At 62.6% G+C, this 113,179-nt stretch carries 99 protein-coding genes, 1 tRNA gene, 2 pseudogenes and 2 riboswitches (1 of these 104 only partly in view); of the genes and pseudogenes, 43 read left to right on the forward strand and 59 right to left on the reverse strand.

Annotated elements, in window-relative coordinates; translation table 11 throughout:
- The 18 genes and pseudogenes from AC56DI_RS05675 to ettA form a co-directional block, all read right to left on the reverse strand.
- On the reverse strand, positions 1-372 hold the 5' portion of the coding sequence (locus tag AC56DI_RS05675; RefSeq protein ID WP_496345292.1) for a hypothetical protein. Its footprint begins 297 nt before the window's first position; the window shows 372 of its 669 coding nt (coding positions 1-372); its start codon is at positions 370-372; its stop codon lies beyond the left edge, outside the window.
- Between the two features lie 5 nt (positions 373-377).
- Complete coding sequence (locus AC56DI_RS05680) at positions 378-1,049, reverse strand: DUF2931 family protein (protein ID WP_496345809.1); 672 nt, start codon at positions 1,047-1,049, stop codon at positions 378-380.
- Between the two features lie 2 nt (positions 1,050-1,051).
- A complete protein-coding gene (locus tag AC56DI_RS05685; protein ID WP_496345810.1) occupies positions 1,052-2,437 on the reverse strand; it encodes a phospholipase effector Tle1 domain-containing protein in 1,386 nt (461 codons plus the stop codon).
- A 156-nt stretch (positions 2,438-2,593) separates the two neighbouring features.
- A pseudogene (locus AC56DI_RS05690) lies at positions 2,594-4,606 on the reverse strand (type VI secretion system Vgr family protein); the annotation flags it as partial.
- A 17-nt stretch (positions 4,607-4,623) separates the two neighbouring features.
- Complete coding sequence (locus tag AC56DI_RS05695) at positions 4,624-6,135, reverse strand: sigma-54 interaction domain-containing protein (protein ID WP_496345293.1); 1,512 nt, start codon at positions 6,133-6,135, stop codon at positions 4,624-4,626.
- 10 nt (positions 6,136-6,145) lie between these two features.
- On the reverse strand, positions 6,146-8,749 hold the full coding sequence (tssH, locus tag AC56DI_RS05700; RefSeq protein WP_496345294.1) for a type VI secretion system ATPase TssH: 2,604 nt from the start codon (positions 8,747-8,749) through the stop codon (positions 6,146-6,148).
- Positions 8,750-8,754: 5 nt separating this feature from the next.
- Positions 8,755-9,762 (reverse strand): type VI secretion system baseplate subunit TssG, encoded by a 1,008-nt coding sequence (gene tssG / locus AC56DI_RS05705; RefSeq protein ID WP_496345295.1) that lies wholly within the window; start codon positions 9,760-9,762, stop codon positions 8,755-8,757.
- On the reverse strand, positions 9,726-11,516 hold the full coding sequence (gene tssF / locus AC56DI_RS05710) for a type VI secretion system baseplate subunit TssF (RefSeq protein ID WP_496345296.1): 1,791 nt from the start codon (positions 11,514-11,516) through the stop codon (positions 9,726-9,728). Before tssF ends, tssG begins: the two co-directional genes overlap by 37 nt.
- Positions 11,517-11,540: 24 nt before the next feature.
- A complete protein-coding gene (locus AC56DI_RS05715) occupies positions 11,541-11,960 on the reverse strand; it encodes a hypothetical protein (RefSeq protein WP_496345297.1) in 420 nt (139 codons plus the stop codon).
- Entirely contained in the window at positions 11,960-12,268 is a 309-nt protein-coding gene (locus tag AC56DI_RS05720; protein WP_496345298.1) for a hypothetical protein, read from the reverse strand. Before AC56DI_RS05720 ends, AC56DI_RS05715 begins: the two co-directional genes overlap by 1 nt.
- A 453-nt stretch (positions 12,269-12,721) precedes the next feature.
- Complete coding sequence (locus AC56DI_RS05725; protein ID WP_496345299.1) at positions 12,722-13,633, reverse strand: hypothetical protein; 912 nt, start codon at positions 13,631-13,633, stop codon at positions 12,722-12,724.
- 4 nt (positions 13,634-13,637) lie between these two features.
- Complete coding sequence (locus tag AC56DI_RS05730) at positions 13,638-14,144, reverse strand: PAAR domain-containing protein (RefSeq protein ID WP_496345300.1); 507 nt, start codon at positions 14,142-14,144, stop codon at positions 13,638-13,640.
- 9 nt (positions 14,145-14,153) lie between these two features.
- Positions 14,154-14,561, reverse strand: a complete 408-nt coding sequence (tssE, locus tag AC56DI_RS05735; protein WP_108489173.1) for a type VI secretion system baseplate subunit TssE — start codon at positions 14,559-14,561, stop codon at positions 14,154-14,156.
- Positions 14,562-14,569: 8 nt separating this feature from the next.
- Complete coding sequence (tssC, locus tag AC56DI_RS05740; RefSeq protein ID WP_496345301.1) at positions 14,570-16,045, reverse strand: type VI secretion system contractile sheath large subunit; 1,476 nt, start codon at positions 16,043-16,045, stop codon at positions 14,570-14,572.
- Positions 16,046-16,070: 25 nt separating this feature from the next.
- Complete coding sequence (tssB, locus tag AC56DI_RS05745) at positions 16,071-16,577, reverse strand: type VI secretion system contractile sheath small subunit (RefSeq protein ID WP_496345302.1); 507 nt, start codon at positions 16,575-16,577, stop codon at positions 16,071-16,073.
- A 51-nt stretch (positions 16,578-16,628) separates the two neighbouring features.
- Positions 16,629-18,191, reverse strand: coding sequence for a type VI secretion system protein TssA (gene tssA, locus AC56DI_RS05750; RefSeq protein ID WP_496345303.1), 1,563 nt, complete (start codon positions 18,189-18,191; stop codon positions 16,629-16,631).
- An 803-nt stretch (positions 18,192-18,994) separates the two neighbouring features.
- Positions 18,995-19,070, reverse strand: a tRNA-Thr gene (locus AC56DI_RS05755).
- A 142-nt stretch (positions 19,071-19,212) separates the two neighbouring features.
- On the reverse strand, positions 19,213-20,877 hold the full coding sequence (ettA, locus tag AC56DI_RS05760; protein WP_324517291.1) for an energy-dependent translational throttle protein EttA: 1,665 nt from the start codon (positions 20,875-20,877) through the stop codon (positions 19,213-19,215).
- Between the two features lie 290 nt (positions 20,878-21,167).
- Here ettA and AC56DI_RS05765 point away from each other — a divergent pair, with 290 nt between their 5' ends.
- On the forward strand, positions 21,168-25,385 hold the full coding sequence (locus tag AC56DI_RS05765; RefSeq protein WP_496345304.1) for an EAL domain-containing protein: 4,218 nt from the start codon (positions 21,168-21,170) through the stop codon (positions 25,383-25,385).
- 162 nt (positions 25,386-25,547) lie between these two features.
- Complete coding sequence (glyA, locus tag AC56DI_RS05770; protein ID WP_496345305.1) at positions 25,548-26,804, forward strand: serine hydroxymethyltransferase; 1,257 nt, start codon at positions 25,548-25,550, stop codon at positions 26,802-26,804.
- Between the two features lie 262 nt (positions 26,805-27,066).
- On the opposite strand, the gene uvrA is transcribed toward glyA, so the two are convergent.
- Positions 27,067-29,901 carry an excinuclease ABC subunit UvrA gene (uvrA, locus tag AC56DI_RS05775; protein ID WP_496345306.1) on the reverse strand — a complete coding sequence of 945 codons (2,835 nt, stop codon included), beginning with the start codon at positions 29,899-29,901 and terminating at the stop codon, positions 27,067-27,069.
- Positions 29,902-30,033: 132 nt separating this feature from the next.
- Between uvrA and AC56DI_RS05780 the strand changes: the two genes are divergently transcribed.
- The 4 genes from AC56DI_RS05780 to AC56DI_RS05795 are packed head-to-tail and all read left to right on the forward strand — an operon-like array spanning position 30,034 to position 33,762.
- On the forward strand, positions 30,034-31,428 hold the full coding sequence (locus tag AC56DI_RS05780) for an MFS transporter (protein ID WP_496345307.1): 1,395 nt from the start codon (positions 30,034-30,036) through the stop codon (positions 31,426-31,428).
- A gap of 9 nt (positions 31,429-31,437) precedes the next feature.
- Entirely contained in the window at positions 31,438-31,938 is a 501-nt protein-coding gene (locus AC56DI_RS05785) for a single-stranded DNA-binding protein (RefSeq protein WP_324518726.1), read from the forward strand.
- Between the two features lie 17 nt (positions 31,939-31,955).
- The gene (locus tag AC56DI_RS05790; RefSeq protein WP_496345308.1) at positions 31,956-32,840 is read left to right on the forward strand and encodes a sugar nucleotide-binding protein; all 885 of its coding nucleotides are present in this window, start codon (positions 31,956-31,958) and stop codon (positions 32,838-32,840) included.
- Complete coding sequence (locus AC56DI_RS05795) at positions 32,833-33,762, forward strand: NAD-dependent epimerase/dehydratase family protein (RefSeq protein ID WP_496345309.1); 930 nt, start codon at positions 32,833-32,835, stop codon at positions 33,760-33,762. Before AC56DI_RS05790 ends, AC56DI_RS05795 begins: the two co-directional genes overlap by 8 nt.
- Positions 33,763-33,863: 101 nt before the next feature.
- Here the strand turns inward: AC56DI_RS05795 and AC56DI_RS05800 are convergent, their stop codons facing one another.
- From AC56DI_RS05800 to AC56DI_RS05835, 8 genes are all read right to left on the reverse strand, one after another.
- A complete protein-coding gene (locus AC56DI_RS05800) occupies positions 33,864-34,526 on the reverse strand; it encodes an OmpW family outer membrane protein (RefSeq protein WP_496345310.1) in 663 nt (220 codons plus the stop codon).
- A 137-nt stretch (positions 34,527-34,663) separates the two neighbouring features.
- The gene (locus AC56DI_RS05805; RefSeq protein WP_496345311.1) at positions 34,664-35,182 is read right to left on the reverse strand and encodes a DUF3299 domain-containing protein; all 519 of its coding nucleotides are present in this window, start codon (positions 35,180-35,182) and stop codon (positions 34,664-34,666) included.
- Between the two features lie 10 nt (positions 35,183-35,192).
- Positions 35,193-36,458 carry an ABC transporter permease gene (locus AC56DI_RS05810; RefSeq protein ID WP_496345312.1) on the reverse strand — a complete coding sequence of 422 codons (1,266 nt, stop codon included), beginning with the start codon at positions 36,456-36,458 and terminating at the stop codon, positions 35,193-35,195.
- A 2-nt stretch (positions 36,459-36,460) separates the two neighbouring features.
- Positions 36,461-37,168 carry an ABC transporter ATP-binding protein gene (locus AC56DI_RS05815; RefSeq protein WP_324518718.1) on the reverse strand — a complete coding sequence of 236 codons (708 nt, stop codon included), beginning with the start codon at positions 37,166-37,168 and terminating at the stop codon, positions 36,461-36,463.
- Positions 37,169-37,405: 237 nt separating this feature from the next.
- Positions 37,406-37,990 carry a DUF2796 domain-containing protein gene (locus tag AC56DI_RS05820; RefSeq protein ID WP_496345313.1) on the reverse strand — a complete coding sequence of 195 codons (585 nt, stop codon included), beginning with the start codon at positions 37,988-37,990 and terminating at the stop codon, positions 37,406-37,408.
- An 80-nt stretch (positions 37,991-38,070) separates the two neighbouring features.
- Positions 38,071-38,940 (reverse strand): thioredoxin, encoded by an 870-nt coding sequence (gene trxA / locus AC56DI_RS05825; RefSeq protein ID WP_496345314.1) that lies wholly within the window; start codon positions 38,938-38,940, stop codon positions 38,071-38,073.
- An 80-nt stretch (positions 38,941-39,020) separates the two neighbouring features.
- Positions 39,021-39,674 (reverse strand): class I SAM-dependent methyltransferase, encoded by a 654-nt coding sequence (locus tag AC56DI_RS05830; protein ID WP_496345315.1) that lies wholly within the window; start codon positions 39,672-39,674, stop codon positions 39,021-39,023.
- Positions 39,671-40,114 (reverse strand): YbaY family lipoprotein, encoded by a 444-nt coding sequence (locus AC56DI_RS05835; protein ID WP_496345316.1) that lies wholly within the window; start codon positions 40,112-40,114, stop codon positions 39,671-39,673. Before AC56DI_RS05835 ends, AC56DI_RS05830 begins: the two co-directional genes overlap by 4 nt.
- 299 nt (positions 40,115-40,413) lie before the next feature.
- Between AC56DI_RS05835 and nrdR the strand changes: the two genes are divergently transcribed.
- The 13 genes from nrdR (at position 40,414) to AC56DI_RS05900 (ending at position 50,106) form a co-directional block, all read left to right on the forward strand.
- Positions 40,414-40,878 carry a transcriptional regulator NrdR gene (gene nrdR / locus AC56DI_RS05840; RefSeq protein WP_496345317.1) on the forward strand — a complete coding sequence of 155 codons (465 nt, stop codon included), beginning with the start codon at positions 40,414-40,416 and terminating at the stop codon, positions 40,876-40,878.
- Entirely contained in the window at positions 40,875-42,011 is a 1,137-nt protein-coding gene (gene ribD, locus AC56DI_RS05845) for a bifunctional diaminohydroxyphosphoribosylaminopyrimidine deaminase/5-amino-6-(5-phosphoribosylamino)uracil reductase RibD (RefSeq protein WP_496345318.1), read from the forward strand. Before nrdR ends, ribD begins: the two co-directional genes overlap by 4 nt.
- Positions 42,012-42,083: 72 nt before the next feature.
- A riboswitch (FMN riboswitch) is annotated at positions 42,084-42,251 on the forward strand.
- A 159-nt stretch (positions 42,252-42,410) separates the two neighbouring features.
- Complete coding sequence (locus AC56DI_RS05850; protein WP_422586747.1) at positions 42,411-43,067, forward strand: riboflavin synthase; 657 nt, start codon at positions 42,411-42,413, stop codon at positions 43,065-43,067.
- Positions 43,068-43,126: 59 nt separating this feature from the next.
- Positions 43,127-44,221: a bifunctional 3,4-dihydroxy-2-butanone-4-phosphate synthase/GTP cyclohydrolase II gene (ribBA, locus tag AC56DI_RS05855; protein ID WP_496345319.1), complete on the forward strand. Its 1,095-nt coding sequence runs from the start codon at positions 43,127-43,129 to the stop codon at positions 44,219-44,221.
- Between the two features lie 67 nt (positions 44,222-44,288).
- Positions 44,289-44,765, forward strand: coding sequence for a 6,7-dimethyl-8-ribityllumazine synthase (ribH, locus tag AC56DI_RS05860; protein WP_324518705.1), 477 nt, complete (start codon positions 44,289-44,291; stop codon positions 44,763-44,765).
- Positions 44,762-45,253 carry a transcription antitermination factor NusB gene (gene nusB, locus AC56DI_RS05865; protein ID WP_422586749.1) on the forward strand — a complete coding sequence of 164 codons (492 nt, stop codon included), beginning with the start codon at positions 44,762-44,764 and terminating at the stop codon, positions 45,251-45,253. The genes ribH and nusB overlap by 4 nt, the downstream gene beginning before the upstream one ends.
- A 64-nt stretch (positions 45,254-45,317) precedes the next feature.
- On the forward strand, positions 45,318-46,286 hold the full coding sequence (gene thiL, locus AC56DI_RS05870) for a thiamine-phosphate kinase (RefSeq protein WP_496345320.1): 969 nt from the start codon (positions 45,318-45,320) through the stop codon (positions 46,284-46,286).
- Positions 46,279-46,764 (forward strand): phosphatidylglycerophosphatase A family protein, encoded by a 486-nt coding sequence (locus AC56DI_RS05875; protein WP_496345321.1) that lies wholly within the window; start codon positions 46,279-46,281, stop codon positions 46,762-46,764. Before thiL ends, AC56DI_RS05875 begins: the two co-directional genes overlap by 8 nt.
- Positions 46,765-46,775: 11 nt before the next feature.
- The gene (locus AC56DI_RS05880) at positions 46,776-47,534 is read left to right on the forward strand and encodes a substrate-binding periplasmic protein (protein WP_496345322.1); all 759 of its coding nucleotides are present in this window, start codon (positions 46,776-46,778) and stop codon (positions 47,532-47,534) included.
- The gene (locus AC56DI_RS05885) at positions 47,521-48,168 is read left to right on the forward strand and encodes a retropepsin-like aspartic protease family protein (RefSeq protein WP_496345323.1); all 648 of its coding nucleotides are present in this window, start codon (positions 47,521-47,523) and stop codon (positions 48,166-48,168) included. The genes AC56DI_RS05880 and AC56DI_RS05885 overlap by 14 nt, the downstream gene beginning before the upstream one ends.
- A gap of 110 nt (positions 48,169-48,278) precedes the next feature.
- Positions 48,279-48,905 carry a GTP cyclohydrolase II gene (gene ribA, locus AC56DI_RS05890; protein WP_496345324.1) on the forward strand — a complete coding sequence of 209 codons (627 nt, stop codon included), beginning with the start codon at positions 48,279-48,281 and terminating at the stop codon, positions 48,903-48,905.
- A 53-nt stretch (positions 48,906-48,958) separates the two neighbouring features.
- Positions 48,959-49,318, forward strand: coding sequence for an MFS transporter (locus AC56DI_RS05895; RefSeq protein ID WP_496345811.1), 360 nt, complete (start codon positions 48,959-48,961; stop codon positions 49,316-49,318).
- The gene (locus AC56DI_RS05900; protein WP_496345325.1) at positions 49,318-50,106 is read left to right on the forward strand and encodes a cobalamin-binding protein; all 789 of its coding nucleotides are present in this window, start codon (positions 49,318-49,320) and stop codon (positions 50,104-50,106) included. The genes AC56DI_RS05895 and AC56DI_RS05900 overlap by 1 nt, the downstream gene beginning before the upstream one ends.
- Before the next feature lie 2 nt (positions 50,107-50,108).
- On the opposite strand, the gene AC56DI_RS05905 is transcribed toward AC56DI_RS05900, so the two are convergent.
- The 4 genes from AC56DI_RS05905 to AC56DI_RS05920 form a co-directional block, all read right to left on the reverse strand.
- A complete protein-coding gene (locus tag AC56DI_RS05905) occupies positions 50,109-51,992 on the reverse strand; it encodes a TonB-dependent receptor domain-containing protein (protein WP_496345326.1) in 1,884 nt (627 codons plus the stop codon).
- 110 nt (positions 51,993-52,102) lie between these two features.
- Positions 52,103-52,316: riboswitch (cobalamin riboswitch) on the reverse strand.
- Positions 52,317-52,414: 98 nt separating this feature from the next.
- Positions 52,415-54,304: a 1-deoxy-D-xylulose-5-phosphate synthase gene (dxs, locus tag AC56DI_RS05910; RefSeq protein ID WP_496345812.1), complete on the reverse strand. Its 1,890-nt coding sequence runs from the start codon at positions 54,302-54,304 to the stop codon at positions 52,415-52,417.
- A gap of 139 nt (positions 54,305-54,443) precedes the next feature.
- On the reverse strand, positions 54,444-57,725 hold the full coding sequence (locus AC56DI_RS05915; RefSeq protein WP_496345327.1) for a carboxyl transferase domain-containing protein: 3,282 nt from the start codon (positions 57,723-57,725) through the stop codon (positions 54,444-54,446).
- Complete coding sequence (locus tag AC56DI_RS05920) at positions 57,722-59,413, reverse strand: AMP-binding protein (protein WP_496345328.1); 1,692 nt, start codon at positions 59,411-59,413, stop codon at positions 57,722-57,724. Before AC56DI_RS05920 ends, AC56DI_RS05915 begins: the two co-directional genes overlap by 4 nt.
- 159 nt (positions 59,414-59,572) lie before the next feature.
- Between AC56DI_RS05920 and AC56DI_RS05925 the strand changes: the two genes are divergently transcribed.
- Together AC56DI_RS05925 and AC56DI_RS05930 are read left to right on the forward strand one after the other, a co-directional pair.
- Complete coding sequence (locus AC56DI_RS05925; RefSeq protein ID WP_496345329.1) at positions 59,573-60,496, forward strand: LysR family transcriptional regulator; 924 nt, start codon at positions 59,573-59,575, stop codon at positions 60,494-60,496.
- Positions 60,497-60,786: 290 nt separating this feature from the next.
- A complete protein-coding gene (locus AC56DI_RS05930) occupies positions 60,787-61,665 on the forward strand; it encodes a phosphatase PAP2 family protein (RefSeq protein WP_496345330.1) in 879 nt (292 codons plus the stop codon).
- Positions 61,666-61,713: 48 nt separating this feature from the next.
- Here the strand turns inward: AC56DI_RS05930 and ispA are convergent, their stop codons facing one another.
- The 5 genes from ispA to AC56DI_RS05955 form a co-directional block, all read right to left on the reverse strand.
- Positions 61,714-62,601, reverse strand: a complete 888-nt coding sequence (gene ispA, locus AC56DI_RS05935; protein WP_496345331.1) for a (2E,6E)-farnesyl diphosphate synthase — start codon at positions 62,599-62,601, stop codon at positions 61,714-61,716.
- Positions 62,598-62,840: an exodeoxyribonuclease VII small subunit gene (locus tag AC56DI_RS05940; RefSeq protein WP_324518677.1), complete on the reverse strand. Its 243-nt coding sequence runs from the start codon at positions 62,838-62,840 to the stop codon at positions 62,598-62,600. Before AC56DI_RS05940 ends, ispA begins: the two co-directional genes overlap by 4 nt.
- A gap of 212 nt (positions 62,841-63,052) precedes the next feature.
- Positions 63,053-63,580, reverse strand: coding sequence for an inorganic diphosphatase (gene ppa / locus AC56DI_RS05945; protein ID WP_324518674.1), 528 nt, complete (start codon positions 63,578-63,580; stop codon positions 63,053-63,055).
- A gap of 76 nt (positions 63,581-63,656) precedes the next feature.
- Positions 63,657-64,475, reverse strand: coding sequence for a M90 family metallopeptidase (locus tag AC56DI_RS05950; protein WP_496345332.1), 819 nt, complete (start codon positions 64,473-64,475; stop codon positions 63,657-63,659).
- 13 nt (positions 64,476-64,488) lie between these two features.
- The gene (locus tag AC56DI_RS05955; RefSeq protein ID WP_496345333.1) at positions 64,489-64,941 is read right to left on the reverse strand and encodes a GNAT family N-acetyltransferase; all 453 of its coding nucleotides are present in this window, start codon (positions 64,939-64,941) and stop codon (positions 64,489-64,491) included.
- A gap of 304 nt (positions 64,942-65,245) precedes the next feature.
- On the opposite strand from AC56DI_RS05955, the gene mpl reads away from it, so the two are divergent.
- Genes mpl through AC56DI_RS05970 form a run of 3 tightly spaced genes read left to right on the forward strand, consistent with a single transcriptional unit; the run spans position 65,246 to position 67,507 of the window.
- Complete coding sequence (mpl, locus tag AC56DI_RS05960; protein ID WP_496345334.1) at positions 65,246-66,595, forward strand: UDP-N-acetylmuramate:L-alanyl-gamma-D-glutamyl-meso-diaminopimelate ligase; 1,350 nt, start codon at positions 65,246-65,248, stop codon at positions 66,593-66,595.
- The gene (ubiX, locus tag AC56DI_RS05965) at positions 66,592-67,224 is read left to right on the forward strand and encodes a flavin prenyltransferase UbiX (RefSeq protein WP_422586763.1); all 633 of its coding nucleotides are present in this window, start codon (positions 66,592-66,594) and stop codon (positions 67,222-67,224) included. The genes mpl and ubiX overlap by 4 nt, the downstream gene beginning before the upstream one ends.
- Positions 67,217-67,507 (forward strand): YceK/YidQ family lipoprotein, encoded by a 291-nt coding sequence (locus AC56DI_RS05970; protein WP_496345335.1) that lies wholly within the window; start codon positions 67,217-67,219, stop codon positions 67,505-67,507. Before ubiX ends, AC56DI_RS05970 begins: the two co-directional genes overlap by 8 nt.
- Before the next feature lie 7 nt (positions 67,508-67,514).
- Here AC56DI_RS05970 and AC56DI_RS05975 read toward each other — a convergent pair whose 3' ends face one another.
- The 4 genes from AC56DI_RS05975 to AC56DI_RS05990 all read right to left on the reverse strand — a co-directional run bounded on the left by AC56DI_RS05975 (position 67,515) and on the right by AC56DI_RS05990 (position 72,219).
- Positions 67,515-68,381: an MBL fold metallo-hydrolase gene (locus AC56DI_RS05975; RefSeq protein WP_496345336.1), complete on the reverse strand. Its 867-nt coding sequence runs from the start codon at positions 68,379-68,381 to the stop codon at positions 67,515-67,517.
- 104 nt (positions 68,382-68,485) lie between these two features.
- The gene (locus AC56DI_RS05980; RefSeq protein ID WP_422586766.1) at positions 68,486-70,150 is read right to left on the reverse strand and encodes a cation acetate symporter; all 1,665 of its coding nucleotides are present in this window, start codon (positions 70,148-70,150) and stop codon (positions 68,486-68,488) included.
- Positions 70,150-70,476 (reverse strand): DUF485 domain-containing protein, encoded by a 327-nt coding sequence (locus AC56DI_RS05985; protein WP_496345337.1) that lies wholly within the window; start codon positions 70,474-70,476, stop codon positions 70,150-70,152. Before AC56DI_RS05985 ends, AC56DI_RS05980 begins: the two co-directional genes overlap by 1 nt.
- A 120-nt stretch (positions 70,477-70,596) precedes the next feature.
- The gene (locus AC56DI_RS05990) at positions 70,597-72,219 is read right to left on the reverse strand and encodes an acyl-CoA synthetase (RefSeq protein WP_496345338.1); all 1,623 of its coding nucleotides are present in this window, start codon (positions 72,217-72,219) and stop codon (positions 70,597-70,599) included.
- A gap of 155 nt (positions 72,220-72,374) precedes the next feature.
- Between AC56DI_RS05990 and AC56DI_RS05995 the strand changes: the two genes are divergently transcribed.
- Positions 72,375-74,681, forward strand: coding sequence for a PAS domain-containing sensor histidine kinase (locus AC56DI_RS05995; RefSeq protein WP_496345339.1), 2,307 nt, complete (start codon positions 72,375-72,377; stop codon positions 74,679-74,681).
- 3 nt (positions 74,682-74,684) lie between these two features.
- The gene (locus AC56DI_RS06000) at positions 74,685-75,332 is read left to right on the forward strand and encodes a response regulator transcription factor (RefSeq protein WP_496345340.1); all 648 of its coding nucleotides are present in this window, start codon (positions 74,685-74,687) and stop codon (positions 75,330-75,332) included.
- On the opposite strand, the gene AC56DI_RS06005 is transcribed toward AC56DI_RS06000, so the two are convergent.
- The 5 genes from AC56DI_RS06005 to AC56DI_RS06025 form a co-directional block, all read right to left on the reverse strand.
- Positions 75,329-77,914, reverse strand: coding sequence for an EAL domain-containing protein (locus tag AC56DI_RS06005; protein ID WP_496345341.1), 2,586 nt, complete (start codon positions 77,912-77,914; stop codon positions 75,329-75,331). The two genes, AC56DI_RS06000 and AC56DI_RS06005, sit on opposite strands and share 4 nt — an antisense overlap.
- 66 nt (positions 77,915-77,980) lie before the next feature.
- Positions 77,981-78,592 carry a class I SAM-dependent methyltransferase gene (locus tag AC56DI_RS06010; RefSeq protein ID WP_496345342.1) on the reverse strand — a complete coding sequence of 204 codons (612 nt, stop codon included), beginning with the start codon at positions 78,590-78,592 and terminating at the stop codon, positions 77,981-77,983.
- Positions 78,593-79,234: an oxidoreductase gene (locus AC56DI_RS06015; protein ID WP_496345343.1), complete on the reverse strand. Its 642-nt coding sequence runs from the start codon at positions 79,232-79,234 to the stop codon at positions 78,593-78,595.
- 30 nt (positions 79,235-79,264) lie between these two features.
- Entirely contained in the window at positions 79,265-80,986 is a 1,722-nt protein-coding gene (locus AC56DI_RS06020; protein WP_496345344.1) for a C13 family peptidase, read from the reverse strand.
- A 111-nt stretch (positions 80,987-81,097) separates the two neighbouring features.
- Positions 81,098-81,553, reverse strand: a complete 456-nt coding sequence (locus AC56DI_RS06025; protein ID WP_422586774.1) for a MaoC family dehydratase — start codon at positions 81,551-81,553, stop codon at positions 81,098-81,100.
- Positions 81,554-81,722: 169 nt separating this feature from the next.
- Between AC56DI_RS06025 and AC56DI_RS06030 the strand changes: the two genes are divergently transcribed.
- The 3 genes from AC56DI_RS06030 to AC56DI_RS06040 are packed head-to-tail and all read left to right on the forward strand — an operon-like array spanning position 81,723 to position 83,412.
- Positions 81,723-82,085: a CidA/LrgA family protein gene (locus tag AC56DI_RS06030; RefSeq protein WP_496345345.1), complete on the forward strand. Its 363-nt coding sequence runs from the start codon at positions 81,723-81,725 to the stop codon at positions 82,083-82,085.
- Positions 82,082-82,810, forward strand: a complete 729-nt coding sequence (locus AC56DI_RS06035) for an LrgB family protein (protein ID WP_496345346.1) — start codon at positions 82,082-82,084, stop codon at positions 82,808-82,810. The genes AC56DI_RS06030 and AC56DI_RS06035 overlap by 4 nt, the downstream gene beginning before the upstream one ends.
- An 11-nt stretch (positions 82,811-82,821) precedes the next feature.
- Positions 82,822-83,412: an LON peptidase substrate-binding domain-containing protein gene (locus AC56DI_RS06040; RefSeq protein WP_496345813.1), complete on the forward strand. Its 591-nt coding sequence runs from the start codon at positions 82,822-82,824 to the stop codon at positions 83,410-83,412.
- A 1-nt stretch (position 83,413) separates the two neighbouring features.
- Here AC56DI_RS06040 and AC56DI_RS06045 read toward each other — a convergent pair whose 3' ends face one another.
- Positions 83,414-84,730 carry a bifunctional DedA family/phosphatase PAP2 family protein gene (locus tag AC56DI_RS06045; RefSeq protein ID WP_496345347.1) on the reverse strand — a complete coding sequence of 439 codons (1,317 nt, stop codon included), beginning with the start codon at positions 84,728-84,730 and terminating at the stop codon, positions 83,414-83,416.
- Positions 84,723-85,442 (reverse strand): DNA-3-methyladenine glycosylase, encoded by a 720-nt coding sequence (locus AC56DI_RS06050; RefSeq protein ID WP_496345348.1) that lies wholly within the window; start codon positions 85,440-85,442, stop codon positions 84,723-84,725. Before AC56DI_RS06050 ends, AC56DI_RS06045 begins: the two co-directional genes overlap by 8 nt.
- Positions 85,443-85,506: 64 nt before the next feature.
- Between AC56DI_RS06050 and AC56DI_RS06055 the strand changes: the two genes are divergently transcribed.
- Entirely contained in the window at positions 85,507-86,361 is an 855-nt protein-coding gene (locus AC56DI_RS06055; protein WP_496345349.1) for a class I SAM-dependent methyltransferase, read from the forward strand.
- A 37-nt stretch (positions 86,362-86,398) separates the two neighbouring features.
- On the opposite strand, the gene AC56DI_RS06060 is transcribed toward AC56DI_RS06055, so the two are convergent.
- Positions 86,399-87,625 (reverse strand): alpha/beta fold hydrolase, encoded by a 1,227-nt coding sequence (locus tag AC56DI_RS06060; RefSeq protein WP_496345350.1) that lies wholly within the window; start codon positions 87,623-87,625, stop codon positions 86,399-86,401.
- A gap of 305 nt (positions 87,626-87,930) precedes the next feature.
- On the opposite strand from AC56DI_RS06060, the gene AC56DI_RS06065 reads away from it, so the two are divergent.
- From AC56DI_RS06065 to lipB, 11 genes are all read left to right on the forward strand, one after another.
- Complete coding sequence (locus AC56DI_RS06065; protein ID WP_496345351.1) at positions 87,931-89,196, forward strand: glutamate-5-semialdehyde dehydrogenase; 1,266 nt, start codon at positions 87,931-87,933, stop codon at positions 89,194-89,196.
- Complete coding sequence (gene nadD, locus AC56DI_RS06070; RefSeq protein WP_496345352.1) at positions 89,196-89,840, forward strand: nicotinate-nucleotide adenylyltransferase; 645 nt, start codon at positions 89,196-89,198, stop codon at positions 89,838-89,840. The genes AC56DI_RS06065 and nadD overlap by 1 nt, the downstream gene beginning before the upstream one ends.
- A gap of 19 nt (positions 89,841-89,859) precedes the next feature.
- Positions 89,860-90,261, forward strand: coding sequence for a ribosome silencing factor (rsfS, locus tag AC56DI_RS06075; protein ID WP_422586782.1), 402 nt, complete (start codon positions 89,860-89,862; stop codon positions 90,259-90,261).
- Positions 90,262-90,270: 9 nt separating this feature from the next.
- Complete coding sequence (gene rlmH / locus AC56DI_RS06080; RefSeq protein WP_324518634.1) at positions 90,271-90,738, forward strand: 23S rRNA (pseudouridine(1915)-N(3))-methyltransferase RlmH; 468 nt, start codon at positions 90,271-90,273, stop codon at positions 90,736-90,738.
- Between the two features lie 14 nt (positions 90,739-90,752).
- Positions 90,753-92,645 (forward strand): penicillin-binding protein 2, encoded by a 1,893-nt coding sequence (mrdA, locus tag AC56DI_RS06085; protein WP_496345353.1) that lies wholly within the window; start codon positions 90,753-90,755, stop codon positions 92,643-92,645.
- A 38-nt stretch (positions 92,646-92,683) separates the two neighbouring features.
- Positions 92,684-93,787: a rod shape-determining protein RodA gene (rodA, locus tag AC56DI_RS06090; RefSeq protein ID WP_422586817.1), complete on the forward strand. Its 1,104-nt coding sequence runs from the start codon at positions 92,684-92,686 to the stop codon at positions 93,785-93,787.
- A gap of 29 nt (positions 93,788-93,816) precedes the next feature.
- Complete coding sequence (mltB, locus tag AC56DI_RS06095) at positions 93,817-94,827, forward strand: lytic murein transglycosylase B (RefSeq protein WP_496345814.1); 1,011 nt, start codon at positions 93,817-93,819, stop codon at positions 94,825-94,827.
- Positions 94,824-95,831 (forward strand): septal ring lytic transglycosylase RlpA family protein, encoded by a 1,008-nt coding sequence (locus AC56DI_RS06100; RefSeq protein ID WP_496345354.1) that lies wholly within the window; start codon positions 94,824-94,826, stop codon positions 95,829-95,831. The genes mltB and AC56DI_RS06100 overlap by 4 nt, the downstream gene beginning before the upstream one ends.
- Positions 95,832-95,964: 133 nt before the next feature.
- On the forward strand, positions 95,965-97,143 hold the full coding sequence (locus AC56DI_RS06105) for a D-alanyl-D-alanine carboxypeptidase family protein (RefSeq protein WP_496345355.1): 1,179 nt from the start codon (positions 95,965-95,967) through the stop codon (positions 97,141-97,143).
- Positions 97,144-97,234: 91 nt separating this feature from the next.
- Positions 97,235-97,513 carry a DUF493 domain-containing protein gene (locus AC56DI_RS06110; protein ID WP_496345356.1) on the forward strand — a complete coding sequence of 93 codons (279 nt, stop codon included), beginning with the start codon at positions 97,235-97,237 and terminating at the stop codon, positions 97,511-97,513.
- Positions 97,513-98,175, forward strand: coding sequence for a lipoyl(octanoyl) transferase LipB (gene lipB / locus AC56DI_RS06115; protein WP_496345357.1), 663 nt, complete (start codon positions 97,513-97,515; stop codon positions 98,173-98,175). The genes AC56DI_RS06110 and lipB overlap by 1 nt, the downstream gene beginning before the upstream one ends.
- 51 nt (positions 98,176-98,226) lie before the next feature.
- On the opposite strand, the gene lipA is transcribed toward lipB, so the two are convergent.
- The 6 genes and pseudogenes from lipA to leuS form a co-directional block, all read right to left on the reverse strand.
- Positions 98,227-99,279 (reverse strand): lipoyl synthase, encoded by a 1,053-nt coding sequence (gene lipA, locus AC56DI_RS06120; protein WP_496345358.1) that lies wholly within the window; start codon positions 99,277-99,279, stop codon positions 98,227-98,229.
- Positions 99,280-99,405: 126 nt separating this feature from the next.
- Entirely contained in the window at positions 99,406-100,698 is a 1,293-nt protein-coding gene (locus AC56DI_RS06125; protein ID WP_496345359.1) for a lytic murein transglycosylase, read from the reverse strand.
- 364 nt (positions 100,699-101,062) lie between these two features.
- Positions 101,063-101,206 (reverse strand): annotated as a pseudogene (gene arfA, locus AC56DI_RS06130) (alternative ribosome rescue factor ArfA); the annotation flags it as partial.
- Between the two features lie 231 nt (positions 101,207-101,437).
- The gene (gene holA, locus AC56DI_RS06135; protein ID WP_496345360.1) at positions 101,438-102,475 is read right to left on the reverse strand and encodes a DNA polymerase III subunit delta; all 1,038 of its coding nucleotides are present in this window, start codon (positions 102,473-102,475) and stop codon (positions 101,438-101,440) included.
- Positions 102,476-102,517: 42 nt separating this feature from the next.
- Positions 102,518-103,138: an LPS-assembly lipoprotein LptE gene (locus tag AC56DI_RS06140; protein WP_496345361.1), complete on the reverse strand. Its 621-nt coding sequence runs from the start codon at positions 103,136-103,138 to the stop codon at positions 102,518-102,520.
- Positions 103,139-103,194: 56 nt separating this feature from the next.
- A complete protein-coding gene (gene leuS, locus AC56DI_RS06145; RefSeq protein WP_496345362.1) occupies positions 103,195-105,981 on the reverse strand; it encodes a leucine--tRNA ligase in 2,787 nt (928 codons plus the stop codon).
- A gap of 203 nt (positions 105,982-106,184) precedes the next feature.
- Here leuS and AC56DI_RS06150 point away from each other — a divergent pair, with 203 nt between their 5' ends.
- Entirely contained in the window at positions 106,185-106,631 is a 447-nt protein-coding gene (locus tag AC56DI_RS06150; protein ID WP_496345363.1) for a hypothetical protein, read from the forward strand.
- Positions 106,632-106,691: 60 nt separating this feature from the next.
- On the forward strand, positions 106,692-107,453 hold the full coding sequence (locus AC56DI_RS06155) for a YdcF family protein (protein ID WP_496345364.1): 762 nt from the start codon (positions 106,692-106,694) through the stop codon (positions 107,451-107,453).
- 89 nt (positions 107,454-107,542) lie between these two features.
- On the opposite strand, the gene lnt is transcribed toward AC56DI_RS06155, so the two are convergent.
- The 5 genes from lnt to miaB all read right to left on the reverse strand — a co-directional run bounded on the left by lnt (position 107,543) and on the right by miaB (position 112,938).
- The gene (lnt, locus tag AC56DI_RS06160; protein ID WP_496345365.1) at positions 107,543-109,063 is read right to left on the reverse strand and encodes an apolipoprotein N-acyltransferase; all 1,521 of its coding nucleotides are present in this window, start codon (positions 109,061-109,063) and stop codon (positions 107,543-107,545) included.
- A 123-nt stretch (positions 109,064-109,186) separates the two neighbouring features.
- Positions 109,187-110,026 carry a CorC family transporter gene (locus tag AC56DI_RS06165; protein WP_496345366.1) on the reverse strand — a complete coding sequence of 280 codons (840 nt, stop codon included), beginning with the start codon at positions 110,024-110,026 and terminating at the stop codon, positions 109,187-109,189.
- 56 nt (positions 110,027-110,082) lie between these two features.
- The gene (gene ybeY / locus AC56DI_RS06170) at positions 110,083-110,538 is read right to left on the reverse strand and encodes an rRNA maturation RNase YbeY (RefSeq protein ID WP_496345367.1); all 456 of its coding nucleotides are present in this window, start codon (positions 110,536-110,538) and stop codon (positions 110,083-110,085) included.
- Complete coding sequence (locus AC56DI_RS06175) at positions 110,531-111,529, reverse strand: PhoH family protein (protein ID WP_496345368.1); 999 nt, start codon at positions 111,527-111,529, stop codon at positions 110,531-110,533. Before AC56DI_RS06175 ends, ybeY begins: the two co-directional genes overlap by 8 nt.
- Positions 111,530-111,606: 77 nt before the next feature.
- Positions 111,607-112,938: a tRNA (N6-isopentenyl adenosine(37)-C2)-methylthiotransferase MiaB gene (gene miaB / locus AC56DI_RS06180; RefSeq protein WP_496345369.1), complete on the reverse strand. Its 1,332-nt coding sequence runs from the start codon at positions 112,936-112,938 to the stop codon at positions 111,607-111,609.
- Positions 112,939-113,179: the final 241 nt, after the last annotated feature.

The following is a 113,179-nucleotide window of genomic DNA, read 5'->3' on the forward strand; positions in this document are numbered from 1 at the left end:
GGCATATAGCTTTTGATTCTCGTTGAAGCGCTCATCCGCTAATACGCTGATGGCGCTGGCATAGTCGCCGCAGGCAGTAGGAAAGCCTTCGACGCTGGAGAAAAGATGCTCTGGTATATATTCTTTTACGGAATCAAGTGCGTTTATATACTGTGCATTGATTGATGTTTGACTTTTGCAATTTTCCTTTTTCAGGGCATGGCCAAGCACTGCGCCAGTAATTAGCAGTGTCGTAAGAATAAGATATGCCCAGCTCTTTTTTAGCTGCATTGCAATTCCGTATTTGCCGGATTTTGATCTTCTGAGTACGGTGAAGTCATCTTGGCCGTTAATCCCGTGGGGTGTGTTGAGCGTGTGATCTTTGGCTGACATTTCCTTTACCAACGTCCATAAGGAATGCCGAACTGCTCGATATAGGCTTTGGACTCAGGCGTGATGGGGTAGGCATATTGGCCATTGTTGTTCCCCATATCGGGGCCATCTTTGCTGATTTTTGCCTCAAAACGACCGATCTCGACGGGGGCCAGACAAGGGCCTTGCAGCCAGGCTTTGGCGATACCTCCAGGGGCTAGGCCGATGGTGATGTGATCGCGGTAACCAAAGCTGGGTAGATTCTTGCCCCAGTCGCTTTTCCAGGGGCAGGCAGGCTGTTCCTTGGTGACCATCCGTTCACGTACCCACTGAGGAATATTGATCCGCACGTTGTAGGTTTGCGGTTCAACCAAGGATTGCCAGCGCACAAAGACAAACTCAGGCAGGTCGATACCCAGCATGCCTTTGGATTTACCTGTACCCACACGCTCAAGCGATGGCCAGGCAGGGTTACCGGCATTGTTAGCTGGGCTTTTCATGGCTACGGTGCCGCCATGGACGCGTTCGAATACCAGCCCACGCTTATCAATGACATCCACGCTTTCTACCCACACTTCCATATAGTTGGGAGCAAGTAGCCCGATATTCCAGGTTCCATAGGGCAGGTTTGGTTGACCCTGGCCACTGGCGCAACCACTTAGAAAAAACGTAGTCAGCCATAACAGCAGTGCCGGCAGTTTCATTCTGGGTATCCTTTTTGCGGTTTATTGGAGTAGACCGCGCGGCGATTTTCCTGGGGCTTGTTGATCAACAGCCCTTTGCTTGGCGTCCAATGTGCAGAAAGATGGATATAGCGGGCGTGTAGATGGCGTTCCTCTGCAGGAGATAAGCGATCCGTTGTGCCCTGAGACTGGGAAATAATTTTTTCCGCAATAGCCTGCAAGTCGTCAGGAATGGAAACTGTGCTGGTATTGGGGACTGGTTTGAAAGGAACCGCATTCCCAGCAGCCAACTCACGCATAACGCGTAGATAGACCCGCGATAGCTCACCCCGAACTGTACGGGTGATGGCCGCAGCGACCATTGCCCTTTGGGTTTGCGAGTTTTCGTGAGCGCGGCCGGGTACTGCAAAGAACCATTTGGCGGGTTTTATTTCGCCTTCTCCGGGCAGACCGCGCTGCTCCAGCACGCCAATAGCCTCTTGGGTTTCACGCCAGGCCCGACTGCGCTCCAGCGGCTGGGCAGGGGTTACCAAGGTTGAGCGTGGACGGCTGATCAGCAGCTTCTCGGTCATGCTGTTGCGGTAGCCACCGCCGATATCGGAGTGCACCCCAGGCAGGCTGATTTCCTGATGCTGCGGTGCCACGCTGTTCAGCGCAAAGTTCTGGCGCAGTTCATCACGGGCGGCTAGTTGCACAACCTTACGTGCGCAGTCTGCGGGCAGGTATAGGTTTACCCCGGGGTTGTATTCGTTGGCTGGGCTAAGGTCTCCCCGCGCCGGTTTAACAATGGCGGCCACCGTATCGAACAGCCCGATAAAGTTGATGCTGGTGCGTTCTTCCCAGTTGAATCCTGCCGTAACGCCAGGGGTCTGCGGGTTGAGTATGGTTGCTAGCAGTCCGCCGCTAGGCTTGAGCAACTCGTTGGCAAAATGGCGGGCTGCTGCGGCACCACGGCTGAACCCGAAGATGTCGAATTCAATATTGCGAATTTGCAGGTTGGGGTTGTTGCTTACGAGGTCTAGCAGTTTTTGCTGAATTTTTTCTGGGCTTTGTTCTACCCGAGCGACTACGCCTGTATCACCTAGCCCAGTGCCTTGGCTGATCAATGAGTCGGATTCAGCACTACTGGTACCTATACCTTCTAGGTAGATACTCAGATAAGCGGATTTGGCCTCGGCGGGTAAGGCCTCTTCGCTGTCATCCTGATAAAGCTCATAGAGCAACGCTACATTACTGGCCCCGTTGCCGTAGCTGTTATCCGGGATTTTCTCGAATACGCCCGAAGCATTGTTGTCGCGATAACCCTGGGTTGCGCAGTAGCTGATGGTCTCCCGCAATGCAGTTTCATCCAGCAGCTGTAAGTCGTCACGGCGGCACTGCTCGGTGACGGCGGAGTTCGCCATGTTATTGCCGGTACCGTCAAAGAACACGCCGATACGCAGGGTGATACCTACAGGCGTTTCTTCTTCGAGTTCCTCCTCTTCTTCCTCTTCCTCCAGCTCGTCCGCCAACTTAAGCGACGCTGGTATTGGTACCGGAGTGTTGGCGGCTGGCCCCTTGAGCAGATTGCCTGCCAGAGCCACGGCTGCGGCGGCAGGAATCACCGGCAACAGAATGCCAATCCCGCTGCCCACACCCGGTGCGCCGCCCGAATTGATCTTGATCGTCGCGCCGCTGAGCGTGACGCCACCCGGATCGAGTTTGAGGAAGCTGCCGCCGCCGCTGGCGGTAAGTTCCATGCCAGCGTCGATCACTACTTTGTTACCGGCGTAGTAGTGGATTTCGTTGCCGGCTTCGACGAACTGGCCGACGCCGACTTTCACATGCTGTTTCTGCCCGATGGTGAGGTGGTCGTTGCTGCGGGTTTCCACCTTGCGGTCGGCGTGGGTGGTGCGGTGTTCTTCGGCGAGAAACTGGCTGTAGCTGTTGGCTTCAACCGTGTCGTGGCGTTCGTTGCCGATGCGGATTTTCTGGTCGTGTTCGATGTTCTCGTCCCAGTCGCGCTGGGCGTGCAGGTAGATCTGTTCGACGCCTTTTTTGTCTTCGATGCGCAGCTCGTTGTAGCCGCCACCGCCTGGGCTGCTCAGGGTTTTGAATAGGCTACGGGTTTTGTTCGCAGGCAGTGCGTAGGGCGCGACGTGGGCGGCGTGGTACAGGCAGCCGGTGATCAGGGGCTGATCGGGGTCGCCTTCGAGGAAGGTCACCAGTACTTCCATGCCGATGCGTGGGATGGCGATTGCGCCGTAGCCATCACCGGCCCAGCTGGAGGCCGCGCGCAGCCAGCAGCTGGTTTTGTCGTCGGCTTGACCTTCGCGGTCCCAATGGAATTGCACGTTGACGCGGCCGTACTGGTCGCAGTGGATCTCTTCACCCGCAGGCCCGGTGACCACGGCGGTCTGGCTGCCGAGTACCTTGGGTTTCGGGTGCTTCAGCGGTGGGCGATGCAGCACATCCCAGGGCGTGGCGCTGAAGCGGTTGCGGTAACCCTGGGTGAAGTTTGCGTCGCCTGTTTCCCCGTCTCCCCAGCCCTCTCCCCGGAGGGGCGAGGGGGCTGTTCTGTGGTGGTTTGAAAAATCGGTGACGGACTCTTCCAGCACTTGCGGCTGTTTGCCTTCGTGGCTGATTTCCGTCAGCAGCCAGAGCTGGTTCCAGCCGCTACGCGGATGCTTGCTGAGCTTGAGGAAGTGGCCGCTGACCAGCAGTGGCTGGTCGCTTTCACCCGTGGCCAGTTCATAGTCGCTGCGGTGGCGTTCCAGGTTGCGTTTGGCCAGGTGTTTACCGCGCTCGCGTTCGACAAAACGACCGGGGTAGTCGTAGTCCTCGAGGTCGGGCTGGAACTCGCTGTTGAAGGCGGCTTCCATCAGCAATTTGGGTTTTTCGAAGTTGTAGTCGCGGCGGGTGACGCGGCTGGTGCGGGTTTCCAGACGTAGGGCGAAGCGCTTGACCACCGGGTCGTCGGCAACCAGGCCGCTGTCTTGCTGATAGGCCGTTGGCGCGAGTTTCGGGAACACCGTCTGGTCGTCACCGAAGACCAGCACATGGCCTTGTTCGCTGTGCTGGAAGTGATAGTGAATGCCTTCTTCTTCGCACAGGCGCTGGATAAAGTGCAGGTCGCTTTCGTCGTACTGCACGCAGTATTCGCGCTCCGGGTAGACGCTGGGGCCGAACTGGAATTTATAGGCATCGCTCTGGATGCCGTGCTCTTCAAGCACCTGACTGATGATTTTTTCCACGCTCAGGTGCTGGAAGATCCGCTGATTGATGCGGTGCGCCAGATAGGCCAGCTGCGGGCGCAGGGTGACGTGGTAGCGTGTCAGGCGCTGCCCTGAATCGCCCTGAGCGATGCGGTAGATCAGCCCGTGAATGCCGGTGCCGCTGGGGCTAAGGGCGAGGAAGGCTGGCTGGTGCAGCAGGCTTTCCAGATCGAGATCGCGGCGCTCGCTGATCAGTTCCAACTCGAACACGAACGGCTGGCTGATGGCTTCACGACCGGTAAATTCGAGCACCTGCAGATCGTGACTGGCACCTTCGATGCTCAGGCTGAAATGGGTCTGATTGGCGGCGTTGAACATGCTCTTCTCCTTAAGCCTTACACGTCAGCGGGGCTGATATTCAGCCGCTGCATGCGGTACAGCAGGGTGCGGCGCGGCAGGCCCAGCTCGCAGGCTGCGCTGGTCTGGTTGCCGCGGTTCTTGCGCAGACAGTCGAGCAGCAGGCTGCGTTCGACGCGCTCCATGCGTTCACGCAGGTGCATGCTGTGGTCATTGGTGTTGCTGTCCTGACGCAGGTCGAAGTGTTCTGGTAGCAGTTCACCGCCTTCACACAGCAGCACGGCGCGTTCGACTAGGCCCTTGAGTTCACGCACATTACCGGGGAAGGGGTAGCGGGCCAGATGGTCGAGGGTGCTGTCGGCCCAACGGCATTGATTGCGCTGCAGCAGTGAGCTGGCTTTGTCAGCGAAGTAGCGCGCGAGGGTGAGGATGTCCTGATCGCGTTCGCGCAGGGCCGGCAGTTCGATGGGGAATTGCGCCAGGCGATAGAACAGGTCTTCGCGGAAACGGCCTTCTTCCACCCGATTGCGCAGGTTGTGGTGGGTGGCGGCGACGATGCGTACGTCAACCTTGTGCGTGGCGGTCGAACCCAGCGGTCGCACTTCCCCTTCTTGCAATACGCGTAGCAGCTTGGCTTGCAGGCTTAGGGGCATATCACCGATTTCATCAAGAAACAGGGTGCCGCCGTCGGCGGCGTCAAACAGGCCCTGATGGTCGCGGTCGGCACCGCTGAATGCGCCTTTGCGGTAACCGAATAGCTCGCTTTCCAGCAGGCTTTCCGGCAGCGACGTGCAGTTCTGCGCGATGAAGGCTTTGCTCCGGCGGAAGCCGCAATCGTGGATGGCGCGCGCTGCCAATTCCTTGCCGGTGCCGGTTTCGCCGGTCAGCATCACGCAGACCGGGTTGTGCAGCACTTTACTGATCAGCTGGTAGACGCCGCGCATCGCTGGGCTGTCGCCAATCAGGCCGTAGCCGCTGGCGCACGGTGGCGTAATGCTGCTGGGCGCTTGCTCCGGGTGCGTCGAGCGCAGGCGCTGCAGCAGGCGCATTTGGGCAATAACAAAATCGCCCAGATGCGCCAGCGAGCCGGCGAAGGCTTGTAGCTCTCGCGAGCGCAGGTTGGCGATCAGCAGCAGCCCGCAAACGCCTTTCTGCTCATCGAGTAACGGTTGGCACAGCAGGCTGCGCCAGGGCTGTTTCGCCTCGGGGAGGAAGCCGGTCTGGTGCAGGTTGCCGTCCAGTTCGTTGAAGCTGAGCGTCTGGTTCTGGCACAGGCAGTACTGCAGCAGTTGTTCGCCATCGTAGTCGCTCGGGAGGCTGGCGACCTCGCGCGGTTGTAGCAGTCCATCCTGCCACTCGGCACTGAGCATCAGGCGTGTGTGGGTGTTGTCCAGCAGGTACAGTTGGCTCAGTTCACAGCCCGATAGTTGTGCGGCGCTTTCCACCAGGCCGCCGAGCAGGGCGTCACTGTTGGCTGCGCGTGCCAGCGTAGCGAAACGATGTAACAGCGCTTCGGCATAGCGCAGTGGCTGCGGCACCTGGCTGAACATTAATGACACATTAAGCGAACTCACAGACCACCCCACCTTCACTGTCCAGGGTGGCGTGCACGCGGTGCAGGCTTTCACCGCTGGCCATGGCGTCGAGCAGACGGTCGACCACCAGCGGTTGCAGGTGCTGGTCGATCAGGTGATCGATCAGACGCGCGCCGCTGTCGCTGTGGCTGCAACGCTCGGCGAGGTTCTCCAGCAGCGCCGGGCAATGGCTGAACTGCAGCTGACGACGCTGCAGGCGCTCGGCGAAACGAGCGAGTTTGAGGCCGACCAGTTCGTTGAGCACGTCGCCACTGATCGGGTAGTACGGCACCACGCGCATGCGGCCGAGCAGCGCCGGCTTGAAGTGCTGAGTCAGGCTCGGGCGAATCGCCTGTTCCAGGTCTTCGGCATCCGGACGCTGGCCGCCCTGGCAAAGGCTGGCGATGCGCTCGCTGGCGAGGTTGCTGGTCATCAGAATCAGGCAGTTGCGGAAGTTGATCTCGCGACCTTCGCCATCGTTGGCCACGCCCTTGTCGAAGATCTGATAGAAAACGTTCATCACGTCTGGGTCGGCCTTTTCCACTTCATCGAGCAGCACCACCGAGTAGGGCTTCTGCCGCACGGCTTCGGTGAGCATGCCGCCTTCGCCATAGCCGACATAGCCGGGCGGCGCGCCGATCAGCCGGGAAACGGTGTGCTTCTCCTGGAATTCGGACATGTTGATGGTGGTGAGGAAGCGCTCGCCGCCGTAGAGCAGATCCGCCAGGGCCAGCGCGGTTTCGGTTTTGCCGACGCCGCTGGGGCCGACCAGCAGGAACACCCCGACCGGCGCGTCGCTGCGATTAAGACCGGCGGCGGTGGCGCGCATGGCGCGGTCCAGCGCCGCGATGGCTTGCGCCTGACCGCGTACACGCTGACCGAGGTCGCGGGCGAAGGTCAGCACCTTGCTGTTGTGCTCGCGGGCCAGCTGGCTCAGCGGTACGCCGGTCCAGTGGCTGATCACTTCGGCCACTAAGCGCGGGCAGACTTCGAAGCTGACCAAGCGCTCATTCACCTGAGCGCTGGACAGCTCGGCTTGCACGGCGCGCAGTTCGTCTTCCAGCTGCTCCAGTTCAGCCGCGCGGGTACTTTCAGCGCCGCTGTCAGTCTGGCGCAGAATGGCGCATTGCTTGCGCAGTTCCAGCAAGCGCTCGGCCAGCTCGCGCTGCACTGCCCAACGGGTTTCGATCTGCTCCAACTCGGCGCGGGCCTGGCTTAGGCGTGCTTCGAGTTGTTCGAGGCTTTCGCTGTCGATGTTCAGGCCGGCTTCCATATCCCGGCCCATGGCCTCGCTCTGCCGTTCGCCTTCGGCGATCTCGCCGCGCAAGCGTTCCAGCGCTTCCGGGGCGGCGGCCAGGCTGATGCGCACGCGGGCACAGGCGGTGTCGAGTACATCGACGGCTTTGTCCGGCAGCTGGCGGCCAGCCAGGTAGCGCGCGGACAGCTCAGCAGCAGCAACCACGGCGTCATCACGCAGGTAGATACCGTGGCTTTTCTCGTAAACAGGCGCCAGGCCACGGAGGATGGTCACGGCTTCAGCGACGGTCGGCTCATGCAGTTGCACCAGCTGGAAGCGGCGGGCCAGGGCCGGGTCTTTCTCGAAGTACTTCTTGTATTCGCTCCAGGTGGTGGCGGCGATGGTGCGCAGCTCTCCACGCGCCAGGGCGGGCTTGAGCAGGTTGGCCGCGTCACCGCTGCCAACCTGGCCGCCGGCGCCGATCAGGGTGTGGGCCTCGTCGATAAACAGAATGATTGGCTTGGGTGAGGCTTTGACTTCATCGATAACGCCTTGCAGGCGGCGTTCGAATTCGCCTTTGACGCTGGCGCCGGCTTGCAGCAGGCCGAGGTCCAGGCACAGCAGTTCGACACCCTTGAGCGCGGCGGGTACTTCACCGGCAGCGATGCGCAGGGCCAGGCCTTCGACGATGGCGGTCTTGCCGACACCGGCTTCGCCAACCACGATCGGGTTGCTTTTACGGCGGCGGGCGAGGATGTCGATCATCTGGCGGATCGCGCCATCGCGGCACAGCACGGGGTCGAGATTGCCGTCACGGGCCTGCTGGGTGAAGTTGTGGGTGAAGCGCAACAGGTTCGACTCACCACGGGCTGCCGGTTTGCCTGCGCCTGCTTGCGACTGTTGGGCCAAGGCGAATTCGCGCAGGCGCTCGGCATTCAGCTTGGCCAGCAGTGGCTGATAGTGACTGCCGGCGTAACGCATCGGGTTGCGCAACAGGGCGAGGATCAGCGCGGCTTCATCGACCTGGCTCTGGCCGAGTTCCAGGCTGGCGACCAGTAGGGCGTCCTGCAGCCATTGCACCAGTTCAGTGGCAAACACTGGATTGCGCGATTCGCTGTGTTCGCCACGCGGTTGCAGCGCGCGGGCCAGCTCGCCGGTTTCTACGTCGGCATCCTGCAGGGCGCGTGGCAGCAAGCCTTCGGGGCGCTCAAGCAGGCCGAGCAACAGGTCTTCCACCAGAATCTTACTGCCGCCCCGAATTACGCAGCGCTCAGCGGCACACTCCAGGTCATGTTTGCTGGCTGCGTCGAGGGCTTGAACCAGTTGCTGCAAGTCGACGTTGATCATCTTCATCTTCCTTAATGAATTTTGCTGCCGAGGGTGACCACACCGTCCGCGTTGTCACGCCCCAGCCATGTGGTCCAGCCCAACAGGCAGGGGTTGTCCGCGCCGAGGCGCAATTCGCGTATTTCGTCCTGGCGCAGTTCCAGGCGTATGTCGTAATCCAGTGGGTCGCGCAGGGTGAAACGCACCAGCGCGCAGAGCGGTTGGTAACCGTTGCCGATGGGTAGAAATTCATGAAAGCGGCTCCAGTCCAGCTGGCGTACATGGATGCGGAACTTGCCGCCGCGATCGCGCACGAGCTCGCCAAGCACCAGGCTCTCGCCCAGTTGGCTGTTGGCTAGGCCGAGGCGATTGTGTTGCTCGCTGAGGATTTCTACCTGACGTTCCAGGCACTGCTCGATATGCAGGTCGGCGTGCTTGAAGTAGTAGCGCAGCACTGACTCGATGAGCGCTGCCGAGTGGGCGCGCAGGCTGAGCAGGCCGAGGTAAGGCAGCAGGCGTTTCCAGTTCAGCTCGGAAGCGTTGCGAATGGTTTCGCCGCCCAGGCCGATCAGGGCAAACAGGTGGGCGGAGAACGGGTCGACTGCGCCGCTCTGGAAACGCGTGTGGTAGCGGTATTTCTGCCAGGTCGGCAGCAGCAGACGCTGCAGGCGGTTGTTGAACAGGTCAAGGAAGTCGCGGGTCGGGTTACCGTCTTCACTGTCGCCCAGCGCTTGCTCACCGTAGAACGCCGGCAGCGGCGAGCCGGCACCAAACAGGCTGACCAAGTTGATACGCATGCGGGCGCGCAGTTCGCCGTGCTCTTCGAAAAAGTGCACGCGATCAATATCGCTGCCGGGGAACCCCATGCTCGGGTTGGCCTGCAGTTCCAGCCGCTGATACAGCGCCTCCTCATCCAGCTCCGGATGGGCGGCGTGCAAGCGTTCCAGCACCAGCTGCACACCTTGAAACAGGCTGTACTCGCGGATGCCCCGGCTAAGCCGGTTTAGAGCAGGGGCTGTAGCCCCATGCGCGGCGTCCATTGGTACACCTCTCCCTGTGTGCTCTGTACGCGCAGCTCGTGGTACGAGTTCAAGCTGGCGTACAGGGCGAAAAATTCATTGAGTACGGTGGCGAAGAGGAACAGGTCACCCTCGCCGACATAGCCCTCGGGGTTGATCGTCAATTGCGTGCGTACACCACGCACGGGCAGGCCACGGTGCAGGCGGTCGACGTGCTGGTGGCTGATGCTTTTCAGACCGTCGAGCAGGCGCTTGCTGACCTTCTCCGCGTGCTGGTCGTAGTAGCGCGGCAGGTCGTAGGTTTCGAGGATCACCTTGAGCGCGTCGATGTTGGCCAGCGACAGGTAGTTCAGCGACATATTGCTGATCAGCTTCCAGAGAAAGTCGCGGTGCAGCGGCGGCGCGTAGCTCGGCGTTACGGCGCTGATATTGCGAAACGTGAGGAACTCCGGGGTGTCCTCGCAGGGCATGCAGATATCACCGAGGCCCAGCTGGCGTGGCAGGTTCTGGTTGGTGCAGGTCAGCTCGATGGACAGCGTTTCGTGCTGATCAAGGTTGCGCAGGCCGAAGCTCAGGTAGGTTTCCAGGCCGTCGCCGAGCAGCGAAGGTTGCTGGCGCACGCTGTAGTGCGGGCGCGCCAGAGGCACATCGAAGCTGGCGTCATGCTCGAAGGATTCGAACGGCACGTACTCTTCATAGCCCTTGCCGCCGGGCTTCCAGCCGGTGACGCGATCCACCGAGAACACCCCGCAATGCTCGGAGTCGAGTTCCGAAGGCAGCAGCAGGTACTGGTCCTGCTTGCCGTCCAGGCGAATCGGGATGGCGTCGTGGGCGAACAGGTTGACCACCGGCGTGCAGTACAGGCGCACGCTATCCAGGGTCGGGCGGATGCGTTGCACGCCAGCCTTGTGGATATCGAAACGCAGCTCGATGCCGCGCGCCTGCTTGAGCACGTCTTCGGGCACGCGCTTGAGTGCATCGAGGCCTAGCAGGTCGACAAACAGGAACTTGTCCTGAAAGGCGAAGTATTCCTGCAGATAGCGGTAACCACGGAAGGTGTTCAGCGGGTAGGGGATCAGCGCCTGATCTTCGGCAAAACCCACCGGCTGAACATTACTGGCGGGCAGTTGCAGCTGCGCCAATGGACGCTCATCGGCCCCCTGCAACGGCTTGCCGGCCGCATTCAGCAGCACCAGCTGCACGCCGCCGAGGTGGCGCAACAGACTCAGGTACAGCAACTGGCTGATATAGCGCTCACCGGAAAGGTGCAGACGCAACTGCTTGAGGTCGAGATCACCCAGATGACCATCGGCACTCATCGCCAGACGCAGGCTGAGCAGCGCACCGTCACCCTTGACCGAGTAATCCAGGCCATTCAGCGCCAGCGGCAGCACCTCGGTGGCAAAGGCGGTGCGGAAACGGCAGGTCACGCCTTGAATCGGTTTGGATTCCACCGGCGTATGCCGTGGCACCAGCAAAGCACCGCCCGGACGCTTGAGCGGGTCGAACTGCAGCATGCTGAACGCTGGCAGCGGGCGCATATAGTTCGGCCACAGCAGGTGCATCAGCGAATGGGTCAGCTCCGGCAGCTCATCGTCGAGCTTCTGCCGCAGCCGCCCGGTAAGAAAGGCGAAACCTTCCAGCAGCCGCTCGACATCCGGGTCGCGCCCGCTCTGCCCAAGAAACGGCGCCAACGCCGGGCTGCGCTCGGCAAAGCGCTTGCCGAGTTGGCGCAGGGCGGTGAGTTCGCTCTGGTAGTAGTGGTTAAAAGACATTAGTTAGCTTTCTCCGTGGCTGATTCATTTGCTTTCCACGGCCTTATTGCTGCGAGCTTTCACGGTCCGAACCATTTTTTCGGCGAGCACTATGGCGAGCATGCTCAAGGTGCCTGTCAGAAAGAGATAGAAAAGAGCTCTGAGTGGGTGTGCGGGCAGCAGAAAGAGTGCATAAGAAACTGCTGCAGTTACAGCAATAAAAAATTTCAGATTTCTCCATGGAGCTAGCGCTACCGCAAAGTTAATCGTGATAAATACTAAGAGTGCGACTCTAGTTATCATGCCAGGCATATATCCTCGCGAACCTGGGCTACCAACGAACTGCTTGTAAAGCATCAGGCCTAAATCATTAGCTACTACAAAAGCGACGCAAAATATACCGTGCACAACAAGGTTAAGACCTGTTGTGGTTGATGGTTTTCTGGTTGAGGTATTTGGGAACATCATCCGCACTCCGGCAAAGACCAGCCGCCATACCCATTAGATGTCGAGTAAAAAACATGCTTACTTGTCCAGAACGCACCTTCGATGTCTGGGTTGTCGCGCTGCCAAAGTAACCACTCCGTACTTTCTATTTCGTTACCGCCCTTGCTATAGACACGGTAAAAGCCGTTGCCGGAAAACAAGGCGAAATTTTTACCTACTGCACCTAGGGCTTTGTAGTTAGGTATGTAAGTGTCGATATAGCAGGCACCTGATTCACTCCATACACGGTAATATGCCTTGGTGCTGCGGCCGGTCTCAACTTTCACATACAGAAAGGTGCCCGTTAGCAGTAGCAGTAAGCACACAGTGTAAATAATACGGGGCAGGCCACGATTTGCGTTACCCGAGGAATCGAAAGTGGGGGGCGGGGTATGTCCCAAAATATTATGTTCCCAGGTATTAAAAAATTTCACTGAATATCCAGTTGTTGAACCTATACAGAGCTAATAGGTTTATTGTTGAAAAAAATAATAGATTTAAAATATTTTTCTTTGTCTTTCTTTTTATTAGAGCGGCGAGGTCAGCGCTGAATAGGATCGTACTGGCGATCATGAGCGGGATGTAAGCGGCCGTGCTAAAAGAAAATAACCAATAAAGAAGGTTGCCTTGGAGGCGGTAGTCAAGGCCGCCAATGTCGACAGACCAATTACTGCCAGGTTCGTTAAAAGTTACAATCAACATAAGTATTGAAATAACTGCCATCGGATAGCGAGGCATGTTTATCTAAGCCCCGCTTTGTAAAGGTTCTTAGCTAATTCTTGCCGTCTATTTCGTGCTTCTTGGTTGTCCGCGGAGTAATAGAAGTGGCCTTCTTTGCCGCCAGCAAACATTTGCTTTTTTAACGTTGGGATAGAATCGACGATTTCTTTATCTGTCATGCCCGCGTAAATTGGATCGCCTTGACTCACCAAGTCTATGATTTGGCAGTTGAGAATTTTTGGGTGGTTAGCTACTGCATTTTTTAGGCTGGTATTGATAGGAGCTCCGATCAGTACTAAGTTGTTGACGGTTATTCCTTTGCGTGCATGGAATATTGCTGTTCGTGCCGCTATCACGCCCCCCCATGAGTAGCCGATAATATTGAACTGACCAATCTTGGGAAGTGGCTTGCCAACACCAATATTGGCGAGGGAGAAGTCAGATTCTTTTACAGCGCTTAGGTCTCGGCTGATTTTAATAGCCTGTATGTCACTTGCCGGTATGCACTCAAATTTATCGTACTGTCTAATAGTTATTAGCCCAAAGAGGTATTTTTTTTCTATGTACTCATTGCCATATGTACATTTTTGTAGCTCGCCATACTCGAACACAACCGAGTCATTTTCATCTTGGTTGTAAAGTACGACTGCAGAAGCATCACCGAGCATATCGACAAAGGACGGGACATAACTGTCTAAGCCCGTGTAAAGGGATGAGTAATTACCGAAAACAGGATTAGCTATTCCAGCTTCTTTCAGTGCGGCGACCATGTCCTCATTGTAAGAGCCGACCATGCCAGCACCGCCCAGAAAAACAGTTAGGCCCTGATCGAACATCACTGATTTCGGCGTTCTATCCGCTGTAGGCGTACTTTGCTTGGTAGCAATTTTCTTGTAGGTGCCGGACGGCGTGTTGATCACATCCTGTGCCATGCTCTCAATCTCCCGAGGCTACATAAATGTCGACTTTCTCGGCTTTTACGTGTCCTGCTATTCGGTGTGTAAGTCCTTGAGCATCTGTGACGCCTGTTTCCTGCTTGCCGCTTTTTCGCACAAGTAAATATCGCTGGTTAGCGATAGGCCTACCTTGGGTATCCTTAAGCACGAACTGCTCATCGAATCCTGGAAATATCACCGGTGCTGGCGCCGTAAACGCCGCCCCACCCCCACTAGCCCCAATCAACACCGTCCCCGATCCCCCCACAACCACATTGCTATGACTGCCCACGGTGCCAATGGTGGTCGCCGGCTTGCCGTTGATCAGCACGGTGGGAATGACCGCGCTGGCCAGGGCGCTGCCGCAGCCGGTGGGGTCGCCCATGCGGGCGGCGGGCAGGCTGTCGAACAGCACGTCGGGAGAGCCGGCGACAATCGGATTGCTGCCGTGGCCGGGAATCGGGCAGACAGTGGGGTCGCTGACGCGGGCGGCGGGTTTACCGGACATGGGCTCTCCTTAGTTGACCTTGACCTGTCCGCTGCCGTCCAGGCGCGCGGAGAAACTGACTTGGCGTTTAAGGCCGTCCACTTCCAGCAGGCCTTCGATGGCAAAGGCCAGGCTCAGCGGGTTGTTGTCGCGGGGCAGGGAAATCACCCGCACGTCGCTTAAACGCGGTTCGTACGCTTCGATAAAGCGTTCGATGGCGATACGCGCCTGCTGCAGCGAATCGTGCAGCGACAGACGCATATCGTTGAGATCGGGCAACCCGTAGTCGGGCAGCGTTTGCACGCTGCCCGCCCGGGTGCTGAGCATTTTCGCCAGGTGGGTAGCCACCGACGCCATGGCGGCAACCTCGCGGCTCCAGCCAGCACGCTGGCTGGCTTCACCGCCGAGGCGTTCGAACAGGCTTCCGTACCCGGCCATGAGGATGCTTATTCCTTGTCCAGCTTGCCGACGAGCGACAGGGTGAAATCGGCACCCATGTACTTGAAGTGCGGACGCACGTTGAGGCTGACGCGGTACCAGCCCGGCTCACCATCAACATCACTGACGATCACCTGAGCGGCGCGCAGCGGACGACGGCTACGCACTTCGGAGCTCGGGTTTTCCTGGTCGGCCACGAACTGGCGGATCCACTTGTTGAGTTCAAGCTCCAGGTCGGTGCGCTCTTTCCAGGCGCCGATCTGCTCGCGCTGCAGCACTTTCAGGTAGTGGGCCAGGCGGTTGATGATGAACATGTACGGCAGCTGAGTGCCGAGCTTGTAGTTCAGTTCAGCGGTCTTGCCTTCTTCGCTGATGCCGAAGAACTTCGGCTTCTGCGCCGAGTTGGCGGAGAAGAATGCGGCGTTGTCGCTGCCTTTGCGCATGGTCAGAGCGATAAAGCCTTCTTCGGCCAGTTCGTATTCACGACGGTCGGAGACCAGCACTTCGGTCGGGATCTTGGTTTCGATTTCGCCCATGCTTTCGAAGTGGTGCAGCGGCAGGTCTTCCACCGCGCCACCGCTCTGCGGGCCGATGATGTTCGGGCACCAGCGGAACTTGGCGAAACTGTCGGTCAGCTTGGAGGCGAAGGTGTAGGCGGTGTTGCCCCACAGGTAATGCTCGTGGCCGTTGGCGACGTTCTCTTTGTAGACGAAGGTCTTCACCGGGTTGTCTTCCGGATCGTAGGGGTTGCGCAGCAGGAAGCGCGGTACGGTGAGGCCGACGTAGCGGGCATCTTCCTGCTCGCGGAAGCTCTGCCATTTGGCGAATTGCGGGCCTTCGAAGTGATCCTTCAGGTCCTTCAGGTCCGGCAGACCAGTGAAGCTTTCCAGGCCGAAGAATTTCGGACCCGCCGCGGCGATAAACGGCGCGTGGGACATGCTGGCGACGCTGGCGACGTATTGCAGGGTCTTGACGTCCGGAGCGCTCGGGTCGAAGAAGTAGTTGGCGATCAGCGCGCCGACCGGCTGGCCACCGAACTGGCCGTATTCGGCGGTGTAGATGTGCTTGTACAGGCCGGACTGGGTGATTTCCGGGCTGTCTTCGAAGTCATCGAGCAGATCCTGCTTGGAGGCGTTGATGATCTCCAGCTTGATGTTTTCGCGGAAGTTGGTGCGATCCACCAGGAGCTTGAGGCCGCGCCAGGAGGATTCCAGCGCCTGGAATTCGGCGTTGTGGAGGATTTCGTCCATCTGCCGGCTGAGCTTGGCGTCGATCTCCGCGATCATGCGGTCGACCATGGCCTTTTTCACGGGCTCGTTTTGGTTCTGCGGCTTCAGCAATTCTTCGATAAAGGCCGATACACCGCGCTTGGCGATGTCATAGGCTTCGTCGTCCGGCGTCAGTTTGGTCTCGGCAATGATGCGGTCGAGAATGCCGAGTTCGGCGGCGCTGCGGCCGCTTTCCACTGCTGCACTAGTGCTCATGAATTAGCTTCCTTGTTAATTGAGATCAGGAGTCCAGCTTGGCTTGGGCCGCCAGGCCGAGTTCGCCGAGCACGCGATCACGCGAGTCGTCGTCCGCCAGCACGCTTTCGATGGCCTTGCGAAAGGCCGGGGCGTTGCCCAGTGGGCCTTTCAGAGCAACCAGGGCGTCGCGCAGCTCCATCAGCTTTTTCAGCTCAGGGACCTGATCGACGACATTGGCCGGGTTGAAGTCCTTCATCGAGTTGATGCGTAGCTGTACGGCCATGTCGTCGCCTTCGGCGTCGTCTTGTAGGCGATTTGGTACGGCAAACGTCAGGTTGAGCTCCTGCTTGGCCAGCACCTCGTCGAAGCTGTTTTTGTCGATGCTGATTGGCTTGCGGTCTTCGATCTTGCGATCGTCGGCGCGCTGGGTGAAGTCACCCAGAACCATCAGTTTTAGGGGCAGCTCGATCTCTTCTTGGGCACCGCCGGTAGCGGGTTTGAACGTGACGTTGATGCGTTCTTTGGGGGCTACCGAGCCTTCTTTGGCCATGGTCATTCTCCTTTATGGTTATGGCCCGAGGGCCTTTGGACGCGTTCGCGCCTACTCCAGCACCACTTCAAGATCGAGGTGGCACAACCTGCGGTAGATCTCTTCCTTGCTTTCACGCACGGCGTGGTTCTGCGGCAGCAGCTCACAGCAGCTGTGCAGCATGCGCAGTACGTCCAGGGCGAGATCGGGTTCCCAGTCGCCGAGGCCGGTGGCCTGTAGCGCCTGGTCAAGCGATTCGAGTTGAGTCTTGGCCAGTTCGTATTTCTTTGCGCTGTAACACAGGCGCGCCAGGGTCAGTTGCCAGAAGAAGCGTTCGCGCCCGCCGCGTGCCTTGGCCAGGCCGAGCTTGAGTTGCTGCACGGCGGATTTCAGGCCGTCCTTGCGCAGCTTAGGCAACACTTCCTGCAGGGCGATCTCCCAGGCCGGCAGGCTGTTGCCGTCGTTGGCTATGGGGGCGTTTTCGCTGACCGGAGCCTGCACATGCGGCATCACGTGAGAGCTGAGCCAGGCGCGGGTTTGCGCATCGGCAAAGGCGCTGCCGTCGTGGAAACGCAGTTCTTCCAGGCCGCACATGCGCTGCATAAACAGCGCAAGCTGGATTTCCACTTCACGCATCGCCTGCTCGGCGTCCAACTCATGCAAGCACTGCCAGACCAGATGCTGGCCGTCGAGCCAGAAGGGCGCGCGGGCGATGCTCGCCTCTAGGTCAACGAGCAGATCGGCGTACTGAGCGTTCTGGTAACGCTCCTGATAGCCGGTCAGCTTGTCGGTTGGCAGGCCGCGCAGGGCGGTAATCTGTTCGCTGTTGCGTTCTGGCAGGCTGTCGATGGGCAGCCAGAGCAGGGTGCGGGCTAAGCGCAGGGCGCGCAGGTCACTGGCTTTTTGTTTCAGCCAGTAGGCGCACAGCGGGCGGGCATGGTCCTGCAGGCTGCGCAGGCTTTTGTGTGCTTCTTTTTCACTTTCTACCGGTGCGCCGGGGGTTAGCATCTGGCTGGCGGCCTGCTTGACCTGGGCAATTGCTGCACCGACGGAACCTGGCTCCGGCTGACCCTGGCTGGCGCGCTTGACCAGCTCATCCAGGCGTCGGCATAGCGGCAATAGCAGTGGCGCATCTTCACCCAGATGTTCGGCCAGACAGGCTTCCAGGGTGCGTAGTTGGTCAGCCAGGCTGCGAAACAGCGCCAGTTGCTCGCCAATCGGTACGTGCTCGGCCAGCGCCTGTTCCAGGCGCGGGATCAGCCAGCTGATGGCAGCGGCACGGGTACGAGCCTTGCGTGGGTGCAGCTCGCTCCAATGGTTCAGACACAGGTAGTGCAACAGGCTGAAACCGGCCTGCAGGCCGGGGAAGGATTCGCGCTGGTAAAGGCCCCAGATCAGCCAGGCGGCTACACGCAAATCCTTGGAGTGGGTGCTGAGCAGTATCTCGCTGTTTTCGCGGACTTTTTGCCAGTCAATTGCTGTGGTTTCATGCAGCGCCGCGGCCTTACTTAGCTCGTTTTCGAGAACTTCGTATTCGCTGGAATAACGCACATCATTACCGGCAAAGTTCCCTTCGTTAATAGGGAGTTTTGCCAGCTCTAAATAGCGAGTGGTGAGCTTGTTTGAATAGGTCATTCCATGACTCTATTGTCGTTGTGTGCAATTTCCACACGCCGAAGGTTGTGTTTTTGACAGCGGTCGAGCAATAAGTTGCGCAATTTTCTGCGCAGCTTGTTACGTGAAGAGTTGTGCAATAAGTTGCGCACTCAACTGCGCATAAATGTGTGCATATCCTTATGAGGTGGGCATCCTAGCCCGGCATGGCGTGTCGGGCAACTAGGAATTTTCTGAAAAAATCCTTTCTCGAAAAATGCATCGAAATAATTTTTTTGTTGCAGGGCGGCGACTTTGCGAAGCTGGGGGGTGACAGGGTTTTTCTAGGGGCTGAATTATGATTCGGTCGGTCAAGCGGCAATGAAGTCGGCGGAGTTTAAAATTTCTTTTTCTTGAGGTTGTTCGCATTTCTTATTCCAAAGTCAGAGTTTGAAAGTGCGAGATATATGTAGATGTGTAATGCGCGAGGCTTTAATTTTCGCGAAAGTTGTTTGGTTTTTAACTGATCTCCCTCGAACCGCAGGCGAGAGGCCTCATCGAAATTGCGATACACATGAAGGTGTTTTGCCTGCGTGCCCCCGCGACAGATGCTCGCTGGTCTCCAGGTTTTTTGACCGAGGCAAAAGCTGTGGCTGGTTAACGAGCGTCCGAGCAGTTGGTCCCGTCACGTGCGTCTGCCGCTGCAGTTTGCTGTGCTGATGGCGTGAGGCCGCCGACTGTCTTCAGTAGGTGGTCAGGTTCGTCTGGTGGGTTGAATGTGCGCACTGAGTTGAACGTCAGCTCAAAATAAAAGGCCCGCATCGCAGCGGGCCTTTTATTTTGAGTGGTGCCGGAGATAGGAATCGAACCTACGACCTTCGCGTTACGAGTGCGCTGCTCTACCGACTGAGCTACACCGGCTTATCTGGTGGTCTTTTTAGCAAGCAGCACCGGCATCAGGCAAGCTGAAAACTCCCCATGCCTAACAAAATTGGCGCAGTGTTATGCCATGCCCAATAAAAAGCGGAGCCCTGAGGCTCCGCTTTTTATTCACTGGTGTGCATCACGCCAGTTTTTTGTGGCGTACCCGGTGCGGCTGGGACGCGGCGTCGCCGAGGCGTTTTTTGCGATCGGCTTCGTACTCGGTGTAGTTGCCTTCGAAGAACACCGCTTGCGAGTCATCCTCATAAGCGAGGATATGGGTCGCTACGCGGTCAAGGAACCAGCGATCGTGAGAGATCACAATGGCGGCGCCAGGGAAGTCGAGCAGGGCTTCTTCCAGGGAGCGCAGGGTTTCTACGTCGAGGTCGTTGGACGGTTCGTCCAGTAGCAGCACGTTGGCGCCTTCTTTCAGGGTCAGGGCCAGGTGCAGGCGGCCGCGTTCACCGCCGGAGAGGTCCTTGACGAACTTCTGTTGGTCGCCGCCCTTGAAGTTGAAGCGGCCCACATAGGTGCGCGACGGGATCTCGTAGTTGCCGATTTTGATCATGTCGGAACCGTCGGAAACCATTTCCCACACGGTCTTCTTGCCGTCGAGGTCGTCGCGGCTCTGATCAACGCAGGCCAGTTGCACGGTTTCGCCGACTTCGATGCTGCCTGAGTCTGGTTGCTCCTTGCCCATCAGCATGCGGAACAGGGTCGACTTACCGGCACCGTTGCCGCCGATCACGCCGACGATGGCGCCTTTGGGCATGCTGAACGACAGGTTGTCGATCAGCATGCGGTCGCCATAGCCCTTGCACACGTTTTTGAACTCGATGACCTTGTCACCCAGGCGCGGGCCGGCCGGGATGTAGATCTCGTTGGTTTCGCTGCGCTTCTGGAATTCCTGCGACTGCATTTCCTCGAAGCGCTGCAAGCGGGCCTTGGACTTCGACTGGCGCGCCTTGGCGCCTTTGCGCACCCATTCCAGCTCGTCCTTCATGGCCTTTTCATGGGCCGACTGCTGCTTGGACTCCTGGGCTAGGCGGTCGGACTTGGCTTCCAGCCAGCCGGAGTAGTTGCCCTCGTAAGGGATGCCCTGGCCGCGGTCGAGTTCGAGAATCCAGCCGGCGACGTTATCCAGGAAGTAACGGTCGTGGGTGATCGCTACCACTGTGCCCGGGAAGTCGTGCAGGAAGTGCTCCAGCCAGGCTACCGAGTCGGCATCCAGGTGGTTGGTCGGTTCGTCCAGCAGCAGCATGTCGGGGGCCGACAGCAGCAGGCGGCAGAGGGCCACGCGGCGCTTCTCACCACCGGAGAGGTGCTCGACCTTGGCATCCCAGGCGGGCAGGCGCAGGGCATCGGCGGCGACTTCCAGCTGGCGCTCAAGGTTGTGGCCGTCGCCGGCCTGGAGGATGGCTTCCAGCTTGGCTTGTTCGGCGGCCAACTTGTCGAAATCGGCATCCGGATCGGCGTAAGCGGCATAGACCTCGTCGAGACGCGCCTGGGCGTCCTTGATTACGCTGACCGCTTCTTCGACCACTTCACGCACGGTCTTGCTCGGGTCGAGCTGCGGCTCTTGCGGCAGGTAGCCGACATTCAGCTCTGGCATCGGCCGGGCTTCGCCGTCGAACTCGGTGTCGACGCCCGCCATGATCTTCAGCAGGGTGGACTTGCCTGAGCCGTTGAGGCCGAGCACGCCGATCTTGGCGCCAGGGAAAAAGGACAGGGAAATGTTCTTCAGGATTTCCCGCTTCGGCGGTACTACTTTGCACAGCCGGTGCATGGTGTAGACGTATTGAGCCATGGATTAACGCGTGCCCGTGACAGAGAAAAAGGAACGCGCCCAGGCGAGAAAACCACCTCGCGCGCATGGGCCAAAGCTACCGGAATGCGGCCTGCAGGGCAAACCGCGAGCGCCGTGCGGCACGCACCAGAGCGTCACGGCAACAGCGCCGCAGAAGGCCGCGGCACTCGTCGGCACAGCTGGCACTTGGCCACACTTCAAGGCATGCTTGGCGCCCCGCGCGAAGCCGACTACTGTCACAGTAACGCCGTCCTCTTTATTGCAGCTGTTTTTGCAGGATCACGCCTTAAGTGCTCGAGCCCGTCATCACGTCTTCTGCGTCGCCCACGGATGATCGCCGCACACCGCCGCAAAGCCGCTGGTTCAAAGGCCTGTTGCTCGGCTTGCTGCTGACTATGGCGGCGTTGCTGCTCTGGCAGCTGCGCCAGGAGTTTGCTCAGCAACTGCAGCATCAACGCCAGCGCAGCTACGACTACGCCGCGCAAATCAGCGGCCAGTTGGCCCTGAACCTCGAATTGCAGGTGCAAAGCACCCTCGAATTGTTGCGTCAGCATGCCCTGCGCCCAGCACCCGGCGAGCAGAGCAATGCGTTGCTCCAGCGCTTGCAAGGCGTATGGCCGGAACTGCGCAGTCTGGTCTGGCTCAGCCCTGAAGGCGGCCTGCTGGCCGACAGTGCCGCAGCCCCAGATGACGTGCCTTACCTGCTCAGTCTGCCAGCGCACGCGGGTGAGCAAGCCTATTACCTAAGTCGCGGGCCCCAGGCGGATAGCCCGCTGTACCTGCTGTTTCGCCAGCCCGCCAGCGTGCGGCCGGGCGGTTTCTGGGTTGCGCGCCTGGCGCCGGACGCCTTGCCGCGGTTGTTGCCGCAGCAGGTGCCTGAGCATCAGCACTGGCGCCTCGAAGAGCGAACGGGCGCACGCCTGATCGCCCAAAGCGCCGTGCATGTCGACGATAGCCTCGCCGCCGCCCACAGCACTCGCGTCATGCCCTTGGCTAACAGCAACTGGCAGTTGCGTGGCCTGCTGGATGTCGCCCAGTTGCGCGCTCAACTGCTGCCCGCTCTGCTTGGCAAGTTGCTGTTGTTTCTCGCCTGCAGCGCCATGACCGTGATTACCCTCACGGTGCTGCAACGCGAGCAGCGCTGGCTGCGCGCCAGTCACGCCACTTCGCGCCGCGCGCTCGATCAAGCTGCCATCGCCCTTGGTTCAATCGAGGAGCGCGTGTTGCTGACGGACGATCAGGGCCGCATCAGCTACCTCAATCCACAGGCCGAACAGCTGCTGGGGAAAACTTTCGACCAAGTCCGTGGCGTTCACCTGGATACGCTGCTGCCAGGCCTGGCTCTGCGCCAGCATGACCTCAGCGAGGGGAGTGACGCCCAGGCGTTTCTGCTTGAGTTGGCGGATAACGGTCGGCCGGGCACGTTCAGCGTTAGTCGCAGCGCGTTGGGTGATGCCGATGCGCACCGTGGCTACGTTTGGATGCTACGCGATGTCAGTGCCGAACAGCAGGCACGCCGAGGCTTGGAGCAAACCCAGCGGCGCTATCAGGAAATCTTTGAGGGCACCGGCACGGCGCTCTGCGTGCTCGACCTGTCCGGCTTGCATGCACATCTGCAGGCGCTCGGCCTCAGTAGTCAGGACAATCTGGCGCAATGGATCAGGGCCAATCCGCACGCTCATGCGGGGCTGCTGGATTGCCTGCGGGTCAGTGAAATCAACCGTGTGACCGAGCGCCTGCTTGGGGTTTCCTCGGCTGAGGAAACCTGGCAGTTGTTGATCGGCCATGGGCCGTTGCGCGACGGCGGGATTCGTCAGCAACTGATCAGCTGTGCCCTCAGCGGCCAGCGTCAGCTGGAGGCCGAAATCAAGATCAACACCGCCCAGGGCCATATGCGCTACCTGTGGCTGGTGATGCAATTGCCGGAGCTGATCGAGGACTACCACGCCGTCACCCTCAGCATCAGCGATATCACCACCCGCAAACGCATCGAGCTGTCGCTGATCGAGCGGGAGAACTTCTGGTCGGATGTGGTCAAGGCCATTCCCGACACCCTGTACGTGCATGACATCCCCGGCAAGCGGGTGATGTTCAGCAACAACCACCTGGGCCCGCAGCTGGGCTACAGCAAGACCGAGATGCGTCAACTGGGCGATCGCTTGTGGGAGAAAATCCTCCACCCCGATGACCAGGAACTTTACGGCCGTATGCGTAGCTTGCAGCAGGTGGTCAGCGATGGGCAGTTGCTGCAATGCCAGTTGCGCTGGCGTCACCGTGACGGCAGTTGGCACTGGTTCGAGATCCGCGAGCAGGCCCTGAGTCGCGACAGTCACGGCCGGGTCAGCCGTCTGATTGGCATCGCCAAGGATGTCACCGAGCAGATCGAGGCCAGCGAATCGTTGCGCGAAAGCGAACGGCGCTATCGGCAGTTGGCAGAAAGCACCAGCAACGTGATTTTCTCCACCGATCGGCAGCTTGAGTTGGTCTACGTCAGCCCGTCGGTGGAGCAGACCCTGGGCTACAGCACCGAGTGGATCATGCAGCACGGTTTCTTTGCCACTGCCGCTAACCGCAGTCAGCTGGATAGCGTCTATCAGCTGCTGGCGCAGATTCGCCAAGGGCTCCGTGAGCCAGCGTTGTTGGCGCGCCTGCGCAGCGAGCTGCCGACCCAGTTGTTCATGTTCGACTGCCTGCACGCCAACGGCCTAAAGATTCCCACTGAATTGAGCATGACCCTGATGTGGGATGAGTACGGTCGCTTCGAAGGCCTGCTCGGTATTGGCCGCGACATCAGCCAGCAGCGCCAGGCAACCAAAGACTTGCGTATGGCGGCCACGGTGTTCGAGCACTCGACCGCGGCCATTCTGGTCACCGACCCGGCGGGCTATATCGTTCAGGTCAACGAAGCCTTCAGTCGCATCAGTGGCTACGCCAGCAGCGACGCCCTGGATCAACTGCCCAGCCTGCTGACCAGCACCCAGGTGCCCGCCGAGCAACTGCACTTTATCTTCGACCAGCTGCGCCACAGCGGCAGTTGGGAAGGTGAGGTGCGCCTCAAGCGCAAAACGGGTGGCGACTACCCGGCCTGGGTCGGCATCACTGCGGTGCAGGACGATGAAGGTGATCTGGTCAGCTATGTGGCGTTCTTCAGCGATATCAGCGAGCGCAAGGCCAGCGAGCAACGTATCCACCGCCTGGCCTACTACGACCCGCTGACCCTGCTGCCCAATCGCACGTTGTTTCAGGACCGCCTGCACACCGCGTTGCAGGCCGCCGACCGGCATCAGCAGTGGGTGGTGCTGATGTTCCTCGACCTCGACCGCTTCAAGCCGATCAACGACTCCCTCGGTCATGCGGCCGGCGACCGCATGTTGCAGGACGTGGCTCGGCGGCTGCTGGGGTGTGTCAGCGAAGACGACACGGTGGCGCGCATGGGTGGCGACGAGTTCACCTTGCTGCTGCAGGCGCGCAGCACCCGTGAGGGCGCACTGAACCGCGCCATCCATGTGGCTGAGCTGATTCTCGCCAGTCTGACGCGAGCCTTTATCCTCGAAGGCCGTGAGTTCTTCGTCACCGCCAGCATCGGTATCGCCCTCAGCCCGCAAGACGGCCAAGAGCTGAGCCAGTTGATGAAGAACGCCGACACGGCGATGTACCACGCCAAGGATCGCGGCAAGAACAACTTCCAGTTCTACCAGGCGGACATGAACGCCACGGCCCTTGAGCGCCTGGAGCTGGAAAGCGACCTGCGCCACGCTCTAGAGCAGGGCGAGTTCATCCTCTATTACCAGCCGCAATTCTCCGGCGACGGCAAGCGCCTGATCGGCGCCGAAGCCCTGTTGCGCTGGCAGCACCCGCGCCGCGGTCTGGTGCCGCCGGATGACTTTATCCCGGTGCTGGAAGAGCTGGGGCTGGTGGTGCAAGTCGGTGACTGGGTGCTGGCCGAGGCCTGCCGCCAGTTCATGGCCTGGCAGCGTGCCGAAGTGCGTCTGCCGAAAATCTCCATCAACCTGTCTGCTCGCCAATTCGTCGACGGTCAGCTTGAACAGCGGGTGGCTGAGACGTTGCGCAGCAGCGGCATTGCCGCCGCCTCCCTGGAGCTGGAAATGACCGAAAGCATGTTAATGCAGGACGTCGACCAGGCACTCAGCACCCTGGTGCGCCTCAAACAGCTGGGCGTCGGCATTGCCATTGACGACTTCGGCACTGGCTACTCGTCACTCAATTACCTCAAGCAGTTCCCCATCGATGTACTGAAGATCGACCGCAGCTTCGTCGACGGCCTGCCCGATGGCGAACAGGATGCGCAGATCGCCCGCGCCATTATCGCCATGGCCCACAGCTTGAACCTGGCGGTGATTGCCGAAGGGGTGGAAACCCAGGCCCAGCTGGACTTCCTGCGCGACCACGATTGCGACGAGATCCAGGGCTATCTGCTCGGCCGACCGATGCCGGCGGCCCAGTTCGCTGCCCAGTTCAGCGGCACCGCGCTGTTTATGCTCAGCTAGGGTCTGTTGCCGTAACAGCAACGGCCCGTACGGGCCGTTTTTACGTCGTGTGAGCGCCACTTGTCCGCGACATGACTGACCTTCATATGCCAGCCGGCGACGGATGCGGTAGAATCCGCACCCTCTTTCAACCGCCCAGCTGATTTTTCTCAGGGGATTACCATGTTCAGCCGTGAAACGACTCTCGCCAACTACGATGCCGACCTGTTTGCCGCCATGGAGCAAGAAGCCCAGCGCCAGGAAGAGCACATCGAGCTGATCGCCTCGGAAAACTACACCAGCCCGGCGGTGATGGAAGCCCAAGGCTCGGTACTGACCAACAAGTACGCCGAAGGTTATCCGGGCAAGCGTTATTACGGCGGCTGCGAATACGTCGACGTGGTTGAGAAACTGGCCATCGACCGCGCCAAGCAACTGTTCGGTGCCGACTACGCCAACGTTCAGCCGCACTCCGGCAGCCAGGCCAACAGCGCCGTGTACATGGCCCTGCTGAATCCGGGTGACACCGTACTGGGCATGAGCCTGGCCCACGGCGGTCACCTGACCCACGGCGCCAGCGTCAGCTTCTCCGGCAAAATCTACAACGCCGTGCAGTACGGCATCGACAGCGTCACGGGTCTGATCGACTACGACGAAGTTGAACGTCTGGCCGTTGAGCACCAGCCGAAGATGATCATCGCTGGTTTCTCTGCTTACTCGCAGGTACTGGACTTCCCGCGCTTCCGCGCTATCGCCGACAAGGTTGGTGCGTTCCTGTTCGTCGACATGGCCCACGTGGCTGGCCTGGTTGCCGCTGGCGTGTACCCGAACCCGGTGCCGTTCGCCGACGTGGTCACCACCACTACCCACAAGACCCTGCGCGGTCCACGTGGCGGCCTGATTCTGGCCCGTGCCAACGAAGCGCTGGAGAAGAAGCTCAACTCCGCAGTATTCCCAGGCGGCCAAGGCGGCCCGCTGGAGCACGTGATCGCGGCCAAGGCCGTGTGCTTCAAAGAAGCCCTGCAGCCTGAGTTCAAGACCTACCAGCAGCAAGTGGTGAAGAACGCCCAGGCCATGGCGAGCGTATTCATCGAGCGCGGTTTTGACGTAGTCTCCGGCGGCACCCAGAACCACCTGTTCCTGCTCTCGCTGATCAAGCAAGACATCACTGGTAAAGACGCCGACGCCGCTCTGGGTCGCGCCTTTATCACCGTGAACAAGAACAGCGTGCCGAACGACCCACGTTCGCCGTTCGTTACCTCCGGTCTGCGCATCGGTACACCGGCCGTCACCACCCGTGGCTTCCAGGAAGCTGAGTGCCGCGAGCTGGCTGGCTGGATCTGCGACATCCTCGCCGACCTCAGCAACGACGCCGTGATCGACGCCGTACGCGAGAAGGTCAAGTCCGTCTGTGCGCGCCTGCCGGTGTACGGCAACTAAGCCCGCACCTCGACCAGCATCAGCCCGGTATCTGCCGGGCTGATGCATGCGTCAACCGACACCCTGCGCAGGCTAGCCTTGCGCAGGGTGTTTTTATTTGCGCGCCTCGCCTCCGCACTGGCGATTTTGCGGGCGAGCATGTGTCCGGGGGCAGCGTCTAAATAGGCCCTGGGTTCGCGGCCGAAGCCGCTCCTACGGACACGGGAGAGGGGAGCAGAGTTCGGCGCTAAGCGCCGAACTCAACCCTGTCGAGCGGAAAGAATCAGCTGCGATCACGCGCCAGCAGTGGCTTGAGGAAGTAGCCGGTGTGCGACTGCGGCATCTCTGCCACTTCTTCCGGCGTGCCCACGGCAATGATCTGGCCGCCTTTTGAACCGCCTTCAGGGCCCAGGTCCACCAGCCAGTCGGCGGTCTTGATCACGTCCAGGTTGTGCTCGATCACCACCACGGTGTTGCCGTGATCGCGCAGGCGGTGCAGTACATCAAGCAGTTGCTGAATATCGGCAAAGTGCAGGCCGGTGGTGGGTTCGTCGAGGATGTAGAGGGTCTTGCCAGTGTCGCGCTTGCTCAGCTCCCGTGACAGCTTGACCCGCTGCGCTTCACCGCCGGACAGGGTGGTCGCTGACTGTCCCAGTTTGATGTACGAGAGGCCTACATCAATCAGGGTTTGCAGTTTGCGCGCCAGCGCTGGTACGGCCTCGAAGAACGGCCGGGCTTCTTCAATGGTCATCTCCAGCACTTCGTGGATGTTCTTGCCCTTGTATTTGACCTCAAGGGTTTCGCGGTTATAGCGCTTGCTCTTGCACACGTCGCAGGGCACGTAGATGTCCGGCAGAAAGTGCATTTCTACCTTGATCAAACCGTCGCCCTGGCAGGCTTCACAACGCCCGCCTTTGACGTTGAAGGAGAAGCGCCCTGGACCGTAGCCCCGCGAGCGCGACTCCGGTACACCGGCAAACAGTTCGCGGATCGGTGTGAACAGACCCGTATAGGTGGCCGGATTGGAGCGTGGCGTACGGCCGATCGGGCTCTGGTCGATGTCGACCACCTTATCCAGGTGTTGCAGGCCATCGCAGCTGTCGTGGGCCGCCGCTTCCAGAGTGGTGGCGCCGTTCAAGGCAGTGGCCGCGAGGGGGAACAGGGTGTTGTTAATCAGAGTTGATTTGCCTGAGCCGGACACGCCGGTTACACAGGTCAGCAAGCCAATCGGGATGTCCAGATCAACATTGCGCAGGTTGTTGCCGCGTGCGCCTTTGATCTTCAGCGCCAGCTTGGGATTGCGCGGCGTGCGCTTGGCCGGATAGCGAATCTTCTCGCGCCCGGACAGGTACTTGCCGGTCAGCGAGTCTGGGTGGGCCATCACCTCGGCAGCGGTGCCTTCGGCGACGATGCGGCCGCCGTGCACGCCCGCACCCGGGCCGATATCGACCACGTAGTCGGCCATGCGAATGGCGTCCTCGTCATGCTCGACCACGATCACCGTGTTGCCGATGTCGCGCAGGTGGCGCAGGGTGCCGAGCAGGCGCTCGTTGTCGCGCTGGTGCAAGCCGATGGATGGCTCGTCGAGGATATACATGACGCCGACCAGGCCGGCGCCGATCTGGCTGGCCAGGCGAATGCGCTGGGCTTCGCCGCCGGACAGGGTGTCGGCGCTGCGGTCGAGGGTCAGGTAGTCGAGACCGACGTTGACCAGAAACTGCAGGCGCTCGCGAATTTCCTTGAGGATCTTCGCAGCGATTTCACCGCGGCGCCCGGTCAGCGCCAGGCTGGCGAAGTACTCGGTGGCATCGCCAATCGGCAGGCTGGTCACGGCGGGCAGGGTGCGTTCGCCCACCCAGACATGCCGGGCTTCGCGGCGCAAACGGGTGCCCCGGCAATCCGGGCACGGCTGGGTGCTAAGCAGCTTGCCCAGCTCTTCGCGCACGCTCTGGGATTCAGTCTCGCGGTAGCGTCGTTCCAGATTGGGGACGATGCCCTCAAACGGGTGGGCGCGTTTGACGATATCGCCGCGGTCGTTGAGGTAGCGGAAGTCGACATTCTCGCTGCCGCTACCAAACAGGATCATTTTCTGTTGGCTGGCGCTGAGCTCTTCGAAGGGTACTTCCAGGCTGAAGTCGTAATGAGCAGACAGCGAGCCGAGCATCTGGAAGTAATAGACGTTGCGCCGGTCCCAGCCGCGCACGGCGCCCTCGGCCAGGGTCAACTCACCGTTGACCAGGCGCTTGATGTCAAAGAACTGCTTGACCCCCAGGCCGTCGCACGTGGGGCAGGCGCCGGCGGGGTTGTTGAAGGAAAACAGCTTGGGTTCCAGCTCGCTGATTGAATGGCCGCAATGGGGGCAGGCGAAACGCGCGGAGAAGATCATCTCTTCGCCCGGCTCGTCATCCATGGGCGCAATCAGGGCGATGCCGTCGGCCAGGTTGAGGGCGGTTTCGAAGGATTCAGCCAGGCGCTGCTGCAGGTCCGCGCGCACCTTGAAGCGGTCCACCACCACGTCGATGGAGTGTTTCTTCTGTTTGTCCAGTTTGGGCAGTTCGTCCAGCTCATAGAGCTTGCCGTTGACGCGGGCGCGGACAAAGCCTTGGGCGCGCAGCTCTTCAAAGACCGACAGGTGCTCGCCCTTGCGTTCGCGAATCACCGGCGCCAGCAGCATCAGCTTGCGTCCTTCGGGCAGCGCCAGGGCCTGATCGACCATCTGGCTGACGGTTTGCGCCTCCAGCGGTACGTCGTGTTCCGGGCAACGCGGAATGCCAACGCGGGCGTACAGCAGGCGCAGGTAGTCGTAGATCTCGGTGATGGTGCCGACAGTCGAGCGCGGGTTGTGCGAGGTGGACTTCTGCTCGATGGAAATGGCCGGCGACAGGCCTTCGATGGTGTCGACATCGGGCTTTTCCATCATCGACAAAAACTGCCGGGCGTAGGCCGACAGGGACTCGACATAACGTCGTTGGCCCTCGGCATACAGGGTGTCGAAGGCCAAAGAGGATTTGCCCGAGCCAGACAAACCAGTGATAACGATCAGCTTGTCGCGCGGCAGGGTCAGGTCGATGTTTTTCAGGTTATGGGTTCGAGCCCCACGAATCAGAATCTTGTCCACAAACAGCGGCCTCGCATGGCGGGCGGAAACCGATGAGTATACGGGCCGCAGACACGCAGCGGCAAAGCATCACGCCTGTGATGGAGAGTGCGGTGCTGATAGAATCGCCGCCGGTTAAATGAGGGCTTGTTGATGCACGATCCGCACAGTGGGCGCATGAGTGCTGGCGAAACGCGCGCCGCCGGCGGGCTGGCGTTGGTCTTTGCCTTTCGCATGCTGGGCATGTTCATGGTCCTGCCCGTGCTGGCGACCTATGGCATGGACCTGCAAGGCGCCACGCCGGCACTGATTGGCCTGGCCATCGGTGCCTATGGCCTGACTCAGGCGGTATTGCAGATTCCGTTCGGCATGCTTTCCGACCGCATCGGCCGCTTGCCGGTGATTTATGTCGGCTTGCTGATTTTTGCTGCTGGCGCGGTACTCGCCGCGTCGGCTGACTCTATCTGGGGTGTGATTGCCGGCCGCGTGCTGCAGGGCGCTGGGGCTATCTCGGCGGCAGTGATGGCGCTGCTCTCGGACCTGACCCGCGAGCAGCATCGCACCAAGGCCATGGCCATGATCGGCATGAGCATTGGTTTGTCGTTTGCCGTGGCGATGGTGGTCGGCCCGCTGCTGACCCGCGCCTATGGTTTGTCAGGGCTGTTTCTCGCCACGGCCGCCATGGCCATCGTCGGGCTGCTGATTGTGGCCTTGGTGGTGCCGCGCGCCAGTACGCAGTTGCAGCACCGTGAGTCGGGTGTGGCCAAGCAAGCCCTGAGCGCGACCCTGCGTCATCCCGATCTGTTGCGTCTGGACCTCGGTATTTTCGTTCTGCACGCGATCCTGATGGCCAGCTTCGTTGCTTTGCCGCTGGCGCTGGTGGCCAATGGCGGCTTGCCCAAGGAAGAGCATTGGTGGGTCTACCTGACGGCCCTGCTGGTGGGCTTCTTCGCCATGATTCCGTTCATCATCTATGGCGAGAAGCAGCGGCAGATGAAACGCGTGCTGCTGGGTGCGGTCAGCGTGTTGCTGCTGTGTGAGCTGTTCTTCTGGGCCTTCGGCGACAGCCTGCGCGCGCTGGTGCTGGGCACCATCGCGTTTTTCACTGCCTTCAACCTGCTGGAGGCCTCCTTGCCTTCGCTGATCAGCAAGGTCGCACCGGCTGGCGGCAAAGGCACGGCGATGGGCGTGTACTCCACTAGTCAGTTTCTCGGTGCCGCCGTTGGCGGTATTTTCGGCGGCTGGTTGTTTCAGGTTGGCGGGTTGAGTTGGGTGTTTGTCGGCTGTGCGGCGCTCTGTGCACTGTGGCTGGGGTTTGCTGTTACTATGCGCGAACCGCCGTATGTGACCAGTCTGCGCTTGCCGTTGACGCCTGCTGCGGCGGGCGATAGCGGGCTGGTCGAACGTCTTAAGGCGCTGTCGGGCGTGACCGACGCCGTCATGGTGGCCGATGAATCGGCCGTCTATATCAAAGTAGATACTGAACTATTGGACCGTGCGTCCCTTGAGCGCCTCATCGAGCAGGCGCCGGAACGCGCGGCAGCCTAGGAGAGCGATATGGCCCGTGGGGTTAACAAAGTCATTTTGGTCGGAACCTGTGGTCAGGATCCGGAAGTTCGTTACATGCCCAACGGCAATGCGGTCACCAACCTGAGCCTGGCTACCAGCGAGCAGTGGACTGACAAGCAAACCGGGCAGAAGGTCGAAAAGACCGAATGGCACCGTGTGGCCATGTTCGGCAAGGTCGCCGAGATCGCCGGCGAGTACCTGCGCAAAGGTTCGCAGGTGTACATCGAAGGCAAGCTGCAGACCCGCGAGTGGGAAAAAGACGGCATCAAGCGTTACACCACGGAAATCGTCGTCGACATGCAGGGCACCATGCAGTTGCTCGGTGGTCGCAACAACAACGAAGGCGGCGACGCCGCCCCGCGTCAGCAGCGCCCAGCGCCGCAACGCGAGCCGCAGCAGCAAGCACCGCGTGAAGCCCGTCCGGCTCCGCAACCGGCTGCCCAGCCGGCGCCGGATTACGACAGCTTCGATGACGATATTCCCTTCTAAGTACTGAGCGCGCGACCATGCATATGCGCCTCATGCTGTTGGGCGGTGGCAATGCCCTTGGCCAGGCGCTGATTCGCCAGGGCGCCGAGGAAGACATTGGCTTCCTCGCGCCGCGCCCACCGGACTCCGGTTGGGATGCGGCCAGCCTGACTCAGTTGATTGATGACACCCGCCCGGATGCGTTGATCAACCTGGCCTATTACCACGACTGGTTTCAGGCCGAGACCGCCAGCGAAGCGCGCTTTGCGCCGCAAGAACGGGCCGTTGAGCGTCTGGCCGAGCTCTGTCAGCACCACAGCATTCTGCTTTTGCAGCCTTCCAGTTACCGCGTGTTCGATGGCGCGCGCGCCACGGCCTACAGCGAAAAAGATGAACCGCTGCCCCTGGGCGTGCGCGGCCAGGCCTTGTGGCGCATTGAGCAAAGCGTGCGCGCTACGTGCCCGCGGCATGTGTTGCTGCGTTTTGGCTGGTTGCTGGACGACAGTGCGCAGGGGCTGCTTGGGCGCTTTCTGCAGCGGGCCGAGCGTGATACCGAATTGCTGTTGGCCGACGACCGCCGGGGCAACCCGACGCCGGTAGACGATGCTGCGCGGGTGATTCTGGCGGTGTTGAAGCAGCTTGATTGCCAGGCGCCGCTGTGGGGCACTTACCACTACGGCGGCCAAGAGGCGACTACCTCACTGGCGCTGGGTCAGGCGGTATTGAGCGAAGCGCGGGCATTTCGCAGCCTGTTGCTCGATGAAATCAAGCCGCAGGCCCATGCCTCGCGCCCTGATGTGGCCGATGAACCGCAGCATGCGGTACTGGCCTGCAAGAAAATCCTGCACACCTTTGGGGTCAAGCCGCGCGCCTGGCGCACGGCCTTGCCGCATTTACTGGATCGATATTACCGGCATGTCTGACGCACCTATCCTGATCACCGGCGGTGCCGGCTTCATCGGCTCCCATCTGGCCGATGCCTTGCTGGCCAAGGGTTATGCGGTGCGCGTGCTGGACAATCTGTCCACGGGCAAGCCAGAAAATTTGCCCATGGACCATTCGCGTATCGAGCTGATCGAGGGCGACGTGGCCGATGCCCCGTTGGTGCAGCGCTGCATGCAGGGCTGTCGCGCAGTGGTGCATCTGGCGGCGGTGGCCTCGGTGCAAGCCTCGGTGGACGATCCGGTAAGCACCCATCAGAGCAACTTCATTGGCACCTTGAATGTCTGCGAAGCCATGCGCACGCATGGGGTCAAACGCGTGCTGTTTGCCTCCAGCGCCGCGGTGTACGGCAATAATGGCGAAGGTTTGGCCATTGATGAAGACACGCCCAAGGCGCCGCTGACGCCTTATGCCGTGGACAAATTGGCCAGCGAGCAGTACCTGGATTTTTACCGCCGTCAGCACGCTCTGGAGCCGGTGGTGTTTCGCTTTTTTAATATTTTCGGGCCGCGCCAAGATCCGTCCTCGCCGTACTCGGGGGTGATCAGCATCTTTACCGAACGGGCGCAGCAGGGTCTGCCTATCACGGTATTCGGCGACGGCGAGCAGACCCGTGATTTCGTCTATGTCGGCGATCTGGTGACGTTGCTGCTGCAGGCGCTGGAGCAGCCTTGCGTTGAGCCGGGCGCGGTGAATGTCGGCTTGGGCCGGGCGACAAGTCTCAAGCAGTTGCTGGCTGAAATCAGTGGGCTTCTGGGTGGCTTGCCGGCAGTCAATCATGTGGCTGCACGGGCAGGCGATATTCGTCATTCGCGGGCCAATAATCAGCGTCTGCTGCAACGTTTCAACTTTCCTGAAGCGACGCCGATGGCTATCGGGCTGGCGCGCTTGCTGGGGCTGTAGCGCTGCGCGGCAAACAAACGAGGCGCCTGCGGGCGCCTTGTTTGTTTGGGTAAATCACAGGCAGCAAAAAGCCGACCCTGAGGTCGGCTTTTTTGTGTTGCTTAGAACTTGTAGCCGAGACCAACCATGTAGACGAACGGGTCAACATCTACGTCTACGTCGACCTTGGTTTGGCCGGCGTAGGTAGTGCCGGTGGTGTCGATGTCGATATAGCGAACTTGTGCGTTAAGCATGATGTTGTCGGTCAGCATGTAGTCAGCACCAACCTGATAGGCCAGACCCCAAGAGTCCTTCATGTCCAGGCCAGTGAAGCCAGCATCTTCAGCCTCGCTGGTCAGTTCGGTGTCGAAGAACCACGTGTAGTTGATGCCCAGGCCGACATAGGGCTGGAATGCAGAAGCGCTTTCCATCGGATAGTAAACGGCGCTGAGGGTCGGCGGCAGGTGTTTGAGCGAGCCGAGCTTGAGGCCGCCCAAACCTTTAGTGCCGACATCATGGCTGAACGGTGTGGCAGCCAGCAGTTCAATACCGACGTGGTCGGTAACCATGTAGGCAAAGTTCAGGCCCAGTTGGGTGTCGCTGTCCAGAGTGGCTTTGGTGCCAGCTACTGCCGCGCCACCAACATGGACTTCGCCGCTGTCTTCGTGCGGATCAACGGTGATAGCACCGGCACGCACAATGATGTCGCCTTCTTTGTGAGCAAGGGCAGCAGGGCTGGCAACGGCCAGGGCGAGCAGAGATGCGGCAAGAATTGAATTACGCATGTGTGGGCTCCATCGAGTTATAAGCTTGTGTTGGCTGGAGTCAATGGTAGAGCTTAGCGTGCGTGCCGCGTTGACCCAGCTCAATGGAACCTTCATTCGACAGTAAGGTCTTAGCCGCCTTTTTATCTGTGGGGCGATTAGTTTTCTGTCGATTCGTAGGGGTAAATCTTGCTGGCGTCCATCTGGTAGCCGGCTTCAGCCAGGTCGGTGCTGGTGTTCTCGACCCGCAGTGGGCCTTCAATCCAGAACGGCTGGTAGAGGTTATCCATCATTACGCCCAGCTCGGTTTTTACGTGCACGATCTGGTTCGGCGGCGGTGGCGGCACATGGATGCAGGCGCCGTAGTAGGGCACCAGGAGAAACTCGGTTACCCGGCCCTCTTCGGTGACATCCAGCGGCACTATATAACCGGGCAGCTTGACCAGTTGGCCATCCAAAGCCTTGACCACCGGTGCCGCCGCGGACTGCTGGCTGGCGGCTGGCCCGGTTTCGGCGGCCAAGGCGTCAGCCAGTTTCGACAAATCGTGCATGGCGGCCGGTGGTGCGGCGGGCGCCGTATCGGCGGGGAGCATTTCCGACCAGGTCAGTTCACGCGGTTCCGCCGCCCACAGGGGTAGGGCGACGATAAGGGAAAGGGCAAGCAGCGCACGCAGCATCAATAAGTTCTCACAGGCGGATCGACAGACCATCGGCCAGCGACTGGCGATAAGCCCGCCAGGCCGGAAGCGCGCCCATCAGCAGGGCGGCGGCCAGAATAGCGCCAAGCAGGGTCCACTCATAGCGACTCGGCAGGGCCTGCGGCAGGAACAGACCGTAGTTGGCCTGCACATAACCCTGCGCCAGGGCGATGCCCAGGTACAGCAGCGCCAGGCCCAGCAGCACACCGGCCAGCGCCAGGGCGAAGGCTTCGACAATCAGCAGGCTGGCGATATGCCAGGGCCGGGCGCCCACCGAGCGCAGAATAGCCATTTCTCGGCGGCGTTCGTTGAGGCTGGTGAGGATCGCCGTGAGCATGCCGATCAAACCGGTCAGCACCACAAACAGTGACACCACGAACAGGGCTTTCTCCGCGCTGCCCATCAGGCTCCAGAGTTCCTGCAAGGCCACGCCAGGGAGAATGGCCAACAGCGGTTCGCCGCGAAACTCATTGATTTGCCGTTGCACGCTGAAGGTGGCGATCTTGCTGTTTAGGCCCAGCATGGCCGCAGTAATGGCGTGCGGCTGCAGGTCCATGCTGCGCGCCTGCTCGGCGCTGATCCGTCCTTTGCCTTGGGCGGGCACGCCGTTCTGCCAGTCGATGTGCAGCGCCTGCATGCCTTGCAGGCTGATATGCAAGGTGCGGTCGACCGGGGTGCCGGTGCGCTTGAGAATGCCGACCACGGTGAAGGGTTTGTCGTCGTGCTTGCTCAGGCTGATGGTGGCCACGCCATGGGCCAGCACCAATTGCTGACCCAGTTGATAGTGCAGGGCCTCGGCCACTTCGGCGCCGAGCACCACGGCAAAGGGGTCGTCGGCAAAGGTCTGGCCTTGAGCCAGTTGCAGGGCCTGGCCGCGGCCGTATTGATAATGTTCGAAGTAGGCGCGGCTGGTGCCCATGACCCGGTAGCCACGGTGCGAGTCGCCCAGCGAGATCGGAATCGCCCATTTCACTTTGGGGTCGCGGGCAATCGTCTCGAAGCTGTCCCAGCGAATGTTGTTGGTGGCATTGCCGAGGCGAAACACCGAATACAGCAGCAGGTTGATTGAGCCGGAGCGGGCGCCGACGATCAGGTCGGTGCCACTGATGGTGCTGGCAAAGCTGCTGCGAGTTTCCGTGCGGATGCGCTCCACGGCCAGCAGCAAACACACGGACAGGGCGATGGCGAACACCGTCAGCCAGGCGGTAAAGCGGCGATTGGCCAGGCTGGCCAGGGCCAGACGTATGAGGTACATGCTCAGAGCTCCGACGGGCGCGAGGCGCGGTTGAGGTCGCTCAGCGACAGGCTGCGGTCAAACAGGGGCGCCAGACTCTGGTCGTGGCTGACAAACAGCAGGCTGGAGCCGGCGGCGCGGCATTCGGCAAACAGCAGTTGCAAGAAGGCCTCGCGGGCATCGCTGTCCAGGGCTGAAGTGGGCTCGTCGGCGATCACCAGTTCGGGCTGGCCGATCAGGGCGCGGGCGGCGGCGACACGTTGTTGCTGGCCAATCGACAGGCTGTCGGCGCGGCGCGCCTGCAGCGCCGGATCGACCAGACCAAGGTGGCTGAGCAGGGCGCTGGCGGCCTGGCTCACACTGCCGTGGCGCTGTTGCGCGCGTTGCGTACGCAGTTTGGAAAAATGGCAGGGCAGCTCGACGTTTTCGCGCACCGAGAGAAACGGCAGCAGGTTGAACTGCTGGAAGATATAGCCGGTGTGGTCGACGCGAAAATGATCGCGGGCGCCGGCGGACATGCTGCTGAGGTCTGCGCCGAGCAAGTGGATACGTCCACGACCGGGCTTTTGCACACCGCCCAGCAGACCGAGCAAGGTGGTTTTGCCGCTGCCGCTGGGGCCTTTGAGGAACAGGCTTTCACCCTGCTGCAGGGTGAAAGCCGGGATATCCAGCAATTCAGCTTGGCCGGGCCAGGCAAAGCCCAGCTCAGTCAGTTCAATCAGTGCGCTCATTGGGTGTCCAGGGGCGAGGCCAAGATCGGCAGGAGCACCCTAGCACCCTGTCGGAATTAACGCTGTTCTACTGCGGAAAAGCCGGACTTGGTCATTTTCTGCGCTCTTTTTCGTTGAATAGAATGACTATTCGCCTCAAAAGAGCGCAGAAACTGCCTCAAATCGGTCTTTCCCTCGCTACGAACGGTTAAGTCCGACAGGCTGCTAGCGCCGCACAACAGTGGCCTGCAAGGTTTGTCAGAAGCTCAGACGTGGTTGTGCGGCGGAGAGTTCAGCGCCTTGCTGGCCGTTAGGGCCGATCAGTTGCACCTGGATTTTATCGGTGGCGGGGAAAAGCTTGAACAGCTCGCTGAGGTCGACAGCCGCCAGCGCCTGCGGCTGGCTGCAGGTCAGCACGTAGTTGGCGTCGATATCGCTGTGTTCGGCGCCATGCTCTTTGTCGTGTTCTTCGTGTTCTTCGTGTTCTTCGGCGTGTGCCTCGAACAGCGGGCTATGCAGTTCGTGGCTGGTGATTACACAACCGGCTGCAGCGGCAATGCCAAACAGCGGCAGGGGTGTCTGCAGGTGTTGTTGGGCACGCGCCACGGCAGCTTTGTCGCTGGTGCTGACGGCGGCATGTTCAAACCCCACCAGGTTCATCGCCGGGCTTTCCAGGGCCAACTCCAGGCGCTGGCCTTCCAGCGCTACGTTCAGCTGTGCGGCGCCGTGCTCGTGGGCGGCAAGACTGGCGTGCTCATCGTGGTGTTCATGTTCGTCATGGGCGGCGTGAGCGGCCGCCAGGGGCAGCAGGGCGAAAGGCAGGGCAAATAGCAGGCGGCGCATGGCAACTCCGGAAGGCTGGCAAATAAAGTTGTTACGTTATAACGACTTTATTTGCCGCTGACCAGCCCTGCAGTCGTTACTCAGTAGATAGCCTGGTACAGCTTGCGCCGGTAGGTAGTGACCAGCGGATGGTCATTGCCGAGTAGGTCGAACACTTGCAGCAGGGTTTTGTGCGGCAGGCCGTCGGCGTAGTTGCGATTACGCACGAACAGACGCAGCAAGGCATCCAGGGCGGCCTCGGGCTGCTGGCGAGCGAGTTGCTGGATGGCCAGTTGATACACCGCTTCGTCGTCTTCGCTGTTGGCGGCCAAGCGGCTTTTTAGCTCGGCCACGTCTGGTAGGTCGGCGGCCTGGCGCAGGAAGGTCAGTTGTGCGCGGGCGCCGGCCAGGGCCTGTTTGTGGCTGTCGCCTGTCACTGCATTCAGGGCCACTTCGGCCTCGCCCAGTTCACCGCGTTCGGCCAGGCAGCGCGCATACAGGATCAGTGCGGCGGCGTTGCTGTTGTCTTCTGTCAGCAATTGCTGCAGCAGGCTTTCGGCGTCGCCGATGCGGCCTTCGGCAAACAGGGCCTGGGCCGTTTCCAGCGGGTCGGCCGCTTCGGCTGCCGGTTCGGCGACGTGGGGCGCGAGCAGGCCGCGAATCGCCGATTCCGGCTGGGCGCCGGTAAAACCGTCGACCGGCTGACCGTCCTTGAACAGCACCACGGTGGGCAGGCTGCGGATGCCCATGCGCTGGACGATGTCCGGCTCCAGGTCGCAATTGACCTTGGCCAGCAGCAGCTCGCCGCGATAGGACTCGGTGATCTGCGCCAGCAGCGGCATCAGTGCTTTGCACGGCGCGCACCACTCGGCCCAGAAGTCCACCAGCACCGGCTTGTGGAAGGAGTTCTCAATCACCAGCTGGTCAAAGTTGAGGCTGCTGGCGTCGAAGATATACGGCGTGTCGCTCATGATCGGTCTCATTGGCTGAGGTGAATGCAGTTAAAGATGTGGGCGCGGCGTGGCAGAAGCAAGCGCCCTGGCGCTGAAAATCAGCGCTGCGCGTGGTACAGGCTGACCAGGCGAAACTCCGCGGGCTCTGCCAGGTCCGGCCAGGTGCAGGCGTCCAGCAGGCCGATGCGCTGGTATAGCGGGTGCTGGAAGTCGCGCACCCGCGAGTCGGCCACCAGCGCCTGCTGGCCGCGGCTGAGGAACTGGTCGAGCAACGGCAGATTGGCGCGGTCGTAGAGCACGTCGGCGACGATGATCAGGTCAAAGCGGTCGGCCTCGGCGAAGAAGTCTTCGGAGTAGCTGAGCTGTACGTCATTGAGCTGCGCATTGGCTCGGCAAGCGGCCAGCGCCAGTGGGTCGAGGTCGCAGGCCACCACTTCAAGCGCGCCGGCTTTGGCCGCGGCAATCGCCGCTACCCCGGAGCCCGCGCCAAAATCCAGCACGCGCTTGCCGCGCACCCAATCGGGCCGCTCGGCCAGCCAGCGCGCCAGCACTAGGCCGCTGGCCCAGCAGAAGCACCAGTAAGGAGGCTCTTCGAGAATGCGCCGGGTTTCTTCCGGGTTGAAGGCGCGCTCCATATTGGCCGGGTCGATCAGCCACAGCTTGAGGTCGGTGCCGGGCAGGGTTTCCGCCACCAGGCGGGCATCGCCGAGCAGGCCGGCCAGGGCGCTTTGCAATTCAAACGGGGCTTTCATGGCGCAGGCACCAGTTGCAGGGCGCCCAGGGCCTGATTGCTCGCGGGCTGGATCGGTCGCGCGGGCAGGCGCAAGGTCAGAATGCCGGCCTGGCTGACCCGGCCGCGCAGCTCCAGGCGCTGGCCCGGTGGGATGCTGATGGGGCTGAAGCGCAAACTAAAAGGCAGCGCCGCGCCGTTGCCGCTTAGGCGGCTGCTGGCCAGCAGTTGCACCGGACGGTCGCGGCTATCGACGAGTAACAGGGCCAACTCGGCCTCGCCGGCGGCGGGTACGCCGAGTAACTGGCCGCTGAGTTCGCGCAAGTGGTTGGGCAGCGGCTCAGGCGCGACCAGTACAGGCTTCGGTTTGACGGTTGTTGCCAGGGCGGGCGCCGGTGGCGTGCTGCTGCAGGCCGCGAGCAGGCTGGACAGGCAAAGTAGGGCAAGCAGACGCGGCAGCATGGCAACTTCCACAAAGGTGATGGTGAAACGGGCGGCTTGGCAGCCTGTCGGACTTGACCGTTCGTAGCGAGGGAAAGACCGGGTTGAGGCAGTTTTTTTGCGCTCTTTTGCGGCGAATAGTCATTCTATTCAACAAAAAAGAGCGCAAAAAATGACCAAGGCCGGCTTTTCCGCAGCAGAACAGCGTCAAGCCCGGCAGGCTGCTATATACCGCAAAGCCTCAGGCTTGTCTTGGCTGTGGGCGCTGTCGGTGCGATGCGCTACCATGAGTTCCCTCATTTTTTCGGCTGTTTGCGCCCATGCATTGTCCGTTTTGTGGAGCGAATGACACCAAGGTGATCGACTCACGTCTGGTCGCCGAAGGTGAACAGGTGCGTCGTCGTCGCGAGTGTTTGGCGTGCGAAGAGCGTTTCACCACCTTTGAAACCGCCGAGCTGGTGATGCCGCGACTGATCAAGTCCGATGGCAGTCGCCAGCCGTTCGACGAGGAAAAGCTGCGTGCCGGCATGCAGCGTGCGCTGGAGAAGCGACCGGTGAGCGTCGAACGCCTGGAGGCGGCGATTGCCCATATCAAGCACAAGCTGCGCGCCACCGGCGAGCGCGAGATCAAGTCGCGGGTACTCGGTGAGCTGGTGATGGGCGAACTGCAGAAACTCGATGAAGTGGCTTACATCCGCTTTGCCTCGGTGTACCGGCGTTTCCAGGACCTCAACGAGTTCCGCGAGGAAATCGATCGCCTGTCCCGCGAGCCGAGTCAGGAATGACGGCAGCCGAACAGGCCGTGCTTGATCAACGCAGCATGGCGCGCGCCCTCGAACTGGCGCGCAAGGGCGTGTATTCGACCCATCCCAATCCGCGGGTAGGCTGCGTCATCGTGGCGGGCGGGCAGGTTGTCGGGGAAGGCTGGCATGCCCGCGCCGGTGAGCCCCATGCGGAGGTGCATGCCTTGCGTCAGGCCGGCGCCAAGGCTCGCGGTGCCACGGCTTATGTGACCCTGGAACCGTGCAGCCATCACGGCCGCACCCCGCCGTGCGCCGAGGCCTTGGTGCAGGCCGGCGTGGCGCGTGTAGTCGCAGCGATGCAGGACCCTAATCCGCAGGTGGCTGGGCGTGGCTTGGCGCGTTTGCAGGAAGCCGGTATTGAGGTCGCCTGCGGTGTGCTGGAAAGCGAAGCGCGGGCGTTGAATGTTGGCTTTATCAAACGCATGGAGCAGGGCCTGCCCTATGTGCGGGTCAAGCTGGCCATGAGCCTGGACGGCCGCACAGCCATGGCCAGCGGTGAAAGTCAGTGGATCACCGGGCCCGCGGCGCGCGCTGCAGTACAGCGCCTGCGAGCTCGCGCCAGTGTGGTGTTGACCGGCGCGGATACGGTGCTGGCCGATGGCGCGCGGCTGACCGTGCGCCCTGACGAGCTGGGCTTGAATGCCGAGCTGACGGCTCTGGCCATGACCCGGCCGCCGCTGCGCGTGCTGGTGGATGGGCGTCTGCGGGTGCCGCTGAGTGCGCCTTTCTATCAGGCCGGCAAGGCCCTGGTGGCCACCTGTGCGGCGGCCGGGGCGCGGCAATTGTTCCTCGACGATGGTCATGAACTGCTTGCGGTGTCGGGCAGTAATGGTCATGTCGATTTGCGCAAACTGCTGCTGGAACTGGCTGCCCGCGGCGCCAACGAGGTGCTGGTGGAAGCTGGTCCGCGTCTGGCTGGCGCCTTCGCTCGCCAGGGACTGGTGGATGAGTACCAGTTGTTTGTCGCGGCCAAGTTCCTCGGCTCCAGCGCCCGGCCATTGTTGGATTGGCCCTTGGCGAAAATGGCCGAGGCCCAAGAGCTGCAAATCGTCGAAATGCGTGCCGTCGGCGATGACTGGCGGATTATTGCCCGGCCCGTGCCTCGCGGGGCTTGAGTCTGGTCGGCCCAGGCATGCACCGGCAGGGCAAATATGGTAAAAGGTCGCACGCAGCCGCGCATGTGGCTGCAACGTTCTCAGGGCGGGGTGTAATTCCCCACCGGCGGTAATGGCCCCCTTGGTTTTAGCCAGGGTCTAGCCCGCGAGCGCTTGTCGAGCCGTCAGGCCCGCCAAGGTCAGCAGACCCGGTGTGATTCCGGGGCCGACGGTTAGAGTCCGGATAAAGAGAGAGCGGGATTCCCTTTAAGGGCGCGGCTGGCCTGCGTCCGTGAAATCCCTATCGATCGAACCGCCCTGTTTGTTCAACGAACAGGAGTGCGTCGTGATGTCTGTTGTTTTTCTGCCTGCCACCGGGCGTTGCCGCCTGCATGGCGTGCTGCCAACCCAGGGGGTCTGATGTTTACCGGAATTATCGAAGCCATTGGCACCATCCGTGCGCTGAGCCCTAAAGGCGGCGATGTGCGCGTCTACGTCGAGACCGGCAAGCTGGATCTGGGTGACGTCAAACTGGGTGACAGTATTGCCGTGAATGGCGTGTGCCTGACCGCTGTGGAGTTGCCGGGCAATGGCTTTTGGGCCGATGTTAGCCGCGAAACCCTGGCCTGCAGCGCGTTTATTGATTTGAAGATCGGCAGCAAGGTCAACCTGGAAAAGGCCCTAACGCCCACCAGTCGCCTCGGCGGCCATCTGGTCAGCGGCCATGTGGACGGCGTCGGCGAGGTGATCTCCCGCGCGGACAATGCCCGCGCCGTGCAATTCAAAATTCGCGCTCCCCGTGAGTTGGCCAAATACATCGCGCTGAAAGGCTCGATCACCGTGGATGGCACCAGCCTGACGGTGAATGGCGTGAATGGCGCCGAATTCGAGCTGACCATCGTGCCGCACACGCTTGGCGAAACCGTGATGGCCGATTACCACGCGGGTCGCCAGGTCAACCTGGAAGTGGACCTGCTGGCCCGTTACCTGGAGCGTCTGCTGCTCGGTGACAAGGCGGCCGAGCCCAAGGCCAGCGGCCTGACGGAAGGCTTTTTGGCGGAAAACGGTTATCTCTAAATTCTGCACTGCGCGCCTTGGCGCCGGTGACCCCTACACATCCGAGAAAGGAGCTGCCCGTGGCGCTCAATAGCATCGAAGAACTGGTTGCAGACATTCGGCAGGGCAAAATGGTCATCCTCATGGATGACGAGGACCGCGAGAATGAGGGCGATCTGATCATCGCCTCCGAGTGCGTAACCGCAGAGCACATCAACTTTATGGCGCGTTTCGCCCGCGGCCTGATCTGCATGCCGATGACCCGCGAACGTTGCGAAACCCTCAAACTGCCGCTGATGGCGCCGCGCAATGGCTCGGGCTTTGGCACCAAGTTCACCGTGTCGATCGAAGCTGCCGTGGGCGTAACCACTGGCATCTCCGCGGCCGACCGGGCCTGTACCGTGCAGGCGGCTGCGGCGAAAAACGCCAAGGCCGACGACATCGTCAGCCCAGGCCATATTTTCCCGCTGATGGCCCAGCCCGGCGGCGTGCTGGCCCGCGCCGGTCACACCGAAGCGGCCTGCGACCTGGCGCGCATGGGTGGTTTCGAGCCGTCCGGGGTGATCTGCGAAATCATGAACGACGACGGCACCATGGCCCGTCGCCCTGAGCTGGAAGTATTCGCCCAGGAACATGGCATCAAGATCGGCACCATCGCCGACTTGATCCACTACCGACTGATCCACGAACGTACCGTTCAGCGGATTGCCGAGCAGCCGTTGGACAGCGAGTTGGGTTCGTTCAACCTGGTGACCTACCGCGATGCAGTCGAGGGCGATGTGCACATGGCCCTGACCCTGGGGCAGATCAGCGCCGACGAACCGACCCTGGTGCGGGTGCATAACATGGAGCCGCTGCGCGACCTGTTTATGGTCAAGCAGCCGGGCCGCTGGAGCCTGCGCGCCGCCATGGCCAAGGTTGCCGAGGCGGGCAGTGGGGTGGTCTTGCTGCTGGGTAATCCGCTCAGTGGCCAGGAGTTGCTAGCCCATCTGGAGCAGCAACTGGGCAGCGATGCCAAGGTCACCACGCCGACCACTTACAGCACCGTCGGCGCCGGTTCGCAGATTCTGCGTGACCTCGGCGTGCGCAAAATGCGCGTGATGAGTTCGCCGATGAAGTTCAACGCCATATCCGGCTTTGACCTGGAAGTTGTAGAATACTTGCCCTCTGAATAAACCCAACTGGGCGCCTCGCGGCGCCCAGGTTGTTTAATCCTGCTCTTTTATAGATACGAGAATGCCCATGACCCTGAAGACCATCGAAGGTACCTTCATCGCCCCCAAGGGCCGTTTTGCCCTGGTAGTCGGCCGCTTCAACAGCTTCGTGGTTGAGAGCCTGGTAAGCGGTGCCGTTGACGCACTGGTCCGCCACGGTGTGAGCGAGAGCGACATCACCATCATCCGTGCACCGGGTGCTTTCGAGATTCCGCTGGTGGCGCAGAAGGTTGCCCAGCGTGGCGAATACGCCGCCATCATCGCCCTGGGCGCTGTGATTCGTGGCGGTACTCCGCACTTCGAATACGTCGCTGGCGAATGCACCAAGGGCCTGGCCCAGGTGTCCATGGAGTTCGGCGTGCCGGTGGCCTTTGGTGTGCTGACCGTTGATTCCATCGAACAAGCCATCGAGCGTTCCGGCACCAAGGCCGGTAACAAAGGCGCTGAAGCTGCACTGTCTGCTCTGGAAATGGTCAGCCTGCTGGCGCAGCTGGAGGCCAAGTGAGTTTTAACAGCGATCTCGATCATCCCGCCCAGCCCGACGAAAAGCCGGCCAAAGGCAAGACCGCTGCGCGCCGCAAAGCGCGCAGTCTGGCCATGCAGGCCCTGTATCAGTGGCACCTGGCCGGTCAGTCGGTAAACGAAATTGAAGCCCAGTTCCGCGTCGACAATGATTTTGTCGGCGTTGATGGCGCTTACTTTCGGGAAATCCTCCACGGTGTTCCGCAGAACAAGACCGAGTTGGATGACGCCTTCGCCGGTTTCCTAGACCGCCCGCTGGAAGAACTGGACCCGGTTGAGTTGGCGATCCTGCGTCTGTCGGCCTACGAGTTGCGTCATCGCATCGACGTGCCTTACCGTGTGGTGATCAACGAAGGCATTGAGTTGGCGAAGATTTTCGGCGCCACCGATGGCCACAAGTTCGTCAACGGCATCCTCGACAAGCTGGCCCCCAAGCTGCGTGCCGATGAAGTGCGTGCTAACAAGCGCTAAGTCTTTTGCCCGTCGGCGCTCCTGTTTGGGGGCGCCAGCTCGCCCCGCAACGGGGCGCTGACGCATGGGTGAGTTCGAGCTGATTCGTCATTACTTCGCTGCCGCGCCCTGTGCGCAGGCGGCCGAAGGCGTGGCTTTGGGCATTGGCGATGATTGCGCCTTGCTCGATCTGCCGACTGGCGAGCAGCTGGCGATCTCCACCGATGCCCTGGTCGCCGGGGTGCATTTTCCTGATCCTTGCGATGCCTTTTTGCTCGGCCAGCGCGCGTTGGCCGTGGCGACCAGCGATCTGGCAGCCATGGGCGCGACGCCGCTCGGTTTTACCCTGGCGCTGTGTCTGCCGCAGGCTACGAATGATTGGCTGCAGGGCTTTGCTCGCGGGCTCAATCAGATGGCCGAGCAGTGCGGCCTGGCGTTGATTGGCGGTGACACCACCTGCGGGCCCTTGAGCCTGACGGTTACGGTGTTCGGTCGCCTGCCGCGGGGTCAGGCGTTGCTGCGCAGCGGCGCCCAGGTCGGCGATCTACTGTGTGTCGGTGGCAGCCTGGGCGATGCGGCAGCGGCCTTGCCCCTGGTGCTGGGTCAGCAGCAAGCGGCGCCGGAGGTGGCGGCCGCGTTGCTGGCCCAGTACTGGTCGCCCAGGCCGCAACTGGCGCTGGGTCAGGCACTGCGCGGCAAGGCTTCGGCGGCGCTGGATATTTCCGATGGCTTGCTGGCCGATTGCGGTCATATCGCCGCAGCTTCCGGCGTGGCGTTGCAGATTGAGCTGGCGCGTGTGCCTTTGTCGCCAGCGATCCTGGCCTTGCTCAGCCTGCCGGCGGCGCAGCATTGCGCCTTGAGTGGTGGCGATGATTACCGTCTGGCCTTTACTCTGCCCGCGCAGCATTTGTCGGGTTTGCAGGCCGACGGCTGGGCGTTGCAAGTGATCGGTCAGGTGGTGGCCGGGCAGGGCGTGCAACTGCTCGATGAACAGAATCGCGTCATTACGCCGCCACAGCGCGGTTATCAACATTTTCGGAGTTCGGGTGACTGACACAAACAAGGCGCCACCGTCGGTGTGGCGCAACCCTTGGCATTTTCTCGCCTTTGGCTTCGGCTCCGGCACCTTGCCCAAAGCGCCCGGCACCTGGGGCTCGCTGCTGGCGCTGGCATTTGTGCCGCTGTGGCAGCTGCTGCCGGCATGGGGCTATGGGCTGATGCTGGTTGTAACCACCATGTTCGGTTGCTGGTTGTGCGGCAAGGTGGCCCGCGACCTTGGCGTGCATGACCACGGCGGCATCGTCTGGGATGAGCTGGTCGGGGTGTGGATCACCCTCTGGCTGGTGCCGGCGGGTTGGCAGTGGCTGTTGCTGGGGTTTGTTCTGTTTCGCCTGTTCGATATCGTCAAACCGTGGCCAATTCGCTGGATTGATCGGCATGTCCATGGTGGAGTGGGAATCATGCTGGATGATGTGCTGGCTGGGGTCTTCGCCTGGTTGAGCCTGCAGCTGATTATTCTCGGATTGAGTTGAACGGAGTCACCATGCTGGGGCGTTGGCTGGGCATGTTGTTGGGTGGGTTGTTGAGCTGTACGGCGGAGGCGGTAGAACAGACGCTGCCGGCTGAAATTCGCGTGGCCGGTGAAGCCTGGGAAGGCCACAGCAACGCCGATGGTTCTGGCCTGGCCTGGGATGTGCTGCGCGCCGTGTTCGAGCCGGCGGGCGTCAAGCTGGTCGCCAGCAGTGAGCCCTACACCCGCTCCATTGGTCTGGCCCAACGCGGCAAGGTGGATGCAGCCCTTGGTTTGTATCCTGATGAGGTGGATGACCTGGACTTCCCGCGTTGGCCCTACGCCGCCGACCGGGTGGTGGCCCTCGGTTTGACCCGTCTGCCCCAGCCGACCCTGCAAACCCTGGCCAATTACCGGCTGATCTGGGTGCGTGGTTACGCCTTTCAGGATCAACTGCCCGGCATTTCTCGCTACCAGGAGGTGCAGCGCCGTGATGGCATCCCGGCGATGTTGCGCGAGGGGCATGCGGATTTTTATATCGACGACGATGCCGAGGTGGACTTCCTCCTCGCCAGTCTTGAGCAGTCGACGGATCTGCGGGTTACCGAGTTGCAGTTGTTGCCGCTGTACCTGGCTTTTGCCCGCACCGAACGTGGTCGGGCGCTGAAGCAGCTCTACGAGCAACGCATGGACGTGCTGGCGCGCAACGGCAGTCTGCGCGCCATCTTCAAACGCTGGAAGGATCACTACCCCTATGACTCAGCACAGGAACCGCACCATGGGACGCCTTGAACGCTTGCTTGTTGCCAGTCTGCTGGCGTGTGTTGGCAGTGCCCAGGCGGCCACTCAGGTGCAGGTGGTGGGCCTGTTTCCGGGGGCGGCGGTGCTGAATGTCGACGGCCTGCGCAAGCTGGTCAAGGTCGGCCAGACGGGCCCTGGCGGCGTTCAGGTGATCAGCGCTGACAGCCGCGGTGCGGTGCTCCGGGTGGATGGTGTGGAGCGGCCCTACAGCCTCAGTCGTGAGTCGAGCGCCGGCTTCGCCGCGCCGGGCAAGAGCCAGACCAGCATTGCCCGCGGTGGCGATGGTCACTACCGGGTGGCCGGTTCTATTGGCGGCCAGCCGATGCAATTTCTGGTGGACACCGGCGCCACTTCAATCGCCTTGAATGAAAGCCAGGCACGGCGTCTGGGCATCGATTTTCGTACCCAGGGTCGGCCGATGGTGGTCAACACCGCCAGCGGCACCGCGCGGGCCTGGCTGGTAAACCTCAATCGGGTCAAGGTCGGCCCGCTCGAGGTGCTCGGTGTCGAGGCTGCCGTGCTGGAGGGCGAGTCGCCCACCGACGCCTTGCTGGGCATGAGCTTCCTCAATCGCGTGCGCTGGCGTGAAGATCAAGGCTTGCTGGTGCTGGAGTCCAAACTCTAATCGGCTGTGCCGATGGTTATCCCGCACAATTCAAGCTGCCTGGCCGGCAGATGCTGCTGCTACAATGCCCGCCCTGCGTTTTTCCGCCCTTTGATTATCAGGAGCATCCGGTGTCTGTCGTGTTTGTCGCCGCCTCCCAACTGCCTACGCCATTTGCGCTGTTCACCATGCACGGTTTCCTCGACGAGGCGACCGGCAAGGAACACATCGCCCTGACGCTTGGTGACTTCAGCGATGGCGCCCCGGTACTCGGGCGTCTGCATTCCGAATGCCTGACCGGCGACGCCCTGTTCAGCCTGCGTTGCGATTGCGGTGCGCAACTGCAAGCGGCCCTGCAAGCGATTGCCGATGAAGGTCGCGGCGTGCTGCTGTACCTGCGCCAGGAAGGTCGTGGCATTGGCCTGCTGAACAAGATCCGCGCCTACGAGCTACAGGATGGCGGCGCCGATACCGTCGAGGCCAATGAGCGTCTGGGCTTCGGTGCCGATCAGCGTGACTACGCCATCTGCCAGCCGATGCTGGAGCACCTTGGCATTAGCGCCATCAAGCTGATGACCAACAATCCGCGCAAGGTCAAAGCCCTTGAGCACTATGGTCTGCGCGTCGCCAGCCGGGTGCCGCTGCAGGCCGGGCAGAATCCGTACAACAAGAAGTACCTCGCCACCAAGGCCGGCAAGCTCGGCCATATGCTCGGCAGCCTGCACCAGGGCGAGGTCGAGTTGGAGCCCAAGGCGTGACCCGCAATGACGTGCGCCGCCGTCTGGCCCTGGCCTGGTGGTGGCAGGTGCTGGTGACCCTGGCGCCGTTGTTGTTGCTCAATGCCCTGTTTGCCGCCGAGAGTGCGTCGTCACTGCTGGCCATGCCGCTGTTTATCGCCGGCTTGGCCTCAATGTTTGTCAGCCTGCCGCTGTTTCATCGCTTCAAGCATGGCCTGATCGCCACCGAAAAAGCCCTGGATACGCCGGACGAGCCCGCTGCCTGGGTTGCCTTGGCGCGCATCCGGCGCCTGGCCTTTGTTGGCGCCGCGTTGCCCGCCTGGATCGCCGCCCTGGCGATCTTCGCCGGTCTGCCGGCCTTGCCGCTGATGCTGCTGGCGCTGTCCAGCCTGGTGCTGTTGTACCTCTACCGCATTCCTCGTCAGCTCGGCTGATGCGCCTGCTTGCGCTGCTGCTCTGTGTGCTGGCCCTGCCGGCGCATGCGCAGCAGCGGGTGGTCAGTCTGGCGCCGTCGCTGACTGAGCTGATGCTGGAGCTGGGCGCTGCCGAGCAGCTGGTCGGCGCGCTGGGTGAGCGGCCGGCTGCGCTGGCGGCCTTGCCCTCGGTGGGTGAGCCCGGACAGCTGGAGTTTGAAACCCTATTGAGTCTGCAGCCGGACTTGGTGTTGCTCTGGCCGGACAGCATCAACGCCGCCCAGCGCCAGCAATTGCGCGACTTGCACATTCCCCTCTACGAGGCCGAACCCCATAGCCTGGAACAACTGGCGAGCCAGGTGGCCGAACTGGGTGCGCGCGTTGGCCGTGCCGAGCGGGGTCGCCAGCTGGCCGTGCAGGTACGTGATGAGTTGGCCCGTTTGCGTGCGCGCTATCAGCGCCCGACGCCGTTGCGGGTGTTCTATCAGGTGTGGGACAAGCCCTTGTATACCTTGGGGGGCGAACAGATCATTTCCGACGCTTTGCGCGTCTGCGGGGCGCAGAACATATTTGCCGACCTGTCCCTGGCAGCCCCACAAATCAGCCTCGAAGCCGTGCTGGCGCGCGACCCTGAGGTGATTCTGGTCAGCGAGGCGCAGCTGCTGCCCGCCTGGCAGGCCTGGCCACAACTGCAGGCGGTGCAGCATGGCCAGGTCTGGGTGATTCCTGACCGCGGCCTTGAGCGTCCCAGCCTGCAGATGCTCAAGGCCACCGCGCAGTTGTGTGAGCGGCTACGTTCGGCCCATTAGTGCTACTGCGGCGTCCAAGTGACGGCTAGCAGGCCGGTACGCCCCGGCTCCTGGTAGCCGTAGGGAGCTGTCGGGTCAAGGGCGTAGCTGGCGTCAAAGCGCTGGTACAGCGAGGTGTAATAGTCCTTATCCAGTACGTTGTTGAGCAGCAGGTCCACGCGCAGGCTGGCACTGGCTTGCCAGCTACTGCGCAGGTCAACCAGGCCATAGCCAGGCACGGTCTGCCGTTCAGCGCTGTAACTCGAGTCAACGATGCTGTAATCGTAGCTCTGGCTGACTGCACGCCAGCTGGCCCCGGCGGAGAACGCACCGAAGGTTCGATCCAGATCGATAAAGACGGTGCGCTTGGGGGTGAGTTGTAAGGTCTGGCCGTTATCGCGGTTGCGCGAGTCAACCAGGCTCAAGCCAAGGCTGGTCTGCCAGCCCAGCAGCTCCTGGCTGAGGCTGGTTTCGAAACCGTTGATGCGAGCCTGTCCCACGTTTTCGGTGCTGTTGCCCTTGTAAGCGATCAAGTCTGTGATGTCGTTGCGGTATAAGGACGTTTCCAGCTGGCTGGCGCCCAACTCTGCACGCCATTGCAGTTCCCAGGTTTTGCTGGTTTCTGCCTTCAAATTCGGGTTGCTGTAGCCCGGATAGTAGAGATCAGTGAAGGTCGGCGCGCGGAAGCCTTCGGCGTAGCTGAGCTGCCACTGCTGGCCAGACTCAAGCGGCAAGCCAAGCGCACCATTCCAGCTGTTCTGCGTGCCGTAGAGCTGATTGTCATCGCGGCGCATGCCCAGTTCGCTGAACATTTTCTCGCCATTGAAGCGGTACTGAAACAGCGCCGCACTATTGCTGCGGCTGTCTTCGGCGTAAGCCGTGCTGCTGTCGAGTTTGTCCTCATACCAGTCGCCGCCCAATGTCAGTTGGTTGGCCGGGTTGAGGTCGAGGCGATTGAGCCAGCTGGCGGAGTGGCGGGTGGTGGCGTTGAGGCCGTTGTTCCACGGCATAGCTGCACCGACAGCCTTGTTGCGGTCATAGCTCTGACCTAGCTCCAGGCGACTATTCCACGTGTCATTGATCTGGCCTTGCAGGAAGCTGCTAGCGCTGCTGACTCGGAACTGGTCGCTGGGCTGTGCTGGGGCCTGCTCGTAGGCGTCGTCGTACTCGTTTTTGCCGTGTTGCTCGTTGTAGTTGAAGCCGGCCTTCCAGTCGTCATTGAACTGATGATCGAGGTTGAGGTACTGCGCCAGATTGCGTTGACCCTCGGTATCGCTATCGGCACCGACGTTGTCGCGGGTGCTGTCGTGGCCGTTGCTCTCGTCGAGGCTGCCACCGAGGCTGAAGCGAGTGCGCGTATCACCGCCGCTAACGCTGACGCTGCGTTGGTAGGTTTGCTTGCTGCCAGCGGCAAGACGGACCGACGGATTCAGCCCGGCCTCGCCATGGCGGGTGAAGATTTGAATGACCCCACCAATGGCGTCGGCACCATACAGCGATGATCGCGCTCCGCGGGTCACTTCCACGCGTTCAATGTTGTCGATGCTCAGGTAATCCAGGCGTGCAATACCGCTGGCGGCTGAAGCAATACGCTGGCCGTCGACGAGGACCAGGGTTTGGGCAGACTTGGTGCCGCGCACTGAATAGGACACCAGGCCGCCGCTGCTGCGGGTGACGACGCCGGGCACGCGGTTTAGCAGGTCAGGCACATTGCGCACTTGCAGGCGCTCAATGTCTTGGCGGGTGAATACGCTTGCTGCGCTGATGGCGGCTTTCTTGGGTTCGGCTACACGACCAGAGGTAATCACCAGCGCCTGGGCCTGCAGGGCTTCGTCGGTGTCGATCGACTCGGCGTGAGTCGTGAACGGCAGCAGGGCAACAGCCAGGGCCAGGGGAGACAGTTTCATTAACAATCCTCAAAAGTAAGCGAAGCTTTCGAGGAGGGCGTTGGCCAGCGATGCGGTGCAGGGAATTCCGGGCAGCCGACAATGCTTGCCGGTGTTTGCCCTCCGCAATACCAGTCACGTCCACCAAGGCCGGTCTCCGGACTGCCGAGCGACGTCTACCAACCTTCCCAGGCGAACCCAGTGGTCTATCAGGCAGACGTTGCAGCGCTGCGTTAGGCAGGCTGCGCTCGGTTACCGTTGCGGGGGCAGTGCTGGCTTTGACCAGCTTCCCGTTTCAGGCTGCAGCATCAGGGCTGGCAGCACACCGTGGCGGATAAAAAACGTCGCGCACCTTAAGGTGCGCGGTGGATCAGGAACAAGTGAAAGTGCGGCAAGCCGACGTGTGGTGCGCTCATGTCACGTCGGCTGCGCCTGCTGTAGCGTTACAGGCAGGCCAGGCGCTCACGCACGGCGGCTTCGATGCCGGCGGCGTCGAGGCCACATTCGGCGAGCATCTGGGTCGGTTTGGCGTGCTCGACGTAGTAGTCCGGCAAGCCCAGGTGGAGCATCGGCTTGAGCAGGTTTTCGCTGGCGAGGAACTCGCTGACGGCGCTGCCGGCGCCACCCATGATGCTGTTTTCTTCGATCGTCACCAGCAGCTCATGCTCAGCCGCCAGTTGGCGCAGCAGGGTTTCGTCCAAGGGTTTGACGAAACGCATGTCGACCACAGTGGCATCGAGCAACTCACCGACCTGCAGGGCTTCAGTCAGCTGCACACCGAACACCAGCAGAGCCGTTTTCTGACCCTGGCGGCGCACTACGCCCTTGCCGATTTCCAGCGGCGTCAGCTCTTGCTCGATACGTGCATTCGGTCCGCTGCCACGCGGGTAACGCACGGCGGCGGGGCCATTGAACAGGTGGCCGGTGGTGAGCATGCGGCGCAGTTCGTTTTCATCGCTGGGCGTCATGATCAGCATGCCGGGGATGCAGCGCAGGTACGAGAGGTCGAAGCTGCCGGCGTGGGTCGGTCCGTCTTCGCCGACCAGGCCGGCACGGTCGATGGCGAACAGCACGTCGAGGTGCTGCACGGCCACGTCGTGAATCAGTTGGTCATAGGCGCGCTGCAGGAAGGTCGAGTAGATCGCCACCACCGGCTTGATGCCGTCGCAGGCCATGCCTGCGGCCAGGGTCACGGCGTGTTGCTCGGCAATCGCCACGTCGAAGTAACGCTGCGGGAAGCGCTGGCTGAACGCGACCAGATCGGAGCCTTCCTTCATCGCCGGGGTGATGCCGACCAGGCGCGCATCCTGCTCGGCCATGTCACACAGCCATTGGCCGAACACGGCGGAGTATTTCGGGCCGCTGATCTTCTTCGGCACCACTGGGGCATTAAGTGGCTCCAGCTTGGTGATCGCGTGGTAGCCGATCGGGTCCAGTTCGGCCGGGGCGAAACCTTTGCCCTTTTTGGTGCTGATATGCAGGAACTGCGGGCCATCCAGGTCGCGCATATTGCGCAGGGTGGTGATCAGCGTCGGCAGGTCGTGGCCGTCGATGGGGCCGATGTAGTTCCAGCCCAGCTCTTCGAACAGGGTGCCGGGGACCAGCATGCCCTTGGCGTGTTCTTCGGTCTTGCGGGCAATTTCCCAGGCGCCGGGCAGGCGCGACAGGACCTTCTTGCTGCCCTCGCGCATGCTCGCGTAGGTGCGGCTGGAGAGGATCTTGGCCAGGTAGTTGGACAGCCCACCGACGTTGTTGGAGATCGACATGTCGTTGTCGTTGAGCACCACTAACATGTTGGCGCCCACATCCGAGGCGTGGTTGAGCGCCTCGAACGCCATGCCGGCGGTCATCGCGCCATCGCCGATTACCGCCACGGCCTTGCGCTTGCTGCCCTGCAGCCGGGCGGCAATGGCCATGCCGAGGGCCGCGCTGATGCTGGTGCTGGAGTGGCCGACGCCAAAGGTGTCGTACTCACTCTCGCTGCGACGCGGGAAGGCGGCGATGCCGTCCTTCTGCCGTAGCGTGCTCATCTGCTCGCGGCGGCCGGTAAGGATCTTGTGCGGGTAGGCCTGATGGCCCACGTCCCATACCAGGCGGTCATCCGGGGTGTCGAACACGTAATGCAGGGCGATGGTCAGCTCGATCACGCCGAGGCCGGCACCGAAGTGCCCGCCGGTTTGTCCGACCGTATACAGCAGGTACTGGCGCAACTCGTCGGCCAGGCCTTCCAGCTCGTTTTCACCCAGGCGGCGCAGCCCGTCCGGCGTGCTCGCACGGTCAAGCAACGGCGTTACAGGGCGCTGGCGGGGGAATTCGTGGAAGGTCGTCGGCATCAGGCGCATCGCGTTCATGGGGCAAAAGATGCGGCAGTTTACCCGAAGCGCCGATATGGCCCAAGCGGCCTGAACGCGCAGGCCGCTGTTGCCGTGCAAAGTGACCGCGCGGCGCCAGCTCGGCCGCCGCGCAGGGCGCTTACCATGTGTCGACGAAGGGCCGTTTTTTGCCTTGGCGCGGCGCCGCCGGCGGTGTGGCGTTGAGGCCGCGCAGCAGCCAGGCGCGGGTTTCGGCGGGGTCGATCACCGCATCGATCTCCAGATAGCTGGCCATATTCAGGCCCTTGCCCTGCTCGTAGGCCTTGGCCACCAGCTTGTCGAACAAGGCTTTTTGCGTCACGGCGTCGCTCTGGGCGGCCAGTTCCTTGGCAAAACCCAGGCGCACCGCGCCTTCCAGGCCCATGGCGCCGAACTCGCCGCTGGGCCAGGCGATGGTGAACAGCGGCGAATGGAAGCTGCCGGCGGCCATGGCCTGGGCGCCGAGGCCATAGCCCTTGCGCAGCACCACGGTGAAGAACGGCACCGTGAGGCTGGCGGCGGCGACGAACATGCGCGAGATATGCCGCACGGTGGCCTGTTTTTCCGCCTCAGGGCCGACCATAAAACCGGGGGTGTCGCACAGTGAAAGCAAGGGGATGTCGAAGGCATCGCACAGCTGCATAAAGCGTGCGGCCTTATCGCCGGCCTGGGCGTCGATGGCGCCACCGAGGTGCGCCGGGTTGTTGGCCAGCAGGCCAAACGGCCGGCCTTCGATGCGGATCAGCGCGGTAATCAGCCCCGGGGCAAACGCGCGGCGCAACTCCAGCACGCTGTCGGCGTCGGCCAGGGTGGCGATCACCTGGCGGATGTCATACACGCGCAGGCGGTTTTCCGGGATCAGCTGGCGCAGCTCGCGCTGGTCGCGGCATTGCCAGTCGGCCAGCGGGCCCTGAAAGTAGCTCAGGTATTGCTTGGCCACCTGCACGGCGGCGGCCTCGTCGGCCACCTGCACGTCGATCACGCCGTTGGGGCCTTGCACGCTGACCGGGCCGACTTGCTCGGGCGTGAAGCGGCCGAGACCGCCGCCCTCAATCATCGCCGGCCCGGCCATACCGATAGTCGCGTTCTCGGTGGCGATAATGACGTCGCAGCAGCCGAGCAGGGCGGCGTTGCCGGCGAAGCAGCGCCCGGACACCACGCCCACCAGCGGCACCAGCCCGGACAGCTTGGCCATGCCGACAAAGGTGTGGCAGTCGAGGCCAGCCACGCCGACGAAGTCGGTATCACCCGGCCGTCCGCCGCCGCCTTCGGCAAACAGCACCAACGGCAGGCGCCATTGCTCGGCCAGTTGCAGCATGCGGTCGGTCTTCTTGTGGTTGATCACCCCTTGGGTACCGGCGAACACTGTGTAGTCGTAAGCGATGCTCATGCAGCGCGCGGCCTGGCTGCCGAACGCTTCGGCATTCACCGTGCCGATACCGGCGATCAGGCCGTCGGCGGGGCTCAGTTGCAGCAGCTCCTCGGTTGAGCGCCGACGCCGTTGTGCGGCCAGGGCCAGGGCGCCGTATTCGCTGAAGCTACCGTCGTCCAGCAGGTCGGCGAGATTTTCCCGGGCGCTGCGTTGGCCGGTCTTGCGCCGCTTGGCCACGGCCTCGGGGCGGCGGGCATCGGTGAGCAGGGCGTGACGCTCCAGCACCTCGGCGAGGTCGGCGCGAATATGCGCCAGGTCCAGGCTCTGCTCATTATGCTGGGCGCTGCCGTCGACTTCGGCGGGTTCGATAAACAGCAGGGTCTGGCCTTCCGCGAGGGTGTCGCCCGGTTGCGCCGCCAGGGCGCGGACGATGCCGCTATGGCTGGCCTTGACCACGAACTCCATCTTCATCGCTTCCAGCACGGCGATGCTCTGGCCAGCGGCCACGGCATCGCCCTCGGCCACCTCCAGGCACACCAGTACGCCGGTATTGGGAGTGGTCAGCGGCACACTGCCGGGCGGTGCGTCGACGCTGTGCAGGGTGGCGGCCACGCTGGCACTGCTGACGGCGAAATAGCGATGGGCGTGGGCCTGTGGTTGAGGTGCGAGCAACTCGGTCAGTTGGTTCTCGACAAAGCGGGTGTTGACCTGATGGCGCTGCACGGCTGGGTGGCGCAGCAGGTTTTGCAGCAGGTGCAGGTTGTTGGCCACGCCCTCCAGGCGGAACTCGCTGAGGGCTCGGTAGGCGCGGCGCAGGGCCGCCGGGTAGTCCGCACCCTGGGCGATCAGTTTGGCCAGCAGCGAGTCGTAACTGGGGCTTACCGGGTAGCCGGCGTAACCGTAGCCATCCACGCGTAAGCCGGGGCCACTGGGCGGATCAAAGGCAGTCAGGGTGCCGACCGCCGGGCGTGTGCTGCCGTCGGCGTGCAGGGTTTCTAGGTTGATCCGCAGTTGCACAGCGAAGCCCTGCACGGCCGGCGGCTGCAACAGGCCGAGTGCGGCCAGGGACTGGCCGGCGATCAGCTTGAGCTGGGTGTGCAGTAGGTCGATGCCGGTGACTTGTTCGCTGACGGTGTGCTCCACCTGCACCCGCGGGTTGGCTTCCATAAAGTAGAAGCGCCCCGGCTGTGCAACGTCGAGGAGGAATTCGAAGGTGCCGATGCCGCAGTACTTCACGTCGGCCGCCAGTTGCAGGGCGGCGGCGATCATGGCGTCGCGCACACCGCTGTCCAGGTCGGGGCTGGGGGCGATTTCCACCAGTTTCTGATTGCGTCGTTGCAGGCTGCAGTCGCGTTCCCACAGATGGCTGACGGCACCGGAGCCGTCGCCGAGCACCTGCACTTCGATATGCCGCGCGTCACTCACCAGTTGTTCGATGTACAGGGCGCCGTTGCCGAACGCCGCCTGCGCCTCGGACTGGCAGCGGGCGTAGGCTTCGGCCAGTGTCGCCGGCTCGAACACCGCGCGCATGCCGCGGCCACCGCCACCGGCCAGGGCCTTGAGCATCACGGCGCCATGCTCGGCGCAGAAGACCTGGGCTTGTTCCAGGCTCACCGCTTGGTTGATGCCGGCCACCAGCGGCACGCCGCAGCGCTCGGCCAGGGCGCGGGCGGCGGCTTTGTCGCCGAACAGTTCGAGCACCTCCGGCGCTGGGCCGATAAAGGTGATGCTGGCGGCCTGGCAGCGGCGGGCGAACTCGGCGTTCTCGGCGAGGAAGCCGTAACCGGGGTGGATGGCGTCGCAGCCTTGGGCGGCGGCAATGGCGATCAGCTGGTCCATGTCCAGGTAGGCCGGCACGCCACGGCCCTTGAGCGGCACGGCGAGGTCGGCCTTGCGCGTGTGCAGGCTGGCGTCGTCGTCTTCGGCGAACACCGCCACCGAACGGATCTCCAGGTCGGCGCAGGCGCGGGCGATGCGGATGGCGATTTCGCCGCGGTTGGCGATCAGCAGGGCAGTAAAGGGCGCGCTCACAGCAGGTTCTCCAATTCGTTCTTCTTCACTTTGCCGGTGGCGGTCATCGGCAGCGCCGCGACCATGCGGATCTCCGGCACCTTGTAGCTGGCCATGGCGTTGCGACACCAGGCGGCAAGTGTCTCGGCATCTTCCGCGCTGCCCGGTTTGAGCACCACGAAGGCCACTGGCTGCTGGCCGCGCTGGGCGTCGGGGCGGCCGATCACGGCGCTGGCCAGTAGGGCCGGGTGTTGCCCGAGCAGGGCTTCCAGCTCGCTGGGGAACACGCTCATGCCGTTGACCTTGAGCATCTCCTTGCGGCGGCCGAGGTAGCGGATAAAGCCTTGCTCAGTGATCTGGCCGAGGTCGCCGGTGTGCAGCCAGCCGTCCTTGAGCGCGGCGGCGGATTCCTCCGGGCGCTGCCAGTAGCCCTGCATCAGCGCCGGGCTGCGCACGCACAGCTCGCCTTCGCTGCCCAGTGGCAGCAGTGCGCCGCTGGCAAAGTCGCAGACCTTGAACTGGGTGCCGGGCACCGGCAGGCCGACGAAGGTCGGTGCACTGGTGAGGTCGAAGTCGTCGTCTTGCAGGCCCCAGGTGAAAGTGTCGCAGGTGTGGGTTTCGGTCATGCCGAAGCTGAACTCGAACAGCCTGCAGCCGCTCAGCGCCTGCCAACGTGCGCGGTAGTCGCGGGTCAGTTTCTTGATAAAGGAGATGCTGCCGGTGCGCTGCAGCGAGCGCAGGTCGTAGTCGCCCACGTGGGGGTGGTCCAGCACCTCGGCGGCGCTGTCGACCAGCAGGCCGCAGTGACTGACTCGGTAATGCTGCACGGCGGCCATAAAGGCCAGGGCATCCCAGCGCGCCAGCAGTACCAGACGGCAGCCGGCGAAGACCGGGAACAGCAGGCCGGCGTTTTCCCCGGCAATCCAGAACTCGGGCAGAAAGTTCAGTAGCACGCTGTCGCGGTCCAGGCCCAAGGCCGTCGGCACGAAGCTGGCGCAGGTGTAGAGCATGTCGCGGTGACTGTGCATGCAGCCCTTGGGCAGGCCGGTGGTGCCGCCGGTGTAGTTCAGTGCGGCGAGGTCATCCAGTTGCGGGCGATGACTTGGCACGGCGGCCGTGCAGGCGGCCAGGGCTGGGTAGAAATCGAGGAAATCGTCACCGCTGATTTTCGGCGCCAGCAGCAGGTCGGCCACCGGGATGCTCGGCGCCGCTGGGCGCAACTCCGACAGGCTGCTGGCCAGCACATGGCGCAGCCCACAGTCGTCGCGCACCGCGCGTACCACCGGCAGCAACTGGTCAAAGCAGAGGAGCACCTGTGCGCCGCTGTCCTTGAGTTGGTAGCTCAGTTCCAGGGCCTTGCTCAGCGGGCTGACCGGCGCATACACCGCGCCGCACTTGAGGATGGCGTAGAAGGTGATATGCAGCTGCGGGCAATTGGGCATAAACACCGCCACCCGATCGCCAGGACGCACGCCCAGTTCGGCCAGCAGCGCGGCGCAGCGGTCGGACTGCTGGTCCAGCTCGGCGTAGCTCAGGCTGTGGCCGTAGAAATCCAGTGCCACGCTGTCCGGTTGCAAGCGTGCCCAAGCCCGCAGGTATTCGCTCAGGGGCTGCTGGCCATGGGGGTAGGTGACGCTGCGCGGGACGGCGGCGGGCCAGGCTGCCGCTTGCAGGGCGGTCAACTGGTCGAGGTAGGCGACTGGGTTCATGGCGATGACTCTGTTGTTTTTATCAGGCGAGCATCTTAGGTAGCCGCTGGCTGCGGCAGAACTGATGCTTATGCATCGGCATGCATGAATCCTATGCATGCTTCGTCGGCGGGTTGGCCCTGTTAGGCTGGCTGTCTCCAAGAGTGTTGGATGGCAGGCATGAATGACGCACATGAGTGGCCGGCGCTAAAGCGCCTGGACCTAAACCTGTTCCGGGTTTTCGAGGTGGTCTACCGCGAGCGCAACCTGACTCGGGCGGCGGCGCTGCTGCACCTCAGTCAGTCGGCGGTCAGCCATGCCCTGGCACGTCTGCGCGAGCAATTGGGTGATCCGCTGTTCGTGCGCGAGGGCCGTGGGGTGGCGCCGACGCCGCTGGCCGAGCAGCTGGCACCGGGGATTCTCGATGCCCTGGCCGGTTTGCAGCGCAGCGTGACGCGGGTGGCGGCGTTCGACCCGTTGCACGACCGGCGCAGCTTCAGCCTGAACATGCCGGAACAGATGGAGCCGCTGTTGCTGCCGGCGATTTGCGCCCACTTGCAGCAGCATGCACCGCAGGTGCAGGTACGCAGCACCAGCCTGCACTGGGCCGAGTTGCGCCGCGAGCTGGCCCTGGGGCGAGTCGACCTGGCGGTGGAGATCGCTCGCCCTACCGATGCGCAACTGCGCCAGCAGGTGCTGCTGCAAGACCCTTTGTGCGTGATGGTCGGCCCAGGCTTCAGTGGTGAGCTGACGGCCGAACGCTACCTGGCCTGCGAGCATGTGGCGGTGACCTCGCGGCGCCGCGGTATCTGCGTCGAGGACCTGGCGCTGGGCCATCTGGGCCTGGCCCGCCAGGTGCGGCAGCGCTGCCAGCATTACCTCTCGGCGGCCCTGCTGGTGGCTCATGCGCCGCTGCTGCTGAGCCTGCCGCGGCGCTATGCCGAACTGCTGAATGCCGGGCTGGGCAATCGCCTGCTGGACATGCCGCTGGCCCTGCCGCCGGTGACCCTGAACCTGTACTGGTCGGTGCAGGCCGAAGCTGAGCCGAGCAACCGTTGGTTGCGTCAGCAGGTGTTGGCGCTGGCTGCATCCCAGCACGGCTAACAGGCCGTTGAAAAACTACCTACGTTGCCGATACGGCGTTAAAAACAGGCCGGGACGCGACGTCTCAAAATGCTCATTTACAGCATGTAAACTCCGCTTTTGACTCGCTACGCTCGCCCTGCGGGCCAGCCTATGGCTGTTACTGCGCTTCGCTACGTTTAGCCTGTTTTTGCCTTGCCTCGGCTGCCTCGCCTACATTTTTCAACGGCCTGTTGAGGATTGCGCGGCGTACCGGTGGCGGCGACACTGCGTAACCTTGCGCCTGGCGCAACACTAACAAGAGGCCAACCATGCCCGAGCTCCTCCACGACCTGTCCTGGGTGCTGCCGCTGCGCCACGACTGGCTAACCACACTGATGCACGGCTTCAGTTACCTAGGCTACGAGAAATTCATCCTGTTCTTTCTGCCGCTGGGCTACTGGGCCTGGAACAAGGCGATCTTCCTGCGCCTGTTCCTGTTGGTGGCTTTTACCGCGGTGCTGAATGCCTGGCTCAAGGACCTCTGGCAGGACCCGCGCCCGCCGCTGGAATACCGCCTGGACCATGAGGTGGGCGCCAGTTTTGGCTTGCCTTCGGGGCATGCGCAGATCGCCGTGGTGCTGTGGTTATGGCTGGCCTATGAGGCGCGCAGCCGGGTGTTCAACTGGCTGAGTGGCTTTATCGTGCTGGGGATTATCTTCAGCCGCCTGTACCTCGGTGCCCATGACCTGGAAGACGTGCTCGGTGGCGCCGCGCTGGGTGCCTTGACCCTTGCCAGCTTTGCTCTGTTGCAGCGCTGGGAAGGCTGGCAGGCGCTCAACCCGTTCTGGCACCTGGCGTTGGTGGTGCTGTTGGCGCTGCTCTTTCAGCTCAGCTGGCGGGGTCTGGCGCCCAGCTATGTGCCGCTGCTGGCGGGGATGCTGGTGGGCGTGCTGCTTGGTTACTGGCTGGAAGGGCGGTTGCTGGATTTCCATGCCCGCACCCACTGGTGGCGCCGGTTGCTGGCGGCGTTGATCGGCGCGCTGGCGTTTATCGCTCTGCAAAGTGCACTGAAGTGGCTGGGCACGCAGTTGGCCTGGCCGGACCTGCTGTGGCAGAGCGTGCGTGGCTTGCTGTTGGGCGGCTTTGTTGCGGCCCTGATGCCCTGGCTGCTGGTGCGCCTGCGCCTGTTGCCGGCACGCTTGGGCTGAAGTGATTGGTGAACGCGTAGCCCGGATGTAATCCGGGCTACGGTAGGGCTAGCTGTTGCGGGCGACGATAAAGCGCGCCAGCGCGCGCAGCGGCTCGGCGCTTTCACCCCAGGGGCTGAGGGCGGCGATGGCCTGATCGCGTAGCTCCAGGGCGTAGCTTTTCGCCGCCGGCAGGCCAAGCAGGGCCGGGTAGGTGGGCTTGTCGTTGGCGCTGTCCTTGCCCTGGGTTTTGCCCAGGGTGGCGGTGTCGCTTTCCACGTCGAGGATATCGTCCTGCACCTGGAAGGCCAGGCCGATGGCCTGGGCATAGCGCTGCAGGGCTTGCAGTGCGGACTCGTCGGCCAGACCGCTGGCGAGGGCTCCGAGGGTCACGCTGGCCTCGATCAGGGCGCCGGTCTTGTGCCGGTGCATCAGCTCCAGGGCCGCCTGGTCGAGTTTGCAACCCACCGAACCGAGGTCGATGGCCTGGCCGCCGACCATGCCAGCCGGGCCGGCGGCGCGGGTCAGGCAACTGAGCATGCGCAGGCGCACCTCGGCGTCCAGCGGGTTGTGGCGGGCGTCGGCGAGCACTTCAAAGGCCAGGGTTTGCAGGCCGTCGCCGGCGAGTATCGCGCAGGCTTCGTCGAAGGCGATGTGGGTGGTTGGCTGGCCGCGGCGCAGGTCGTCGTCGTCCATGGCTGGCAGGTCGTCATGCACCAGCGAGTAGGCGTGAATCAGCTCCACCGCGCAGGCTGCCGCGTTGGCGCTGCTGGCGTTGCCGCCGAGGGCTTCGCAGGCGGCATACACCAGCAGCGGGCGCACCCGTTTGCCACCATTGATGACGCTATAGCGCATGGCTTGGTAGAGGCGTTGCAGTTGCGGCAGCGGTGCTTCGAAGAGGGCGGCGAGGGCGTCATCGACCCGCGCCTGGCACTGGCTCTGGTACGCGTCGATCATGCCGGCTGATCCGCGTCGAAGGGGGCTTCCTCCAGCTCGCCGTTGCGTTCGAGGAGGATCTGCACCTTCTGCTCAGCCTGGCTCAACGCCGCCTGGCAGTCGCGGGTCAGGCCGATGCCTTGCTCGAAAGCGCTGAGGGAGTCTTCCAGCGACAGCTCGCCGTTTTCCAGGCGCTCGACCAGGGTTTGCAGGTCGGCGAGGGACTGTTCGAAATCGGGCGTGGCTTTTTTGCGGGCCATGGTGGCTCTCTCGGCGGTGCTGGAACCGGCGCGACACTAGCAGAGCTAGGCCCCGCGGGCAAATCCAGGGGCCTGCTCACAGGTCTTGGCCGGCTGCGGTTTGGCCGAGTAAAAAACCTGCAGGCGCTGACGGTTGTTTGTCGTTCTGGGCTTTAAATCTTGAGGCAATAAAAAAGCCGGCTTGTGGCCGGCTCTTAGGGGGAGGGTTTGGCTTATTTTTGGTAAGCCGCAACCGCCTTTAAAATCTCGGCGCGGGCAGCGTCAGCGTTGCCCCAGCCTTCAACCTTGACCCATTTGCCTTTTTCGAGGTCTTTGTAGTTCTCGAAGAAGTGCTTGATCTGTTCCAGCAGCAGGGCTGGCAGGTCGGTGTATTCCTTAACGTCGTTGTACAGCTGCGACAGTTTTTCGTGCGGTACGGCCAACAGCTTGGCGTCGCCGCCGGCTTCGTCGGTCATGTGCAGAACGCCGACTGGACGGGCGCGGATGACCGAGCCTGGGGCGACCGGGTATGGGGTCACGACCAGCACGTCGAGGGCATCGCCATCGTCAGCCAGGGTGTTGGGGATGTAGCCGTAGTTGGCCGGATAGAACATCGGCGTGGCCATGAAACGGTCAACGAACAGGCAGTCGCTGTCCTTGTCGATTTCATACTTGATCGGCGCGTGGTTGGCCGGGATTTCGATGGCGACGTAGATGTCGTTCGGCACGTCTTTGCCGGCTGGAATCTTGCTGTAGCTCATAGGGTGACTCCCAAGGATGGGCCAAAAAAGTGGCGCGATTATAGGCATATTCGCGCGCCGTTGCTATGCCGAGAACCTACGCCATTGGTCGTGTATCTGCTGCATGGGTGTGACCGTGCAGTCGCTGCAGTCGGGCCAGTGGATCCTGGCGGTAGAAGGCGTGCAGCTGCTCGTAAACCTGTGGGTAGGCGGCCATTAGCAGGTCGGGGGCGCTGAAAAAATATTCGCTGCACACGGCAAAGAACTCGGCGGGATTCTCGCCGGCGTAGGCATCAATGGGCGGTTCGCGGTGCGGATGCTGGTCGAGTTGCTGATTGAGGTGGTCGTAGGCACTCTGCATGACGTCGGCCCAGTCGCTCTGGCGCATGTCGCGGTGCAGGGGCGGCAGGCCGTTGGCGTCGCCGTTGAGCATGTCCAGTTTGTGCGCCAGTTCGTGGATCACCAGGTTGTAGCCATCCCACTGGCCGCTCTGCTGCACGCCGGGCCAGGCCAGAATCACCGGGCCCTGCAGCCAGGCTTCGCCGCTGTGCTCGGCGTCCCACTCGTGGACCACGCCGCTGGCGTCGCGGTGTTGCTGGGGGCTGCGAAAATCGTCGGGGTAGAGCACCAGTTCGTGAAAGCCCTGGTACCAGTCGAGGTCGGCCAAGTGCAGCAGCGGCAGTTCGGCGAGGGCAGCGAGGCACAGGCGGTCGTGATCGCTGAGGCTGACGCCGGGCAGGGCGCTGAGGTGCTTGGCGTGCAGAAACAGTACAGCGCGCTGGCGCAAGCGCTGGTCTTCGACGGCATCGAGGCCGTCGAGGATCGGCAGTTGCGCGTGTACCGCTGCCCAAGCGCTATCGGCAACCGGGTGGCGAGCCAGCAGGCGGCGTTGGCGCCAAGCCTTGAACGACCACACGGGAGACGGCTAGTCAGTCATCCAGTTCGAGGGTGTAGTTCTTGAACTTGCTGTCTTCGCGAAAGCCAATCGACTCGTAGACCTTCTGCGCCACTTCGTTGTGGATGCTGGTGGACACGCGCAGGCGCACGGCGTTGGTTTCTTTGGCCAGCTTTTTGGCTTGCTGGATCAGGCGGTCGGCGACCAGCTGACGACGAGCGTCTTCGGCCACGAAGATGTCGTTGAGGATCCACACGCGTTTGAGCGACAGCGAAGAGAAACTTGGGTACAGCTGGCAGAAGCCCATGAGCTTGTCTTCGTGATCGGCCATGGCCAGGTAGATCACCGACTCTTTGCGGGTCAGGCGCTTCTCCAGAAAGCTGCGCGATGACTCCGGGTAGGGCATGGCGTCATAGAACTCACGGTATTTCACAAACAGCGGAGTCAGCAGGTCCAGGTGCTCCGGTGTAGCTTGGACTATGCGCATGGTGAGCCTCTTTTCAGTGGAGTAGGGCTAAAGGCATATGCAGGCGCTATGCCACAAACGTTTCTGATGCTGCCGAATCTAGGTAGAAAGCGCAATCCAAGCAAGCGTTTGATTTGTAGGCTTTATGCAACGCTATAGCGCTGAGGTTAAGGTAGAAACCCGTGTGCAGACCATAGCCTAGGCGCTGCTCGGCTAACCGTCGCGCTGGTCGCCCTGCGGCGCCTGCGGTAACCTGCGGGCCTGTTTCCGCAGGCCGTGTCGACCTCTGTTGAGGGCGCATTCATGGCCGCTTTTGAGGTCAAGCATGCACATCCATATTCTCGGTATCTGTGGCACCTTCATGGGCTCGCTGGCCGTGCTGGCCAAGGAGTTGGGCCACCGGGTGACCGGCTCCGACGCCAATGTCTATCCGCCCATGAGCACCCAGTTGCAGGCTCAGGGCATTGAGCTGACCCAGGGTTACGATGCCGCTCAGCTGACGCCGGCCCCGGACCTGGTGGTGATCGGTAATGCCCTGTCGCGGGGCAACCCGGCGGTGGAATATGTGCTGAATCAGGGCCTGCCCTATGTTTCCGGCCCGCAGTGGCTGGCCGACCATGTGCTGCAGGGTCGCTGGGTACTGGCCGTGGCGGGCACCCATGGCAAGACCACCACCAGCAGTATGTTGGCTTGGGTGCTGGAACATGCCGGCATGAGTCCGGGCTTTCTGATTGGCGGTGTGCCGCAGAATTTTGGTATTTCCGCACGTCTGGGCGGCACGCCGTTCTTTGTGGTCGAGGCCGATGAGTACGACAGCGCCTTTTTCGACAAGCGCAGCAAGTTCGTCCACTACCGCCCGCGCACCGCGATCCTGAATAACTTGGAGTTCGACCACGCGGATATCTTCCCGGATCTCGCGGCCATCGAGCGGCAGTTCCACCACCTGGTGCGGACCATTCCCGGTGACGGCCTGATCATTCATCCGCAGGGCGAGGCCGCCTTGCAGCGGGTGATTGGGATGGGCTGCTGGACCCCGGTGCAAACCACCGGTGATGGCGGCCAGTGGCAGGCGCGCCTGCTGCATGACGACGGCTCGCGCTTCGAGGTGCGTTTCGACGGCGTGGCCCAAGGTGTGGTCGAGTGGGAACTGACAGGCCAGCACAACGTTGCCAACGCGCTGGTCTGCCTGGCGGCGGCGCGCCATGTCGGCGTGGTGCCGGAACTGGGCATCGCTGCCCTGAGCGCCTTTATGAACGTCAAACGGCGGATGGAGAAAGTCGCCGAAGTCCGTGGCGTGACCATCTATGACGACTTCGCCCACCATCCGACGGCCATCGCCACCACCCTCGACGGCCTGCGCAAGCGCATCGGCGGTGCGCGCTTGATCGCCATCGTCGAGCCACGTTCCAACTCGATGAAACTCGGCGCCCACCGCGACGGCTTGCCCGAGTCGGTGGTGCAGGCCGACCATGTGTTCTGGTACGCACCAGCCAACCTCGGCTGGGACCTGGCCGCGACGGTGGCCAGCAGTACGGTGCCGACCACGGTGTGTGACTCGCTGGAACAGATCATCGCCGCCGTGACCGCCTTGGCCACGCCGGGTACGCAGATTGTGGTGATGAGCAACGGCGGCTTCGGCGGCCTGCACGGCAAACTCGCGGAAGCGCTGCAATGAGTAGCCCAGATCGCGTCACCCTGGCCATGACCGGTGCCTCGGGCGCCCAGTACGGCCTGCGCCTGCTGGATTGCCTGGTGCGTGAAGAGCGCGAGGTGCACTTCCTGATTTCCAAGGCCGCGCAGCTGGTGCTGGCCACCGAAACCGATGTCACCCTGCCGCCCAAGCCCCAGGCTATGCAGCAGTTTCTCAGCGAATACACCGGCGCCAGCGCCGGGCAGATCCGCGTGTATGACAAGGAAGACTGGATGGCCCCGGCGGCCTCCGGCTCCGGTGCGCCCACGGCGATGGTGGTGGTGCCGTGCTCGACCGGCACCTTGTCGGCGATTGCCACGGGCGCCTGCAATAACCTCATTGAGCGCGCTGCTGATGTCGCGATCAAAGAGCGCCGGCAGCTGATTCTGGTGCCGCGCGAGGCGCCGTTTTCCAGCATTCATCTGGAGAACATGCTCAAGCTGTCGAACCTCGGGGTGACCATCCTGCCGGCCTCGCCAGGCTTCTATCACCAGCCGCAGAGCATCGACGACCTGATCGATTTCGTCGTCGCGCGCATTCTCAATTGCCTGAATATTCCCCAGGACATGCTGCCGCGCTGGGGCGAACAGCACCGTGGTAGCCGTGATGAATAAGCCCCTGGCGCTGCTGTTGGTGGCCAGCCTGCTGCTGCCCGGCTGCGCCAGCGTGCGTACCGCCGACGCGGCCAAGCAGGGCGCGCCGTTGATCTACTCCGGCACCCGCCTGGACTGGTACAGCCTGCATGGTGGCTGCTGTCCAATGGATCGTTTCGGCGCCGAAGCGCCTAAGCATGCTTGGCTGGATTTACCCTTCAGCATGCTGCTGGACACGTTGTTTCTGCCGTTCACCGTGGCCGCCGAGCTGGGCGTTAATCTCGGCGTGCAGGGCGGCTTCTAAGCGCCGGTTACTGCTGCAAGCCCTGCACCGTCAGCCAGCTTTCGCTCAGGCTGTAGCGACCATTTTCATCGCGGGCCACGCGGCCCATGGCCACTTGCGGGTCGTGGGTGAAGACGATGCGGCCGTTGCGCGCCAGCAGGCTGTCGAGCAGGCATTCCTTTTCTTCGATCAGGCCTTCGGGAAAGCGGTCATATCCCATGGTTATCGGCAGGTGCACCCAGGGTGCGCCGGGGATCAGGTCGCCGGCAAACAGCACCGGGCCGTCGGCCATGGCCACTTCCGGAAGCATTTGCCCGGGGCTGTGGCCATCGCTCCAGTGCAGGTGCCAGCCGGCGCCGAGCAGCGGGGTGCTGGTGCATTCGTCGAGCAGGTGCAGGCGGCCGCTGGCCTGCAGCAACTCCAGCAAGTCAGGGATAAACGACGCGCGGTCACGCGGGTGCGGACGGCTGGCGCGCTGCCAGTGGCGCTTGCCGGTGATGAACTGGGCCTTGGGGAACAGCAGGCGCGGCGGTTGGTCGGCCTCCCAGGCGGCGAGCAGGCCACCGGCATGGTCGAAGTGCAGGTGGGTGAGCACCACGATGTCGATGTCGGCATCGCTCAGGCCCAGCTTGGCCAGGTTGTCGAGCAGCACATGGCGGTCTTCCTGCACGCCGAAGCGCTGCTTTAGCTCGGGGCTGAAGAAGGCGCCGATGCCCGTCTCGATCAGGATATTGCGCCCCGGCTCCTGCACCAGCAGAGCGCGGCAGCCGAGGTCGATGCGGTTGTCGGCGTCGGGTTGTACCCAGCGCTGCCACAGGACCTTGGGGGCGTTGCCGAACATGGCGCCGCCGTCGAGCTTCTGGGTGTTGCCATTAAGGGTGGTGAGGGTGCGCATGACGGTGTCCTGTAAGGGCGGGCAGCACAGTGGACGCCAGCCCGGAATAAAAAAGCACGGCGCCCCGCGGGAGGCGCCGTGCCAACGCTCAATGGTTTAGCCGATTAGTGGTTGGAGGCCGCAGCGGCGCCCAGGCCGGTTTGTGCACGCACAAACTGGTCGTCGAAGGCGGCGCGCTCTTTGGCCGCGCGAGGGCTGCGGTCGAGCTTGGAGACCACGACGATGACCAGAAAGGCCAGTGGCATGGAGAACAGTGCCGGGTGGTCGTAGGGGAAGATCGCCTGGGCATTGCCCAGCACGGTAACCCATACCGCCGGCGACAGGACGACCAGCAGCATGGCGCTGACCAGCCCGGTGAGGCCGCCGAGCAGGGCACCCTTGGTGGTCAGGTCCTTCCAGTACATGGCCATGATCAGCACCGGGAAGTTGGTCGAGGCGGCCACGCCGAAGGTCAGGCCGACGAGGAACGCCACGTTCATCTTCTCGAACAAAATACCCAGGCAGATGGCGATGATGCCCAGGCCTACGGTGGCCATGCGGGTGACGCGCATCTCGTCCTTCTCGCTGGCCGTACCCTTCTTCAGCACGGTGGCATAGAGGTCATGGGAGATCGCCGAGGCGCCTGCCAGTGCCAGGCCCGAGACCACGGCGAGGATGGTGGCGAAAGCCACGGCCGAGAGGAAGCCGAGGAACAGGTTGCCGCCCACGGCCTTGGCCAGGTGCATGGCGACCATGTTGCCGCCGCCGATCAGGGCACCGCTGGTGTCACCACCGACGAAGAACTGCGGGTCTTTGCCGACGATGACGATGGCCGCAAAGCCCAGCACCATCACCACCAGGAAGAAGAAGCCGATAAAGCCGGTGGCGTAGAACACCGACTTACGCGCTTCCTTGGCATTCGGCACGGTGAAGAAGCGCATCAGGATGTGCGGCAGCCCGGCGATGCCGAAGACCAGGCCGAGGGACATCGAGGCGGCGTTGATCGGGTCGGCGAGCATGCTGCCCGGGCCCATGATCTTGTCGCCAATGGCGTGGGCATCCACCGCCTGGGCGGCGAGGGTTTCGAAGCTGAAGCCGAACTCGGCCATGGTCAGGCCCGCCAGGGTGGTGCCACCGGCCAGCAACAGCACGGCCTTGATGATCTGCACCCAGGTGGTGGCGATCATGCCGCCGAAGATCACATACACCAGCATCAGGGCGCCGACCACCATCACCGCGGTGGAGTAGTCGAGGCCGAACAGCAGCTTGATCAGCTGGCCGGCGCCGACCATCTGCACCACCAGGTAGCAGCACACCACGGTCAGCGAACCGAAGGCGGCGAAGGTGCGGATCTGCGTCTGGTCGAGGCGGTAGGAGACGATATCGGCGAAGGTGAAACGGCCAAGGTTGCGCAGGCGTTCGGCCATCATAAAGGTGATCAGCGGCCAGCCGACGAAGAACGCTACGGTGTAGACGAAACCGTCATAGCCCTTGGCAAACACCAGGCTGGACAAGCCCAGCAGGGTGGCGGCGGACATATAGTCGCCGGCAATCGCCAGGCCGTTCTGGAAGCCACTGATGCCGCCACCGGCGGTGTAAAAGTCAGCGGTGGATTTGGTTTGTCGTGCGGCCCACCATGTGATGGCCAGGGTGCCGAGGACGAAGACGAAGAACATGCCGATGGCATGCAGGTTGAGCGGTTGTTTTTCCGCCGTCAGCAGCGGTGCGGCGATGGCGGCCATGGGCGCCAGGCACAGGGCGGCGAGGCTCAGGGAGAGAGTGCGGCGCATTATTTCAGCTCCTCCAGCAGTTGCGCGCTGAGCGCGTCGAACTCGGTATTGGCGGTGCGTACGTACCAGCCGGTAAGCAGCCAGGACACCACGATGATGGACGCAGCCACCGGGATGCCGACCGAGAGCATGCCGCCCTGGCTCAGCGGGGCGTGCAGCCACTGCGGGGCAAAAGCCACCACCAGCATGAAGCTGTAATAGGTGCCCAGCACTGCGGCACTCAGCGACCAGGACAGCCGCGAGCGGCGGCGCACCAGTTGCTGGAATTTGGGATTTCTGCGAATGCGATCGCAGCTCTGGGCGTGGGACGGCGCAGTTAAGCTCATGCGGATTTCCTGGTTTTTGTTGTGGATGGAGCGGCTCGCCCACCAATCGCGGGGCGCAGCGTGGCCTGACGCGCTTGCAGCGCGCGCCAGGAACATGCCGAAAGTGCTGCGGTTGGGCGCTTAGAGCGCCTTGGCCATGTCGCGCAGCACGAACTTCTGGATCTTGCCGGTGCTTGTTTTCGGCAGCTGGGTGAACACCACCGTGCGCGGCACCTTGAAGCCGGCCAGATGGTCGCGGCAGAAGCTGATGATTTCGGCCTCGCTGACGTCCTGGTGGTCGGTCTTGAGGGTGATAAAGGCGCAGGGGGTTTCGCCCCATTTCTCATCCGGACGTGCTACCACGGCGGCTTCCAGCACCCCGTGGTGGCGATAGAGCACGCCTTCCAGCTCGATGGTGGAGATGTTCTCGCCGCCGGAAATGATGATGTCCTTTAGGCGGTCGCGGATTTCCACGTAGCCGTCCGGGTGACACACAGCCAGGTCGCCGGTATGGAACCAGTCGCCCTCGAAGGCTTCGGCGGTGGCGGTGGGGTTTTTCAGGTAGCCCTTCATCACCGTGTTGCCGCGCATAAAGATCTCGCCGATGGTTTCCCCGTCGCGCGGTACCGGCTCGAGGGTTTTCGGGTCGCCGACCATCACTGCTTCCAGGGTTGGGTAGCGCACGCCCTGACGGGCCTTGATCACCGCGCGCTCTTCCAGCGGCAGGGCGTCCCACTCGGCGTGCCAGGCACACAGGGTGACCGGGCCGTAGACCTCGGTAAGGCCATAGACGTGGGTGACGTGGATGCCCATTTCCTCGACCGCGCCGATCACCTTGGCGGGTGGCGCCGCGCCAGCGACCATGGCCTTGACCGGGTGGTCGATGGCGGCCTTGGCCGAGTCGGGCATGTTGACCAGGGCGTTGAGCACGATCGGTGCGCCGCACAGGTGGGTGACCTGCTCATCGCGGATCAGGTTGAGGATCTTTTGCGGGTCGACGCGACGGAGGAACACATGCACGCCGGCCAGGGCGGTGATGGTCCAGGGGTAGCACCAGCCGTTGCAGTGGAACATCGGCAGGGTCCACAGGTACACCGGATGGTTGCCCATGGCCCAGGTCATCTGGTTGCCCAGGGAGTTCAGGTAGGCGCCACGGTGGTGGTAGACCACGCCCTTGGGGTTGCCGGTGGTGCCGGAGGTGTAGTTGAGGCTGATGGCGTCCCACTCATCAGCCGGCCACTGCCAGGCAAACTCGGGGTCGCCTTCGGCCAGCAGGGCTTCGTAGTCGAGGTCGCTGACCGCCTGGCCTTCGCCGTATTCCGGGTCATTGACGTCGATCACCAGCGGCGGGTGGTCGAGCATGCCGACGGCGGCGTGGATCACGTCGAAGAACTCGCGGTCGGCAATCAGCGCCTTGGCTTCGCCGTGCTGCAGCATAAAGGCGATGGCTTCGGCATCCAGGCGCACGTTCAGCGGGTTGAGCACCGCGCCGATCATCGGCACGCCAAAGTGCGCTTCGAGCATTTCCGGAATGTTCGGCAGCATCACCGCCACCGTGTCGCCCTTTTTGATCCCACGGCCAGCCAGGGCCGAGGCCAGGCGTCGGCAGCGAGCATAGGTGGTGGCCCAGTTGCGGCGGATGGCGCCATGCACCACGGCCGGGTACTGCGGATAGACCGCGGCCGTACGTTCGATAAAGCTCAGCGGGCTGAGGGCAATGTGGTTGACGGCAGCGGGGCTGAGACCTTGATCGTAGATCGACATGGCAGATGACACCTTTGGCGAATGGTTAGCGCTGGATATTCCGGTAGCCTGTGCAGCATTACCGGTTAATGGCCGGGTGAGATTTATAAGTTTTACTGGCTGTATATGGAAGCTATACCATGGTTGTATAGGTTAATTACTATAGGATTTTGCCGATGACTCTGCCGGTCGATGCCCTGGCGGTGCCCTTGCACAGTTGGTTGCGTTTGCAGCGCGAAGCCGTGCCCCTGGCTCAGCGTGCCGAGGCCTTGCGCCATGCCGTGCTGGCTTGTGGGCCGGTGCGCCAGGCCTGGTACCTGTGCTGGCAGGCCAGCAGTCGCACCTATGCCCAGGAAGGTGGCGGCTTAGCCTTGCCGCCGGGCCAGGGCGACCCGCTGGCGGCCAGCGATTTGCTGTTGTTCGAGCAGTTGCAGCAGCAGCCCCAGCTTAGCCTGGAGGCGTTGCGCCAGTTGCCGTGCTGGTTGGCCGGACGCCTGCGTCGCGCAGCCCTCAGTCATGGCCAAGCACTGGCTCTGGAGTTGCTGCCGGGGCAGCCGGGCGTGCTGTTGCTGGAGGTGGATGAAGGCGCCAGCCTTGACTGGCTGCCCTGGTTGCGCACCTTGCTGAGCCAACTGACCCAACTGGCCGCCGGTATAACCCGCAGCGCACCACTGCTGGCGGCCGATCCGCAGCCGAGTCTGTTGCTGGACGCTGAGGCGCAGTTGCTGGAGTACAACCTGGCTCTGCAGGGCCTGTTGGCCGAGCGCCCGCTGAGTGCGCTGACCCAGTTGCTGCCGGTTAACTATGTACCGCTGGTGCGCGCCTGCCTGAGTCAGGGCCGGGCCATCGAAGCAGTGGAGGCTGAGGATGGCGCGCGCATCCTGATCTGGAGCTTTATTCCCGACCCGGTGGCGCAGCGGGTGTTGGCGCGCTGCCGGGATGCCAGCGTCGAGGTGCGCGAGGCCCGCGAGGCCACTCAGGCCCGGCGCTTGTACCGGCTGATCACCGAGAACACCACCGACCTGATTTCCCGCCACACCCCGGACGGCTGCTTCCTCGATGCCTCGCCGGCCAGCTGGACCCTGCTCGGTTACTGGCCGGAGCAGCTGCGCGGGGTGCGGGTGCAGAGCCTGTTCCATCCCCAGGACCAGGACCTGCTGGTGCAGCGCACCGCCGAGGCGCTGGAGCAGGCCGGCTATCACACCATGACCTATCGCATCCGCCACCAGGCCGGCCACTACCTGTGGTTCGAAACCGCCAGCCGGGCGATCCGCGAAACCTACACCGGTGCCGTGGTGGAAGTGGTCAGCGTGTCGCGCGATATCACCGCCCGCGTGCAGGCTGAAGAGAACCTGCGGCGCCTGGCCGAAGTGGTCGAGGCCAACACCGACCTGGTGCTGTTTATCGAGGCCGATGGTGCCCTCGGCTATCTCAATCCGGCGGCACGGCGTGCCCTTGGCCTGGACGCAGATGCCGCGCTGCCGGCCCTCGACAGCCTACTGCCAGCGGCTGACTTGCAGCGCTTGCATGGCGAGGGGCGACTGACCGCCGAGCAGCAAGGCGTGTGGAACAGCGAAGCGCAGTTGCTGCGCCAAGCGGCGCCGCCGTTGCCGGTGTCGCTGGTGCTGTTGGCTCACTGCGCGGCCGGCGGCGAGCGCTATTACTCGCTGGTGGCCCGCGACATGACCGAGCGCGAATTGCGCGAGGCCCAGCAGCGCCGCCATCAGGACGAGCTGGCCCACACCGCACGGCTGGTCACCCTTGGCGAGCTGGCCTCGGGCATCGCCCACGAAATCAATCAGCCGCTGGCAGCGGTGGTCAATTATGCCGGCGCCAGCCAGCGCTACCTGCAAAGCCTGGGCAGCAATCCGCAGGCGGCCGCGCGGGTGGCCCAGGGCCTGGAGCGAATTACCGAACACGCCAATCACGCTGCCGAAGTGATCAAGCGCCTGCGCGGTTTCCTGCGCAAGGGCCAGCGCCGCATGCAGGCGCTGCAGCCGGACGAGGTGGCTCGCGAGGCGGTGCGCCTCTGTCAGTGGGAGGCCAGTAACCGGCAGATCAGCATCGATGAAGCCTTCGACTCCGGCCTGCCCAGCGTGTATGCCGACCGCGTGCTGCTCGAACAGGTGCTGCTCAACCTGCTGCGCAACGCCTTGGATGCCAACCGCGACGCCCATCCCCACGAGCCCTCGCGGATCGAGCTGAGCGCCCACGAGGAGGGCGGCCAGCTGTGCATCCGCGTCACCGACCAGGGCGCTGGCGTGGCGGCGGACGTGCTGGCGCATATCTTCACCCCGTTCTACACCAGCAAACCCGAGGGCTTGGGCTTGGGGCTGTCCATGAGTCGCAGCATCATCGAAGGTTTCGGCGGCGCTCTGGAGGCCCATCCAGACCCCGGCGGTGGCCTGTGTCTGGAGTGCCGCCTGCCCCTGGGCCGCAGCGAAACCGAATCATCAGAACAAACAGAATTAACCGAGGACTGAGAGATGCCGGCACAAGCGCAACAACAGGTGTACGTGGTCGATGATGACCAGGGCATGCTCGACTCCACCGTCTGGCTGCTGGAGTCGGTGGGCCTCAAGGCGCTGCCGTTTACCAGTGGCCGGGCTTTTCTCGAGGCCTGCGATCCGGCCAGCAATGCCTGCGTGCTGCTGGACGTGCGGATGCCCGGCATGGGCGGCCTGAACGTGCAGGAGGAGCTGCGGCGGCGCGGCATCGAGTTGCCGCTGATCTTCGTCAGCGGGCATGCCGACGTGCCCATCGTGGTCCGCGCTTTTCGCGCCGGCGCGGTGGATTTCATCGAGAAGCCCTATAACCAGCAGCTGCTGCTGGACAGCGTGCAAGAGGCCCTGGCCCGGCGCCCGGCCAGCACCGCGCAAGCAGATCCGCGCCTGCAGGCGGTGCAGGAACGCCTGGCCAGCCTGACCCCCCGTGAACGCGACGTACTGCTACCGCTGGTGCGGGGCTACACCAACCGGGAAATGGCCGAGCAACTGGCGATCAGCGTCAAGACCATCGACCTCTATCGCTCGCGGGTGATGAAGCGCATGCAGGCCGAAACCCTGGCCGAGCTGGTGGGCATGGTGATTGCGGCCGGGCTGGTGGATGCCCTGGAGCTGCGTGGCACGCCTTAACCGCGGTTGACCTGGCTGGCGTCCAGCGCCTCGGCAGGGCCGGGGCGGCCGAACAGGTAGCCCTGGAATTTTCGGCAGCCTAGTTGGCGCAGAAGGTCGAGTTGCTCCTGGCGTTCCACGCCTTCTGCAATCACCTCCAGCTCCAGGCTTTGGCCGAGGGCGAGGATGGTGCGCACGATGGCCACATCATTGGCGTCGCTGAGCAGATCGTGGACAAAGCTCTGGTCGATTTTCAGACGTGCTAGTGGCAGGCGCTTGAGGTAGCTGAGGGATGAGTAGCCGGTGCCGAAATCGTCCAGGGCAAAGCGCACGCCGCGCTCACGCAGAATTAGCATGCGCTCGATCATCGCCTCGACATCCTCGGCCAGCTGGCTTTCGGTCAACTCCAGCTCCAGGCGTGCGGGGTTGGCGCCGCTGTCGGCCAGGGCGTGCAGTACATCTTCGACAAACTCCGGGCCGTGCAGTTGGCGGGCGCTGACATTCACCGCCAGGGTCAGCTGGGTGCACTGTGGGTCCTGGCGCCAGGTCGCCAGTTGGGCACAGGCGCTGCGCAGGATAAATCGCCCCAGGGGCAGGATCAGGCCGCAGCTCTCGGCCAGCGGGATGAATTCCCCCGGCGATACCACGCCGCGCTGCGGGTGTTGCCAGCGCACCAGGGCTTCGGCGCCCAGTAACTGGCCGTTAAGGCCGATCTGGGGTTGGTAATGGAGAAAGAATTCGCCACGCTCCAGGCCTTCGCGCATCTCCCGTTCCAGCGCTGTGCGGGTGTTGATGCGCGCTTGCATCTGCGGGTTGAAGAAGCGCAAGGCGTTGCGCCCACCACCCTTGGCTTCGTACATGGCCAGGTCCGCGCGCTTGAGCAACTCTTCGGCATCGCCCTGAGCGTCGGAAAACAATGCCACGCCAATGCTGGCCGTGCAGGTGTGTGACTGGCCAGCGAGGATGTAAGGTGCGGCCAGGCTGCGCTGTAGTTTGCCGGCGGCGGCCTCAATCGCACTGATGGCCAGCTCGGGCTGACGCGCCAGGCCTTCAAGCAATACCACAAATTCATCGCCGCCGAGGCGCGCCAGGGTATCGCCGGCGCGGCTGTGCTCGCGCAGGCGTTCGCTGACCTGTTGCAGCAGTTGGTCGCCGAGGGCGTGGCCGCGGGTGTCGTTGATGTCTTTGAAACGGTCCAGGTCGATAAATAGCAGGGCGCCGTCCTGGCGTTTGCGCCCTTGCCGGGTCAGGGCCTGGTGCAGGCGATCAAGCAGCAGGCGGCGGTTGGCAAGGCCGGTGAGGGGGTCATAGAAAGCCAGTTGATGAATCTGTTCGAGGTTCTTCTTGTGCTCGCTGATGTCGGTGGAAATCCCGCACAGGGCGTAGATCGAGCCGTCTGGATGGCGCAGCGGGATCTTGACTGAGAGAAAGGTGTGCGCCGGGCTGCCGTCGGCGCTGCGATTGATCTCCTCGGTCTCCACCCGTTCGCCCCGTTGCAGCACTAGGCGATCATTTGCCTGCAGGTTGGTCACGGTCTCGGCATCGAAGAAGGCGGCGTCGGTCTGGCCGACCACGACCTGTTGTGGCTGGCCGAACAGCTCGCAGACTTTGCGGTTGGCGTATTGATAGCGCAGCTCGTGATCCTTGATGTAGATAAACGCATCGACGCTGTCGAGGATGGTGTTCAAGCGCTTTTCTTCGTTGAGGATGTGCCGGGTCTGCGCGGCCACCCGCCGGCGCAGCCACAGGTTGCCGGCCACGGCCACGAACAGCATCGCGACCAGCGCCGCCAGGCCCCACCACAGTGTCGTGGGGATGCGCCGAGGCAGTGGCTGGCCGCCCCAGCGTTCGAGGATCTGGTAGTACACCGAGTGGTTGTCGGCCTGTAGGGATTGCAGTCGTTGATCGATGGCGGCCAGCAGGGCGCCATTGCGGCCCTTGCCGCTGGCGTAAAACAGCCGCGCCGGCTGGAACATGATGCTGGTGTCACGCAAGCCGAAGCGCGGGGCCTGATAGTCGCCAAAGCGTTGATTGGCCACCGCTGCATCGGCACCGCCGCTGGCCACCAGGGCAAAGCTGTCGAGCAGGCTGTTTTGCGGCAGCAGCTCGGCTTGGATGCCAAAGCTGTCGAGCAGGTTTTTCAGGTACTCCTGTTGCACCGAGCCCTTAAGCACGGCGATGCGTCGACCTTGCAGGTCCAGTAGCGAGGCCAGGCGTAGGTTGCCCTGGCTGTACAGCTGTGACCAGCTGAACAGGGCCGGGGTGGTATGAAAGCTGAGGAAGGCTGCCCGCTCTTCGCTCCAGGCGACGTCCGGCATCAGGTCGATGGTGCCGTCACGGGTTTGCTCCAGGCATTGTTGCCACTCGCAGGGCACCGCTTGCAGGGTCCAGCCCTCGGCCTCGGCGATTTGTTCCAGCAGCTCGCCGAGAATCCCCGACAGATGCCCGTCGGCGTTCAGCAGCAGTTTGGGTTCGTTGGCATAAACGCCGACACGCACTGTTTCCGCACTGGCCGAGATATTTATTAACACCCCTACGGCCAGCAGCAGGGCGCGCAGCAGTGGTGTTTTGGGGCGGGCAGACAGCAGGGTGTTATCGGGCACGGCAAGAATCCCTAAGAGGTATTTTTACCTTAGCTCAGGGCGTGTGGCAGCACCGTTAATTGCTCTTTAATCGGCCCAGCCGCGCGACACCCAGGTCATCGGCCGCGGGCCTTTCAGGTAGCTGCTATCGAGCTGGCCAATGCTGAAGCCGCCAGCACGGATCAGCGCGGGAATATCGCGGTTCAGGTGGCAGCCGCCGCTGAATGGCTTCCACAGCGGGGTCAGGCGATTTTGCCAGCGCACCACGGGCAGGTCCGGGGCCAGACCGTGCTCGCTGAACAGCAGCTTGCCGCCGGGTTTGAGCACCCGGCGCATCTCCTGCAGGGCGGCCATGGCGTCGGGGATGGTGCACAGTGTGAAGGTACAGACGATGCTGTCGAAGCTGGCATCGGCGGCCTGGATCTGCCCCAGTTCCAGGGCGATCATTTCGACCGGGATACTGATCTCTGCGGCCCGTTGCTGGGCCAGCTTCTGCATGGCCGCCGAGGGATCGACGCCGACGATCACACTGACCTTGGCCGGGTCGTAGAAACTCAGGTTCAGGCCGCTGCCGATGCCGATCTCCAGTACCCGGCCCTCGGCCTGCGGGACGATCTGCGCGCGAGTCTTCATCACCGCGCCCATGCCGCAGGCGAAGTCGATCAGGTGCGGCAGCACATGCTGGTCGTACAGGTTCATTTAGCGTCCCAGCCGGCGTAGTTGGTCTGATTCGATGATGCGTGTGCCGTCCTGCTCTTCCAGGGCCAGGCGCCAGAGCGCGTGGGCCAGGGTGCAGGCCTTGATGCCGCGGTACTTGCCCGGAATCCAGCGTGCCAGGGGCGCCAGCAAGCGCTCGCCAAGGCGAAATTCACGCCGCGCACCGAGCAGCAGGGACGGTCGGACGATGGTCAGTTGTGGCCAGTCCTGAGCCTGCAGCGCAGCTTCCAGTTCGCCTTTGACCCGGTTGTAGAACACTGCCGAGTGCGCATCGGCGCCCAGGGCGCTGATCACCAGCAGGTGGCGGGCGCCGAGGGCGCGAGCGCGTTCGGCAAAGGCCAGGACCAAATCATGGTCGACGGCGCGAAAGGCCGTCTCGGAGCCGGCTTGCTTGATCGTGGTGCCCAGGCAGCAGAAGGCGATATCAATATTGCCGCTCAGGTGTGGCAGCAGCGCAGCCAGCTCGCCGACCGGGTTCTCCAAGTGCGGATGGGCCGCCAGTGGCCTGCGGCTTGGGGCCAGCACGCGGGCCACGGTCGGCTCATTGAGCAGGCGGTCGAGCAGGTGTTCGCCGGTCAGGCCAGTGGCGCCGGCGAGCAAAATGCGTTGCGGGGTCAGGTACATAGACAGGCTCTCAGAGTAGTAATGGTCAGCTTAGTGGCTGGCTCTTGGTTTGTCCGTGCTCGTGGCGCTCAGCGCCTTTTCGGCCTGTTGTTTACGCATTTTGTGCCATTGAGCGAGCACCGCTTTGGGTGCCCAGATCTGCGGCTCAGAGGGTTGGAAGTCTTCCGCTTTTTCTCGTGCGGCAATGTGCTTCTTTGCCAGCTCAAAGGCCTGCTGCAAGTCGTCCGTCTGGTTCAGGGCGTCGCTCAGGAAGGCGCGGCCGAAGTAGGTGAGGTCGGCGTCTTCCGAGCAGCCAAAGGACACCCGGTCGGCGCGCGCCGCGCTGATCACCAGGGTCTTGGCATCTTTCAGGGGCGGGATAAAACCGCCTGAATAGCAGGCGGAAACCACCACCACCTTGTGCCGTTGCTGCAAGGGCTTGAGCACCTCGGCCAGGGCGTTGGCGGGCAGGTCGTTGAGTTCCAGGCGTGGCTGCACCAGGGACAGCTCATGGCGGCTGGAACCGTGGCTGGTCAGGTAGATAAAAATCAGGTCTTCTGGACCGCTGCGCTGGGCCAGGGTCTGCACCGCGCGGCTGAGATTTTCGCGGGTGGCCAGGGGGCGGTCTTGCAGGTGGTCGCGGTGGTTGATCAGGCTGATCTGGCCGCGGGCGCCAAAGCGCTGGCTGATCAGCTGATTGGCGAAGTCGGCCTCGCGCAGGAACACGCTCTGCTGGCCATCGCCAGCCACCGTCAGGCTGTACAGCTCAATCGCTGGGGTCGAGGCGGGGACGGCCGCCAAGGCTTGTTCGAGTAGCGCGCCCTGGGCCAGTAAACCCAGTTCCAGCGGATCGCTGATGGTTTTCTGGTGTTCGTCGCTGCGCCGTTCGCCGTAGTGCCATTCGCCGGCCTGCACGGTGCCATCGGCAAGGGTCATGCGTCCTGGGCCGTGGTACAGGTCACGGGCGAACTGACCCTCGTAGACGCTGCCGTCAGCCAGGCTCAAACGGCCCTGGCCGGCAAAGCGCCAGTGGCTGAACTGGCCCTGGTAGTGGCGCTGGTCGCCGCCATGGAATTCCCCTGGACCGGTCAGCGCGCCCTGCTTGAAAGTGCCCAGCCACACTTCACCCTCGGCACTTTCATAGCGGCCCTGGCCGTGGAACTGATTGTCGCGGAATGCGCCGCTGTAGCTGGCGCCATCGCTGCCGCTGTAGCTGCCCTGGCCGTTGAGCTGGCCATGGACGAACTCGCCGGTGAAGCGTTCGCCTTCGGCGTCGCTGCGGCTGCCTTGACCGCTGGGTTCGCCCTGTTTGAAAGCGCCCTGGTAGCGGCTGCCGTCGGGCAGGTCGAGGGTGCCGAAGCCGTGATAGCGGTCGGCCTTGAAACCGCCGCGGTAACTCAGCGCCCCTTGCTGCAACTGGCCTTCGCCGTGGCGGCGGCCGTGCTTGAATTGGCCCTGATAGCGGTTGCCGTCCGCATCGCTGAGCTCGCCCTGGCCGTGGAACAGGCCCTGACGGAATTCGCCGACATAGCGCTCGCCATTGCTGCCCTGCCATTCACCGTGGCCGTCGGCTTGGCCGTCCTTGAACTGCCCGGCGTACCAACTGCCATTGCGGTAATCGACCCGCCCCTGGCCCTGCAGTAAACCGTCGACAACCTCGCCACGGTAGCGGCCACCATCCGGCAGCACAGCATTGGGCGGAGTCAGGGGTTCGCCCTGGCCACAGGCGGTCAAGAGCAAGGCAAGGCTTAAGGGGGCAAGCAGGTGGCGCATGGCAGACATCCAGGTCGACGAGGCTTGGGCAGTATGCCGCAAAGTAGCGGGGGAGAAATGCACACGGGGCGCCATTGGCGCCCCGTGCAGGTTACGGCACTGCGTCTGCGTTCAGACGAAGCAGAGGGTCAGCGGTTCGGCGATGTAGGCCGGTTTCGGTGAGCCTTCGATTTCCAGCACGGCTTTGGCTTTAAGCAGCCACTGGCCGGGGTTCTTTTCGTTGGCATCGACCAGGGTCACCACCAGGCGCACCTTGGAGTTGACCTTGACCGGCTGGATAAAGCGCACGCTGTCGAGGCCATAGTTGACGGCCATCTTCAGGCCTTGCGGCATGATCATGATTTTTTCCATCAGCATCGGCACCAGCGACAACGACAGAAAGCCGTGAGCAATGGTGCTGCCGAACGGGGTCAGCTTGGCTTTTTCTGGATCGACGTGGATGAACTGGTGGTCGCCGGTGCATTCGGCAAACTGGTTGATGCGCTCTTGGTCGATGGTCAGCCAGTCGGAACTGCCGAGTTCCTTGCCGATATAGTCCTTGAGTTCTGCTACGGGTACGAGCGGCATAGATGCTCCTTGGGGGCGCGGGTGTTGTTATTTTTAGGGGTGTAACTCCTTGACCCCTAGATCACCATGCAGGGCCTGCCCGGTCAAGCCGCGAAGAGCATGCCAATGTGTAAGTTATCGCCTCGGAATGACGTGCCATAATGGCCGCGCCATCTCGCTGGAGACTCCCATGCTGTTACGCGGCCTGACCTGGCTGGTGCTGTTTCAATTACTCGGCACCGCCATCAACGTACTGTTCCTGTCCATGCTGCCCGGGCCGATCATCGGCATGCTGCTGCTGTTCATTTTTCTTCTCGTCAGCGGCGAAGTCGGCGAGCCGCTGAGCGTTGCCGCCAGCGGCCTGCTGCGCTACCTGCCGTTACTGCTGGTGCCGGCGGCCGTCGGGGTGATGGTTTATGCCGAGGCGATTGTTGCCGACTTCTGGGCGATTGTCGGCGCGCTGGTGCTGTCGTTGCTGCTGTCGCTGCTGTTCACCGGTTGGTTGATGCAGACGCTTATCGACCGGCAGACGCGCCGTCGGGGTGAGCCATGAGCCTCGACTGGCACGCCGCCTGGCAGGCGCTGATCCACCACCCGTTGTTTGGCGTGGGCATTACCCTCGGCGCCTATCAGTTGGCGCTGGCGGCCTATGAGCGCAATCGCTGGCAGCTGTTGAAGCCCGTGCTGCAGCCGGTGCTGCTGTCGATGCTGGCAGTGATCGGCGTGTTGCTGGCATGTGGTCTCAGCTACCGCGAATACCAGCAGAGCGCACAGTTGCTGATCATCCTGCTCGGCCCGGCCACGGTGGCGCTGGCGGTGCCGTTGTTCGTCAACCTGCGGCGCATCCGTCAGCTGCTGTGGCCTACCCTGCTCACCCTGCTGATTGGCGGGGTAGTGGCGACGCTGCTGGGTGTGGCGCTGGCCTGGGCCTTTGGCGCCGAGCAGATGATTTTGATGACCATGGCGCCGAAGTCGGTAACCTCGCCGATCGCCATGCTGGTGGCCGAGCAGATTGGTGGCGTGGCCGCCCTGGCTGCAGTGTTCGTGCTGATTACCGGGGTGCTGGGCGCTATGTGCGGGCCGGAGTTGTTGCGCCGCATTGGCGTGCATCACCCGGCGGCGCAAGGCATGGCTCTGGGGCTGACCGCCCATGCGGTCGGCACCGCACGGGCGCTGCAGGAGCACGAAGAGAGCGGCGCCTTTGCCGCCTTGGCGATGAGCCTGATGGGCGTGGCCACCGCGGTGTTTCTGCCGCTGGTGGTGGCGTTGCTGGTATGAGCGAGGAGTCTGTGATGTTGCCGTTGTTTCCCCTCAATACCGTGTTGTTTCCCGGTTGCACCCTCGACTTGCAGCTGTTCGAGCCGCGTTATCTGGACATGCTCACGCGCTGTCTGAAACAGGGCAGTGGCTTCGGGGTGGTCGGTTTGCTGGCAGGTCAGGAGGTCGGTGCGGCCGCCACCCACTGCGCCGAGCTGGGCTGCGAGGCGCTGATCCGCGATTGGGAAAAGCTGCCCAATGGCTTGTTGGGCATCCGCGTGGAGGGCGGCCGGCGCTTTCGCGTCGGCGCCACCCAGGTGCAGGCCGATCAGTTACTGCTGGCCGACGTGCAATGGTTGCAGTCAGGAGATGATCTGCCGCTGGCCATTGAGCAGGCTGATCTCGTCGCTCTGCTGGCCACCCTGGCTGAGCACCCGCTGGTGGCTGGGCTGGGCTTGGATGGCACGGTCAGCGGCCAGCAGAGCCTAGCCAATCAGCTGGCTTATCTGCTGCCGTTCACTCTGGAGCAAAAGCTGGCCTTGCTGGCGCTGCCGCAGCCGACTGAGCAGTTGGCGCTGATCCAGAGCCTGCTTGATCGCCTACAGGGCGAGATGCTGGCTTGATTCAGTAGCGGTAGCGCAGCAGCGCCTCCGGCAAGGCGCTGGTGGTGATGGCCACCAGCAGGGCCGCGCAGGCCGGGATGATTAGCCACCAGGCTTTGGCCGCCAGGGCGGGCAGTGGCCGTTGTCGTTCGCAGACCGCCATACACAGGGCGCACCAGCAGCTGGCGAGTAATGCGCCGGCGAGGATGTCGGTGGGCCAGTGCACCCCTAGGTAGACTCGCGACAGGGCAATGCTGCTGGCCGGCAGGCTGGCCAGCAGCAGCCATGTCAGGCGCCAGCGCGGCGGCTGGCCACGACCGGCGAGCAGCGCCAACACCAGGCAAAAGGCGAAGGCTGCCGAGCTGTGGCCGCTGGGTAGGCTGTAGCTGTGCAACGGGTCGAGCAGCACCTCCGGACGGGTGCGCGCCAGCAGGTGTTTCAGCGCGCCATTACTGAGGGCGGTGAACAGCAGGGCGCTGCCGGCAAACAGGGCAGCGCGCCACTGCCGGCTGAGCAACAGCAGTGCCACCAGCAGGCCGGCGACGGCCGCTTGGCTGGCGAAGTCGCCCAGGCGCGTGGCCAGCACCATCAGGCTGTCCAGGGCCGGGCTGCGTTCGCTTTGCAGCAGGGCCAGCAGGCCGTGGTCGAATTCATTCAGATGCTTCCAGCCGAGCAGCAGGCCGACCAGCAGCACCGCGCCGAGCCCGCTGGCCAGGGCCGCGGCGCGCGGTTGTTGGCGTAGGCTGCTGTGGATGCTCAGCAGCAACCACGCCCCCAGGCCGCCGGCGACGACCCCGGCCTGGCCCCAGAATCCCTCTGGTAGCGGCAGGCGTAGGGCGGCGCCGGTAGCCCAGCCGGGCAGCAGGTAAGCCACCGACCAGCCGCAGGCGGCCAGCACGCTTACGGCGAGAAAACGTCCTAGCGGCATGTCGAGCATGCCGGCCATCAGCGGTAACATCGGTCGCAGTGGGCCGATAAAGCGGCCGATCAGCAGACTGCCAACGCCGTAGCGGCGCATGTACTGCTCGGCACTGTCCAACCATTCTGGGTGGTCGCGCAGCAACGGCAGGCGGCGGATACGCTGATGAAAACGGCGGCCGATGGCGTACGACAGCGCATCGCCCAACAGGCCGCCGCTCAGCGCCAGCAACAGGGTTTCGCCGAGGCTGAGCACGCCGCCGCCGGCCAGGACACCGAGGCCGAAAAGGATGGCAACGCCGGGCACCAGAATGCCGGCCAGGGCCAGGCACTCAATGCAGGCCACCAGAAAGATCGCCCAACCCAGCCACTCGGGGTGCTGGGCCAGCCAGGCGATCAGGCTGTCAAAACTTTCAAGCATGCAGGTGTTCCTCAACAGTCAGGCGCTGGTAGTCGCGGCCTTCCAGCTGGCCACGGCGCAGCGGGTTGCGCGTGCAGTGGCGGGCGAAGGCGGCATCGACAAAGCGATAAGGCAGGTGTTCGTCGCGCCCGGCGGGGATGCCCAGGCGGGTGGTTTGGATGATCGCGGACGGCTGCAAGCCGAGGTCGTCAACAAACAGACGTTGATGATCGAAGCGCTGGCCGTTCCATTCCGGCACCTTCAGGCCAAGGGCGCGGCACAGCAGAGTCTGGCCGCTGCACAGGCGTTCCAGCGGGCGTGGTTGGCCCTGTGCCGAAGGGTTGTTGCGCTGCATGGCGAGCACTGCAGCGTCCGGCGAGTGCAGGTCTTGCCAGGGGCTGGCGGCTTTGATCAGCACGGCGTTGCCGGGGCCTTCGGCGCTGAAGTTCAGTGAGTCGCCACCGCGGGCGTAATACATGTAGATATGCCCGCCGGGCAGGAACAGCGCGCGGCGCTTTTCCGTGTAGCCAAGGGACGCGTGGCTGCCTTTTTCCGCCAGGTAATAGGCTTCAGTTTCGATGATGCGGGCCGCCAGCCACTGGCCGTTGACCCGGTGGCGGATGACTTTGCCGAGCAGTTCTCGGGCTACGCATTGGGCGTCACGCTGAAAGAAACCATCGTCCAGTGGGCGGGCCTTGGGCCAGGGCAAACTAAGGATGGGATCGTCAGGCATGGGCTGTCACGGTTGGGCACTGGGGCATAGTCTGGCGGCCATCATAACAATAAGAGTTTGTCCCATGGCTGAGCGCCCCCGAGCCAGCAGTGCGCACATTTCCCCCAGTGCCCATTACACCGGCTATGTCTGGTATCGCCATCAATTGGCGGATCCTGCCTTTGTCACCCGTTTTGGTCGCTGGGCCCATGGCCTGCTGCGGCCGATTACCTGGAGCGCGCGGGTCGGCTTTGGCCTGGACCTCGATAGTTTGCTGTTGCAACGGCATCTACTGATTGATGCGCGCCTGACCCAGGCCATTGAACATGAGGGGGTTGAGCAGGTTGTCGAGATTGCCTGCGGTCTATCCCCTCGTGGTCGGCGCTTTACTGCCCGTTACCCGCAATTGCGCTATTTGGAAGCGGACCTGCCGCAGATGGCTGCACGCAAGCGCTTGCTGTTGCAGGGGCAGGGCTGGTTGAACGGCCAGCACCAGGTGAAGAACGTGGATATCCTCGCCGCCCAAGGCGCTGCGAGTCTGGCCAGTCTGTTCGCCGACCTGGACCCAACTCGACCGGTACTGGTGATTACCGAGGGGCTGGTCAATTACTTCGAGCTGGCGGTGATCGAGGGCTTTTGGAGTCGACTGGCTGTGCAGTTGCAGCGCTTCCCTCAGGCTACGTATCTGACGGAGCTCTATCCGGACTTGCAGGAGCACCCGCGTTACCGGCAACTGCGCTGGGGGGTTGAGCTGGTTGGGCGTCTGACCCGTGGCAGCTATCCGCTGCATTACCGTGATGCTGACTCGATTGCCGCGGGATTTGCTCGCTGCGGTTTTGCTCGCACCGAGGTGCTGGACCCGGGCCTGCACGCGGCAGCCCTGGGGTTGCCAGTGCTGAGTCAGGCCAGCCTGGTGCGGGTGATCGAGGCGCGGGTTTAGCCGGGTGCTAAAAAACGGCCTGCAAGCCTCTGTGGCTTCAGGCGCAGGCCGCTGCCGATAGGCGAGTTGGCCGCAGTTGGGCGGCGAGCGCCGTACTGGCATCGGCATCGCTATGGACGAAGACGAAGGCTAGGCCGTCGCGATCATGGCGCAGCGGCAGCAAGGCATGCCGGCTGTGGTCGGCCAGTTGCAGTTGCCAGCCACGACCATCGGCCATCGGCACGTTGCCTTGCAGCAGGCCGCCGAAGAAACCCAGTTCTGTCATTTCCACCGACCATTCACCGCCGTCGGTCTGGCGCAGGGTGGCGCGTCGGCTTAGTGGCGGCCGGCGCACTTCGTGACGTTTGTTCAATTGCAGCAATTGACTGCGCGCCAGGCGACTGGCGCCGGGGGTGACGGTCGGCAAGGCCTCGCCACGCAGAAACGGGTTGTACAGGCGCGCGCAGGCTTCGCGCCGTTCGAATTGTGCCAGGTGGTCGGCCTGATGGATCAGCACGCAGTCGGCATCGCGGCACGCGGCGGCGAAGAGCGCATGCTCCCACGGTTGGGTGAAGTGATCGTGCTCCCCGGCCAGCAGGAGGGTTGGACACTGCGGGTAGGCCGCAAAACCTGAGAAGTCCAGCAAGCGTCGGGTGTTCTGCTGGTAACGCTCGATTTCCGTAGGGGTCAGGCGCTGCATTTGTCGTAGCAGGGCTTTGCGAAACGCCGGAGAAACGCCGGTGTCCTGGGCGTGCAGGGGGTTGAGCAGGCCGGTCAATGCACCCTGGGCGAAGGCGTCCGCCTGATCGCCGCTGAGTAGGTCCAAGCCCTCTTGCAGCAAGCGTCGGGCACCGGGACGAGCCAGGGCGGTGATTCCCGACAGCAGCAGGCGTGCGCAGTGTTGCGGATGGCGGGCGGCAAACAGGGCGGCCAGGGCTGAGCCGTAGGAGAGGCCAATAGGCATCACGGGTGGCAATTGCAGTTCTTCGATAAAGTCCGCGATCAGATCGGCCAGCTGAACCAGGGATAACTCGGCGGCCAGTTGCAGATTGCCGCCCTGGCTCGGCAGGTCGAGAAGAATCACCGGGTGTTCATTCAGCAACTCACCGACTTCGCTGGCAAACGAACGAAAGCTCTGGAAAGCGCCGCCCAGCAGCAGCACCGGCGGCCGATTGTCTGTCGCATGGTGCGAGAATGCCAGGTAGTGCAGGCGCCAAGGGCCGATGTGCAGCACCTGGGGGGCGCTGCCGAGCAGGCTGGGCTGATAGTCGCAGTGATAACGCATGGCGAGCACTCCGGCGGTGGTCCGCCTCTTGTTCTTTGGCTGCTGCGGCAAACGGCGCCGGCGCTGGGATGCTTGCAAGGTAAACATTGCTGGCGATTTTGTTTACCCAACCTTCGGGCGGCCTGTATGGGCGCGGGCCGTGCGGTTGTCACTGTTCCTCGCGGTGCCCTGTCGCTCGGGGTTTGGCGGCGTTACCCGTGGCTGCGGCGAACGGCGTGTTTACCGTCCGCCGCGCAGCGCTGGGCGTGGAGCGGCGCGCCCGTTATACTCAGCGACTTTTTTCAACCGCCAGACTTGCCAAAATCATGACTGAGTCCGTGCTCGACTATATGACCCGCCTGGGACAGGCCGCCCGCAGCGCTTCGCGCGTGCTTGCGCGCGCCAGTACCGCGCAGAAAAACCGTGCCCTGCAGGCCGCCGCCGCCGCGCTGGATGCAGGCCGCGATGAATTGGTTGCCGCCAATGAACTGGACCTGGCTGCTGCTCGCGCCAATGGTCTGGAACCGGCCATGGTTGACCGTCTGGCGCTGACCCCGGCGGTGATCGATTCGATGATCGAAGGCTTGCGCCAGGTCGCCACGCTACCGGACCCGATCGGCGAGATCCGCGATATGCGTTACCTGCCGTCGGGTATTCAGGTCGGCAAGATGCGCGTGCCGCTGGGTGTGATCGGCATTATTTATGAGTCGCGGCCGAACGTGACCATCGATGCCGCCAGCCTGTGCCTGAAGTCCGGCAACGCCACCATTCTGCGCGGCGGTTCCGAGGCGATTCATTCCAATCAGGCGATTGCCCGCTGCATTCAGCTTGGTCTGGCCGAAGCCGGCTTGCCGGCGAGTGCCGTTCAGGTAGTGAAAACCACTGACCGCGCAGCTGTTGGTGCGCTGATTACCATGCCGGAATTTGTCGACGTGATCGTGCCACGTGGTGGCAAGGGTCTGATTGAACGCATCAGTCGCGATGCCAAGGTGCCGGTGATCAAGCACCTGGACGGCGTCTGCCATGTCTATATCGACATCGCCGCGGACCTCGATAAGGCCATCCGCGTTGCCGACAACGCCAAGACCCAGCGCTACTCACCGTGCAACGCCATGGAAACCTTGCTGGTACACGCAGCCGTGGCCGACAAGGTGCTGCCACCACTGGCGGCGATCTATCGCGACAAAGGCGTCGAGTTGCGTGGTGATGCCGCGACCCGCGCGCTGCTGGGCAGCGACGTGCTGGAAGCGAGCGAAGACGACTGGTTTGCCGAGTACAACGCGCCAATCCTGGCGATTCGCATCGTCGACTCGCTGGATGCGGCCATCGAGCACATCAACCATTACGGCTCCCAGCACACCGACGCGATCATCACCGAGAACTTCAGTGATGCGCGGCGCTTCCTCACCGAGGTGGATTCCGCCTCGGTGATGGTCAATGCCTCGACCCGTTTCGCCGATGGTTTTGAATACGGTCTGGGCGCTGAGATCGGTATTTCCACCGACAAGCTGCACGCCCGTGGCCCGGTTGGTCTGGATGGTCTGACCAGTGAGAAGTACGTGGTTTTCGGTGATGGACATATCCGCACCTGATGGCCAAACGTATCGGCTTGCTGGGCGGCACCTTTGATCCGATCCATATCGGTCACCTGCGCGGTGCGCTGGAAGTGGCTGAGCAGTTGAGCCTTGATGAGCTGCGTCTGATTCCCAGCGCCCGCCCGCCCCATCGGCAGGCGCCGCAGGTGTCGGCAGCGGATCGTCTGGCCATGGTGGCGCTGGCCGTAGCGGGTAGCCCGCCGTTACAGGTGGATGATCGCGAGCTGCAACGCGATCGCCCGTCCTACAGCATTGATACCCTGCTGTCGTTGCGCGGTGAGTTGGCGGCAGACGATCAGTTGTTACTGCTGCTGGGCTGGGATGCCTTTTGCGGACTGCCGAGTTGGCACCGCTGGGACGAGTTATTGAACCACTGCCATCTGCTGGTGCTGCAACGCCCGGATGCCGGTGGGGTTTTACCGCCGGCTCTGAGCCAGTTGCTGGCGGCGCGCGAAGTTAAAGATCCACAGGCACTGCGTGGGCCGGGCGGGCAAATTGCCTTGCTGCGGCAGACGCCGTTGGCGGTGTCCGCCACGCAGATCCGCCACCTGCTGGCCAGCGGTAAATCGGCACGGTTTCTGGTGCCTGACCCGGTGCTGGCCTATATCCATACGCACGGACTGTACCGTGCGTCGAACTGAACATGAGAACGAGTTATTTATGCAAAAGCCAAAACAAGCACACCAACTGACCAGTGAAGAAGTGGCCAAGCTGGCCATCGCGGCCCTGGAAGACGTCAAGGCCCAAGACATTGTCAGCATCAACGTGCGGGAAAAGACCAGCGTCACCGACTTCATGGTAATCGCCAGCGGCAGCTCCAGCCGTCACGTTAAATCGCTGGTCGACAACGTGCTGGAAAAGGTCAAGGAGCAGGGCGTGCGTCCGCTCGGCAGTGAAGGCCTGGACACCGGCGAGTGGGCGCTGCTCGACCTCGGCGACGTGGTCGTTCACGTGATGCTGCCGACCGCGCGTCAGTTCTACGACCTTGAGCGTCTGTGGCAAGGCGCCGAGTTGAGCCGTGCCCAGCACAGCCCGGAACAGTTCACCGCCGATCCAGAGTAAGGCCCGCCTGTGCGCTTGCGTTTGATCGCTGTGGGCTCGCGGATGCCCAAGTGGGTGGAGGAAGGCTGGCATGAATATGCCAAGCGCCTGCCCTCCGAGCTTGCTTTGGACTTGGTGGAAATCCCGCTCAATACCCGCGGCAAGAACGCGGACGTGGCGCGCCTGATTCGTCAGGAAGGCGAGGCGATGCTGAGCAAGGTGCAGCCAGGGGAACGCATTGTCACTCTGGAAGTCGAAGGCAAGCCGTGGAGCACCGAGCAACTGGCGGTCGAACTGGATCGCTGGCGCCTGGATGCGCGCACCGTCAACTTGATGGTCGGCGGTCCCGAGGGCCTGGCGCCGGAAGTCTGTGCACGCAGTGAGCAGCGCTGGTCGCTGTCGCCGTTGACGCTGCCGCATCCGTTGGTGCGCATCCTGATTGGTGAGCAGATTTATCGCGCCTGGACGGTGTTGTCCGGGCACCCTTATCACAAGTGATTGCGACCCCCTGAATGCCGCAGCCGATCCGCATCAAGGACCACGAAAGAGACGCCCGCCTGGTACGCAAACGCGTAGTGGTCGGCGCCGTGGCGATTGTATTGCTGGTCTGCGTGCTGATCGCGCGCCTGTATTTCCTCCAGGTCATTCAGTACGAGTATCACTCGACGCTGTCGGAGAACAATCGGGTGCACGTGCAGCCGATCCCACCGACCCGCGGACTGATCTTTGACCGCAACGGGGTGATCATCGCCGACAACCGGCCGAGCTTCAGTCTGACCATGACCCGCGAGCGTGCCGGTGCCGAGTGGCGCGGGCTGCTGGATGTGATCGTTGAGGTGCTGGAGCTGAGTCCGGACGACCGCAAGCTCTTCGAAAAGCGCATGCGCCAGGGTCGCCGACCGTTTGAACCCGTGCCGATCCTGTTCGAACTGAGCGAGGAGCAGATCGCCCGCATCGCGGTTAATCAGTTCCGCTTGCCCGGTGTGGAGGTGGTGGCGCAGTTGGTGCGGCATTATCCGCTGGGTGAGCATTTTGCCCATTCGGTGGGCTATGTCGGGCGGATCAACGAGGCCGAGCTGAAGGTTCTCGATCCGATCAACTACAGCGGCACTCACCACATCGGCAAGACCGGCATCGAGCGCTTCTATGAGGCCGAGCTGCATGGTCAGGTCGGTTATGAGGAGGTCGAGACCAATGCCCGCGGGCGTGTGTCACGGGTGCTCAAACGCACCGATCCGCTGCCGGGCAAGGACATCCGCCTGACCCTCGATGTGCAGCTGCAGAAGGCTGCGGAAGCGGCTCTGGCTGGGCGGCGCGGCGCGGTGGTGGCCCTCGATCCGAACAATGGCGATGTGCTGGCGATGGTCAGCCAGCCGAGTTTCAACCCCAATCTGTTTGTTACCGGCATCGGCTTCAAGGCCTATGCCGAGTTGCGGGACTCGATCGATCGGCCGCTGTTCAACCGCGTGCTGCGCGGCCTGTATCCGCCCGGCTCGACGATCAAACCGGCGGTGGCGGTGGCGGGGCTCGACAGTGGTGTGGTGACCGGCGCCACCCGCGTATTCGACCCAGGCTTCTATCAGTTACCCAATTACGAGCACAAATACCGCAACTGGAACCGCACGGGCGATGGCTGGGTGAACCTGGAAATGGCCATCATGCGCTCCAACGACACCTATTTTTACGACCTTGCCCACAAGCTTGGGGTCGATCGCCTGGGCAAGTACCTGGGCCAGTTCGGCATCGGTCAAAAGGTCTCGCTGGACATGTTCGAGGAGTCGGCGGGCTTGATGCCGTCCCGCGAGTGGAAGCGCGCACGCTATCGTCAGGCCTGGTATCCGGGTGAAACCCTAATTCTCGGCATCGGTCAGGGCTATATGCAGACCACGCCCTTGCAGCTGGCCCAGGTGACCGCCTTGCTGGCCAACCAGGGCAAATGGTATCGCCCGCACCTGGCCAAGGATGTTGGGGGTGTGGCACCCGTCGATCCCAGTCCGTTGCCGGATATCCGCTTGCATGATCCACGCAGTTGGCAGCAGGCCAGCAACGGCATGCAGCAGGTGATGCACGGTGCCCGCGGTACAGCACGTAAGGTCGGCGACAGTGCGGTTTACCGGATTGCCGGCAAGAGCGGCACGGCCCAGGTGGTGGCGATCAAGCAGGGCGAGAAGTACGACCGCTCCAAGGTGCAGGAGCGCCATCGCGACCACGCTCTGTTTATCGGCTTTGCCCCGGCCGACAAGCCGCAGATCGCGGTGGCGGTGATGGTCGAGAACGGCGAGTCCGGCTCCGGCGTCGCCGCCCCGGTGGTCAAGCAGGTGCTGGATGCCTGGTTGCTGGGCCCCGATGGGCAGCTCAAACCGGAGTATCGTGTGCCCGTGAGCGACGTGAGTAACCAGCCATGAACAGCAATTTTGACCGCAGCCTGTCCCGCGAGGACGTCATGCGTCGGCGCGCCAGTCTGCTGCAGCGCCTGCATATCGACGGCCAGTTGCTGCTGTTGCTGGTGATCCTGATTTCCGGTGGCCTGTTCGTGTTGTATTCGGCCAGCGGCAAGAGCTGGGACTTGCTGTTCAAGCAGGCCGCCTCGTTCGGCATCGGTCTGGTGGCCATGTTTATTGTTGCCCAGTTCGAGCCGCGCTTTATGGCGCGCTGGGTGCCAGTCGGCTACGTGCTGGGGGTATTGCTGCTGGTGGCGGTGGATGTGATGGGCCACAACGCCATGGGCGCCACGCGCTGGATCAACATCCCTGGGGTGATCCGTTTCCAGCCCTCGGAGCTGATGAAAATCATCATGCCGGCCACCATTGCCTGGTACTTGTCCAAGCGCAGCCTGCCGCCGCGTCTGCAGCACTTGGCCATCAGCCTGTTGCTGATCGGCATTCCGTTTGCGCTGATCGTGCGCCAGCCGGACCTCGGCACGGCGTTGCTGGTGCTGACCTCAGGTGCCTTTGTGACCTTTATGGCCGGCCTGCGCTGGCGCTGGATTCTCGGTGCGGTGCTGGCCATCGTGCCGGTGGCGGTGGGCATGTGGACCTTTGTCATGCATAACTACCAAAAGCAGCGGGTGCTGACCTTTCTCGACCCGGAAAGTGATCCGCTGGGCACCGGCTGGAACATCATTCAGTCCAAGGCGGCCATCGGCTCCGGTGGTGTCTTCGGTAAAGGTTGGTTGCTGGGTACTCAGTCGCACCTGGATTTTTTGCCGGAAAGCCATACGGACTTTATTATTGCCGTGCTCGGCGAAGAGTTCGGCTTGGTCGGCATCTGTCTGTTGCTGCTGGTTTATTTGTTACTGGTTGCGCGTGGCCTGGTGATTACCGCCCAGGCGCAGACACTCTTCGGTAAGCTGTTGGCCGGTAGTCTGACGATGACCTTCTTCATCTATGTCTTCATCAATATCGGCATGGTCAGTGGCTTGTTGCCGGTGGTCGGCGTGCCGTTACCCTTTATTAGCTACGGCGGCACCTCGATGGTGACGCTGATGACCGGGTTTGGCATCTTGATGTCGATCCACACCCATCGCAAATGGATCGCACAGGTTTGATCAGAGTGAATGATGTGATGCACAACTCGATGCACGTATTGCGCCGCTGGACCGCGCGCCACGCCGGCTGGTTGGCAGCGCTTGGCTTGTTGGCCGGCGCGCCGGTCGCGGTGGCCGGCGATTATGAGAACTCGCCGGACGTGGCGGCCTTTATCAGCGAAATGACCAACGGTTACGGTTTTGCCAGCGAGCAGTTGAGCGGCTTGTTTGCTCAAGTGGAGCGTAAGCAGGCGATCCTGGATGCCATTTCGCGGCCGGCAGAAAAAGTAAAACCGTGGAAAGACTACCGGCCGATTTTTATCACTGACGCGCGGATTGCCCGCGGCGTGGTGTTTTGGCAGCAAAACGCCGAGGCACTGGCGCGCGCCGAGAAGGAATATGGCGTGGCCGCTCAGGTGATCGTGGCGATCATCGGCGTGGAAACCTTCTACGGCGGCAATACTGGCAATTACCGGGTGATCGATGCTCTGTCGACCCTGGGTTTTGATTATCCGCCGCGGGCGCCGTTCTTCCGTCAGCAGCTCAAGGAATTTCTCCTGTTGGCCCGTGAGCAGCAGGCCGATCCCTTGACCCTCAAAGGTTCCTACGCCGGGGCCATGGGCCTGCCGCAGTTTATGCCGAGCAGTTTTCGCGCCTATGCCGTGGACTTCGATGGTGATGGCCGGATCAATATCTGGAGCAATCCCACCGATGCCATCGGCAGCGTGGCCAGCTACTTCAAACAGCACGGCTGGACGGCGGGTGGCCAGGTGGTTAGCCGCGCCCAGGTACGCGGTGATCAGGTCGATCAGGGCCTGACCGTGGGTATTGAACCGGTCAAGACCGTGGGTGAGTTGCGTGCGTTGGGCTGGTCCAGTCATGACGCCCTGCGCGCCGACATGCCGGTGACGGCGTTCCGTTTCGACGGCGCCGACGGCCCGGAGTACTGGATGGGCTTGTCTAACTTCTACGCCATTACCCGCTACAACCGCAGTGCCATGTATGCCATGGCCGTGCACCAATTGTCTGAATTGCTGCTGCAGGCACGGGGCGCCGAATGAAATTGACCCTCGCACAGTCCGGGAAAGTTGCCGTCTGCGGGCTCTTGGCGGTGCTGATTGCCAGTTGCACCGGCAGTCGGGCGCCCAAACCGGTGGCGCCGGGTGGGCCGATTACCGGGCCGATCGACTATTCGCGCCCGCATCGTGATGGCGCGCCCTGGTGGGATGTGGACGTGTCGCGGATTCCTGATGCTGTGCCGATGCCGCACTACGGGCGGGTCAAGGCCAACTCTTACACGGTGATGGGCAAGACCTATTACCCGATGAACGATGCTCGGCGTTATCAGGTCTCCGGTGTGGCGTCCTGGTACGGCACCAAGTTCCACGGTCAGGCCACCGCCAACGGCGAGGCCTATGACCTGTATGGCATGACGGCCGCGCACAAGACCCTGCCGCTGCCCAGCTACGTGCGGGTGACCAACGTCGAGAATGGCAAGAGCGTGATTGTGCGGGTGAATGACCGCGGGCCGTTCTATTCCGACCGCATCATCGACCTGTCCTTCGCCGCAGCGAAGAAGCTTGGCTATGCCGAAAGCGGCACTGCGCGGGTTCGCGTCGAGGGTATCGACCCCCATGAATGGTGGGCCCAGCAAGGTCGTCCGGTGCCGTTGGTGCTGGCGCAGCCGCAGCAGGTGGCCCAGGCGCCGCAGCCGGCGGTGCAGGCCATGGCCGCACCAACCGAAATCTATACGCCGCCAGCGGAGCAGCATGCGGCGGCCGTGCTGCCGACCCCGGTAGCGGTAAAAAAAAACGCTTCTGTCCCAGCCTCTGGGCTGTATCTCCAGGTGGGCGCCTTCGCCAACCCGGACGCTGCCGAACTCCTCAAAGCCAAGCTGAGCGCGACGGTGAGTGCGCCGGTGTTTATCAGCTCGGTGGCGCTCAATCAGCAGATCCTGCACCGCGTGCGGCTGGGGCCGATAAGCACGCCGGGTGAAGTCACTCAGCTGCAGGACAGTGTGCGTCTAGCCAATCTGGGGCAACCCACCCTGGTCAAAGGCGAGTAAAGAATCTGTCTGAGGCGTGTGGCCGTAAGGCGCTTGCACACACCTCAGCGTTCACCCCGCAGGGATGTGGGCAGTGCAGCAAGGCGCAGGACGCGCAGGCTGCGTAACTTCAGTAAAAACTTCAGAGAGTCGGATGAACATCACCACCATTGCCCAACGCTTGTCATTGCTCGTCCTGCTGGTTGCAGCGCCGTTGTCTTCGGCGCTTGCTGCCCAAGCCACACCGGCACCGCCGCAACTGGCCGCCAAATCCTATGTGTTGCTGGACGCCGCCAGTGGCAAGGTGCTGGTGGAAAACAACAGTGATCAGCGCCTGCCACCGGCCAGCCTGACCAAGTTGATGACCGCTTACATCGCCACCCTGGAAATCCGCAAGGGCAAGATCGGCGAGCAAGACCTGGTGCCTGTTAGCGAGCACGCCTGGCGTACCGGCGGTGCCGCCTCCGGTGGCTCGACCATGTTCCTGCCGCTGAACAGCCAAGTGAAGGTCGATGACCTGCTGCACGGCATCATCATTCAGTCCGGTAACGACGCCAGCATTGCCTTGGCCGAATACATCGCCGGTACCGAAGATGGTTTTGCCGACATGATGAACGAGACGGCTGAGCGCCTGGGCATGAAGAACTCGCACTTCATGAACGCCACCGGTCTGCCGCACCCGGAGCATTACTCCAGCGCTCATGACATGGCGATTCTGGCCCGCGCGATCATCAACGAAGATCCGGCCCACTACGCCATCTACTCGAAGAAGGAATTCTTCTGGAACAACATCAAGCAGGGCAATCGCAACCTGCTGTTGTACCGCGACAAGACCGTCGACGGCTTAAAAACCGGGCACACCGAAGAGGCCGGCTACTGCCTGGTGTCCTCGGCCGTGCGCGAAGGCGCGCGGATGATCACTGCGGTCTTCGGTACCGTCAGCGAGTCGGCCCGTGCGGCAGAAACCCAGAAGCTGTTGACCTACGGCTTCCGCTTCTTCGAAACCAAGACCTTCTACCAGAAGGGTGCAGAGCTGGCTAAGGCGCCGGTGTGGAAAGGCCTGGAGCGCGAAGTCGGCGCCGGCCTGGCCGAAGACCTGACCATGACCGTGGCCAAGGGCCAGGCCAAGAGCCTGGAAGCGGCCATGACCTTCGAGCCACAACTGACGGCACCGATCCAGCAAGGCGCGGTGATCGGCAAGGTCGAAGTGAAGCTGGAAGGCAAGGTGGTGCACACCGCCAACCTGGTCGCGTTGCAGGCGGTCGAAGAGGCTGGTTTGCTGCGCCGTATCTGGGACAGCGTGCGTCTGTTCTTTTTCGGTCTGTTCAACTAACCCGGCGGCGGGCGTGCCCCGTCGCGTTGCTCTACAGGCCTGAGGGTGCTTACCCGGCGCCCCAGGTCATGGCTCAGGAGGCCAGTAGCCAATGAATAAGAATGACCTGCCACCGCCACGTATCGAATTCCCCTGCCCCAACTACCCGATCAAGGTGATCGGCGATGCCGGCGAAGGTTTTGCCGAGATGGTGATTGAAGTTATGCAGCGCCATGTAGCGGACTTCGATGCCTCGACCCTGACTCGCCGCGATAGCAGCAACGGCCGTTTCCATGCGTTTCAGGTGCTGATCACTGCCACCGGCCCGCTGCAGCTGGAAGCGATCAACAGCGACCTGCGCGCTACGGGCCGCGTACACATGGTGTTGTGATGACTGCTGTCCTGGGCGTGCGCGAGCTCGGCTTGCAAGCGTATGAGCCGGTCTGGCATGCCATGCAGGACTTCACCAGCCAGCGCACGGCCGACACCGGTGACGAGCTCTGGCTGGTGCAGCATCCGCCGGTATTCACCCAGGGGCAGGCCGGCAAGGCCGAGCACTTGCTGCTGCCGGGCGATATTCCGGTGGTGCAGGTGGATCGCGGCGGCCAGGTGACCTATCACGGCCCTGGTCAACTGGTGGCTTACCCGCTGGTGGATGTGCGCCGTCTGGGCCTAGGCGTGCGCGAGCTGGTCAGTCGTATCGAGCAGAGCCTGATCGACCTGCTGGCCAGTTATGGCGTGAGCGCTGAGGCCCGCGCTGATGCGCCGGGTGTGTATGTAAATGGCGCGAAGATCGCTTCTCTGGGCCTGCGCATTCGCCATGGCCGCTCCTTCCATGGCTTGGCCCTGAATGTGGATATGGACCTGCAGCCATTCCAACGCATCAACCCATGCGGCTATGCCGGCCTGGCCATGACTCAGCTGACCGACCACGTGGCCGGCCCGTTGGATATGAACGAGGTCAGCGCGCAATTGCGTGAGCAACTGGTCAAGCACCTTGGCTACGTGCAACAGCAGAATCTGACGGGCGCAATCGGTTTAGACGGCAGATAAAGCAACGCCCGCCCCCAGGCGAAAGCCAGGGGCGGGCGTTGTGCGGTTCAATCAGTTCAGATTGAGCGTGGGTATCAGGTTGTTATCGACCTGTTGGCCCGGCACTGGCACTGGTGCAGCCAGGCCTAGGTTGTTCTTCTCGAACACCTTGTCGGCGCGGTAGCTGGAGCGTACCAGCGGGCCGGCGGCGACCTCCATAAAGCCCTTTTCCAGGCCGATGTCACGGAACCGATTGAACGCTTCCGGGCTGACCCAGCGCTTGACGGGCAAGTGATTGCGCGTCGGTTGCAGGTACTGACCAAGGGTGAGGATGTCGACGCCGATGGCGCGCAGGTCATCCATGGTTTCGATGACTTCTTCGTCGGTTTCACCGAGACCCAACATCAGGCTGGTCTTGGTCAGCATGTCCGGGCGATGGCGTTTGGCGTGCTCCAGCGCGCGCAGCGTCTTCTCGTAGCCGGCGCGCGGGTCGCGCACATCATGGGTCAGGCGCTTGACCGTTTCGACGTTCTGGGCAAACACCTCAAGGCCGGAATCCACCACGCGTTCGATGGCCTGCAGGTCGCCGTCGAAGTCCGGGGTCAGGGCTTCCACCACCACGTGCGGGGTGCGTTCCTTGATCGCCCGTACGCACGCGGCATAGTGCGCGGCGCCGCCGTCGTCGAGGTCATCGCGGTCCACCGAGGTCAGCACGATATAGCGCAGCGCCATCAGTTCGACTGACTTGGCGGTGTTTTGAGGTTCTTCCAGGTCCAGCCAGCCGTTCGGGTTGCCGGTGTCCACTGCGCAGAAGCGGCAAGCGCGGGTGCACACCGAGCCCATCAACATGATGGTGGCGGTGCCGTTGGACCAGCATTCGCCCATGTTCGGGCAGTGGGATTCCTGGCAGACGGTGCTTAGGCGGTGTTCACCGACATTGCGTTTGACCGCTTCGAAGCGGCTGCCGCTGGGCGCCTTGACGCGCAGCCATTTCGGCTTGGGTTCGAATACCTGGGGTTCGCTTGAGGCGCGGCGCTTTTGGCCGTCCTTGATCGCGGTGATGCCCTGAGTGGTACGAAATTTTTCACCGCTGGTAACGGTTTTAGGCGGGGGAGTATCGGACATCGGCAATCTGGGCTCCGCTAGAGGCTCCGTGGACGAGGCGGCTTGTGGCCGCCGCGCAGTTTATCACAGCGTCTGACTGGTCAGTCCGCCGGTTGCTGTGCGGTCTGCCCAGGCGGGCTCGAGCCGTTATCTCAGATGCAGCAGCAGTTGATGGCTGGGGTAGCCGTCGGCGGGTTGCCCAAGGGTTTGCTGAAAGGCGCGTACGGCCTTGCGCGTATTGGCGCCGATGATGCCGTCCGCTGCGCCCGGCGTATAACCTTTGCTGGTCAGCAGCTCCTGCAGTTCGATGCGCTCACTGCGGCCGAGCTGGCGGTCGCTGCGCGGCCAGGCAGCCTGCACGCCCGGTTGACTGTCGAGGGCGCCGCTGAGCAGGCCGATGGCCAGGCCGTACGAGGTGGAGTTGTTGTACTTGAGGATGGCGCGGAAGTTGTCCAGCACCAAGAAGGCCGGGCCGCGGTGGCCGGCAGGCAAGAGCAGAACGGCGCGGGCCTGGTCGTCAGCGGCGGGGATGTTGTTCACCCCCAGTTGGCGCCATTCGCTGATGGGTTTGCGGATGTCGGCATCGGCCAGGGCGTAATCGAAACCGCTGGGCAGCGTCACTTCAAAGCCCCAGGGTTGGCCGCTCTGCCAGCCGGATTTTTGCAAGTAGTGCGCCGCTGATGCCAGGGCGTCGGCGGAGCTGTCCCAGATATCGCGGCGACCGTCACCGTCGAAGTCCACGGCAAACTGGTTGTAGGTGCTGGGGATAAACTGGGTCTGGCCCATGGCGCCAGCCCAGGAGCCACGCATTCGGCTGGGTTGCACGTCGCCATGCTGGAGAATACGCAGCGCCGCCAGCAGTTGTTCGTGGGCAAAGGCTGGGCGGCGGCCTTCATAGGCCAGGGTGGCGAGGGCGGCGATTACCGACTTATCACCCATGTACTGACCGAAGTTGCTTTCCATGCCCCAGATCGCCACCAGTGCGCGGCGGTCAACGCCGTAGCGCTGCTCGATGGCCTGCAGAGTGCTGGCGTGTTCGGCCAGCAATGCCTGGCCGCGACGTACGCGGACAGTCGAAATGGCGCTGTCGAGGTATTCCCACACCGGCCGGCTGAATTCCGGTTGGCTGCGGTCGGCCCGAATGACGGCCATGTCCGGGCTGACGCCTGCAAAGGCCGCATCGAAAACGGCAGCCTGGATACCGGCGCTCAGGGCTTCTTGGCGAAAGGTGGCTTGCCAACTGGCAAAGCTCTGGGTCGGCTGCTCGAAGGTGGCCGCTTTTGCAGGGCTGAGGGTTACCGTGGGCAAGCTGACGGGAGCGTTGTGTACGACGGGTGTCGGGGTTTCAACCTGGCTCGCGGCATGGTTGTCGGCACAGGCGGTCAGCAGGCTCAGGCTTGTGCCGAGAAGGGTGCAGCGCAGCAGGGATGGGTAAAGCATGTGCATGTCTCAAAGGCTTGCGTTAGAGCGCTGACCTTAACATGTCGGGGGGGCGGTTTGGCGGTCGACGAAGGTCGTAGGGTCTGTTGCCGTTTCATCGTGAGCCGCGTTGCCGCGCGAAATGGTCCCCGGTTAGGCGCAGGACGCAGGTAATGCTTATTCCCTTGCCAAGTCGTGCAATAACAGCGGGGGCCATTTCTCGCGCAACCCGAAGGGCCGGGCCTGTTTTTGTGCGAGGCGGCGTTACTCGTCGCTTATTTGGAACAACCAAATCACGCTCCTCGCGCCTTGCCTCGCGCAAAAACAGGCTCCGGCGCGGCCACGAATGAAACGGTAACAGACCCTCGGCGGCTTTCTGTTGGTGCAGAAACGAAGAAGCCTCCCAGTGGGAGGCTTCGCGGCGGTAGCTGCCTTTGCCTTTGCCCGGTTGTTCCTGGCGGCAGCGGAACAGCGGTTGGCTGATGATGGATTTTGCTCGGTTCGGCTTTTTGTTGCGGGGTTTGCCCATGGCAGTCTCCAGATGGCGATGGCTGCGGTTTGCAGTGGCGCCAGTCTGCGCGGCTGTACGAAAAATAGCCAGTCTTTGGGGGGATACCGTTCGCGGTCGAGACCGCTCCCACACGAGTTGCGTCTGCCGCAGGCCCTGTGGGAGCGGCCTTGGCCGCGAATCCCGGCAGGTGGGGCCAGATGCAATCCGGGCTACAAAAAACTGCTGGGTTCAAGTGAGCAGTGCGCGGGGCTACTCGCTGGGCAGGCTCAGGCGTTGTCCAGCCAGCAGCAGGGCCAGGCGGCTAAGGGCGCTCCAGGCATCGCCGGCGGCTTGGCCTTTGATCTGTGCGTCGATGCGCTGGGCATCCTGCAGCAGGCGATTCCAGCCGGCGGCCGAATGACGTTGCAGGGCTTTGCTGACCAGCGGGCGGCGCTTGTCCCAGACGGGTGGGCGGGCGCTGCCAAACGCTTTGTCTAGGGGCATGCCCTGATTCACCTGCTGGGCGATGGTGGCCAGCAGGCGCAGTTCGCGGGCCAGGGCCCAGAGAATCACCGGGGTTTCTACCCCTTCGCCGCGCAGGCCTTCGAGCATGCGCTGGGTGTGGGCGGCCTGGCCGTTGAGGGCGGCGTCGATCAAGCCGAACACGTCGTAGCGGGCACTGTCGGCCACTGCGGCATGCACGGTGCCAGCATCCACCTGGCCATCGACAGCCAACAGCTTGAGTTTCTCGATCTCCTGGGCGGCGGCCAGCAAGTTACCTTCGACGCGGGCGGCGATCAGCTCCACGGCTTCCTGGCTGGCGCTTAAGCCTGCCTGGGCCAGGCGCTGGCGAATCCATTGCGGCAATTGCCCGGCCTCCACCGGCCAGATCTGCACGAACTGGCTGGCGGGATTGTCGATCAGGGCCTTGGCCCACTTGGTCTTTTGCGTGCTGCCATCGAGTTTGGGCAGGCTGATCAGCAGCAGGGTGTCTTCCGGCGGGCGGCTGAGGTATTCCAGCAGGGCGCTGGCGCCCTGGTCGCCGGGTTTGCCACTGTTGATGCGCAGTTCGATCACGCGCTTTTCGGCAAACAGCGACAGGCTGGCACCGGCCTGGTAAAGCAGGCCCCAGTCGAAGCTCTTGTCCACGTCGAACACTTCGCGCTCGCTGAAGCCTTGCGCGCGGGCGCTGGCCCGAATGCTGTCGGCGGCTTCCTGGCACAGCAGGTGTTCGTCACCGCTGAGCACATACACGGGCGCCAGAGCGCCTTGCAGGTGCTTGCCGAGTTGAGCGTGGTTGAGTTTCATCGGGCAGAACGCCGGTGGGCGGCCGAGGGCCGCCCACCCAGCTTACTCGCGTGGCAGCAGTTGCAGGGGCGACTGTTGCGGCTGTGCCTGCTCGGCCGCGCGGGCCGCAGAGGCGGCTTCGGCGGCGGCTTTGGCTTCGGCATCAGCCTTGGCCTGGGCGGTTTGCTGCAGTTGCTCCAGTTGCTGCGGCGTAATCATCTGCAGGTGCTGCAGCAGGTTGCGTACCAGGCGCTGACGCAACTCAACGGTCTGCTGCGCGGCTTCCTGCTCGGAGCCGCCGAGGTTGCTCTGGTCCTGGGCGAAGACGCTTTGTACTTCCTGTTGATTTTGCAGCAGCAGGAGGTTATTGGCACCGCGAATTTCGTAGTCGAGGGTGTTGGTCAGCTCGATTTCCGCGCTGCGGCCCGCACCGGTGTAGCTGGCGCTGCGGCGCTGGCTGTCTTCGCGGGTCAGGATCAGGTGGTAAGGCGCGCCGGACGAGACTTTTACCCGGCTGTTTTCCAGTTGGCTGCGCACTTCCTTGACGGTTTCGCCATAGACATTGCGCGCGCTGACATCCAGCTCGGTGAGGGCAAAGTGGGTGTCGCTGGTGCCGCGCAGCTGGAAGCCGCAGGCGCTCAACAGCGTGGCCAGGCCCATGACCATCAGATTCCGTTTCATCATTGTGCTATCCCCTTGAATGCGTGCGGCGCCGCGGTTTGCAGCGGCGCCGTAGATGATCAGCTTGCGACAATATTAACCAGTTTGCCCGGCACCACGATGACCTTGCGAATGGTCAGGCCGTCGGTGAAGCGCAGTACGTTCTCGTTGCAGCGCGCGGCCGCTTCGATCTCTTCGCGGCTGGCGCTGGCTGGCATTTCGATTTGCCCGCGCAGCTTGCCGTTGACCTGAATCACCAGCACCAGGCTGTCTTGCACCAGGGCGGACTCGTCCACCTGTGGCCATTGGGCGTCGATGATGGCGTCGTTGTGGCCCAGGCGCTGCCAGATTTCGTGGCTGATGTGCGGGGTGATCGGTGCCAACAGCAGAACCACGGCTTGCAGGCCTTCCTGCATCAGACTGCGGTCTAGGGCAGTGTCGGTGGCGGCTTTTTCCAGCACGTTCATCAGGGTCATCACTTGGGCGATGGCGGTGTTGAACTTGTGGTGCAGGCCAATATCCTGGCTGGCTTGTTTGATGGCCAGGTGGATGGCGCGACGCACCGCTTTCTGGCCGTCGTTCAGCTCATGCTTGCCCAGGGCGCTCGGCAGACCGGCGCTGACATGGCTGTGGGCCAGGCGCCAGACGCGGCGCAGGAAGCGGCTCGCGCCTTCGACGCCGGAGTCGGACCATTCCAGGCTCATGTCGGGCGGCGAAGCGAACATCATGAACAGGCGGCAGGTGTCGGCACCGTAGGCGTCGATCATGGCTTGCGGGTCGACGCCGTTGTTCTTCGACTTGGACATCTTCTCGGTGCCGCCGATTTCCACTGGCAGGCCGTCGGATTTCAACTTGGCGCCAATCACCTTAGCCTTGGCGTCCAGCTCGACTTCTACGTCGGCTGGGTTGAACCAGTCTTTGCCGCCGTTATCCAGAGTGCGGTAGTAGGTGTCGGCAATCACCATGCCTTGAGTCAGCAGGTTCTTGAACGGTTCGTTGGACGCCACCAGGCCTTCGTCGCGCATCAGCTTGTGGAAGAAACGCGCATACAGCAGGTGCAGGATCGCGTGTTCGATACCGCCGATGTACTGATCCACCGGCAGCCAGTGGTTGGCAGCGGCTGGGTCGACCAGGCCTTCGGTGTAGTGCGGCGAGGCGTAGCGTGCGTAGTACCAGGACGACTCGACGAAGGTGTCCATGGTGTCTGTTTCGCGCTTGGCGTCGGCACCGCACTTGGGGCACTTGCACTGGTAGAACTCAGGCATGCGCGCCAGCGGGCTTCCTGCGCCGTCCGGCACCACATCTTCGGGCAGCACGACGGGCAACTGGTCTTCCGGCACCGGCACGTCGCCACAGGCGTCGCAGTGGATGATCGGAATCGGGCAGCCCCAGTAACGCTGGCGGCTGATGCCCCAGTCGCGCAGGCGGAACTGGGTGCGAGCCTGGCCGAGGGATTTTTCCTGCAGTGCCACTTCGATGGCGTCGAATGCGCCAGCGAAGTCGAGGCCATCGAAGGCACCGGAGTTGATCAGGATGCCGTGTTCGGCGTACTCCATTTCCCATTCGGCATTATTGAATTCGTATTCGGCAAGTATTCTCTGGCTTTCATTGCGAGCTTCGGTTGCCGTACCCGGGACTGTCCCGCTAACGCCCGGTCTGATTTGTATACCTTGGGTAGTTCCGGGGATGTCTGTTGACTCTGCGAGTTGCCGTAATCCGGACAAGCGAGGGCTTTCGATAACTTGCTTGATCGGCAGGCCGTACTTGTTGGCGAATTCGAAGTCGCGCTCATCATGTGCCGGTACGGCCATGACGGCACCATCGCCGTAATTTATTAGTACGTAGTTAGCGACCCATACCGGCAGCAGCTCTCCGGTGAGCGGGTGTTGTACGCTAAGAGATGTAGCGACGCCTTTCTTTTCTTGCTTCGCTAGGTCTTCTTCAGACACTCCGCCTTTACGGCACTCTTCAATGAACTCTCTAAGCTCGTTGTTGTGGGGGAGGTTTGCTGCGAATTTGGCGGCAGGATGCTCTGCGGCTATCGCAACATAAGTTACCCCCATAAGTGTGTCAGGCCGGGTGGTGTAAACACTTAGTGCAGCAGAAGTAGAGCCGTCGTCCGAAGGGACGCTGTATGGTGTTTCTTTTGTTTTACTGTAATACGGAAACTTGATCTCCATGCCGCGCGACTTGCCGATCCAGTTGCGCTGCATGGTCTTGACCTGTTCCGGCCAGCCATCCAGTTCATCCAGGCCACTCAGCAGCTCTTCCGCGTAAGCGGTGATCTTGAAGTAGTACATCGGGATTTCGCGCTTCTCGACCAGCGCGCCAGAGCGCCAGCCGCGACCGTCGATCACCTGTTCGTTGGCCAGTACGGTCTGGTCCACCGGGTCCCAGTTGACGCTGCCGTTCTTGCGGTAGATCACGCCTTTTTCGAACAGGCGAGTGAACAGCCATTGTTCCCAGCGGTAGTAATCGGGTTTGCAGGTGGTGACTTCGCGCGTCCAGTCCACGGCCAGGCCCAGGCTTTGCAGCTGGGTCTTCATGTAGGCGATGTTTTCGTAGGTCCACTTGGCCGGCGCGACGTTGTTTTTCATCGCGGCGTTTTCCGCCGGCATGCCGAAAGCGTCCCAGCCCATCGGCTGCAGCACGTTCTTGCCCTGCATGCGCTGGTAGCGCGCGATCACGTCACCAATGGTGTAGTTGCGCACATGGCCCATGTGCAGCTTGCCGCTGGGGTAGGGGAACATCGACAGGCAATAGAAGGTCTCCTTGCCGGCGTCTTCACTCACTACAAAGGATTTCTGCGCGTCCCAGAGGGACTGGGCGGCGGCTTCGATTTCGCGGGGCTGATAGAGTTCGTGCATGGCTACTGGCGCTGGCTGCTTTGGCTTGAAAGAGGGGGCTTACAAAGAACGCGGTAGCATACATGACCCCCCCAAGGTGAGGGAAACCCTGATTGCACGGCGGCTGCGCCCGCTCGCCGTTGGTCGCGGCACGCGGTCTGCCCAAGCCTTGCCGCTAAGCTTGCTGTAGGGCCGGCGTTTACTGCCGGGACAGAGGTGGCGGCATGGCGCACAGGCGGCGGGCAGCAGTAGACAGCGGGCTTTACGGCCGGCTGCTGCAGCGCCTGGCCCTGGCGTTGGAGGAGGCTGACAGCGCCAGTCGTCTGGGGCAGGCCGTGCCCCATGAGCTGGAGTTGAGTGGCCTGAGTGCCGCTGAACTGCAGCTGATTCATGCCTATCTGGACCGTGATCTCAACTGGCTGCAGGGCTGGCATGCGGCCGCCCAAGAGCTGGCTTTGCTGCAGCAGCAGGCGCCCCAGGTGGCCAAGTCGGCGCGGATGGGCAGTCGCACCGAGCCGGTTGCACGTTCGGGCCAAACCTCGTCCACACCACTGTCATCCCTGCGCTGTGCTCTGTGTGCGGCCCCGGTGGTGTGGTTGCCGGGGTTGGGTGCGCAAGCCTGCAGTGCCTGCGGCTCCCAGCTGTTTCGCGCCGAACCGCCGGTGCGCTAACGAGGTGCTTGGGTGTGCCGGTGCGAGCAGGTTAGGCTGCGCGCACTGTGGAGCGTGCCTATGCCAATACGTTATCTGTTCAAACAACTGTTCTTGCCGCCAGGCGGTCTGCTGCTCTTATTGCTGGCCGCCTGGTGGTTGCGCCGTCGTGCTCCGCGTTTGGCCTTATTGTGCTTTTGCTTGGGTTTTGGCGGCCTGTGGCTGATGAGCCTGCCATGGGTGGTGGAGCAGGCGGCGCGGGCGCTGGAACCGGCAAGTGCGCTGCCTGCCGCCGAGTGGTCGCAGCTGGCGCAGCGCGCCGAGGTGATTGTGGTGCTGGGGGCAGGTCGCGAGCGTGGCGATCCGGCCTGGGGTGAGGACGTACCGAGTCTGCTGGGCAGTGAGCGGGTGCGCTATGCCGCACGCCTGGCGCGGGTCAGCGGTTTGCCCGTATTGACCAGTGGCGGCCTGCATTACGGCCTGCCGCCCAGTGAGGCAGTGATCATGGCGGACAGCCTGCAGCGCGACCACGGTCTGGCCGCGCGCTGGCGTGAAGAAAGCAGTCGCACCACCTGGGAAAATGCTCAGGAGAGCGCTCGCCTGCTGGCCCCAAGTGGTATCAAACGGGTGGTGTTGGTGACCCAGGCATCCCACATGCTGCGGGCGCGCTGGTGCTTTGAACGGGCGGGTTTTAGTGTGGTGATGGCGCCGGTGGGCTTTCTCGGCGTGCCTAATGCACGGCCTTTCGGCGGTTGGCTGCCGGAAAGCAAAGCGATGTGGCAGAGCGGCTTGCTGCTTAACGAGGCGCTGGGGCGGCTGCTTTATCCGCTGCTGTACCGCTAGCCCCGCGGCGTAGCCCGGATAACATCCGGGACTGTCCGCAGGGTGAGTGCTCCCCGGATTGCATACGGGCTACGCCAGGTTGTGCCGCGTTACAGGGTCTTGGCCATCCGGCTGGCGAGCAGGGCCCAGCCCAATAGTACGCCGCAGAGAATCGCCATGGGCCAGCCGCGCCAGCGCAGGTAGGGCGTCAGTTGCTGCATCGGCACCACGTCGCCGTACAGCACGCCCTGCTCGAATTGCGGCAGCTGGGCGGTGATCTGGCCTTGCGGGTCGATCAGCACGGTCATGCCGTTGTTGGTGGCGCGGATCATCCAGCGGCCCGCTTCGAGGGCGCGCATCTGCGCCATCTGTAGGTGTTGCAGGGGGCCGATGGAGCTGCCGAACCAGGCATCGTTGCTGACCGTCAGGAGGATGTTGCTGCGCGCCGCAAGGCTGGCAGCAAACTCCGGGTACACCACTTCGTAGCAGATAAAGCCGGCAATGCTGTAGCCCTTGGCTTGCAACAGGGTCTGCTCAGTCGGGCCGCGGGCGAAATCGGACATCGGCAGATTGAAGAAGGCGATCAGGCCACGCAGCAGGTCCTGTAGCGGGACATATTCACCAAACGGCACCAGCTTCTGCTTGAGGTAGGTACCCTCGCCTTGGCCGACGGCGGTGATGGCGTTGTAGTAGCGTTTTTCGCCGCGCGCGTTCAGTTGGCGCACCGGTACGCCGGTTATCAGTGCGCTGTTGCGGCTGCTGGCGAAGGCACCCATGTCGACCAGGTAGTCGTCGGCGTATTCCTTGAGTACCGGTACGGCGGTTTCCGGCCAAACCAGCAAATCCGCCGGTTTGGCGTTGTGGCTCAGGTCGCGGTACAGATTCAGTTGGGCGCGCAGCTGGGCCGGGTCCCATTTCAGGTTCTGGGCGATATTGCCCTGCATCAGGGCCACGCTCAGTGGCTTGCCGGCAGGTTGGGTCCAGGCGTGGCCGCTAAGGGCCAGTCCCGCCAGCCAGGGGGCTACCAACAAAACCACTGCTGTCGCCAGAAAAACTGGTCGTGTGCGCAGGCGCGGCAGGTTGATCAGCAAGGCGGCGCTGAGGGCCAGCACGAAGGAAATCAGCCACATGCCGCCCACAGGCGCCAGGCCACTGAGGGGACCGTCGAGCTGGCTGTAACCGGCATACAGCCAGGGGAAACCGGTGAGGAACCAGCCGCGGAAGGCTTCCAGCACCAGCCACAGGGCGGCGAAAGCCAAAGCGTCGGCCAGTGGCGCTTCGTTGCGCCGCAACCAGCGTGCCCACAGCCAGGCTGCAAGGCCGAAGAAGAAGGCGATGGCGGCGCAGAAACCCAGGGTCAGGCCAGCGGCCAGTGGTGCCGAAGCGCCGCCGTGGTCGTGAATGCTGACGTAGATCCAGCCGGTGCCTGCAACGAACAGGGCCAGGCCATAGCACCAGCCGCGCCACAGCGCCGCTTTGGGCGTGAGGTCGCGCAGGCCGAGGTAGAACAAGGCCAATGACAGCAAACTCAGTGGCCAGATGTCGAATGGGGCCAGGGTCAGTGGTGTGAGGGCGCCGGCGAACAGTGCCAGCAGGTTGCCCGGCCAGCCGGGGCGAGTGATCCAGTTCATGGGGCGTTCCTTGTCGGCGAGCAGCGGGTCATGCGGGCACATGCAGAGTAGGTAAACCGGTGCTGAGCGGGACGCCGTGCCGCCGCGCTGACGGGGTTGTCGCGCGGCAGGCACGGGCGTTGTTTAGCCGGTTTCGGTGGTCAGGCGCAGCAGGTGAATGCGGCGGCTGTCGGCGCTCAGTACGCGAAAGCGGAAGTCGCCGATGGCGATGACTTCATTGCGCTTGGGCAGGTGGCCGAAGGCACTCATCACCAAGCCGCCAACGGTGTCGAACTCGTCGTCGGACAGGCTGCTGTCAAAGAACTCGTTGAAGTTCTCCACAGGGGTCAGGGCCTTGATCAGGAAGTCGCCGCTGGGCAGTGGCTTGATGTAGCTGTCTTCCTCGATATCGTGCTCGTCCTCGATCTCGCCGACGATCTGCTCCAGCACGTCTTCAATGGTCACCAGGCCGGCAACGCCGCCGTATTCATCGATGACCACGGCCATGTGGTTGTGGTTGGCGCGAAACTCACGCAGCAGCACGTTGAGACGCTTGGACTCGGGCACGAAGGTGACCGGGCGCAGCACGTCGCGGACGTTGAACGGTTGGCCGGGTTGCTGCAATACCAGGGGTAGCAGGTCCTTGGCCAGGAGAATGCCGATCACCTCGTCGAGGCTTTCGCCGATTACCGGGTAGCGCGAGTGGGCGGAGTCGAGGATCGCCGGAAGGAACTCCGTCGGCGACTGGCACGCCTTGATGCTGATCATCTGAGAGCGCGGCACCATGATGTCGCGTACCTGCAGGTCGGCGACCTGAATGGCACCTTCGACGATGGCCAGGGCTTCGGCGTCCAGCAGTTTGTTCTGGTGCGCCTCACGCAGGAGTTGCAGCAGCTCCTGGCGATTTTTCGGTTCATGGGTAAAAGCCTGGGTAATCTTGCCCAGCCAGGACTTTTGCCCGCTACTCGATCGGTCTTCGCTCATGCTTGTGTACTCACAGCTCCTTGAAACGGATAACGGCTAATTAGGATGTGGCGGGCTTATTCATCGTCCGCGTAGGGATCAGGGTGGCCCAGTTCAGCGAGCAAGTTCTGTTCCAGTGCTTCCATTTCTTCGGCTTCAGCGTCGTCGATATGGTCGTAGCCGAGCAGGTGCAGGCAGCCGTGGATCACTAAATGAGCCCAGTGCGCCTCCAGACTTTTGCCCTGTTCGGCAGCTTCGCGCTCGACCACCGGCACGCAGATCACCAGGTCGCCAAGCAGCGGGATGTCCAGCAATCCGTCTGGCACGTCCGCCGGGAACGACAGCACGTTGGTGGCGTAGTCCTTGTGCCGCCAGGTGTTATTCAGCTCGCGGCCTTCGGGCTCATCCACCAGGCGAATGGTCAGTTCCGAGTCGGCGCTGCGCTGGCGCAGGGCCAGGGCGCACCACTGCTGCAACTGCTCAAGGCTTGGCGCCTGGCCTTCGCTGGCGACCTGCAGGTCGAGTTCAATCATGGCGGTGCGCCTTGGCGTCGTGGGGGGCTTGGCTGGCTTCGAAGCGCTCGTAGGCCTCAACGATGCGTTGTACCAGCGGATGGCGCACCACGTCCTTGGGCTTGAAGTGCGTGAAGCTGATGCCCGGCACGTCGCGCAGCACGTCGATTACGTGGGTCAGCCCGGACTTGGTGCCGCGTGGCAGGTCGACCTGGGTAATGTCGCCGGTGATCACCGCGGTGGAGCCGAAGCCGATGCGGGTGAGGAACATCTTCATCTGTTCCAGGGTGGTGTTCTGGCTTTCGTCGAGAATGATGAAGCTGTTGTTCAGGGTGCGACCGCGCATATAGGCCAGCGGTGCGACCTCAATCACCTGTTTCTCGATCAGCTTGGCCACCTGCTCAAAGCCGAGCATTTCATACAGGGCGTCGTACAGGGGGCGCAGGTAGGGGTCGATCTTCTGCGACAGGTCACCGGGCAAAAAGCCCAGTTTCTCGCCCGCTTCGACGGCGGGGCGCACTAAAAGGATGCGGCGAATCTGCTCGCGCTCCAGGGCGTCCACGGCGCAGGCCACCGCGAGGTAGGTCTTGCCGGTGCCGGCCGGGCCGATGCCGAAGTTAATGTCGTGCTCGAGGATGGCTTTGACGTAGCGCTGCTGGTTGGTGCCGCGTGGGCGAATCATGCCTTTGCGGGTGCGCAGGGCGATGCTCGGTTCGGCACTGGGTAGGTTCTGCTCGGTCATGGCGGTTTCCTGCAGAAACAGGTGAACCATGTCCGGCGACAGGTCGTTGGCGTCGGTTTCGCGGTACAGGCGGCGCAGCAATTGCTCAGCTGAGAGCGTCTGTTGCGGCTCGCCAAGCAGTTCGAACTGGTTGCCGCGGTTGCGGATCTCGATCTCGAGGCGCTGTTCGATCAGCCGCAGGTGCTCGTCGAATTGCCCGCAGAGGTTGGCGAAACGCCGCGCCTCAAAGGGCTCCAGGGTAAAACGATGAGGTTCTATGGGTGCGTTCAAGGTGATCTTTTAATCGGGATAGTGGGACGCAGGATAACCCCGGCCGGCCATGGGTGAAAGCATGGCCGGCCATTGAGTCAATTGTTCAGTAGCGTGCCGAACAACGAATTGGGGCGGGCTTCGTCGATCCGCACGTCGACAAACTGGCCAATCAGGCGCGGGTTGTCGGAGCGGAAGTTGACGATGCGGTTGGCCTCGCTGCGGCCTTGCAGCTGGCCGGGGTCTTTTTTCGAGTAGTCGCTGACCAGGATGCGCTGCACGCTGCCGACCATTCGTCGACTGTTCTCGAAACCCTGCTGGCTGAGTTTGTGCTGCAGGCGGGCCAGGCGCTCGCGCTTGGTTTCCTGCGAGGTCTCATCGCTGAGGTCTGCCGCCGGTGTGCCGGGGCGGGCGCTGTAGACGAAGGAATAGGAGAAGTCGAAGCCGACCTCTTCGATCAGCTTCATGGTCTGCTCGAAGTCTTTATCGGTTTCGCCGGGGAAGCCGACGATAAAGTCCGAGCTGATGATGATGTCCGGCACGGCGGCGCGCAGCTTGCGAATCCGCGACTTGTATTCCAGCGCCGTATGGCCGCGCTTCATGGCGGCGAGAATCCGGTCCGAGCCCGATTGCACCGGCAGGTGTAGCTGTTTGACCAGTTCCGGCACCTCGGCATGGGCCGTGATCAGGGCGTCGGAGAACTCCAGCGGGTGCGAGGTGGTGTAGCGGATGCGTTCGATGCCGTCGATGGCGGCCACGGCGCGAATCAGTTCGGCCAGGTCGACGAGGCGGCCGTCGCTGCTGCTGCCGCGGTAGCCGTTGACGTTCTGTCCGAGCAGGGTCACTTCACGCACGCCGTGCTCGGCCAGGTGCTGCACTTCATGCAGTACATCGCTAAACGGACGGCTGACTTCTTCGCCGCGGGTGTAGGGCACCACGCAGAACGAGCAGTATTTGCTGCAGCCTTCCATCACCGAGACAAAGGCGGTCGGGCCTTCCACGCGCGGTTCCGGCAGGCGGTCGAATTTTTCGATTTCCGGGAAGGAGATGTCCACCTGGGCGGTGCCGGAGCTGCGCGCGGCATCGAGCATTTCCGGCAGGCGATGCAGGGTCTGCGGGCCGAAGACCACGTCGACATAGGGCGCGCGTTTGAGAATCGCCGAACCTTCCTGACTGGCTACGCAGCCGCCGACGCCGATTACCAGGTCGGGGTTTTCCAGTTTCAGTTCACGCCAGCGGCCGAGCTGGGAGAACACCCGGTCCTGTGCGCGCTCGCGAATCGAGCAGGTGTTGAGCAGGATCACGTCGGCGTCTTCGGCGCGTTCGGTCAGTTCGATGGCCTGGTGTTCACCCAGCAGGTCGACCATGCGCGAGCTGTCGTACTCGTTCATCTGGCAGCCGTGGGTTTCGATATACAGCTTCTTGGTCATGCGGGCTCAAAGGGTGGTTCGCAGAACCGCGCATTATAGGCGAGCTACCGCTCAGCCTCCTAGGGTCTGTTGTCGTTTCATTCGCGACCGCGCCGGCGTCTGTTTTTGCGCGAGGCAAGGCGCGAGAAGCGCGATTTGGTTGTTCCAAATAAGCGACGAGTAACGCCGCCTCGCACAAAAGCAGGCCCGGCCCTTCGGGTTGCGTGAGAAATGGCCCCCGCTGTCGTTGCAGGACTTGGCA

The organism is Pseudomonas sp. BGA-UO-ETr-WB11 (genome assembly GCF_059567785.1).

Excerpts from the sequence above, each read along its gene's own strand:
- AC56DI_RS05685 (WP_496345810.1), bottom strand. The coding sequence starts at position 2,437 with ATGGCGAACTCCGCCGTCACCGAGCAGTGCCGCCGTGACGACTTACAG.
- AC56DI_RS05695 (WP_496345293.1), bottom strand. The coding sequence starts at position 6,135 with ATGTTCAGCCAGGTGCCGCAGCCACTGCGCTATGCCGAAGCGCTGTTA.
- tssH (WP_496345294.1), bottom strand. The coding sequence starts at position 8,749 with ATGAAGATGATCAACGTCGACTTGCAGCAACTGGTTCAAGCCCTCGAC.
- tssG (WP_496345295.1), bottom strand. The coding sequence starts at position 9,762 with ATGGACGCCGCGCATGGGGCTACAGCCCCTGCTCTAAACCGGCTTAGC.
- tssF (WP_496345296.1), bottom strand. The coding sequence starts at position 11,516 with ATGTCTTTTAACCACTACTACCAGAGCGAACTCACCGCCCTGCGCCAA.
- AC56DI_RS05715 (WP_496345297.1), bottom strand. The coding sequence starts at position 11,960 with ATGTTCCCAAATACCTCAACCAGAAAACCATCAACCACAACAGGTCTT.
- AC56DI_RS05725 (WP_496345299.1), bottom strand. The coding sequence starts at position 13,633 with ATGGCACAGGATGTGATCAACACGCCGTCCGGCACCTACAAGAAAATT.
- AC56DI_RS05730 (WP_496345300.1), bottom strand. The coding sequence starts at position 14,144 with ATGTCCGGTAAACCCGCCGCCCGCGTCAGCGACCCCACTGTCTGCCCG.
- tssE (WP_108489173.1), bottom strand. The coding sequence starts at position 14,561 with ATGGCCGGGTACGGAAGCCTGTTCGAACGCCTCGGCGGTGAAGCCAGC.
- tssC (WP_496345301.1), bottom strand. The coding sequence starts at position 16,045 with ATGAGCACTAGTGCAGCAGTGGAAAGCGGCCGCAGCGCCGCCGAACTC.
- tssB (WP_496345302.1), bottom strand. The coding sequence starts at position 16,577 with ATGGCCAAAGAAGGCTCGGTAGCCCCCAAAGAACGCATCAACGTCACG.
- tssA (WP_496345303.1), bottom strand. The coding sequence starts at position 18,191 with ATGACCTATTCAAACAAGCTCACCACTCGCTATTTAGAGCTGGCAAAA.
- ettA (WP_324517291.1), bottom strand. The coding sequence starts at position 20,877 with ATGGCTCAATACGTCTACACCATGCACCGGCTGTGCAAAGTAGTACCG.
- glyA (WP_496345305.1), top strand. The coding sequence starts at position 25,548 with ATGTTCAGCCGTGAAACGACTCTCGCCAACTACGATGCCGACCTGTTT.
- AC56DI_RS05780 (WP_496345307.1), top strand. The coding sequence starts at position 30,034 with ATGCACGATCCGCACAGTGGGCGCATGAGTGCTGGCGAAACGCGCGCC.
- AC56DI_RS05785 (WP_324518726.1), top strand. The coding sequence starts at position 31,438 with ATGGCCCGTGGGGTTAACAAAGTCATTTTGGTCGGAACCTGTGGTCAG.
- AC56DI_RS05790 (WP_496345308.1), top strand. The coding sequence starts at position 31,956 with ATGCATATGCGCCTCATGCTGTTGGGCGGTGGCAATGCCCTTGGCCAG.
- AC56DI_RS05795 (WP_496345309.1), top strand. The coding sequence starts at position 32,833 with ATGTCTGACGCACCTATCCTGATCACCGGCGGTGCCGGCTTCATCGGC.
- AC56DI_RS05800 (WP_496345310.1), bottom strand. The coding sequence starts at position 34,526 with ATGCGTAATTCAATTCTTGCCGCATCTCTGCTCGCCCTGGCCGTTGCC.
- AC56DI_RS05805 (WP_496345311.1), bottom strand. The coding sequence starts at position 35,182 with ATGCTGCGTGCGCTGCTTGCCCTTTCCCTTATCGTCGCCCTACCCCTG.
- AC56DI_RS05810 (WP_496345312.1), bottom strand. The coding sequence starts at position 36,458 with ATGTACCTCATACGTCTGGCCCTGGCCAGCCTGGCCAATCGCCGCTTT.
- AC56DI_RS05815 (WP_324518718.1), bottom strand. The coding sequence starts at position 37,168 with ATGAGCGCACTGATTGAACTGACTGAGCTGGGCTTTGCCTGGCCCGGC.
- AC56DI_RS05820 (WP_496345313.1), bottom strand. The coding sequence starts at position 37,990 with ATGCGCCGCCTGCTATTTGCCCTGCCTTTCGCCCTGCTGCCCCTGGCG.
- trxA (WP_496345314.1), bottom strand. The coding sequence starts at position 38,940 with ATGAGCGACACGCCGTATATCTTCGACGCCAGCAGCCTCAACTTTGAC.
- AC56DI_RS05830 (WP_496345315.1), bottom strand. The coding sequence starts at position 39,674 with ATGAAAGCCCCGTTTGAATTGCAAAGCGCCCTGGCCGGCCTGCTCGGC.
- AC56DI_RS05835 (WP_496345316.1), bottom strand. The coding sequence starts at position 40,114 with ATGCTGCCGCGTCTGCTTGCCCTACTTTGCCTGTCCAGCCTGCTCGCG.
- nrdR (WP_496345317.1), top strand. The coding sequence starts at position 40,414 with ATGCATTGTCCGTTTTGTGGAGCGAATGACACCAAGGTGATCGACTCA.
- ribD (WP_496345318.1), top strand. The coding sequence starts at position 40,875 with ATGACGGCAGCCGAACAGGCCGTGCTTGATCAACGCAGCATGGCGCGC.
- AC56DI_RS05850 (WP_422586747.1), top strand. The coding sequence starts at position 42,411 with ATGTTTACCGGAATTATCGAAGCCATTGGCACCATCCGTGCGCTGAGC.
- ribH (WP_324518705.1), top strand. The coding sequence starts at position 44,289 with ATGACCCTGAAGACCATCGAAGGTACCTTCATCGCCCCCAAGGGCCGT.
- thiL (WP_496345320.1), top strand. The coding sequence starts at position 45,318 with ATGGGTGAGTTCGAGCTGATTCGTCATTACTTCGCTGCCGCGCCCTGT.
- AC56DI_RS05880 (WP_496345322.1), top strand. The coding sequence starts at position 46,776 with ATGCTGGGGCGTTGGCTGGGCATGTTGTTGGGTGGGTTGTTGAGCTGT.
- AC56DI_RS05885 (WP_496345323.1), top strand. The coding sequence starts at position 47,521 with ATGGGACGCCTTGAACGCTTGCTTGTTGCCAGTCTGCTGGCGTGTGTT.
- AC56DI_RS05900 (WP_496345325.1), top strand. The coding sequence starts at position 49,318 with ATGCGCCTGCTTGCGCTGCTGCTCTGTGTGCTGGCCCTGCCGGCGCAT.
- AC56DI_RS05905 (WP_496345326.1), bottom strand. The coding sequence starts at position 51,992 with ATGAAACTGTCTCCCCTGGCCCTGGCTGTTGCCCTGCTGCCGTTCACG.
- dxs (WP_496345812.1), bottom strand. The coding sequence starts at position 54,304 with ATGCCGACGACCTTCCACGAATTCCCCCGCCAGCGCCCTGTAACGCCG.
- AC56DI_RS05920 (WP_496345328.1), bottom strand. The coding sequence starts at position 59,413 with ATGAACCCAGTCGCCTACCTCGACCAGTTGACCGCCCTGCAAGCGGCA.
- AC56DI_RS05925 (WP_496345329.1), top strand. The coding sequence starts at position 59,573 with ATGAATGACGCACATGAGTGGCCGGCGCTAAAGCGCCTGGACCTAAAC.
- AC56DI_RS05930 (WP_496345330.1), top strand. The coding sequence starts at position 60,787 with ATGCCCGAGCTCCTCCACGACCTGTCCTGGGTGCTGCCGCTGCGCCAC.
- ispA (WP_496345331.1), bottom strand. The coding sequence starts at position 62,601 with ATGATCGACGCGTACCAGAGCCAGTGCCAGGCGCGGGTCGATGACGCC.
- AC56DI_RS05940 (WP_324518677.1), bottom strand. The coding sequence starts at position 62,840 with ATGGCCCGCAAAAAAGCCACGCCCGATTTCGAACAGTCCCTCGCCGAC.
- ppa (WP_324518674.1), bottom strand. The coding sequence starts at position 63,580 with ATGAGCTACAGCAAGATTCCAGCCGGCAAAGACGTGCCGAACGACATC.
- AC56DI_RS05955 (WP_496345333.1), bottom strand. The coding sequence starts at position 64,941 with ATGCGCATAGTCCAAGCTACACCGGAGCACCTGGACCTGCTGACTCCG.
- mpl (WP_496345334.1), top strand. The coding sequence starts at position 65,246 with ATGCACATCCATATTCTCGGTATCTGTGGCACCTTCATGGGCTCGCTG.
- ubiX (WP_422586763.1), top strand. The coding sequence starts at position 66,592 with ATGAGTAGCCCAGATCGCGTCACCCTGGCCATGACCGGTGCCTCGGGC.
- AC56DI_RS05970 (WP_496345335.1), top strand. The coding sequence starts at position 67,217 with ATGAATAAGCCCCTGGCGCTGCTGTTGGTGGCCAGCCTGCTGCTGCCC.
- AC56DI_RS05975 (WP_496345336.1), bottom strand. The coding sequence starts at position 68,381 with ATGCGCACCCTCACCACCCTTAATGGCAACACCCAGAAGCTCGACGGC.
- AC56DI_RS05980 (WP_422586766.1), bottom strand. The coding sequence starts at position 70,150 with ATGCGCCGCACTCTCTCCCTGAGCCTCGCCGCCCTGTGCCTGGCGCCC.
- AC56DI_RS05985 (WP_496345337.1), bottom strand. The coding sequence starts at position 70,476 with ATGAGCTTAACTGCGCCGTCCCACGCCCAGAGCTGCGATCGCATTCGC.
- AC56DI_RS05990 (WP_496345338.1), bottom strand. The coding sequence starts at position 72,219 with ATGTCGATCTACGATCAAGGTCTCAGCCCCGCTGCCGTCAACCACATT.
- AC56DI_RS05995 (WP_496345339.1), top strand. The coding sequence starts at position 72,375 with ATGACTCTGCCGGTCGATGCCCTGGCGGTGCCCTTGCACAGTTGGTTG.
- AC56DI_RS06000 (WP_496345340.1), top strand. The coding sequence starts at position 74,685 with ATGCCGGCACAAGCGCAACAACAGGTGTACGTGGTCGATGATGACCAG.
- AC56DI_RS06010 (WP_496345342.1), bottom strand. The coding sequence starts at position 78,592 with ATGAACCTGTACGACCAGCATGTGCTGCCGCACCTGATCGACTTCGCC.
- AC56DI_RS06015 (WP_496345343.1), bottom strand. The coding sequence starts at position 79,234 with ATGTACCTGACCCCGCAACGCATTTTGCTCGCCGGCGCCACTGGCCTG.
- AC56DI_RS06020 (WP_496345344.1), bottom strand. The coding sequence starts at position 80,986 with ATGCGCCACCTGCTTGCCCCCTTAAGCCTTGCCTTGCTCTTGACCGCC.
- AC56DI_RS06025 (WP_422586774.1), bottom strand. The coding sequence starts at position 81,553 with ATGCCGCTCGTACCCGTAGCAGAACTCAAGGACTATATCGGCAAGGAA.
- AC56DI_RS06030 (WP_496345345.1), top strand. The coding sequence starts at position 81,723 with ATGCTGTTACGCGGCCTGACCTGGCTGGTGCTGTTTCAATTACTCGGC.
- AC56DI_RS06035 (WP_496345346.1), top strand. The coding sequence starts at position 82,082 with ATGAGCCTCGACTGGCACGCCGCCTGGCAGGCGCTGATCCACCACCCG.
- AC56DI_RS06045 (WP_496345347.1), bottom strand. The coding sequence starts at position 84,730 with ATGCTTGAAAGTTTTGACAGCCTGATCGCCTGGCTGGCCCAGCACCCC.
- AC56DI_RS06050 (WP_496345348.1), bottom strand. The coding sequence starts at position 85,442 with ATGCCTGACGATCCCATCCTTAGTTTGCCCTGGCCCAAGGCCCGCCCA.
- AC56DI_RS06055 (WP_496345349.1), top strand. The coding sequence starts at position 85,507 with ATGGCTGAGCGCCCCCGAGCCAGCAGTGCGCACATTTCCCCCAGTGCC.
- AC56DI_RS06060 (WP_496345350.1), bottom strand. The coding sequence starts at position 87,625 with ATGCGTTATCACTGCGACTATCAGCCCAGCCTGCTCGGCAGCGCCCCC.
- AC56DI_RS06065 (WP_496345351.1), top strand. The coding sequence starts at position 87,931 with ATGACTGAGTCCGTGCTCGACTATATGACCCGCCTGGGACAGGCCGCC.
- nadD (WP_496345352.1), top strand. The coding sequence starts at position 89,196 with ATGGCCAAACGTATCGGCTTGCTGGGCGGCACCTTTGATCCGATCCAT.
- rsfS (WP_422586782.1), top strand. The coding sequence starts at position 89,860 with ATGCAAAAGCCAAAACAAGCACACCAACTGACCAGTGAAGAAGTGGCC.
- mrdA (WP_496345353.1), top strand. The coding sequence starts at position 90,753 with ATGCCGCAGCCGATCCGCATCAAGGACCACGAAAGAGACGCCCGCCTG.
- rodA (WP_422586817.1), top strand. The coding sequence starts at position 92,684 with ATGCGTCGGCGCGCCAGTCTGCTGCAGCGCCTGCATATCGACGGCCAG.
- mltB (WP_496345814.1), top strand. The coding sequence starts at position 93,817 with ATGCACGTATTGCGCCGCTGGACCGCGCGCCACGCCGGCTGGTTGGCA.
- AC56DI_RS06100 (WP_496345354.1), top strand. The coding sequence starts at position 94,824 with ATGAAATTGACCCTCGCACAGTCCGGGAAAGTTGCCGTCTGCGGGCTC.
- AC56DI_RS06105 (WP_496345355.1), top strand. The coding sequence starts at position 95,965 with ATGAACATCACCACCATTGCCCAACGCTTGTCATTGCTCGTCCTGCTG.
- AC56DI_RS06110 (WP_496345356.1), top strand. The coding sequence starts at position 97,235 with ATGAATAAGAATGACCTGCCACCGCCACGTATCGAATTCCCCTGCCCC.
- lipB (WP_496345357.1), top strand. The coding sequence starts at position 97,513 with ATGACTGCTGTCCTGGGCGTGCGCGAGCTCGGCTTGCAAGCGTATGAG.
- lipA (WP_496345358.1), bottom strand. The coding sequence starts at position 99,279 with ATGTCCGATACTCCCCCGCCTAAAACCGTTACCAGCGGTGAAAAATTT.
- AC56DI_RS06125 (WP_496345359.1), bottom strand. The coding sequence starts at position 100,698 with ATGCTTTACCCATCCCTGCTGCGCTGCACCCTTCTCGGCACAAGCCTG.
- holA (WP_496345360.1), bottom strand. The coding sequence starts at position 102,475 with ATGAAACTCAACCACGCTCAACTCGGCAAGCACCTGCAAGGCGCTCTG.
- AC56DI_RS06140 (WP_496345361.1), bottom strand. The coding sequence starts at position 103,138 with ATGATGAAACGGAATCTGATGGTCATGGGCCTGGCCACGCTGTTGAGC.
- leuS (WP_496345362.1), bottom strand. The coding sequence starts at position 105,981 with ATGCACGAACTCTATCAGCCCCGCGAAATCGAAGCCGCCGCCCAGTCC.
- AC56DI_RS06150 (WP_496345363.1), top strand. The coding sequence starts at position 106,185 with ATGGCGCACAGGCGGCGGGCAGCAGTAGACAGCGGGCTTTACGGCCGG.
- AC56DI_RS06155 (WP_496345364.1), top strand. The coding sequence starts at position 106,692 with ATGCCAATACGTTATCTGTTCAAACAACTGTTCTTGCCGCCAGGCGGT.
- lnt (WP_496345365.1), bottom strand. The coding sequence starts at position 109,063 with ATGAACTGGATCACTCGCCCCGGCTGGCCGGGCAACCTGCTGGCACTG.
- AC56DI_RS06165 (WP_496345366.1), bottom strand. The coding sequence starts at position 110,026 with ATGAGCGAAGACCGATCGAGTAGCGGGCAAAAGTCCTGGCTGGGCAAG.
- ybeY (WP_496345367.1), bottom strand. The coding sequence starts at position 110,538 with ATGATTGAACTCGACCTGCAGGTCGCCAGCGAAGGCCAGGCGCCAAGC.
- miaB (WP_496345369.1), bottom strand. The coding sequence starts at position 112,938 with ATGACCAAGAAGCTGTATATCGAAACCCACGGCTGCCAGATGAACGAG.